General features: G+C 40.0%; 105 protein-coding genes. 69 read left to right on the forward strand and 36 right to left on the reverse strand.

Annotated elements, in window-relative coordinates; genetic code table 11:
• The 5 genes from AC1Z3K_RS12205 to AC1Z3K_RS12225 all read left to right on the forward strand — a co-directional run.
• Window positions 1-185, forward strand: a 185-nt coding sequence (locus AC1Z3K_RS12205; protein ID WP_461732857.1) for a hypothetical protein, incomplete at its 5' end; no start/stop codon positions are given.
• 41 nt (window positions 186-226) lie between these two features.
• On the forward strand, window positions 227-1,147 hold the full coding sequence (locus AC1Z3K_RS12210) for a peptidase U32 family protein (RefSeq protein ID WP_461732858.1): 921 nt from the start codon (window positions 227-229) through the stop codon (window positions 1,145-1,147).
• Window positions 1,148-1,237: 90 nt separating this feature from the next.
• Entirely contained in the window at window positions 1,238-2,479 is a 1,242-nt protein-coding gene (locus tag AC1Z3K_RS12215; protein ID WP_426084797.1) for a peptidase U32 family protein, read from the forward strand.
• 97 nt (window positions 2,480-2,576) lie between these two features.
• Window positions 2,577-3,929 (forward strand): glutathione-disulfide reductase, encoded by a 1,353-nt coding sequence (gene gor, locus AC1Z3K_RS12220; RefSeq protein ID WP_461732859.1) that lies wholly within the window; start codon window positions 2,577-2,579, stop codon window positions 3,927-3,929.
• 174 nt (window positions 3,930-4,103) lie between these two features.
• The gene (locus tag AC1Z3K_RS12225; protein ID WP_461732860.1) at window positions 4,104-4,802 is read left to right on the forward strand and encodes an alpha/beta hydrolase; all 699 of its coding nucleotides are present in this window, start codon (window positions 4,104-4,106) and stop codon (window positions 4,800-4,802) included.
• Between the two features lie 52 nt (window positions 4,803-4,854).
• On the opposite strand, the gene AC1Z3K_RS12230 is transcribed toward AC1Z3K_RS12225, so the two are convergent.
• The 4 genes from AC1Z3K_RS12230 to AC1Z3K_RS12245 form a co-directional block, all read right to left on the reverse strand.
• A complete protein-coding gene (locus AC1Z3K_RS12230) occupies window positions 4,855-5,838 on the reverse strand; it encodes a polyprenyl synthetase family protein (RefSeq protein WP_426084800.1) in 984 nt (327 codons plus the stop codon).
• A gap of 23 nt (window positions 5,839-5,861) precedes the next feature.
• The gene (locus AC1Z3K_RS12235) at window positions 5,862-6,416 is read right to left on the reverse strand and encodes a Gx transporter family protein (protein WP_426084801.1); all 555 of its coding nucleotides are present in this window, start codon (window positions 6,414-6,416) and stop codon (window positions 5,862-5,864) included.
• 17 nt (window positions 6,417-6,433) lie between these two features.
• The gene (locus AC1Z3K_RS12240) at window positions 6,434-6,850 is read right to left on the reverse strand and encodes a NusG domain II-containing protein (RefSeq protein WP_461732861.1); all 417 of its coding nucleotides are present in this window, start codon (window positions 6,848-6,850) and stop codon (window positions 6,434-6,436) included.
• Between the two features lie 420 nt (window positions 6,851-7,270).
• Window positions 7,271-9,199 carry an FAD-dependent oxidoreductase gene (locus tag AC1Z3K_RS12245; RefSeq protein ID WP_426084803.1) on the reverse strand — a complete coding sequence of 643 codons (1,929 nt, stop codon included), beginning with the start codon at window positions 9,197-9,199 and terminating at the stop codon, window positions 7,271-7,273.
• A gap of 278 nt (window positions 9,200-9,477) precedes the next feature.
• Here AC1Z3K_RS12245 and pplA point away from each other — a divergent pair, with 278 nt between their 5' ends.
• From pplA to menA, 3 genes are all read left to right on the forward strand, one after another.
• Window positions 9,478-10,416 (forward strand): extracellular electron transfer flavoprotein PplA, encoded by a 939-nt coding sequence (gene pplA, locus AC1Z3K_RS12250; RefSeq protein WP_426084804.1) that lies wholly within the window; start codon window positions 9,478-9,480, stop codon window positions 10,414-10,416.
• Between the two features lie 269 nt (window positions 10,417-10,685).
• Window positions 10,686-11,723 carry an FAD:protein FMN transferase gene (locus AC1Z3K_RS12255; protein ID WP_461732908.1) on the forward strand — a complete coding sequence of 346 codons (1,038 nt, stop codon included), beginning with the start codon at window positions 10,686-10,688 and terminating at the stop codon, window positions 11,721-11,723.
• Between the two features lie 14 nt (window positions 11,724-11,737).
• Window positions 11,738-12,697: a 1,4-dihydroxy-2-naphthoate polyprenyltransferase gene (gene menA / locus AC1Z3K_RS12260; protein WP_461732862.1), complete on the forward strand. Its 960-nt coding sequence runs from the start codon at window positions 11,738-11,740 to the stop codon at window positions 12,695-12,697.
• Window positions 12,698-12,703: 6 nt separating this feature from the next.
• Here the strand turns inward: menA and AC1Z3K_RS12265 are convergent, their stop codons facing one another.
• Entirely contained in the window at window positions 12,704-13,681 is a 978-nt protein-coding gene (locus AC1Z3K_RS12265) for a biotin--[acetyl-CoA-carboxylase] ligase (RefSeq protein ID WP_461732863.1), read from the reverse strand.
• A gap of 310 nt (window positions 13,682-13,991) precedes the next feature.
• Between AC1Z3K_RS12265 and AC1Z3K_RS12270 the strand changes: the two genes are divergently transcribed.
• On the forward strand, window positions 13,992-14,204 hold the full coding sequence (locus AC1Z3K_RS12270; protein ID WP_461732864.1) for a zinc ribbon domain-containing protein: 213 nt from the start codon (window positions 13,992-13,994) through the stop codon (window positions 14,202-14,204).
• Window positions 14,205-14,353: 149 nt separating this feature from the next.
• Here the strand turns inward: AC1Z3K_RS12270 and AC1Z3K_RS12275 are convergent, their stop codons facing one another.
• The 4 genes from AC1Z3K_RS12275 to AC1Z3K_RS12290 all read right to left on the reverse strand — a co-directional run bounded on the left by AC1Z3K_RS12275 (window position 14,354) and on the right by AC1Z3K_RS12290 (window position 18,642).
• The gene (locus tag AC1Z3K_RS12275; RefSeq protein ID WP_426084808.1) at window positions 14,354-15,598 is read right to left on the reverse strand and encodes an L-lactate MFS transporter; all 1,245 of its coding nucleotides are present in this window, start codon (window positions 15,596-15,598) and stop codon (window positions 14,354-14,356) included.
• A gap of 199 nt (window positions 15,599-15,797) precedes the next feature.
• Complete coding sequence (locus AC1Z3K_RS12280) at window positions 15,798-16,601, reverse strand: ABC transporter ATP-binding protein (protein ID WP_461732865.1); 804 nt, start codon at window positions 16,599-16,601, stop codon at window positions 15,798-15,800.
• On the reverse strand, window positions 16,601-17,575 hold the full coding sequence (locus tag AC1Z3K_RS12285) for an ABC transporter permease (protein ID WP_461732866.1): 975 nt from the start codon (window positions 17,573-17,575) through the stop codon (window positions 16,601-16,603). The genes AC1Z3K_RS12280 and AC1Z3K_RS12285 overlap by 1 nt, the downstream gene beginning before the upstream one ends.
• A gap of 86 nt (window positions 17,576-17,661) precedes the next feature.
• Window positions 17,662-18,642, reverse strand: coding sequence for an ABC transporter substrate-binding protein (locus AC1Z3K_RS12290; protein WP_426084811.1), 981 nt, complete (start codon window positions 18,640-18,642; stop codon window positions 17,662-17,664).
• 450 nt (window positions 18,643-19,092) lie between these two features.
• Between AC1Z3K_RS12290 and AC1Z3K_RS12295 the strand changes: the two genes are divergently transcribed.
• The 4 genes from AC1Z3K_RS12295 (at window position 19,093) to rpoC (ending at window position 28,020) form a co-directional block, all read left to right on the forward strand.
• Window positions 19,093-19,500 carry a GFA family protein gene (locus tag AC1Z3K_RS12295; RefSeq protein ID WP_461732867.1) on the forward strand — a complete coding sequence of 136 codons (408 nt, stop codon included), beginning with the start codon at window positions 19,093-19,095 and terminating at the stop codon, window positions 19,498-19,500.
• A 113-nt stretch (window positions 19,501-19,613) separates the two neighbouring features.
• Window positions 19,614-20,261: a hypothetical protein gene (locus AC1Z3K_RS12300; RefSeq protein ID WP_461732868.1), complete on the forward strand. Its 648-nt coding sequence runs from the start codon at window positions 19,614-19,616 to the stop codon at window positions 20,259-20,261.
• Window positions 20,262-20,609: 348 nt separating this feature from the next.
• Window positions 20,610-24,227, forward strand: a complete 3,618-nt coding sequence (rpoB, locus tag AC1Z3K_RS12305; RefSeq protein WP_426084814.1) for a DNA-directed RNA polymerase subunit beta — start codon at window positions 20,610-20,612, stop codon at window positions 24,225-24,227.
• A 139-nt stretch (window positions 24,228-24,366) separates the two neighbouring features.
• Entirely contained in the window at window positions 24,367-28,020 is a 3,654-nt protein-coding gene (gene rpoC, locus AC1Z3K_RS12310; RefSeq protein ID WP_426084815.1) for a DNA-directed RNA polymerase subunit beta', read from the forward strand.
• Window positions 28,021-28,107: 87 nt separating this feature from the next.
• Here the strand turns inward: rpoC and AC1Z3K_RS12315 are convergent, their stop codons facing one another.
• Together AC1Z3K_RS12315 and AC1Z3K_RS12320 are read right to left on the reverse strand one after the other, a co-directional pair.
• Window positions 28,108-29,607: a PTS transporter subunit EIIC gene (locus AC1Z3K_RS12315; RefSeq protein ID WP_461732869.1), complete on the reverse strand. Its 1,500-nt coding sequence runs from the start codon at window positions 29,605-29,607 to the stop codon at window positions 28,108-28,110.
• Between the two features lie 28 nt (window positions 29,608-29,635).
• Window positions 29,636-30,337, reverse strand: coding sequence for an N-acetylmannosamine-6-phosphate 2-epimerase (locus tag AC1Z3K_RS12320; protein ID WP_426084891.1), 702 nt, complete (start codon window positions 30,335-30,337; stop codon window positions 29,636-29,638).
• Window positions 30,338-30,488: 151 nt separating this feature from the next.
• Here AC1Z3K_RS12320 and AC1Z3K_RS12325 point away from each other — a divergent pair, with 151 nt between their 5' ends.
• The gene (locus AC1Z3K_RS12325) at window positions 30,489-31,319 is read left to right on the forward strand and encodes a MurR/RpiR family transcriptional regulator (protein WP_426084894.1); all 831 of its coding nucleotides are present in this window, start codon (window positions 30,489-30,491) and stop codon (window positions 31,317-31,319) included.
• Window positions 31,320-31,401: 82 nt separating this feature from the next.
• Window positions 31,402-31,932: a peptide-methionine (S)-S-oxide reductase MsrA gene (msrA, locus tag AC1Z3K_RS12330; protein WP_426084890.1), complete on the forward strand. Its 531-nt coding sequence runs from the start codon at window positions 31,402-31,404 to the stop codon at window positions 31,930-31,932.
• Between the two features lie 125 nt (window positions 31,933-32,057).
• On the opposite strand, the gene AC1Z3K_RS12335 is transcribed toward msrA, so the two are convergent.
• The gene (locus AC1Z3K_RS12335; protein ID WP_461732870.1) at window positions 32,058-32,810 is read right to left on the reverse strand and encodes a prepilin peptidase; all 753 of its coding nucleotides are present in this window, start codon (window positions 32,808-32,810) and stop codon (window positions 32,058-32,060) included.
• A gap of 317 nt (window positions 32,811-33,127) precedes the next feature.
• Here AC1Z3K_RS12335 and AC1Z3K_RS12340 point away from each other — a divergent pair, with 317 nt between their 5' ends.
• The 12 genes from AC1Z3K_RS12340 (at window position 33,128) to AC1Z3K_RS12395 (ending at window position 45,467) form a co-directional block, all read left to right on the forward strand.
• Window positions 33,128-33,952, forward strand: a complete 825-nt coding sequence (locus AC1Z3K_RS12340) for a DUF5105 domain-containing protein (protein WP_426084888.1) — start codon at window positions 33,128-33,130, stop codon at window positions 33,950-33,952.
• A 113-nt stretch (window positions 33,953-34,065) separates the two neighbouring features.
• Window positions 34,066-34,554, forward strand: a complete 489-nt coding sequence (locus AC1Z3K_RS12345) for a Dps family protein (RefSeq protein ID WP_426084887.1) — start codon at window positions 34,066-34,068, stop codon at window positions 34,552-34,554.
• A gap of 1,698 nt (window positions 34,555-36,252) precedes the next feature.
• Complete coding sequence (locus AC1Z3K_RS12350) at window positions 36,253-36,486, forward strand: hypothetical protein (protein ID WP_426084886.1); 234 nt, start codon at window positions 36,253-36,255, stop codon at window positions 36,484-36,486.
• A gap of 137 nt (window positions 36,487-36,623) precedes the next feature.
• A complete protein-coding gene (locus AC1Z3K_RS12355) occupies window positions 36,624-38,033 on the forward strand; it encodes a GHKL domain-containing protein (protein WP_426084885.1) in 1,410 nt (469 codons plus the stop codon).
• 5 nt (window positions 38,034-38,038) lie between these two features.
• Window positions 38,039-38,782, forward strand: coding sequence for a LytR/AlgR family response regulator transcription factor (locus tag AC1Z3K_RS12360; protein WP_461732871.1), 744 nt, complete (start codon window positions 38,039-38,041; stop codon window positions 38,780-38,782).
• Window positions 38,783-38,924: 142 nt separating this feature from the next.
• Window positions 38,925-39,482 carry a hypothetical protein gene (locus AC1Z3K_RS12365; RefSeq protein ID WP_426084883.1) on the forward strand — a complete coding sequence of 186 codons (558 nt, stop codon included), beginning with the start codon at window positions 38,925-38,927 and terminating at the stop codon, window positions 39,480-39,482.
• A gap of 14 nt (window positions 39,483-39,496) precedes the next feature.
• Entirely contained in the window at window positions 39,497-40,558 is a 1,062-nt protein-coding gene (locus tag AC1Z3K_RS12370) for an efflux RND transporter periplasmic adaptor subunit (RefSeq protein WP_426084882.1), read from the forward strand.
• Window positions 40,551-41,216, forward strand: coding sequence for an ABC transporter ATP-binding protein (locus tag AC1Z3K_RS12375; RefSeq protein ID WP_426084881.1), 666 nt, complete (start codon window positions 40,551-40,553; stop codon window positions 41,214-41,216). The genes AC1Z3K_RS12370 and AC1Z3K_RS12375 overlap by 8 nt, the downstream gene beginning before the upstream one ends.
• Window positions 41,217-41,228: 12 nt before the next feature.
• On the forward strand, window positions 41,229-42,434 hold the full coding sequence (locus tag AC1Z3K_RS12380) for an ABC transporter permease (RefSeq protein WP_426084880.1): 1,206 nt from the start codon (window positions 41,229-41,231) through the stop codon (window positions 42,432-42,434).
• Window positions 42,435-42,468: 34 nt separating this feature from the next.
• Entirely contained in the window at window positions 42,469-44,550 is a 2,082-nt protein-coding gene (locus tag AC1Z3K_RS12385) for an ATP-binding cassette domain-containing protein (protein WP_461732872.1), read from the forward strand.
• A complete protein-coding gene (locus tag AC1Z3K_RS12390) occupies window positions 44,547-44,960 on the forward strand; it encodes a thioredoxin family protein (protein WP_461732873.1) in 414 nt (137 codons plus the stop codon). Before AC1Z3K_RS12385 ends, AC1Z3K_RS12390 begins: the two co-directional genes overlap by 4 nt.
• Window positions 44,961-44,972: 12 nt before the next feature.
• The gene (locus tag AC1Z3K_RS12395) at window positions 44,973-45,467 is read left to right on the forward strand and encodes a thioredoxin family protein (RefSeq protein ID WP_461732874.1); all 495 of its coding nucleotides are present in this window, start codon (window positions 44,973-44,975) and stop codon (window positions 45,465-45,467) included.
• Between the two features lie 161 nt (window positions 45,468-45,628).
• On the opposite strand, the gene argH is transcribed toward AC1Z3K_RS12395, so the two are convergent.
• Both argH and AC1Z3K_RS12405 read right to left on the reverse strand, forming a co-directional pair.
• Window positions 45,629-47,008, reverse strand: a complete 1,380-nt coding sequence (gene argH / locus AC1Z3K_RS12400; protein ID WP_426084876.1) for an argininosuccinate lyase — start codon at window positions 47,006-47,008, stop codon at window positions 45,629-45,631.
• 367 nt (window positions 47,009-47,375) lie between these two features.
• Window positions 47,376-48,572: an argininosuccinate synthase gene (locus AC1Z3K_RS12405; protein ID WP_426084875.1), complete on the reverse strand. Its 1,197-nt coding sequence runs from the start codon at window positions 48,570-48,572 to the stop codon at window positions 47,376-47,378.
• A gap of 425 nt (window positions 48,573-48,997) precedes the next feature.
• Between AC1Z3K_RS12405 and AC1Z3K_RS12410 the strand changes: the two genes are divergently transcribed.
• Together AC1Z3K_RS12410 and AC1Z3K_RS12415 are read left to right on the forward strand one after the other, a co-directional pair.
• Window positions 48,998-49,774: a helix-turn-helix domain-containing protein gene (locus AC1Z3K_RS12410; protein WP_461732875.1), complete on the forward strand. Its 777-nt coding sequence runs from the start codon at window positions 48,998-49,000 to the stop codon at window positions 49,772-49,774.
• A gap of 393 nt (window positions 49,775-50,167) precedes the next feature.
• Complete coding sequence (locus AC1Z3K_RS12415; RefSeq protein WP_426084873.1) at window positions 50,168-50,776, forward strand: DUF1054 domain-containing protein; 609 nt, start codon at window positions 50,168-50,170, stop codon at window positions 50,774-50,776.
• A gap of 51 nt (window positions 50,777-50,827) precedes the next feature.
• On the opposite strand, the gene lepB is transcribed toward AC1Z3K_RS12415, so the two are convergent.
• Both lepB and AC1Z3K_RS12425 read right to left on the reverse strand, forming a co-directional pair.
• A complete protein-coding gene (gene lepB / locus AC1Z3K_RS12420) occupies window positions 50,828-51,373 on the reverse strand; it encodes a signal peptidase I (RefSeq protein WP_461732876.1) in 546 nt (181 codons plus the stop codon).
• 46 nt (window positions 51,374-51,419) lie between these two features.
• The gene (locus tag AC1Z3K_RS12425) at window positions 51,420-51,977 is read right to left on the reverse strand and encodes a biotin transporter BioY (RefSeq protein ID WP_426084311.1); all 558 of its coding nucleotides are present in this window, start codon (window positions 51,975-51,977) and stop codon (window positions 51,420-51,422) included.
• A 306-nt stretch (window positions 51,978-52,283) separates the two neighbouring features.
• Here AC1Z3K_RS12425 and AC1Z3K_RS12430 point away from each other — a divergent pair, with 306 nt between their 5' ends.
• Window positions 52,284-53,369, forward strand: coding sequence for an ABC transporter permease (locus tag AC1Z3K_RS12430; RefSeq protein ID WP_461732877.1), 1,086 nt, complete (start codon window positions 52,284-52,286; stop codon window positions 53,367-53,369).
• A gap of 13 nt (window positions 53,370-53,382) precedes the next feature.
• Window positions 53,383-54,057, forward strand: coding sequence for an ABC transporter ATP-binding protein (locus tag AC1Z3K_RS12435; protein ID WP_461732878.1), 675 nt, complete (start codon window positions 53,383-53,385; stop codon window positions 54,055-54,057).
• Between the two features lie 429 nt (window positions 54,058-54,486).
• On the opposite strand, the gene AC1Z3K_RS12440 is transcribed toward AC1Z3K_RS12435, so the two are convergent.
• Window positions 54,487-54,813 (reverse strand): SH3 domain-containing protein, encoded by a 327-nt coding sequence (locus tag AC1Z3K_RS12440; RefSeq protein WP_426084309.1) that lies wholly within the window; start codon window positions 54,811-54,813, stop codon window positions 54,487-54,489.
• Between the two features lie 660 nt (window positions 54,814-55,473).
• Between AC1Z3K_RS12440 and AC1Z3K_RS12445 the strand changes: the two genes are divergently transcribed.
• Window positions 55,474-55,923: a LytTR family DNA-binding domain-containing protein gene (locus AC1Z3K_RS12445; protein WP_426084308.1), complete on the forward strand. Its 450-nt coding sequence runs from the start codon at window positions 55,474-55,476 to the stop codon at window positions 55,921-55,923.
• On the forward strand, window positions 55,917-56,330 hold the full coding sequence (locus AC1Z3K_RS12450) for a hypothetical protein (protein WP_461732879.1): 414 nt from the start codon (window positions 55,917-55,919) through the stop codon (window positions 56,328-56,330). Before AC1Z3K_RS12445 ends, AC1Z3K_RS12450 begins: the two co-directional genes overlap by 7 nt.
• A 53-nt stretch (window positions 56,331-56,383) precedes the next feature.
• On the opposite strand, the gene rpsD is transcribed toward AC1Z3K_RS12450, so the two are convergent.
• Window positions 56,384-56,995 (reverse strand): 30S ribosomal protein S4, encoded by a 612-nt coding sequence (gene rpsD, locus AC1Z3K_RS12455; RefSeq protein ID WP_426084306.1) that lies wholly within the window; start codon window positions 56,993-56,995, stop codon window positions 56,384-56,386.
• A 417-nt stretch (window positions 56,996-57,412) separates the two neighbouring features.
• Here rpsD and AC1Z3K_RS12460 point away from each other — a divergent pair, with 417 nt between their 5' ends.
• The 5 genes from AC1Z3K_RS12460 (at window position 57,413) to AC1Z3K_RS12480 (ending at window position 63,018) form a co-directional block, all read left to right on the forward strand.
• Window positions 57,413-58,210 carry a formate/nitrite transporter family protein gene (locus AC1Z3K_RS12460; RefSeq protein WP_426084305.1) on the forward strand — a complete coding sequence of 266 codons (798 nt, stop codon included), beginning with the start codon at window positions 57,413-57,415 and terminating at the stop codon, window positions 58,208-58,210.
• A 241-nt stretch (window positions 58,211-58,451) separates the two neighbouring features.
• Window positions 58,452-59,804 (forward strand): esterase/lipase family protein, encoded by a 1,353-nt coding sequence (locus tag AC1Z3K_RS12465; protein WP_461732880.1) that lies wholly within the window; start codon window positions 58,452-58,454, stop codon window positions 59,802-59,804.
• A 239-nt stretch (window positions 59,805-60,043) separates the two neighbouring features.
• Window positions 60,044-60,820 (forward strand): Cof-type HAD-IIB family hydrolase, encoded by a 777-nt coding sequence (locus AC1Z3K_RS12470; RefSeq protein ID WP_461732881.1) that lies wholly within the window; start codon window positions 60,044-60,046, stop codon window positions 60,818-60,820.
• A 223-nt stretch (window positions 60,821-61,043) separates the two neighbouring features.
• The gene (locus tag AC1Z3K_RS12475; protein ID WP_426084302.1) at window positions 61,044-61,607 is read left to right on the forward strand and encodes an RNA polymerase sigma factor; all 564 of its coding nucleotides are present in this window, start codon (window positions 61,044-61,046) and stop codon (window positions 61,605-61,607) included.
• The gene (locus AC1Z3K_RS12480; protein WP_461732882.1) at window positions 61,597-63,018 is read left to right on the forward strand and encodes a hypothetical protein; all 1,422 of its coding nucleotides are present in this window, start codon (window positions 61,597-61,599) and stop codon (window positions 63,016-63,018) included. Before AC1Z3K_RS12475 ends, AC1Z3K_RS12480 begins: the two co-directional genes overlap by 11 nt.
• Before the next feature lie 54 nt (window positions 63,019-63,072).
• Here the strand turns inward: AC1Z3K_RS12480 and AC1Z3K_RS12485 are convergent, their stop codons facing one another.
• The gene (locus tag AC1Z3K_RS12485; protein ID WP_426084300.1) at window positions 63,073-63,282 is read right to left on the reverse strand and encodes a hypothetical protein; all 210 of its coding nucleotides are present in this window, start codon (window positions 63,280-63,282) and stop codon (window positions 63,073-63,075) included.
• A 92-nt stretch (window positions 63,283-63,374) separates the two neighbouring features.
• Entirely contained in the window at window positions 63,375-63,938 is a 564-nt protein-coding gene (gene def, locus AC1Z3K_RS12490; protein ID WP_461732883.1) for a peptide deformylase, read from the reverse strand.
• 383 nt (window positions 63,939-64,321) lie between these two features.
• Here def and rpsO point away from each other — a divergent pair, with 383 nt between their 5' ends.
• From rpsO to AC1Z3K_RS12520, 6 genes are all read left to right on the forward strand, one after another.
• Window positions 64,322-64,591, forward strand: a complete 270-nt coding sequence (gene rpsO, locus AC1Z3K_RS12495; RefSeq protein ID WP_086349479.1) for a 30S ribosomal protein S15 — start codon at window positions 64,322-64,324, stop codon at window positions 64,589-64,591.
• Between the two features lie 261 nt (window positions 64,592-64,852).
• Window positions 64,853-66,967 (forward strand): polyribonucleotide nucleotidyltransferase, encoded by a 2,115-nt coding sequence (gene pnp / locus AC1Z3K_RS12500; RefSeq protein ID WP_461732884.1) that lies wholly within the window; start codon window positions 64,853-64,855, stop codon window positions 66,965-66,967.
• Between the two features lie 226 nt (window positions 66,968-67,193).
• On the forward strand, window positions 67,194-68,054 hold the full coding sequence (gene mreC / locus AC1Z3K_RS12505) for a rod shape-determining protein MreC (protein WP_426084297.1): 861 nt from the start codon (window positions 67,194-67,196) through the stop codon (window positions 68,052-68,054).
• On the forward strand, window positions 68,051-68,560 hold the full coding sequence (mreD, locus tag AC1Z3K_RS12510) for a rod shape-determining protein MreD (RefSeq protein ID WP_461732885.1): 510 nt from the start codon (window positions 68,051-68,053) through the stop codon (window positions 68,558-68,560). The genes mreC and mreD overlap by 4 nt, the downstream gene beginning before the upstream one ends.
• Before the next feature lie 227 nt (window positions 68,561-68,787).
• Window positions 68,788-70,068: a coiled-coil domain-containing protein gene (locus AC1Z3K_RS12515; RefSeq protein WP_461732909.1), complete on the forward strand. Its 1,281-nt coding sequence runs from the start codon at window positions 68,788-68,790 to the stop codon at window positions 70,066-70,068.
• A gap of 198 nt (window positions 70,069-70,266) precedes the next feature.
• A complete protein-coding gene (locus AC1Z3K_RS12520) occupies window positions 70,267-71,583 on the forward strand; it encodes a C40 family peptidase (RefSeq protein ID WP_461732886.1) in 1,317 nt (438 codons plus the stop codon).
• Window positions 71,584-71,683: 100 nt separating this feature from the next.
• On the opposite strand, the gene AC1Z3K_RS12525 is transcribed toward AC1Z3K_RS12520, so the two are convergent.
• The gene (locus AC1Z3K_RS12525) at window positions 71,684-73,489 is read right to left on the reverse strand and encodes a M3 family oligoendopeptidase (protein WP_426084294.1); all 1,806 of its coding nucleotides are present in this window, start codon (window positions 73,487-73,489) and stop codon (window positions 71,684-71,686) included.
• 182 nt (window positions 73,490-73,671) lie between these two features.
• Between AC1Z3K_RS12525 and AC1Z3K_RS12530 the strand changes: the two genes are divergently transcribed.
• Window positions 73,672-74,178: a VanZ family protein gene (locus tag AC1Z3K_RS12530; RefSeq protein WP_426084293.1), complete on the forward strand. Its 507-nt coding sequence runs from the start codon at window positions 73,672-73,674 to the stop codon at window positions 74,176-74,178.
• Between the two features lie 377 nt (window positions 74,179-74,555).
• Here the strand turns inward: AC1Z3K_RS12530 and AC1Z3K_RS12535 are convergent, their stop codons facing one another.
• The 4 genes from AC1Z3K_RS12535 to AC1Z3K_RS12550 all read right to left on the reverse strand — a co-directional run bounded on the left by AC1Z3K_RS12535 (window position 74,556) and on the right by AC1Z3K_RS12550 (window position 78,881).
• A complete protein-coding gene (locus AC1Z3K_RS12535) occupies window positions 74,556-75,644 on the reverse strand; it encodes a WxLIP family cell surface protein (protein WP_426084292.1) in 1,089 nt (362 codons plus the stop codon).
• A gap of 43 nt (window positions 75,645-75,687) precedes the next feature.
• Window positions 75,688-76,251, reverse strand: coding sequence for a hypothetical protein (locus tag AC1Z3K_RS12540; RefSeq protein WP_426084291.1), 564 nt, complete (start codon window positions 76,249-76,251; stop codon window positions 75,688-75,690).
• 20 nt (window positions 76,252-76,271) lie between these two features.
• Entirely contained in the window at window positions 76,272-76,850 is a 579-nt protein-coding gene (locus tag AC1Z3K_RS12545; RefSeq protein WP_426084290.1) for a WxL domain-containing protein, read from the reverse strand.
• A gap of 366 nt (window positions 76,851-77,216) precedes the next feature.
• Window positions 77,217-78,881: a hypothetical protein gene (locus AC1Z3K_RS12550; RefSeq protein ID WP_461732887.1), complete on the reverse strand. Its 1,665-nt coding sequence runs from the start codon at window positions 78,879-78,881 to the stop codon at window positions 77,217-77,219.
• A 360-nt stretch (window positions 78,882-79,241) separates the two neighbouring features.
• Here AC1Z3K_RS12550 and AC1Z3K_RS12555 point away from each other — a divergent pair, with 360 nt between their 5' ends.
• The 6 genes from AC1Z3K_RS12555 to AC1Z3K_RS12580 all read left to right on the forward strand — a co-directional run bounded on the left by AC1Z3K_RS12555 (window position 79,242) and on the right by AC1Z3K_RS12580 (window position 85,055).
• Window positions 79,242-79,970 carry a YebC/PmpR family DNA-binding transcriptional regulator gene (locus AC1Z3K_RS12555; RefSeq protein ID WP_461732888.1) on the forward strand — a complete coding sequence of 243 codons (729 nt, stop codon included), beginning with the start codon at window positions 79,242-79,244 and terminating at the stop codon, window positions 79,968-79,970.
• A 335-nt stretch (window positions 79,971-80,305) separates the two neighbouring features.
• Entirely contained in the window at window positions 80,306-80,818 is a 513-nt protein-coding gene (locus tag AC1Z3K_RS12560) for a sigma-70 family RNA polymerase sigma factor (protein WP_461732889.1), read from the forward strand.
• Window positions 80,815-81,918, forward strand: coding sequence for a DUF4349 domain-containing protein (locus AC1Z3K_RS12565; RefSeq protein WP_426084286.1), 1,104 nt, complete (start codon window positions 80,815-80,817; stop codon window positions 81,916-81,918). The genes AC1Z3K_RS12560 and AC1Z3K_RS12565 overlap by 4 nt, the downstream gene beginning before the upstream one ends.
• 768 nt (window positions 81,919-82,686) lie before the next feature.
• Complete coding sequence (locus AC1Z3K_RS12570; RefSeq protein WP_461732890.1) at window positions 82,687-83,280, forward strand: hypothetical protein; 594 nt, start codon at window positions 82,687-82,689, stop codon at window positions 83,278-83,280.
• A gap of 8 nt (window positions 83,281-83,288) precedes the next feature.
• On the forward strand, window positions 83,289-83,936 hold the full coding sequence (locus AC1Z3K_RS12575; protein ID WP_426084284.1) for a response regulator transcription factor: 648 nt from the start codon (window positions 83,289-83,291) through the stop codon (window positions 83,934-83,936).
• On the forward strand, window positions 83,937-85,055 hold the full coding sequence (locus AC1Z3K_RS12580; RefSeq protein ID WP_426084283.1) for a sensor histidine kinase: 1,119 nt from the start codon (window positions 83,937-83,939) through the stop codon (window positions 85,053-85,055).
• A 423-nt stretch (window positions 85,056-85,478) separates the two neighbouring features.
• Here AC1Z3K_RS12580 and AC1Z3K_RS12585 read toward each other — a convergent pair whose 3' ends face one another.
• Entirely contained in the window at window positions 85,479-86,405 is a 927-nt protein-coding gene (locus tag AC1Z3K_RS12585; protein WP_461732891.1) for a LacI family DNA-binding transcriptional regulator, read from the reverse strand.
• Window positions 86,406-86,420: 15 nt separating this feature from the next.
• The gene (locus tag AC1Z3K_RS12590; RefSeq protein WP_426084281.1) at window positions 86,421-86,702 is read right to left on the reverse strand and encodes a hypothetical protein; all 282 of its coding nucleotides are present in this window, start codon (window positions 86,700-86,702) and stop codon (window positions 86,421-86,423) included.
• A 155-nt stretch (window positions 86,703-86,857) separates the two neighbouring features.
• Here AC1Z3K_RS12590 and lacD (AC1Z3K_RS12595) point away from each other — a divergent pair, with 155 nt between their 5' ends.
• From lacD (AC1Z3K_RS12595) to ald, 12 genes are all read left to right on the forward strand, one after another.
• Window positions 86,858-87,844, forward strand: a complete 987-nt coding sequence (lacD, locus tag AC1Z3K_RS12595; RefSeq protein ID WP_426084280.1) for a tagatose-bisphosphate aldolase — start codon at window positions 86,858-86,860, stop codon at window positions 87,842-87,844.
• Between the two features lie 391 nt (window positions 87,845-88,235).
• Window positions 88,236-88,676 (forward strand): PTS sugar transporter subunit IIA, encoded by a 441-nt coding sequence (locus AC1Z3K_RS12600; protein WP_426084279.1) that lies wholly within the window; start codon window positions 88,236-88,238, stop codon window positions 88,674-88,676.
• 2 nt (window positions 88,677-88,678) lie between these two features.
• Window positions 88,679-88,975 (forward strand): preprotein translocase subunit YajC, encoded by a 297-nt coding sequence (gene yajC / locus AC1Z3K_RS12605; RefSeq protein WP_426084314.1) that lies wholly within the window; start codon window positions 88,679-88,681, stop codon window positions 88,973-88,975.
• Window positions 88,976-89,100: 125 nt separating this feature from the next.
• Complete coding sequence (gene agaV / locus AC1Z3K_RS12610) at window positions 89,101-89,577, forward strand: PTS N-acetylgalactosamine transporter subunit IIB (RefSeq protein WP_426084278.1); 477 nt, start codon at window positions 89,101-89,103, stop codon at window positions 89,575-89,577.
• A gap of 21 nt (window positions 89,578-89,598) precedes the next feature.
• Window positions 89,599-90,402, forward strand: a complete 804-nt coding sequence (locus AC1Z3K_RS12615) for a PTS mannose/fructose/sorbose/N-acetylgalactosamine transporter subunit IIC (RefSeq protein ID WP_426084277.1) — start codon at window positions 89,599-89,601, stop codon at window positions 90,400-90,402.
• The gene (locus AC1Z3K_RS12620) at window positions 90,392-91,435 is read left to right on the forward strand and encodes a PTS system mannose/fructose/sorbose family transporter subunit IID (protein ID WP_426084276.1); all 1,044 of its coding nucleotides are present in this window, start codon (window positions 90,392-90,394) and stop codon (window positions 91,433-91,435) included. Before AC1Z3K_RS12615 ends, AC1Z3K_RS12620 begins: the two co-directional genes overlap by 11 nt.
• Window positions 91,436-91,701: 266 nt before the next feature.
• Window positions 91,702-92,475 (forward strand): GntR family transcriptional regulator, encoded by a 774-nt coding sequence (locus AC1Z3K_RS12625; RefSeq protein WP_461732892.1) that lies wholly within the window; start codon window positions 91,702-91,704, stop codon window positions 92,473-92,475.
• Window positions 92,476-92,508: 33 nt separating this feature from the next.
• The gene (locus AC1Z3K_RS12630; RefSeq protein WP_461732893.1) at window positions 92,509-93,672 is read left to right on the forward strand and encodes an AgaS family sugar isomerase; all 1,164 of its coding nucleotides are present in this window, start codon (window positions 92,509-92,511) and stop codon (window positions 93,670-93,672) included.
• Between the two features lie 179 nt (window positions 93,673-93,851).
• Window positions 93,852-95,003 (forward strand): N-acetylglucosamine-6-phosphate deacetylase, encoded by a 1,152-nt coding sequence (gene nagA, locus AC1Z3K_RS12635; protein WP_461732894.1) that lies wholly within the window; start codon window positions 93,852-93,854, stop codon window positions 95,001-95,003.
• A 26-nt stretch (window positions 95,004-95,029) separates the two neighbouring features.
• Window positions 95,030-96,028, forward strand: coding sequence for a tagatose-bisphosphate aldolase (gene lacD, locus AC1Z3K_RS12640; protein ID WP_461732895.1), 999 nt, complete (start codon window positions 95,030-95,032; stop codon window positions 96,026-96,028).
• Between the two features lie 104 nt (window positions 96,029-96,132).
• Window positions 96,133-97,071, forward strand: a complete 939-nt coding sequence (locus tag AC1Z3K_RS12645; protein ID WP_426084271.1) for a hexose kinase — start codon at window positions 96,133-96,135, stop codon at window positions 97,069-97,071.
• Window positions 97,072-97,199: 128 nt separating this feature from the next.
• The gene (ald, locus tag AC1Z3K_RS12650) at window positions 97,200-98,315 is read left to right on the forward strand and encodes an alanine dehydrogenase (protein WP_426084270.1); all 1,116 of its coding nucleotides are present in this window, start codon (window positions 97,200-97,202) and stop codon (window positions 98,313-98,315) included.
• A gap of 129 nt (window positions 98,316-98,444) precedes the next feature.
• Here the strand turns inward: ald and AC1Z3K_RS12655 are convergent, their stop codons facing one another.
• Together AC1Z3K_RS12655 and AC1Z3K_RS12660 are read right to left on the reverse strand one after the other, a co-directional pair.
• A complete protein-coding gene (locus AC1Z3K_RS12655; protein WP_461732896.1) occupies window positions 98,445-99,047 on the reverse strand; it encodes a GNAT family N-acetyltransferase in 603 nt (200 codons plus the stop codon).
• A gap of 3 nt (window positions 99,048-99,050) precedes the next feature.
• Window positions 99,051-99,467, reverse strand: a complete 417-nt coding sequence (locus AC1Z3K_RS12660; protein WP_461732897.1) for a hypothetical protein — start codon at window positions 99,465-99,467, stop codon at window positions 99,051-99,053.
• Window positions 99,468-99,612: 145 nt separating this feature from the next.
• On the opposite strand from AC1Z3K_RS12660, the gene AC1Z3K_RS12665 reads away from it, so the two are divergent.
• On the forward strand, window positions 99,613-100,188 hold the full coding sequence (locus AC1Z3K_RS12665; protein WP_426084267.1) for a DUF6434 domain-containing protein: 576 nt from the start codon (window positions 99,613-99,615) through the stop codon (window positions 100,186-100,188).
• Between the two features lie 163 nt (window positions 100,189-100,351).
• Here the strand turns inward: AC1Z3K_RS12665 and AC1Z3K_RS12670 are convergent, their stop codons facing one another.
• The 4 genes from AC1Z3K_RS12670 to AC1Z3K_RS12685 all read right to left on the reverse strand — a co-directional run bounded on the left by AC1Z3K_RS12670 (window position 100,352) and on the right by AC1Z3K_RS12685 (window position 104,285).
• Window positions 100,352-101,872 carry a UDP-N-acetylmuramoyl-L-alanyl-D-glutamate--L-lysine ligase gene (locus tag AC1Z3K_RS12670; RefSeq protein ID WP_461732898.1) on the reverse strand — a complete coding sequence of 507 codons (1,521 nt, stop codon included), beginning with the start codon at window positions 101,870-101,872 and terminating at the stop codon, window positions 100,352-100,354.
• Window positions 101,873-102,373: 501 nt separating this feature from the next.
• Window positions 102,374-103,057 carry a DUF3862 domain-containing protein gene (locus AC1Z3K_RS12675; RefSeq protein ID WP_461732899.1) on the reverse strand — a complete coding sequence of 228 codons (684 nt, stop codon included), beginning with the start codon at window positions 103,055-103,057 and terminating at the stop codon, window positions 102,374-102,376.
• A gap of 375 nt (window positions 103,058-103,432) precedes the next feature.
• A complete protein-coding gene (locus AC1Z3K_RS12680; RefSeq protein WP_461732900.1) occupies window positions 103,433-103,615 on the reverse strand; it encodes a hypothetical protein in 183 nt (60 codons plus the stop codon).
• 487 nt (window positions 103,616-104,102) lie between these two features.
• Entirely contained in the window at window positions 104,103-104,285 is a 183-nt protein-coding gene (locus AC1Z3K_RS12685) for a hypothetical protein (RefSeq protein WP_426084263.1), read from the reverse strand.
• A 502-nt stretch (window positions 104,286-104,787) separates the two neighbouring features.
• Here AC1Z3K_RS12685 and AC1Z3K_RS12690 point away from each other — a divergent pair.
• Together AC1Z3K_RS12690 and AC1Z3K_RS12695 are read left to right on the forward strand one after the other, a co-directional pair.
• Window positions 104,788-106,437 (forward strand): putative polysaccharide biosynthesis protein, encoded by a 1,650-nt coding sequence (locus AC1Z3K_RS12690; protein ID WP_461732901.1) that lies wholly within the window; start codon window positions 104,788-104,790, stop codon window positions 106,435-106,437.
• A gap of 94 nt (window positions 106,438-106,531) precedes the next feature.
• A complete protein-coding gene (locus AC1Z3K_RS12695) occupies window positions 106,532-107,263 on the forward strand; it encodes a pseudouridine synthase (protein ID WP_461732910.1) in 732 nt (243 codons plus the stop codon).
• 184 nt (window positions 107,264-107,447) lie between these two features.
• On the opposite strand, the gene AC1Z3K_RS12700 is transcribed toward AC1Z3K_RS12695, so the two are convergent.
• On the reverse strand, window positions 107,448-108,287 hold the full coding sequence (locus AC1Z3K_RS12700; protein WP_461732902.1) for an NAD(P)H-hydrate dehydratase: 840 nt from the start codon (window positions 108,285-108,287) through the stop codon (window positions 107,448-107,450).
• Window positions 108,288-108,430: 143 nt separating this feature from the next.
• Between AC1Z3K_RS12700 and pepV the strand changes: the two genes are divergently transcribed.
• Entirely contained in the window at window positions 108,431-109,843 is a 1,413-nt protein-coding gene (gene pepV, locus AC1Z3K_RS12705) for a dipeptidase PepV (RefSeq protein ID WP_426084260.1), read from the forward strand.
• A gap of 193 nt (window positions 109,844-110,036) precedes the next feature.
• Here pepV and AC1Z3K_RS12710 read toward each other — a convergent pair whose 3' ends face one another.
• The gene (locus AC1Z3K_RS12710; protein ID WP_461732903.1) at window positions 110,037-111,866 is read right to left on the reverse strand and encodes a glucose PTS transporter subunit IIA; all 1,830 of its coding nucleotides are present in this window, start codon (window positions 111,864-111,866) and stop codon (window positions 110,037-110,039) included.
• Between the two features lie 270 nt (window positions 111,867-112,136).
• On the opposite strand from AC1Z3K_RS12710, the gene AC1Z3K_RS12715 reads away from it, so the two are divergent.
• On the forward strand, window positions 112,137-113,336 hold the full coding sequence (locus AC1Z3K_RS12715) for an enolase C-terminal domain-like protein (protein WP_426084258.1): 1,200 nt from the start codon (window positions 112,137-112,139) through the stop codon (window positions 113,334-113,336).
• A gap of 34 nt (window positions 113,337-113,370) precedes the next feature.
• Here the strand turns inward: AC1Z3K_RS12715 and AC1Z3K_RS12720 are convergent, their stop codons facing one another.
• Window positions 113,371-114,078: a GntR family transcriptional regulator gene (locus tag AC1Z3K_RS12720; protein WP_426084257.1), complete on the reverse strand. Its 708-nt coding sequence runs from the start codon at window positions 114,076-114,078 to the stop codon at window positions 113,371-113,373.
• 260 nt (window positions 114,079-114,338) lie between these two features.
• Between AC1Z3K_RS12720 and AC1Z3K_RS12725 the strand changes: the two genes are divergently transcribed.
• The gene (locus tag AC1Z3K_RS12725) at window positions 114,339-115,232 is read left to right on the forward strand and encodes a diacylglycerol/lipid kinase family protein (RefSeq protein WP_426084256.1); all 894 of its coding nucleotides are present in this window, start codon (window positions 114,339-114,341) and stop codon (window positions 115,230-115,232) included.
• Window positions 115,233-115,343 lie beyond the last annotated feature (111 nt).

Below are 115,343 nucleotides of genomic sequence, written 5' to 3' on the forward strand. Positions count from 1 at the left end.
ACATCTTGATTCCTCCTTTTGGATTGGTTCGCCAAATTAATTCTAAAGGATTTCAAGGTGTCTTTTCTATTGTTTTGGAAAATAAAAAAGATATTGGTGGAATTCCACCAACATCAAAAAGTATAGAGCCAGAATTCTTTGTGAAAACCAAAGGAAAGCCCTTTACTCTATTGGAAAGTTTGTGAACCTGTGATACTATTGAACAGTCATAAAGGGAGGAAATACAATGATTGAAATTATTGCAACAGCAGAATCTGTGGAGCAGGCAAAACAACTGCTGGCTGCTGGCGTAGATACCTTATATATTGGCGAAGAAACGTTTGGTTTGAGGCTGCCCGCCTCTTTTTCAAGGGAAGAGCAGCAACAGATTATCACTTTAGCTCATGAGGCAGGTAAAGAGGTGATTGTTGCTGTAAATGGTATTATGCATCCGGATAAAATGAAGCTGGTTCCGGAATACCTGGAATTTTTGAGTGAGATTGAACCGGATCGAATCGTTGTCGGCGATCCGGGAATTATTTATCTTTTACAGCAGAAAAAAACGGCTATTTCTTTTATCTACGATGGTGAAACAATGGTGACCAGTTCTCGCCAGATTAATTTCTGGGCGAAGCGGGGAGCTGTCGGAGCAGTTTTAGCTAGAGAGGTTCCTTTTGAGGAAATGACTGCAATGGCAGAAAATCTAGCTGTGCCAGTCGAAGTGCTAGTGTATGGAGCAACCTGCATTCATCAATCCAAACGTCCGTTGCTGCAGAATTATTATAATTATACACAGTCGGATGAACAAAAGGATAAGGAACGTGGATTGTTTCTATCGGAGCCTAAAAAGGAAGATACGCATTATTCAATCTATGAGGATAGTCACGGTACGCATATTTTTGCGGATAATGATATCAGTATGATGAACGAGCTGCATCACTTATATGAGCATGGGTATCAGACGTGGAAGCTTGATGGTATTTATGCACCGGGGACGAATTTTGTTGAGGTGGCTAAGCTGTTTGTTGAAGCAAAATCAGCTTTGGAATCAGGTGGCTGGTCTGAGGCCTCTGCTGCTGATTTACAAGAAAAAATCAATCAGCTGCATCCTGCTGGGCGTGGACTGGATACTGGTTTCTTTCATTTAGATCCAGCAAAAATTAGATAATCAAGACGTTTTATTTAACAGAAAATGAGGTCAGTGTCGGCTGAAAAGAGACGACAGGACTAATATTATGAGGATGAGGAGTCAAGAAAGATGGAAAAAGAGCGAACATTGAAGCGTCCCGAGGTGCTGGCGCCAGCCGGGACGCTGGAAAAACTAAAGGTTGCCATTCATTATGGTGCGGACGCTGTATATATCGGTGGAAATGCCTATGGACTGAGAAGCCGTGCCGGCAACTTCACCTATGAAGAGATGCAGGAAGGGGTGGCCTTTGCCAAAGAGCATAATGCGAAAGTATATGTAGCAGCAAATATGGTTACTCATGAAGGAAATGAGGAAGGCGCTGGAGAATTCTTCCGTGAGCTTAGAGATTTGGGCATTGCGGCAGTGATTGTTTCTGATCCCGCATTGATAGAAATCTGTGCAGAGGAAGCACCGGGATTGCCCATTCATCTTTCAACACAGGCTTCAGCAACCAATTATGAAACATTGGAATTCTGGAAGAATGAAGGTCTTGAGCGGGTCGTTCTTGCCCGTGAGGTTTCAATGGCGGAAGTTGCAGAAATCCGTAAAAATACAGACGTAGAGATTGAAGCATTCATTCATGGAGCGATGTGTATCTCCTATTCAGGACGCTGTACATTGTCTAATCATATGTCAATGCGTGATGCTAACCGGGGAGGCTGCTCTCAATCCTGCCGCTGGAAATATGATTTGTATGATATGCCGTTTGGAACAGAAAAACGCAGCCTGACTGCAAAGGGTACTGTTGAAGAAGAGTTTTCCATGAGTGCTGTTGATATGTCAATGATTGAACATATTCCTGAGTTAATTGAAAATGGTGTGGATAGCTTCAAAATTGAAGGCCGGATGAAATCCATTCATTATGTTTCGACGGTTGCTAATGTATACAAAAAAGCAGTAGATTCCTATATGGAAGATCCGGAGAACTATGAATGTAAACAGGAATGGGTGGACGAGCTGTGGAAAGTAGCACAGCGGGAGCTTGCTACAGGGTTTTATTATAATACGCCTTCTGAAGAGGAACAGTTATTTGGTCCGCGCCGGAAAATTCCTGAATATAAATTTATTGGTGAAGTAATGGGGTACGATCCAGCAACTCAAACAGCGACTATTCGCCAGCGTAATCATTTCAGTGTAGAGGATGAAATTGAATTTTATGGTCCTGGGTTCAATCATTTCTATCAAACAGTAGAAGTGATGTACAATGAAGATGGCGAGTCGATTGATCGGGCACCTAATCCAATGATGATTTTGACGATGCCGGTGGCTCAGCCTGTTTCTGTCGGAGATATGATTCGCAAAAAGAAATAGATGATAGAGCTGAAAGAACGATTTTCAGCTTTTAGGCTGATACAGGATCAAGAACTGTTATCAGCCTTTTTCAATTGAGTATTGGAGGAGGAGAAAGATGGTTAAGACATATGATTATATTGTAATAGGAGGAGGCAGCGGCGGCATTGCTTCTGCTAATCGTGCAGGGATGCATGGCGCTAAGGTGCTGCTTCTTGAAGGCGGAGCGATTGGCGGCACCTGTGTGAATGTCGGCTGTGTCCCTAAAAAGGTAATGTGGCAGGCTAGTACGATGAGAGAAATGCTGGAACGGGATATGGCTGGCTACGGCTTCGATGCAGATATCCGCTCATTTGATTTTCGCAAGCTTGTTCAAAATCGTGAAGAGTATATTGAATTCTTACATACAGCTTATCAAAGAGGATTAGATTCAAACCATGTTGAGCGGGTAAATCAGTATGCTCAGTTTATTGATGAACAGACAATCAAGGCAGGTGAGGAAACATATACGGCTCCTAATATACTGATTGCAGTAGGCGGCCGTCCTAAAAAATTGGGGATACCCGGTGAAGAGTATGCAATTGATTCCAATGGCTTCTTTGCATTAGAAGAACTGCCAAAGCGTGTTGTTGTTATAGGGGCAGGGTATGTTGCTGCTGAACTTGCTGGAACAGTGTTAGGTCTGGGCAGTGAAACACACTGGGCGTTTCGCAAGGATCATCCGCTGCGCAGCTTCGATGAAATGCTCTCTAGTAAAGCAGTTGAGCATTACCAAAAATCCGGTATGATGGTTCATCCAAATGCTGTGCCAAAATTTATAGAGAAAAAAGAATCCGGTGAGCTGTTGATTTGCTTTGAAAACGGGATGGATATTACAGCGGATTGCATTATTTTTGGAACTGGCCGTGAACCCAATACGGATCGTTTAGGTTTAGAAAATACCGCAGTACAGCTGGATGAAAAAGGCTATGTGAAAGTCGATAAGTATCAAAATACAACTCAAAAAGGAATCTATGCAGTGGGTGATGTGATTGGGAAAATCGATTTAACACCTGTAGCGATTGCTGCGGGAAGACGTCTTTCTGAACGATTGTTCAACGGTAAAACAGAGGAATATTTGGATTATGAAACGATTCCAACCGTTATATTCACACATCCGCCAATTGGAACAGTGGGACTAACTGAAAAAGAAGCGATAGCGAAGTATGGAAAAGAACAAATCAAACTTTATCGTTCGACTTTTACACCCATGTATTTTGCTTTGGGGGAATATCGTCAAAAATGTGATATAAAAATGGTTTGTGTGGGTCAAGAGGAGAAAATCGTCGGACTTCATGCAATTGGACTAGGTGTGGATGAGATGCTCCAGGGCTTTGCAGTTGCAGTGAAAATGGGTGCTACGAAAAAAGATTTTGATAATACGGTAGCTATTCATCCGACTGGTGCAGAAGAGTTTGTAACCATGAGATAAGGACACTGGAAAACGCAGTAGAGTTCAGATTGGGTGGATAAAGGTATTTTTAAGAGTGTGTTTGACTGTTGAAAAGCATCTTGGCTGACCAGTAAGAGCTGTACTGTTTTTTTTTGATAGTTCGGGATGCTGGTTTTTGCTACAATAGAGAGAGGATACAAAGGGGAGTAGTGTATGGATAATAAAAGCAAGCAGGCCATTTTACTCATACATGGATTTGGCGGAGATGAACGTGAGCTGCTGCATCTGTATGAGTCTCTGCAGGAAAGATCCGCGGCGGTTTTTACAGTGCGTCTTGCTGGTCACGGCGGCAGCCGCAAAGAGTTTTCTCAATCAGTATATCAGGAGTGGCTTAAAAGTGTAGAGATGAAACTGGATGAACTGGAGACTAATTATCAGCAGATCACACTGGTGGGCTTTTCGATGGGAGGACTCTTGGCTATTCAGCATTCAGAAAGGCAATCAATCCAGCAAATTATCTTCTGTAATACACCGATGCACTTGTATAACTTTTCGGTGATGACAAGTGATATTTTGAAAGGACTTCTGTTTAAAAGCGAGCGCCATCGTCTGTTGTATTATTTTTCTTCTGCAGGAAACGTCTCCCTCCGAGCTTGTCTGGAATTTTTAAAGCTTTGGAATTTAACGAAGAAAAAGCTGCGCAGCAGTTTTCCAGAGGAAATGAAACAGAAAATACTGATTTTGCAGAATAGACGTGATGAAACGACACATTATAAAAGTGCGGATTATATTTTGAAATGTCTTGATCAAAAAGCAAGCATCAAGTTATATGACGGCGGTACTCATCAGATGTTTGAAAGTGAGAATAAGGATCAGGCCGTTCAGGATATTATGACATTCTTAAATGTCTGATTTAATCAAAAAACAGCTGCTAAAAGTTGGATGAACTTTTAGCAGTTGTTTTTTAAGTCGTTCTTTTCAATATTTTTTCAGTAATCTCTAAAAGAGTTTCTCTAGTTTGTTCTTCTGTATCAGGAAGTTTCTTAATGGCCTTTAGGGCTTTCTGAGTATACTCGGTTGCTAATTTCTGAGCTTTATCCACACCGCCGGCTTTTTGAACAAGCTGATAAACATGTTGTGTATCTTCTGTGGATAAGTTTTCTTTCTTTTCCAAATAGCCCAGCAGTTCCTTGTTCTCTTTTAGTGCATAAAGTAAGGGCAGCGAGTAAACGCCTTGCTTGACGTCCTCTAATACAGGTTTGCCAATATGTTCAGAGGTCTGAGTATAATCGAGAATGTCATCGATTATTTGAAAGGCAATCCCAATATTTTCACCAATTTCTTTACATTTGCTGGAAAACTTTGCAGAACAGCCGCTTTCATAAGCTCCTGTAAAGCTGCTTAATGCGAAAAGCTCAGCAGTTTTTCCAGAAATATTTTCGATATACTGCTCAATTGTCATAGAACTATTGTAACGAGTGTCCATTTGCCCAAGCTCTCCAGAAAGGATTTTATCCATACTATGAGAATTAAGCTGAATGCTTTTTAATGAGGAAGAATACTCAGATAAAAGCTTAAAACAGCAGACGAATAAATAGTCGCCCGCATAAACAGCTGTCTGATTACCAAAGGTAGACCGGATAGTTGGCAGGCTTCTTCGACTGTCTGCCTCATCAACTATATCATCGTGAATCAGAGTAGCAGTATGGAGCATTTCAATTGAGGCAGCTAGTGCGACAGCCTTTTCCCGGTCTCTTTGAGGACCAAACTGGGAAAACAATAGCTGATAGGCTGGGCGCAGCAGTTTGCCGCCGGAATGAATCATTTTTAAAATAGCCTGCTCTACATCTTTATTTTTGATTTGGATGCCCTTTTCCATTGCCCGAAGAGTTAATTCAAGTTCGTTGGCTAATTGGGGATAAGGCTTCCACATTTGATGGATATTCATAGGATAAACTCCTTTAGTTCTTTTTAAAAAATCTCCCATTTTTGTTTCGAGTGTTGTTCATAATCCAGCTGAAACTTTCTAAGTGTCTGAACATGTTTCAATAAATAGTTGGCAGCAATTCCAATCGCAATTCCAGACAATAGCCCGAAAAAAGATAGAAACGGCAGATAGAGCATTGGTGCCCAGGACTGTGCAAAAAATGAAGTAGTCAAGAGCTGTCCGATATTATGCAGAAAACCACCGGCAGCGCTGATACCAATGATACTCACACGTTTGGGTCCCAGCTGCTTTACTAAGAGCATACCAAGATAACTGAGAATTGCGCCGCTGGCACTGTAGAAGAAAGTGGAGAGCGTGCCGCCCAGCAGAGTTGCCAGTATCAGCCGTAAGCAAATCAGAAAAAAAGCCTGGTTTCTTTTCATTGTAAAAATAGCAATAATCGTAATTAAATTAGCTAATCCCAGCTTTGCTCCTGGAGCAAAAGCAAATGGGTAAGGAATCATATTTTCCAGCAAAGAGATGATTACGGCCTGGGCAACCAGCATAGAGATATAAATATTTCGTTGTAGTTTCGTCATTATGCACTATAGGCGCCCTAGTAAATCAGGCTGCCGTCCTCACTTCCATCTGAAGCCTCTACGGTGATAAATAAATTATGCGGCAGACAAGCAATGGGTGTCTCGCCGGGACGAGATATCCAGCCGCGGCGTACGCATGCCAAATCGCCGCAATTTGCTTCAGTGATTCGAATACGGTTGCCATCCACCTCAATTAAATTGTAATCACCATCTGGATCTTCATATTTATATGTATAGACTGGAGTCCCTTCCTTTAAATCAAAGGTTTTAATCGTCTTTCCATCTACTTTTAAAACAGCCTGTAGGGTTGCTGTATCATCACTCTGCATGCCTAAAACAACAAGGGGCAAAAAAGAACCGACTGCCAAGAGCAGGATAATAATAATATCCCATGGACGGAGATGGCTATTTTTGATAAACGTTTTTATGTTCATTTTCTTTCCTCTCCTTTGCAGTTCTTAATTTTAGCACATTCAGGGAGAATGCTGAACAAAACAAGTTCAAAAGACAGCCTTTTTTTTGATGAAAGATTTAAGAATAGAGAAAGTAGATTATTGAAGGTATCTAATGAGTGATTCTCTATGTGCTAATAAACTGTAAAAAAACGGCAGAACAGAAGCGATTTTCTCGGAAATAAGTGAGACAGACGGGAAATCTGCGGAGCAGTTTTCCGTCGCCTCTCATTACTTCACGAAGCTAATCACTTCTGTCCTGATTTTTTACAGCCGATTTAAAATCGAATAGACAGCGAACCTGGATTATAAATAAAATCCTAGACAGTCATTCTGTCTTAATACGAATAGACGGTAGAATATTGAAAGCTTTAATCCAGCCTCAAATGAAATACTTTGAAGTTATTTGGCTCCGTACCTCGATTTCGGTGTTCCATACCACCATTTGCCGAGTTTACGCTGTAGCCAAGGAATTACCCAGCGATCCAGACCCACTGCACGTCCAGAACCGTTCATTAAGGCAATTGCTACGAAGATAAACCAGATGTTTACCCAGTAGAACATCCCTGACAAACAGAAAGCAGCAACTAGACCAATTGTAGTTGCGCTGCACAGCCATGTGAATAGACCAGCAATCAAAGCTAAAGCAATCAGTACTTCGACAATTGTCATGAATTTCTGGAAGAATAGTGCAACTTCCTGATTTGGCATCATGAACTTCATTACACTTTCAAACCATTTAGGCATATGATCAAAGACCATCATTGGTTCTTCGCCATATGCATAGCTCAGTCCGAAATGAGCTGCTTGAGCAGCAGTATCGGCAGCAGCATCCGTTGCACCGCTGGCAGCTGTCGTTGCCTCAGCTGCGGCAGAAGCGCCAGTTGTTACTTGTTCCTGAAGCCATGGGAATGGGAATACCACCTTGTCTGTAAACCAAGAGCCTTCGCCAAACCAAGTGCCGGGTTTCAGGTAATCTCCAGTACCGACAATTTTTTTCATGGATTCTACCAGCCACATCATTCCGTAGAATACTCGCAGCGGTACGCTCCATAAAACATTGCCATAACGGGAAGAGTGTCCTCTAGCAACATTACGGTCATCTTTAATATGGAAGAACTCGTGCATCATATATTGGAACATATAATAACCAGAACGAATATCAAAGAAATACTTCAAATTGACAATATGCTTCATAATAATTGCTAAGAAGCCGCTTAAATGAATTTTATCAAAGAGATTGGCTACGCCCCATTTAGCGCCGATTGAAACCATAAAGCCTTGATAGTTTCCTTTAAACTTATGTTTTTCGCCGCCTTTGATATCTGCTACGATATTTGCGGCAGCTGTATGTCCAGTTTGCTCAGCAGCCTGAACAATTTGAGGTGTTGGTGTATCAGGAAATTCTTCATAATAAACCAAATCACCAATGATATAAATATTCTTGTCTTCATAACCTTTTGCCTGCATGAACTCATTAGCAATTAGTCGATTTCCGCGCGCTGCTTCTAAACCGAAGTCTGCTGCATCAGAGGTTGCCTTTACACCAGCAGTCCAAATCAGAGTATGCGTTGGAATTTCCGTACCGTCTTTCAGCTTAATGTGATCAGCTGCAACTTCAACAATAGGAGAATTTTTTAATAATTTAACTTGTTTCTTCTCCATATAACGCTCTGCTTTTGCTGCATCGTTGCGTGTCAACATATTCAGAATTGTCGGCATAGCTTCAACAACCATCAAGGTAAATTCGCTTGGATCAAGTTTTGTATCTTTTGCCAAACGATCTTTCCAGTCAATTAGCTCACCAATCATTTCGATTCCTGTAAATCCGGAACCGCAGACAACGAATGTCAGCATTGCTTTCCGAACTTCAGCATCCGGCTCCATTGCCGCCTTTTCAACTGTTGCTTCGATATGTTCACGAATCTTCAATGAATCTTCAAACGACCATAGTGTAAAGCCGTTTTCTTTTACTCCCGGAGTTCCGAAATCATTCGGTTCTCCACCCATACCAATAACCAATTGATCAAACGGGTAAGACCCCAGTTTTGTTTTGACGATTTTTTTGTCTTTATCAATCCCTGTTACTGTGTCTGTGACAAGCTGAACATTCTTTTTGCGTGAAAACAGCCGTTGCAAATCATATTGAATGGCGGTCGGCTCTACACGTCCTCCTGCTACTTCGTGCAACTCTGTCATCATAGTGTGATAAGAATGGCGGTCGATCAAAGTGATCTCTACGTCATCTTTTTTTAGCTTTTTGGCTAAAAATTTGGTCGCTGATACCCCAGCGTAACCCGCACCTACAACGACAATTTTTTGCTTTGTCATTGATAATCCGCTCCTTAAAAAATAAAAATATAAAATTGATCATAATTTCGCAATCGAGTACATTATATAGTGTGTGAATGAATTTGTCTAATAGCAATTATTGATTTAAAAAAATAACCGACCTCACATTAAAAATTTGTGAAAAACTGGTAAATTTTTAATTTTCTTACAGTGCTGTATTGACATAAGTATGGAATTGGTTAGAATGTTAATTGAATCACAAAGTACCTTTGTGACAAGTCTCAAGTATTATATAATGAAAAAGGTGGTTAATAAAAATGAAAGCAAACAAATTTGTGAAAAGTTTTGCAGCAATTGCACTAACAACAATGGTGCTGGCTGCATGTGGGTCAGACAATAAAGATACAGCGAGCTCTTCAAGTGCTGCCTCATCAACAGAAGCTTCATCTTCAACAGCAGAGTCTTCTGCAGCAGAAGCAGTAAAAGAAGCAGGTGCTGATTTACAAGACGGTACGTATAAATTGGAAGAAAAAAATTATTCAAACGACTACCGTGTATCTTTTGAAATTACTGTAAAAGACGGTAAAATCACAGAGTCTAAATATGACAACATCAATAAAGACGGCGAATCAAAAGCTGACAATGCAGACTACAATAAAAACATGAAGGATAAAGCTGGTACGAATCCAGAAGAATTTATTCCTAAATTTAACGAAGAGTTGGTTGCTAAACAATCACCATCTGATATCGATGTAGTTTCAGGAGCGACACATTCATTTGATTCATTCCAAAACTATGCGCAACAACTAATCCAAGCTGCTCAAGCTGGTAATACTGAAACAATCGAAATCGATAATGGTGCTGAACTGAAAGACGGTTCATACACATTGAAAGAGCAAAATAACTCAAACGGCTACCACACTGAATTTACAATGGTTGTAAAAGACGGTAAAGTAACTGAATCTAAATACGACAATGTAAATGATGAAGGTAAATCTAAACAAGAAGATACTGAATACAATGAAATGATGAAAGATAAAGCAGGTACTGACCCAGCAGAATTTATCCCAACATTTAACGAAGAGTTTGTTAAAGCAATGGGTGAAGAAGACGGCTCTCCTGCTGAAATGGATGTTGTAACTGGAGCAACTCACAGCTTCCATTCATTTGTAATCTATGCACAACAATTAATCAATGCTGCTGAAAAAGGCGATACTGCTGAAATCCTCGTTGATAACATCGTTATGAAAAAATAGTTCTTACTAATTAAAGAACCATCCGGCGACCAGAGAGAATCTATTTCTCTTTGGTTGTCTTTGTTTTAGTTTCTTTCGTTGATTTTAAGGCTATCAAAACTGCTTCTATACATAGTATTGTGATATAAGGGTGATTTTACTAGTTAAATTTTCTGCGCTGGATTATACTTGAAGGTGCTTTTTAGAGATTAGGGTAGAAAAACGTTTAATTGAAAAGAGGGATACGGATGAAAAAACGCACGTGGTGGCTGACAGCTGTATTAGTATTTATGACAGCAGTTTTGATTAGCGGATGCGGCAATGAAAAAAAGGATGAGGTAAAGGTGAACAAAGAGCCTTATTCAAAGCAGGAGCTGCTTCTTGGAACCTACGTCCAAATTAGAATTTACGATGACGGTAAAGAGAGTATATTAGATAAAGCTTTTGAACGAGTGAAAGATTTGGGTGACAGAATAACGGTGAATGAACCAGGATCTGAAATCGATAAGATTAATGAAAGTGCTGGAATTAAACCAGTTGAAGTATCCGATGATATCTATAGTCTAGTGAAAAAAGCCTACACATATAGTGAAGATTCAAGCGGCGGTTTTGATATGGCCATTGGACCGATTACGCAACTATGGCACATTGGCTTTGACGATGCCCGCAAGCCGGCGCAGGAAGAAATTGATCAAGCGCTCAAGCTGGTGGATTATCATAAAGTTGTTCTGGATGATAAAGAAAAAACAGTATTTCTGGAAGAACCGGGAATGGCTTTGGACCTTGGAGCTATTGCAAAAGGTTATATTACAGATGAAGTAGTAAAGGTATTGAAAGACAATGGTGTGACTACGGCAATTATCGATTTAGGTGGAAATGTCTATGTTATGGGGCATAGTCCACGAGGCGAAAAGGAAGACTGGAACGTTGGAATTCAGGATCCGAATAAAGCGCGTAATACAGTGATTGGTACTGTCAAAGAAAGTAATAAAACACTGGTTACTTCAGGCATCTATGAGCGCTATTTGAAAGTGAATGGGGAAACCTACCACCACCTATTTGATCCTAAAACAGGGTATCCGTTTGACAACGATATTGCTGGAGTGACCATCATCACGAATAAATCAATAGATGGCGATGGTCTTTCTACAGCAGTATTTGCTATGGGCGTGAAACAAGGTCTGGAGTATGTAGAAGGTCTGGATGATGTGGATGTAATTTTTGTAACAAAAGAAGATAAAGTATATGTCAGCAAAGATATTGAAAAAACATTTGAACTTGGCGAAGACTCTGGTTATACAATGGGGAACCGTTCAGAATTGAAATAAGGGGTAAATAATTTATGTCACTAAACGTGTTCTTAGAGATTGTAGAAATCCGTACTAAGCTGGCTAGTCTGTTTCCGTTTGCAGTAGGCGTTTTGTTCTCGATTGCCTATTTCCAGCAGGTATCCTGGCTGCATACACTATTATTTTTTAGTGGGATGGTTGTTTTTGATATGGCAACCACAGCAATCAATAATTATATGGACTACCAAAAAGCAAAATCAGAAGTATACAAGCATGAAGAAAATATCATCGGCTCCTCAGGAGTTTCACCTGTCTTGGTAAGAAACATGATTTTTGGGATGATTGCCTTCACAGCAGTAATCGGTGTATTCTTAGCTGTTCAGACAGGCTGGCTGCTGCTGGTCATGGGTGGAGTGTGCTGTCTGATTGGGATTTTCTACACATTTGGACCAATACCGCTATCACGAATGCCTTTAGGAGAAGTTTTCAGCGGAGTTACAATGGGATTAGGCATTTTTGCTATGGTTGTCTACTTAAATGTAGTCAAAAATCCGCCGTTCTATCTAAAGCTGGATTTTAGCCAAGGGGCATTTGCACTGACTGGAAATTTATGGCAGTTATTGGCTGTTATCTGGGCCTCTCTACCGCTGGTTTTGACAATTGCAGATATCATGTTGGCAAATAATCTAAGGGATTTGGATACAGACATTGAAAATCATCGCTATACGCTAGTATATTATATTGGGCGAAAAAAAGGGACGCTGCTTTTTCAGCTGCTGATGTTGTTTTGCTACGGTATCATATTACTAGGCCTGCTTTTTGGTGTTTTCAAGTGGCCGATTCTATTGGTGCTGGTATCCTTTCCCAAGATTCGTAAAAATCTTCAGCAATTTAGAAAAGAATTGCCGCAGCCTAAAAGCTTCAGGTTTTCCATCAGCAATTTAGTGCTGTTCAACGGAAGCTACCTAGCAGGGTTGCTGGCTACAATAATACTTGAAAAAATACAGGGATGACTGCAGTCATCCCTGTATTTTTTTCAGGCTGATTTCCCCAGAAGATAAAGCTTTCTCATCGCCGTTTGGTAATTGGACGATTAATTCCCCTAGATTATTAATTTGTTTTGCAATCCCCTGATATTCTACTTGTTTCTGAATAAAAGTAACTTCTTTACCGAGAACAAAGGATTTTTTTCGATAGATATCTAAATAAGCAGTGTCTTTTTCGTTTAGAATTTTGTAGAAACGATTCCAGATTAGTGCAATCAATTCATTTTTTGTTATTGTCGGCTGACCGTCACTATATAAGGAGGTTGCTTTATCACGAATGTCCTCTGGAAACTCATCCTGTCTGATAGCAAAATTGATGCCCATGCCGATAACGATATTTGTGATTTGTCCTGATTCCACGTCGCTCATTGCTTCGGAAAGAATACCACAGACCTTGCGTCCATTAATATAGATATCGTTCACCCATTTGATTTCAGAAACAATTCCAGCAGCTTTATCTAGTGCCTCGGCGATTGCAACGGCCATAATTAATGTATACTGAGCCATCTCCTCAAACCGCTGATTTGGACGCAAAAGAATACTCATATAAATGCCGCCGCCTTTTTTAGCAAAAAAAGGTCTGCCGAAACGACCTTTCGGCGCTTCCTGCATATCAGCAACGACAAGGGTGTTCTCAGGCTCGCCATTGACCGCCGCAAGCTTTACATCCCGCATTGTAGAAGTGGAGGAGTCCAAAATTTTTATAGACAGGTCAGGCGTTTTCTCTGAAAGATACAAGCGGATTCCTTCAGCAGAGAGTATATCAGAGGGCAGGTATTGGTAGCCCTTATTTGTACTGCTGTTAATGAGATAACCTTCTTTTTTAAGCTCCTTAATTGCCTTCCAAATAGCAGTCCGAGAGACTTCAAGCTTCTGTGCCATTTCCTCACCGGAAATAAATTCAGGTGCTTGAGTCATTAGTAGTGTCAGCACGTTTTCTTTAGTTGTCATAAGTTCACGTCCTTATTTTTTCAGTGGTTTTCTTATCTACATAATTTCTATTAAAGATTTCTCTTACTAAAAGCGCCAGTTATTCCTAGTGAAGGAGTATCTGAAAAAATCAGATGCGTGCAAAATAATTGAATGCAGGGTGGAACATTCTCCCCTATCTTTTTCTTGAAGGGATATCTATAACTTTACCACATCATAGAGAGAAAAATACGTCTTAACATTGAGTTAAAATTCATCCTTTGGATGTATGTGAGAAGTGTAGATTTTTGATATAATTTTATCAATGATACAAGAAAAGAGGAAGAAAAAAATGGATAAGAAACAATTTGTTTGTGAGAAGTGTGGCAACATGCATTATGTGTCGGATCAGTTTCAAGCTACTGGGGGCAACTTTGCTAAGATTTTCGATGTGCAAAACAAAAAATTTATTACAATTAGCTGTACTCAGTGCGGCTTTACTGAGCTGTATCGCGGAACTACTTCAGACGGCTGGAACGTTCTTGACTTCTTAATAGGTGGATAAATACCTCAGCTGGTAGCTGTTGAAATAGCAGAGAGCGGACAGAGCAAATTCTGTCCGGCTCTTTTTTATGCTGTAGGAGCTCAGTTCTGGCTGTAAAAGATACTAAAGAGGGTAGACTCATCAACAGATGGGTCTACCCTCTCTTTTTTCTAGTTCGCTTTTGCTTTTTTTAAATCTGAGCGAATAAGGATTGATAAGGTTAATGCGATTAAGCAGAAAGCAATAAAAATCAGTAAAGTTGTATTGTAGTTTTTAAACGTTTCGTGAACAAAGGAAAGCAGTAATGGACCGACCATTCCAGCAGCAGCCCAAGCCGTTAAGATATAACCATGAATGGCGCCCAGCTCCTTTGTACCAAAGACATCGCCAATATAGGCAGGAATTACAGAGAAGCCTGCGCCGTAGCAAGTCATGATGATACAGATTAAAACAGCAAATAAAATTGGTGAACTGAAGAAATATAATGCAGTTAAAGCAATAACGTCGATAATAAAAATAGCTGTAAACACGTTGGGACGCCCGATGTAATCTGAAAGAGTGGCCCAAAACAATCGGCCGCCTCCGTTGAACAAGCCCATAATTCCCACCATGGCAGCAGCCATAGCGGCAGACATGCCTGTGATTTCCTGAGCCATAGGTGAAGCAGCTGAAACCAACGCAATACCGCAGGTGATATTGATAAACAGCATGAACCATAGCAGCCAAAAGCGTTTTGTTTTAATGGCTTCATTCGCAGCCAGCTGTGAATAATCTTCCTTTAATTTAACATGATTTTTCGTTTGTTTTTCATTGCTTTCTTCATAGCCGGCCGGTCGCCAGTCAACAGGTGGTTTTTCCAGGTATTGAGAAGCGATGAACATCACTGCAAAATAACAGGCACCTAAAATATAAAATGTTTTTGGAATGCCGACAGCAAGCATTAATTTCTGAGCAATCGGACCTGTAATCAAGGATGCGAAGCCGAAGCCCATGATGGCCATACCAGTTGCCAGTCCTCGTCGATCCGGGAACCATCGAATCATTGTCGAAACAGGTGTGACATAGCCAGCCCCCAAGCCTATTCCGCCGATAATCCCATAGGCTAGATACAGCAGCGGTAATGATTGGATATTAACAGCAACGCCTGTCAATATAATGCCGCTTCCGAACATAATGGATGCTACTGTTCCGGTTTTTCTTGGACCAAATTTTTCAACAAATTTCCCCATAAATGCAGCTGAAACCCCTAAACAGAAAATTGCAATACTAAAAGCAAAGGATATAGGTCCCTGCTCCCAGCCAGTCAGCTCAGCAATTGGTTTTGTATAGATACTCCATGCATAAGCTGAGCCAATTGATAAATGTACAGCGATTCCTGATGCGGCAATCAGCCATCTGTTTTTCACTTGTTTCATTTGTCTCACTCTCACTCTTTTCATTTTCACAAACCCTTGTATGTTATCGAGATATACATAACGTTTGCTCAACATTGAGCATTGTGAATAACTACTATGATACCACAATAGAAAATGCTTTCAACTGGTCTTTTCACTTTTCTTGAAGAGAGAGTGTCAATAACAATTATTGAAAGAAATTTTTTTGCTGAAATACTGATTAGACAAGCAACAGTTGGTCATCCTTTAGCTCGGTTCCGCTATTTTTATGGAAGAGCTCCATCAGTTCATTAACAGTTAAATTTTGTTTCTTTTCAGCATCGATATCTACAACGATATTTCCTTGATGAAGCATAATCAGACGATTGCCGTAGCGAATAGCATCCTCCATGTTGTGGGTGACCATAAAGGCGGTCAACTGCTGTTCTTTTATCAGTTTGTCCGTTAACTCCATAACGGTAATTGAGGTTTTAGGGTCCAAGGCTGCCGTGTGTTCGTCCAGAAGAATCAACTCAGGACGAATCAATGTCGCCATCAATAGAGTGATTGCCTGCCGTTGCCCGCCTGAAAGCAGACCGATTTCAGCGGATAGCCGATTTTCCAAATTTAGATTCAGCTTTGCCAGCTGTTCTTTGAAAAACTGGCGGTCATTTTTTCGAACACCGTTGCCCAGCCCGCGTTTTTGCCCGCGTTTCATTGCTAAAGCCATGTTTTCTTCTACAGTCAGCCGAACGGCAGTCCCCATTTTAGGATCTTGAAAAACGCGGCTGATTTGTTTTGAACGGGCAGCAACTTTTTGCTTTGTGATGTCTTTTTTATTCATCAGCAGACGGCCTTCTTCAATGGGCAGCGTGCCGGCAATACTATTCAAGAGAGTTGATTTTCCTGCCCCGTTTCCGCCGATGATAGTAATAAAATCTCCCTTACTGATGGTTAGATTGATGCCCTTCAATACGTGGTTTTCATTAATCGTTCCTCGTTCAAAATATTGATGGAGGTTTTCTATAGTCAATACAGGTTCCATTAACGGGTTCCTCCCTTTTTAGACAATTTTAGCTTTTTCTGAACAAGCGGTGAAGACAAGCAAATAACTAAGATGAAGGCAGAAAACAGCTTAAGATCGGTAGGGTCTACATTAAGCTCGAGAACACAAGCTAGAATGAAACGATATAAGACAGCGCCAATAACAATCGTAACCATTCTAAAGAGCAGCGGTTTATTTTTAAATAATACTTCTGCGATGATAATGGATGCTAGACCGATAACAATCGTTCCAATGCCGGAATTCAAATCGGCAAAGTTATTATTTTGAACGAGCAGAGCGCCTGCTAGAGCAATACAGCCGTTAGACAGCATATAGCCAATCATTTTCATTCCGTCAGTATTAATACCGTTCGCCTGACTCATTTCAATGTTGTCGCCGGTCGCCCGAGTTGCCAGCCCCACTTCCGTTTTAAAGAATAGAGTAAGCAGTCCAATCACAACAGCAACTACCAGAACACCAACTACAATCACACTAATCGTTTTCTCCAGCCCCCAGTTTTGAGCCTGCGTGAAGATTGTTTCTGTCCCTAGCAGAGAGATATTTGGTGCCCCCATAACACGGGCATTAATACTGTAAAGACCCGTCATCGTGATGATGCCGGCAAGCAGTGCAGGGATTTTTAATTTCGTATGAAGAAATCCTGATGTTAAACCGGCTAATGCGCCGGCGATAAATGCAAAAATAAGTGCAAAGACAGAAGGGGCGGCTGGATGAATATCTAAAATCGGCACAAGCACCTTTTGGAGCTTGTAGAGTAATGTATCAGGTTCAAAGCCTTCGCGAATGCGCACCATGATGAATGCAGCAACAGCTCCTCCTAATGGAAAGCTGCCTTCTGTTGTTAAATCAGCAATGTCAAGGATTCGATAGGTTAGAAAAACACCAATAGCCAGCAAGGACCATAATAATCCCTGAGATGTGGAGGAAAGGAAAATGTTCAGCAAAAAAATCAACTTCTTTCAAATGAGTTTTGACAAGAACTAGCTGGAAGCGGCGGCTGGTTTTCCGCTTCCGTCTGTTCTTATTTGTAGTAACACCGCTATTTAGGTGTTTGAATACTATCTGGATCAATTCCCAGCGCTTCAGCCATTTCTTTGTTGACAACTAATTCCAGGTCATCTGCACTTTCTACAGGCATAGAAGCCGGTTCTGCTTCGCCTTTGAGAATTTTAGCAGCCATTACCCCTGTCTGTTTACCAAGGGAATGATAGTCGATACCAATTGTTGCCAATCCACCTTCAGTAACCTGATCGATGGAGGCAGGAACGATTGGAACTTTCAATTCTTTAGCAACTTCGCCGATAACTGCTGAGGCAGAAGCAAAGGTATTGTCGGTTGGAATATAAATACCGTCCACGTCTTTTGCTAAGCTGGTTGTTACCTGCTGCACATCATTAGTAGAGTTGGCTGTCAGGACTTTCGTTGCGACGCCGGCTTTTTTTAATGCAGCCTCAGCTAAATCAGCTTGAATTTTTGAGTTAGGCTCGCCAGCGTTATACATAATGCCGATTGTTTTTGCGTCAGGAACAATACTCAACAGCAGTTCAATTTGCTTGTCGATTGATACCATGTCTGTAGTACCAGTGATGTTGCCGCCAGGTTTATCATCAGAAGCGACTAGTTTGGCACTGACTAAGTCGGTAACTGCAGTAACTGTAATAGGAATATCGGTTGTTTCACTGGCAAGAGATTGGGCAGCTGGTGTTCCAATTCCCAGCAGTAAGTCCGGTTTTCCTTTTATTAGCTTTTCGCTCATGCTTTTCAGCTGTGCTTGATCGTTTTGAGCATTGCTGTAATCAAGAGTGAGATTTTCACCTTCTTTAAAGCCGTTTTCTGCCAAGCCTTCTTTGAAGCCTTCATACGCTGCATCCAGAGAACCATGCTCCACAGGCTGCAGCACACCCACTGTCACACTGTCTTTGCTGCTCGAAGCGCCGCTGTCTTTTTTACTGCCTCCGCAAGCGCTAAGAGTTAGTAATGCTGCTGTCAGAATACTTAAACGAATCCATCTTTTTTTCATTGTATAGTCCCCCAATTTTCTTTTGTGTATTGATTTAGTGTTAAAGTGATAAAACAAAAACATCCATTTAGACAATATGTCTAAATGGATGTCGAGAATCATAAGAAATATACGCTTCTATTCATTAGCCACTTAGATTTATTGTCTACGCGGCTGTTTGCTCATCGCAAAGTTCTCTAGCCATCATAGATACAAAAACGAATTTGCCGTCTGTACCCATGAAGTATGAATACAAACCTATCTAAAATAGCTAAAGTAGTAACTATTCAATTGTGCGTGATTTGATATATTCGTCATAGGAATTCTCCTCCGCTTGATTGAATTGTTCTTAGTATATACAGCGAAAGAAAAAAAGTCAACAGATTTTTAGAATTTTCTGACGATTCTATCGGTTTAAATATGCTAAAATAGAAGGATGAGAAGCATCACTTAATGATGAGGAGGAAAATTATGAAACAACACTATCACGGCAGCTGTCAATGTGGAAAAATCAAGCTTACAGCAGCTGTTCAGTCTCTTGAAATGGGTCTTTGTCATTGCCGAAGCTGTCGAAAAATGAACGCGGGTCCAGTGTTCATTTTAGATGCCGGATTTGGAAAAGACATTCTATTCGAAGGGCTAGAACATATTACTGTGTATTCATCCTCGGAAAGAATGGAGAGAGGCTTCTGTAGTCATTGTGGAACCACGGTGTATTCAAGATTGGTTCAGCCGGACTTCTATGAAATTCCAGTAGATATATTTGATGATTTGCCGGAAAGCGAACTGATAATAGGTAAGGAATTTTTTTGCAGCAGTCAGCCGGAATACTATCATTTTGTAGAAAAGGGTCAGAGGTTTGAGAGATTTCCTCAATAACAGTTGAGATTTGAATTATCAGCGGGAAAATTTTTAATTCCATCTTTCTGTTTGGGGCAAATATGATATACTAATTTAGAAAAAACAAAAACATAAAGGGAGATTGTATTAGCATGAAAAGAAAAGTGTGGTTAGTTACGGGGTTATTATTTGTTTCTGTAGGTTTGATGGGTTGCGGCAGTAATGGGGATAAGGCAGAAACATCAAAAAGCAGTACTGAAAAAACAAGTGAAGTAAGTTCAGAAGAATCATCTACTGAAGAAATAACAGACGAAGTAAAAGAGTCTTCATCAGAAGAAGCAGGTGCCTCAAGCGAAATAGATGTGAAGAGCTATACTGCTGATAACGGAGAGGCTTTTGAATATGGATTGCTGGAACGTTGGCAGGAATTCGATGATATCCAATCTGTGAATCCGGCGGCTAGTTTTGCTTTTACAAATGGAAGCAGCGCAGTTGCAGCGATTTTCAATGACAAGGGTGATGTGGCAGACTATGCGACTTTCAAAAACCTGGTAGTTGAACAAATGCAGCAGACAACAGGTGTGACTATTACTTTTGAACCTACAACAATGAATGATATGGCTGGTGATAGAGCTAGTTTTGATGCAGAGATTCAAGGGATTAAGCTGCATTATGTGATTTATCTGCTGGAATCTGATCAGAATTATATTCAGCTGTTAACATGGTCTATGCAAAGCAAGTTTGCTTCAGAAGAAAAAGTGTTGGAAGAAGCAGCGCATACCTTCAAAATGGTTAAATAAAACTAAAAATCAAGCCGGAGCAGCTAATTCTCAGCTGCTCCGGTTTTTATGGTGTATCGATGCTGAAACCCCTTGACTTTTACTATAGAAAGAAGTAGAATATGTAGATGCAAAAACTATCTAAAAAATGATAAAGCAGAAACGAAATATTGTCCGTTTCGGTTTTAAATAGGGAAACAAAAGTAGAAACACTTGATTTTTTTGATCATGGCGACATTCTATTTTTGGTTTTTTTTTGCCTAAAAACCGCAAAAAATGCTTTCTGTTACATATATTTAATATTTGTAACTTAAATGAAATTTTAAAAGGTAGAGTTTTGACAGACTTATATCTAGAGGGGTGAAGAGCTTGGCTGGACACGTAGTAAAATACGGAAAGCATCGCGAACGTAGAAGTTTCGCACGTATCAGTGAAGTGTTGGAATTACCAAATTTAATTGAGATCCAAACAGACTCTTATCAATGGTTTTTAGATGAAGGGTTACGTGAAATGTTTGAGGACATTCTGCCGATTGAAGATTTTCAGGGAAACCTGTCCTTGGAGTTTGTAGACTATGAATTAAAAGAACCTAAGTATACTGTAGAAGAAGCGCGTGCACATGATGCCAATTATTCAGCGCCGCTGCATGTTACGTTGCGTTTAACAAACCGTGAAACTGGAGAAATCAAATCTCAGGAAGTATTCTTTGGTGATTTTCCTCTGATGACTGAGATGGGTACCTTCATCATCAATGGTGCTGAGCGTGTTATTGTTTCTCAGCTAGTCCGTTCTCCTGGTGTTTACTTCCATGGAAAAGTGGATAAAAACGGTAAAGAAGGTTTTGGCTCTACAGTAATCCCTAACCGCGGTGCGTGGTTGGAAATGGAAACTGATGCAAAGGATATTTCCTATGTACGTATTGACCGTACACGTAAAATTCCATTGACTGTTTTAGTCCGTGCGTTAGGTTTCGGCTCGGATGATACTATTTTTGAAATCTTCGGCGAAAGCGAAGGCTTAAGAAATACAATCGAAAAAGATTTGCATAAAAATGCGAGTGATTCCCGTACAGAAGAAGGCTTAAAGGATATCTACGAGCGTCTTCGACCTGGTGAGCCAAAGACAGCTGACAGCTCGCGTAATCTGTTGACAGCCCGTTTCTTTGATCCAAAACGTTACGATCTGGCAAATGTAGGTCGTTATAAAGTAAACAAAAAATTAGACTTGAAAACACGCCTGTTGAACCTGACTCTTGGCGAGACATTGATTGATGCTGAAACTGGTGAAATTCTGGTTGAAAAAGGCACAGTTCTAACTCATCAGGTAATGGAAACGCTTGGCGAACATATCGATAACGGCTTGAACAGTGTAACTTTCTATCCAAGTGAGGATGGAGTTGTTACTGAACCAATGACCGTTCAAGTGATTAAAGTAGAGTCGCCAAAAGATCCAGAACGTATTGTCAATGTAATTGGCAACGGCTATCCAGATACAAGCGTGAAAACCGTTCGTCCAGCTGATATTGTTGCATCTATGAGTTATTTCTTTAACTTGATGGAAGATATCGGTAATGTGGATGACATTGATCACTTAGGAAATCGTCGTATTCGTTCTGTTGGCGAGCTTTTACAAAATCAGTTCCGTATTGGTTTGGCTCGGATGGAACGTGTGGTTCGTGAAAGAATGTCGATTCAGGATACTGAAACACTGACACCACAGCAGCTGATTAATATTCGCCCAGTTGTGGCAAGTATCAAAGAATTCTTTGGTTCTTCACAGCTGTCACAGTTTATGGATCAGACAAATCCGCTTGGAGAATTAACGCATAAACGTCGTTTATCTGCCTTAGGACCTGGTGGTTTGACTCGTGACCGTGCTGGTTATGAAGTGCGGGACGTTCACTATTCTCACTATGGCCGTATGTGTCCGATTGAAACGCCGGAAGGTCCGAATATCGGTCTGATTAACAGCCTGTCAAGCTATGCGAAAGTAAATAAATTTGGTTTTATTGAAACACCGTATCGCCGTGTAGACCGTGCAACTGGTCAGGTAACTGATCAAGTTGATTATCTAACTGCTGATACAGAGGATCACTACATTGTTGCACAGGCCAATTCATTGTTAAATGAAGATGGTACTTTTGTAGAAGATTTAGTAATGGCTCGCCTGCAAAGTGAAAACTTGGAAGTAACTGTAGATAAAGTCGATTACATGGATGTATCACCGAAACAGGTAGTTGCAGTAGCGACTGCATGTATTCCTTTCTTAGAAAACGATGACTCCAACCGTGCTCTAATGGGAGCGAACATGCAGCGTCAGGCAGTACCTTTGATTCAGCCTCGTTCACCATTTGTGGGAACAGGGATGGAATATAAAGCAGCCCATGACTCTGGAGCAGCTTTGCTTTGTAAGCATGATGGAGTAGTTGAATTTGTTGATGCTTCTGAAATTCGTGTCCGCAGAGACAATGGTGCTTTAGACAAATATATGGTTACAAAATTCCGCCGTTCTAATTCTGGAACGAGCTACAATCAGCGTCCAATCGTTCTTTTTGGCGAAAAAGTTGAAAAAGGCGATACGCTGGCTGATGGACCATCCATGGAAGAAGGAGAAATGGCTTTAGGACAAAACGTTCTAGTCGGCTTCATGACATGGGAAGGGTACAACTATGAAGATGCGATTATCATGAGTCAGCGTCTGGTTAAAGACGATGTTTATACATCTATTCATATTGAAGAATATGAATCAGAAGCTCGTGATACAAAATTAGGACCTGAAGAAATTACTCGTGAGATTCCAAACGTTGGTGAAGACGCGTTGAAGGATCTTGATGAGATGGGGATTATCCGTATTGGTGCAGAAGTTAAAGATGGTGATTTACTGGTGGGTAAAGTGACGCCGAAGGGTGTGACTGAACTTTCAGCCGAAGAACGTCTGCTGCATGCAATTTTTGGTGAAAAAGCCCGCGAAGTTCGTGATACTTCTCTGCGCGTGCCTCATGGCGGCGGCGGAATTGTGCATGATGTGAAAATCTTTACCCGCGAGGGCGGCGATGAGCTTTCTCCAGGTGTGAATATGCTGGTGCGTGTCTATATCGTTCAGAAGCGTAAGATTCACGAAGGAGATAAAATGGCCGGACGTCACGGGAATAAAGGGGTTGTTTCCCGTATCATGCCGGAAGAGGATATGCCTTTCCTACCAGACGGTACACCGATTGATATCATGCTGAACCCTCTAGGGGTACCATCTCGTATGAATATCGGGCAGGTATTAGAGCTTCACTTAGGGATGGCAGCCCGTCAATTAGGTATCCATGTAGCAACACCTGTATTTGATGGTGCAAATGATGATGATGTTTGGGAAACAGTTCGTGAAGCCGGTATGGCAAGCGACGCAAAAACTGTTCTTTATGACGGACGTACAGGTGAACCATTTGATAACCGTATTTCTGTCGGTGTTATGTATATGATCAAGCTGGCCCACATGGTCGATGATAAACTGCATGCCCGCTCTATTGGACCATATTCTCTTGTTACGCAGCAGCCTCTGGGTGGTAAAGCTCAGTTTGGTGGACAGCGTTTCGGTGAGATGGAGGTTTGGGCGTTGGAGGCTTATGGAGCAGCGTATACCCTTCAGGAAATCTTGACTTACAAGTCTGATGATGTAGTTGGACGTGTGAAAACGTATGAAGCAATCGTTAAGGGCGAACCAATTCCAAAACCAGGTGTACCGGAATCATTCCGTGTACTGGTAAAAGAACTGCAGTCCTTAGGGTTGGATATGCGCGTTCTGGATATTGAGGAGCAAGAGATTGAGCTGCGTGATATGGATGACGACGATGATGATTTGATTACTGTTGATGCGCTGACAAAATTTGCTGAGCAGCAATCTGCCAAGCAATTAGAGAAAGAAGCAGCTGCAGCTAAAAAAGAAGCAGAGGCTGATGTTGTTCAAAGTATTGAAACAGCAGAAGACAGAATCGATTAGTCGTTAGGTCGACTGAACAACCGGCTGATGAAAAGATAAATTTATCATCTGGCTTTATGAGCTGATGTTATTGAGTGGCATCTTATTGTTTTTCTTGATTACTCAGCTTTTCTTAACTAAGAAATGGAGGGAACCCCTTTTGATCGATGTAAATAAATTCGAGAGTATGCAGATCGGTTTAGCTTCACCTGAGAAGATCAGAAGCTGGTCTTATGGGGAAGTAAAGAAACCCGAAACGATCAACTATCGTACTTTAAAGCCTGAACGTGAAGGCTTGTTCTGTGAACGTATTTTCGGTCCTACTAAAGACTGGGAATGTGCTTGCGGGAAATATAAACGTATCCGTTATAAAGGCATCGTCTGTGACCGATGCGGCGTAGAGGTTACTCGTTCTAAAGTGCGCCGTGAACGTATGGGTCATATTGAATTGGCGGCACCAGTATCACATATCTGGTATTTCAAAGGTATTCCTTCTCGTATGGGACTTGTTTTAGACATGAGTCCGCGTGCTTTAGAGGAAATTATCTATTTTGCATCTTACGTAGTAATTGATGCTGGAGATACCGGTTTAGAAAAGAAACAATTGCTGACAGAACGTGAATACCGTGAAAAACGCGATCAGTACGGACAAGGCTTCTCTGCTGCAATGGGTGCTGAAGCAATCAAACAATTGCTGGACAATGTTGATTTGGACGGCGAAGTTGCAAGTTTGAAAGAAGACTTAAAAACAGCGCAGGGACAAAAGAGAACACGGGCTATTCGTCGTTTAGATATTATGGAAGCTTTTCGTTCATCTGGTAATCAGCCGAGCTGGATGGTTATGGATGTTATTCCAGTTATTCCACCGGATTTGCGTCCAATGGTTCAATTGGAGGGCGGCCGTTTTGCAACGAGTGACTTAAACGATTTGTATCGTCGTGTTATTAACCGTAACAATCGTTTGAAACGTCTGCTTGATTTAAATGCGCCAAATATCATTGTTCAAAATGAAAAACGTATGCTGCAGGAAGCTGTTGATGCATTAATCGACAACGGACGCCGCGGCAGACCAGTAACTGGACCAGGTAACCGTCCGCTGAAATCTCTTTCTCATATGCTGAAAGGGAAACAAGGTCGTTTCCGTCAGAACTTACTGGGTAAACGTGTTGACTATTCCGGTCGTTCCGTTATCGTTGTTGGACCAAACTTGAAAATGTATCAGTGTGGTCTGCCGAAGGAAATGGCGATTGAGCTGTTTAAACCGTTTGTTATGCGTGTTCTGGTTCAACGGGAAATCGCAACAAACATTAAAAATGCAAAACGTAAAATTGAGCGCGGTGAAGATGAAGTTTGGGATATTCTGGAAGAGGTTATCCAAGAACACCCAGTTTTACTTAACCGGGCACCTACACTGCATAGATTAGGTATCCAAGCCTTTGAACCGGTTCTTGTTGAAGGTCGTGCTATTCGTCTTCACCCGCTAGTTTGTGAAGCCTATAATGCCGATTTCGATGGAGACCAAATGGCGGTTCACGTACCGTTGAATGAAGAAGCACAGGCTGAAGCGCGTATGCTGATGCTTGCGGCACAAAACATTTTGAACCCGAAAGATGGAAAACCAGTTGTAACGCCATCTCAGGATATGGTCCTTGGTAACTATTACCTGACAATGGAAGAAGAAAACCGTGAAGGGGAAGGTATGGTCTTCCGCGACATGAACGAAGCTGTTCTTGCATGGCGCAATGGCTATGTCCATCTACATTCGCGGATTGGCGTTCAAACAACACTGCTTGGCGACAAACCATTCACTGACTGGCAAAAAGAACGCTTGTTGATTACCACTGTTGGTAAGATTATCTTCAATGAAATCATGCCGATAGAGTTCCCTTATCTGAATGAACCGACAGATTATAACCTGACTGTTCAAACGCCGGATAAATACTTTGTAGAAGCTGGAACAGATATTCCGGCATATATTAAAGAGCAGGAACTGATTTTGCCGTTTAAGAAGAAAAATCTTGGAAATATCATTGCAGAAGTATTCAAGAGATTCCATATTACTGAAACCTCTAAAATGCTTGACCGTATGAAAGACTTGGGTTATAAACACTCAACACATGCCGGAATTACAGTAGGAATTGCCGATATCATGGTTCTCCATGAAAAGCATGACATTATCGATGCTGCCCATAAACAGGTAGAAACGATTACGAAACAATTCCGTCGTGGTTTGATTACAGATGATGAGCGTTATGAACGTGTAATTGCAGTCTGGAACGGTGCTAAGGATGATATCCAGCTGAAACTGATGGAAAGTTTGGATGCGAAAAATCCAATTTTCATGATGTCGGATTCAGGAGCCCGTGGTAACATCTCCAACTTTACTCAGCTTGCTGGGATGCGTGGATTGATGGCTGCGCCAAACGGACGTATCATGGAATTACCGATTATCTCTAACTTCCGTGAAGGCTTATCTGTCTTGGAAATGTTTATCTCTACTCACGGAGCCCGTAAAGGGATGACCGATACAGCACTGAAAACGGCCGATTCAGGTTATCTGACTCGTCGTTTAGTAGATGTTGCGCAGGACGTAATTATCCGTGAAGATGACTGTGGTACCGATCGTGGTCTGCAGATTGCTGCAATCAAAGAGGGCAATGAGATTATTGAAGCGTTGGAAGAACGTTTACTAGGACGTTACACACGTAAATCTGTATTCCATCCAGAAACGGGTGAGTTGATTATTGGTGAAGATCAATTAATCTCTGAAGATACTGCTAGAGAAATTGTTGATGCTGGTATTGAAACAGTAACTATCCGTTCTGTCTTTACATGTAATACCAAGCATGGTGTATGTAAGCATTGTTACGGACGTAACCTTGCTACTGGCTCAGATGTTGAAGTTGGGGAAGCAGTCGGAACGATTGCTGCTCAATCTATCGGTGAACCAGGTACACAGCTTACAATGCGTACCTTCCACACGGGCGGGGTTGCCGGTGACGATATCACGCAAGGTCTGCCTCGTGTTCAGGAAATCTTTGAAGCCCGTAATCCGAAAGGTCAGGCTGTAATCACAGAGGTTACTGGAGATGTTATCGATATCTCTGAAGATCCTGCAACACGTCAAAAAGAAGTAACAATTAAAGGGAAAACAGATACGCGTACGTATACTGTTCCATATACTGCCCGTATGAAAGTGGCAGAAGGCGATATGATTCATCGTGGAGAACCGTTGACAGAAGGTTCTATTGATCCAAAACAATTACTGCAGGTGCGCGATGTACTTTCAGTAGAAAACTACTTGCTGCGTGAAGTACAGCGTGTTTACCGTATGCAAGGGGTGGAAATCGGCGATAAGCATATTGAAGTAATGGTTCGTCAAATGCTGCGTAAAGTTCGAGTAATGGATCCGGGTGATACAGATATCCTTCCGGGTACCCTGCTGGACATCGCTGAATTCAAGGATCGTAACTATGACACCTTAGTGGCCGGCGGCGTTCCTGCAACAAGCCGTCCAGTACTGCTTGGTATCACGAAAGCCTCTCTGGAAACAAACAGCTTCTTGTCTGCTGCATCCTTCCAGGAAACAACTCGTGTATTAACAGATGCTGCGATTCGTGGTAAGAAAGATCCTCTGCTTGGTCTGAAGGAAAATGTTATTATTGGTAAGATCATTCCTGCTGGTACAGGGATGGCTCGCTACCGCAACATGGAGCCTAAAGAAGTCAAAGTGGCTAGTGAGAATGTTTACAGTATCTCTGATATTGAAGCACAAATGGCTGCAGAAGATGCATTGAATGACTTAAATAAATAATTAAAAAAGCGAGAACGGATTTCCGTTCCCGCTTTTTTATATTCAGTTGAAACTGCTAATTAAGTGAAAATCAAACTTCGTGGAACATTATTCTGTACCCAGTATTTGATTAATCTCCTGACTAAATAAATCTGCTTTGCCGCCAAAGACAGCTTGAATGCCGCCATCTATTTCCAGCACAGCGATTGCTCCCAGCTGTTTGATGTGCTCCTTTTCGACGATATTGCTTGCCTTGACAGCAACACGTAAGCGTGTCGCACAGGCTGCTACTGAGATAATATTTTCTTCACCGCCAAGTGCTTCGATAATCACTAGAGAATCATCATATAACGAACCTGATTTGACTGTTTCTGTTAATTTATCTCCTTCATCATCAGTGATTTCCATTCCGGGAATAGCTACTTTAAATCTTCTAATACAGAAGGAAAAAACAAAGTAATAGACAGCGGCCCAAAGTAAACCTAGTGGAATAATATAGAGCCAATGGGTTCGGCTTTCTCCCTGGAAAACCCCAAATAACAGGAAGTCAATTAAACCGCCGGAAAATGAATTTCCAATACGGATACTGAGCAAGTCTGCAACGAAAAAGGAACAGCCATCAAGAAAAGCGTGAATGACGTACAGCCACGGAGCACTGAACAAAAACATATATTCAATGGGTTCGGTGATACCTGTTAAGAAAGAAGTAAGCGCACCACTGGCATAAAGACCACCAGTCTTTTTTCGATTCTCTTTCGGTATTGCCCGATACATTGCATAACAGGCTGCAGGCAAACCGAACATCATAGTAGCGAATCGTCCGGCAAAAAAACGAGTTCCGTAAGTAAACAAACCAGTATGGTTTGGATCAGCCAGTTGAGCAAAGAAAATATTCTGAGCTCCGGCAATTTGTTCCCCCGCAACAGTTTCTACTCCGCCCAAAGAGGTGTACCAGAACATTGGATAAATAGTATGATGAAGACCGACAGCCCCAGTTAATCTAAGCAGAAATCCGTATAGAAATGTACCGATACTGCCCATACCAGCAACCCCTTCACCTACAGAGACCATTACTTGTTGAATAGGCGGCCAGATTAAAAAGAAAATGACACCTATAATAATTGCAGCAAGTGAAGAAACAATTGGAATGAATCGGGAGCCGCCAAAGAAGCCTAAAAAGCGGGGCAGTTCAATTTTCCGATAGCGATTATGAAGAAAGGATACCGTTCCGCCAATCGCGATGGAACCGATTACACCAGTGTCTATAGTATTATCCGGTGAGAAAAGTTGAAGTAATCCGCTGATAGTGGCAGTATAAACAAGAAATGAGACTCCGCCTGCTAATCCTGCAGTTCCTTTATCACCGTTTGCCAGACCAACAGCTAAACCGATTGCGAAAATAAGAGCTAAATTGCTAAAAACTGCATTTCCGGCATTGCTCATAACAGTTAAGATTGTTTGCAGCCATTGCTGATTCAGCCAAGGATAAGCTTGAATAGCACTGGCATTAGATAACGCTCCTCCGATTCCAAGCAGCAAACCAGCTGCTGGCAGAATAGCTATAGGCAGCATAAATGCTCGTCCTAGTTGAGAAAATTTCTTAAACATATAACTCCTCCTTTAATAAATACCCAAATTATTTTTTCACAGCTTCTACAGCTGAAATGAAACGTGCAGCAATTTCCATAGGGCGGGTAATCGCTCCGCCAACAACAATTCCGGCGACGCCAAGCTGGCTGATTTCGGCTGCCTGTTCAGGCGTCTGAATTTTCCCTTCGGCAATTACATCAATGCCCTGTGCGACTAATTGCTGAATTAGCTCTATCGCAGGTCCGTCATCTTTCCGGCTTTCACTGGTGTAACCAGCCAATGTAGTTCCGACAAAGTCTACACCAGCCTTCCAAGCCAATTCACCCTCTGCCAAAGTGGCAATATCTGCCATTAAAAGCATATTCGGATATTTTTGCTTAATCGCTTGGATATTTTGAGTAACTGTTTTTCCGTCATAACGTTCCCTGTTTGTACAATCAAGTGCGATAACTGCAACGCCTTCCTCCGCAAGTGCGTCAACTTCCTGCATTGTAGCTGTAATAAACGGTTGTTGTGGAGGGTATTCCCGCTTAATAATCCCAATGATGGGCAGCTGGGTAACAGCTTTAATTTCCTTAATATCCCGAATCGAGTTTGCCCGAATCCCTACAGCACCTGCTTGTTCAGCGGCTTTGGCCATTAGAGGCATGATTCCTCCGGTTTCTGAATATAAAGGCTCTCCAGGAAGTGCTTGGCAGGATACAATAACACCGCCATTTATTTTTTTTGAAAAGTCTCTTTTCTCCATTTTTACCTCCATAATATAAATTTTGGAGTTTATCTCCAAAAACAATATACTACACTCCTCCGAAAATGTAAATATGGAGGAGGAAGAAAATTTGACAAAAAGCGAAAAAAAATGGAAAATGGTACTAATAAATGAAGGTTGGAGAATGATGATGAGCTATTTAGAAAATATACATGCAAACTATACTTATTTAACAAAATCAGAAAAGAAAGTGGCTGATTATGTCGTTTCATCTGGTGAAAAAGTCCTGCATCAGACAATGGTGGATATTAAGAAAGCAACAATGGTTGGGGATGCAACGATTGTTCGTTTTTGCCAGAAAGTTGGATATAATGGGTTTTCTGATTTAAAAATCGATATTGCCAAAGAAGGATTTCCAGCAGGTGTGCCGAGTCATTCTTCTTTGACTGAAAAAAACTTTATAAAAACAATTGAAGACCGATTAATCAAAGCAATCCAAGAAACCTGTGTACTGGCTGATGAGCAAAAGCTGAAAACTGCTGTGACATACATTTATAATGCTAAAAATATCTATATTTTCGGAGTTGGCTCCAGCGGCATCACTGCTCGGGACATGGAGTCGCGCTTCTTAAGGGGAGGAGTCCAGGCAAAGGCGATTACAGATTCTCATTATCAGGCAATGAATGCCTCGCTATTTTCAAAAGAAGATGTCGTAATTGCGTTAAGTCTTACTGGGAAGACAACGGATATCTACGATGCCTTATCGATTGCAAAAAAGAATCAAGCAAAAATCATTGTGATTTCAAACTATGTTCTGTCTCCGATTGCTCAGATTGGCGATGTTGTTTTACAAACCGCAATAGAAGAGTATTTGCTGAATGGCGGTTCATTGACGGGAAAAGTGTCTCAAATTTTTGCTATTGATTTGTTAATCACTTACTACGAAAAAACATATGGTATCAATGAATTGCAAATGAGAGAAAAAGTAGCCCGTTCAATCATGAACAAGCAGCTGGATTAGTTAGAATTCTAATTCTTAGAAAAGCAGATAATTGTGCTTATTAATCTAAGGGGCGTATTATTGCTATATGAGGAGGGATAATATGGCTGATTTTGAAAAAGCAATTTTTGCTGGCGGCTGCTTCTGGTGTATGGTGCATCCTTTTGATGAGCATCCTGGGGTTATTTCTGTGGTCTCTGGTTACACTGGCGGTCACGTAGAGAATCCAACCTATCAACAGGTGACAACGGGAACAACGGGGCATACTGAGGCGGTTGAAATTACTTTCAATCCAACTATTCTGCCGTATAAGGAACTGGTTAATATCTATTGGCAACAGACAGATCCAACAGATGCTTTAGGTCAGTTTGCAGATAGAGGGGATTCTTATCGTCCAGTTATCTTTTACGAGAATGAGGAGCAGAAGAAAACGGCAGAAGCTTCTAAAACAGCGCTGGAGAACAGCGGACGCTTTAAAAAACCAATTGTTACTAAAATTGAGCCTGCTCAGCCGTTTTATCCGGCTGAAGAATACCATCAGGATTATTACAAAAAGAATCGTCTGCACTATAATCTTTATAGAAAAGGCTCCGGACGAGCAAAATTCATAGAAGACCACTGGAAAGCTAAATAAGAAACAGCGGAGCTTTGCTGAATGAATTGTTCCAAATATAAAAATCTCAAAGAACAGAGAAATCCAACTGTTCTTTGAGATTTTTATATTTTTTAATCAATAGTATGAATAGAAAGGTTGTTCAATCAAAGGTATTCTAATAAAGCCAATAGTGTATTTTGACTAAAAATTATAAGTGGATAATCAGATGAAAATACAAAGAGAATCAATCCTAATAATAAGAAAGGGACGAACGGAATTTGTCCGACCCTTCTACGAAAAAAGATACGTTGGAATAGTGCATATAGTAAGGCACTTCCACTAGAAAAAAATAAGATAAACAAGATGCCTTTTCCATCTAAAAGCAGCCCCCAGAATGATAATAGTAAAACATCCCCGTAGCCAATCGATTGTTCAATTAGTTTATTCAGCAAGCAAAGACTGCTGAATACAATCAGACAGGTTTGGAAATATAGGGGGTGTCCCAACCCGCTGTGGCAGAAAATCAAAATAAAGGTGCAGGGATAAAAAATTCTGGGCTCTACAATCATATAGAAAATGTCTGTCAAAGAGAGTAGTAATCCCATAGACAATAGTAAAAAGGTATGAAGGGAGGATAGGTTAATTTCTTGTGAAAAACAAAGAACACCTAATGATCCGCCAGACAGCTCGCTGAAAAAATAGATAAAAGGAATTTTTTTAGCACAGTAGTTACAGCGAAACCGTTGTAGAATAACAGAAAATAACGGAATCAGCTCATAAAACTGCAGTTTTTGGGAACAGTGGGGGCAGTGAGAGGCTGGTGACAGGATCGAGCCTCCTTTAGGTATTCGTTCAGCTGTTAAACAATAAAATGAACCTAAGCAAGCGCCGAAAATAAACAACAACAGATTAGTCATTGTACTCCTCCCTTCAAAACAAGATACGCAAAGTTTATAAAACTCATTTAATTATTTTTAATAATCAGCCCTCTCTCTGCTTTTTGCTGTTGGTAAAAGGGATTCTTTTAAATCAGCCAACTTGTGCTGTAAATCTGAATACTGACACATTCAATAGATTTTATCCAGTTACTATTCCACCGCCTACCATTCTGTTAGAGGTTCCTTATACAGCGAAAATTTTGCTGAATTTATGTGGACTTTTCTCTATATTTTAGGAATAATAGATAATAGCAACAAACATATAGCAAGTGAATGAACACTAATGGAGGGTACATATGAAAAAAGCAGCAGTAATGATCATTGCGTTTGTCAGCATTCTGCTGACGGGCTGCAACAGAGCTATTCCGGCTGATGAAGCGGGTGAATTGCTTATTGACCGCTTGATTTACCAAGAAAAGAAGAATGAGTTTGAAGCAGGCTTTAGAGATGGAGAGGCCACTGGAAAGAAGCTGGATGATAATAGTTTAGACTTTGAGGAAAACTTTATTTCTGGTCTAGAGTCAACTGGGACAAAAGTACCTAAAGAAGAGGCGGAGAAGCTGACACAGGAATTGCTGAAGCAGACCAAAGCAAAAACAAGCTATCGAATTGTTGAAATAAAAGAGAATAAAAAAGGTGCCGAAATCACTTACTTCATTACTGGCCTGGATTTGGTCAATGCGATGAAGGAAATGACTAGGACATTAGTTCGGGAAGCTGTTGAAAAGGCTGACGGCGCAGAAACAGATCAAGAAATCCTTGAATCGACAATTTCCATTTTAACGGAACGCATAAAAGTTATTAAAATAGAAAATGATGATATTGAAATTAGCTTAAAGCTGGAAAAAGAAGGCGGCAAATGGTATATTCCGGCGGCTCAGGAGGAAACCGTTTCTCGTATATTTATGGCTTTTATATCGGGTACAGAAGATGATGAAGAACTAAATGACGGATTAAACGAAGCGGTAGATGAAGTGATGAATGAGATGTTGGATTCCTTATACAGCCAGCCGGCTTTAGATGAAGAGACAACAGATGAAGAGCTTCAGCAGGCAATTGATGATTTATTAAAAGAAACCCAGGGTTCTACAGAAGAATCAGCCACAACGGAATCAGATTAGATTATAATAACTATTAAAAAATAAATATTCCATTCTTGAGAGATTTTGTTGTACTTTTCCTCTGTTTCATACTAAACTAGTAATGTAGACAAAATTTAGGAGGATGAATAATAATGAAATTTGAACAAACAAAAGAAGTACTAAATCAATTAGTAGCAGACTTAAGCCAATTTTCAGTGGTTATCCACCAAACACACTGGTATATGCGCGGACCTGAGTTCCTAACACTGCATCCGTTAATGGACGATTATATGGATGAAATTAACGATCAGCTTGATGTTGTTTCTGAACGTCTGATTACGCTGGATGGTTCTCCATACTCAACCTTAAGAGAATTTGCGGATAACACTGGTATCGAAGATGAAGTAGGCAATTGGGACCGTACAATTCCTGAACGTATGGAAAAATTAGTAGAAGGTTATCGTTATTTAGCTGACCTATATCAAAAAGGTATTGATGTTTCTGGTGAGGAAGGCGACGATTCTACTCAAGATATCTTTATTGCTAATAAAACAGATATCGAAAAGAAAATCTGGATGCTGCAGGCTAAATTAGGCAAAGCTCCTGGTGTTGATGCAGATACTCGAACAAAAGCAAGATAACTATAAAAAAATCTAAGCAAACATACTAAGATTAGAGGTCGAGACAAAAGTGTTTAGCTCCGAGAAATAAGACGAATTATCCGAAAATAGCTTTTCATATTTTTGAGATAGTTCGGCTTATTTCCGAGAGAGCTACTTTTGGAACGCCGTTTATTCGGATTTTAGAGAAAGAAGAGTTCGGGCATTTACTTATGTCCCAAACTCTATTTTCTATTTATAGCGTATAGTGAGGGTGAAAGGAAGCTCGAACAAAACCTCGAGGACCACGAGTCCGAAATATAAACCGAGCTCCTTCTCTATCCTTTTAGAATCAGGTTTAAGTATGTTGAGACTACGAGGTTGTGACAGAAGTGGTCAGCTTCAAGCACCAAGTAGGTACTTTTCATCATCTGTTCAGCTTAAAAGAGCAATTACAGTAATTCTAAGCAATAAGGCGGAAATTCCGAAAATGACAGGAAACATGAAGGTAAACCATTCGATGTTGACTGATTCCTACCTGGTGTTCCACAGATTTTTGCGAATTTTCGCCTTATTGTCGAAGAGCCTTGAAACACGGTGATTTACCACTGATGTTGAGCGGACATCGATGCAGCTCGCTGCTAGTAGTTACTTCTAAAACACAGTTTATCCAAGTTTAAGGACTGAGGCACACTAATGTCACAGCCCTTTTTTGTATGCTTTAAATTTGCTTGTAGGAGAGAGTTCTTTAATCATAAGAGATACTATTTCAAAATAACAGTTGATGTAACGCAAATGGTTTTCAGCAGCATTATACGTGGTAAATTCGTCAAAATCAGTAAAAAACCTAAAATACAAAGTAGAAATGCTATGATTCGGATGTAGACAGGTCTATCAACAAAATAAGTGGGATTGGGGGAGCAGAGATGAAAAAGCTTTCTACGGAAAAAGGCTGACGCAGTTCAAGCAAGTTATAGAGTTTGTTATTATCGTAAGGGCATAATTATTTGTTGCATTTGGAAATGATTTGCAGGAGAAACTACAAAAAAACTTATTATTAGGAGGAAACAAAAATGAGAAAATTGATGAGAAAAGAAGCACAGGGCATTTTGGCAGGTATTTGGGTACGTGTGTGTGTATATAAAAATGGGCGCTTAGTTGGTTGTACACCATGGCGTTGGGTATAAAACAACAACACTTGGATAAGGTAGCTCAGACAAATTAGGTATAAACTATTCTTTATGAAATAAAAGTAGCAATTCATTTTAGGGGGAAATGACATGAAAAAATTAGCAAAAAGAGAAGCACAAAATATTTTAGCAGGTGCATGGACAAGAGTCTGTATCTATAGTAATGGAGTTCTTATAAGCTGTGGCTCCTGGAAATGGGTGTAGTCGTACAAAAGCAACTAAGTATTAGTAATGAAATCGTAGGACTATTGCTTCTTTTATAAAATAAAGTTTGTTTACTTAATGACTGTTTGAAGCACTTTCCGAAAAATGCAGGAAAAAAGAGTATGGGGGATTGGTAATTCAGCGATTCCCTATACCTTGAGTCCTGAAACGATTAGCAGATAAATTTTGTGTTTTCGAAAATGGACAGCAAATGATTTCAAAGACTACTCATATACACAGGCTGAAAAAGGTTACGTTAATGTGTCCAAAGGCTTGCAAGCTGTCATTTAATTGTATTGAAGTAGGTGTAAACTATAGAATATTTTCATTGAAAGGAAGAGTACATATGAAAGAAAAACAAAAATTATCAATTATAAAAAAAGTTATTTTGGTATGTGTCACAACTAGTTTAATTGGAGGAGCAGGATATTTTATTTACTCTAGAATGAATACACATAACTTTAACGGCTTAGAGGAATTTCAGCAGGAAGGGTTAAAAGAAGGGGTAAATAATATTTACCTTGATGACGATGAAGATTTTGATGATTTACCAAATGAAATCAAAGATGCATTGGAATAAAAAAGATAAAAAAGGCTAGAATAGAAAGAGATTTGTTTATCTATAATAGCCTTTTTGTTATTATTTATTTTCTCGATAAGTATATAAGACCTTCCTATGCTATAATTAAAGTAATTCGTACAAAAAGGAGAAAAAGGATGCTGAAGGATTTTTTTATGTTTTGGGAAAATTTTTATTTTTTATATTTAACGATTGTGATTCCAATTATTTTGTGTGTGCAGCTAAAATTTCGTAAGGCAATTACTACTGCAAACTGGATAGGAATTATTGGTTTATTTGTGTGTATTGATTTTGTTAAGTTCAAATATATTTTATCAAATTCATCAGGCACTGAGGTGGCGTATACGGGTGTTCCTAATGAGTTAATATTGGGGACTCTTTTAAGTCTGCTGGTTTTGGTTCTACTATTATTTAAGGGTGTTTCATACAGGGAAGCTATTGGTAATCTATCATTAATTTATTTGTTGGTTTATGCAGTAAGGAATATTGTGCCTTTATTAATGATGGCGCTACTCTCTAATGTAGACATGCTTCAATATCTGATTTTAGTTAGTATTTTTTCTGTAATGCTCTATTATTCTATCAATCGAGGGATTATCCGTTTTCTAAAAAGAGTGCAGGTTGAAGGTATTTTCAAGAAAATTATTTGGCTACCTGCAATAATGGTTCTGGTTTTAAATGTAGCATCAGTACAGCAATCTACTAAAGAGATTCCTGCTAAGGATCAACAGATAGTTGAGGTTGCGATGGACGAACAAAACCAGACAAGTGAGAATTTTTCCGAAGGAACCTTGTTGGATGGAAGCTTCTATCTATTCTTATTTATATTAATTATGGTCAGTGCAATTTTTATAATCATCAATAATAATGAAAAGAATCAAAAGTTGCAGTTTCAGATTGAACGGTCAGCAGAATTGGAAAACTACATCCAGAGTATTGAACTGATTAGGGATGAAATTCTAAGCTATCAACATGATTACGATAATATTTTTATCGGCTTGTCTGGAGTGATTTACGATGATGAATTCAGCTTAGCTGCATTGAAAAGCTACTATGAAAACAGCTCTGAACAAATATTGAGAAATAAAGGAATTAGAATTATTAAGCTGTTAAACTTAAAAAATATTAATATACCTGAGCTAAAAGGGATACTGGCACCTAAAATTCTACAGGCGAATCAAAAGGATATTAAAATTCATTTTGAAGCAAAGGAGCCAATTGAGACAATTGAAATGAGTAATACGGATCTTACAAGATGTGTGGGTATATTATTGGATAATGCTATTGAAGCAGCAGAAAAAAGTGAGGAAAAGGAAATCAATCTTGCTTTTGTTAAAAAGCATAATAGTGTAATTTTTGTGATTCAAAATACTTATAACGACAAGGAATACGGGATTGATAGGAAGGTTTCAAAAGATAACTACCGTCATGGTTTTGGCTTGAAGAATATTCAACAGATTATTGGACGTTATAAAAATGTGCAGTTAAAGACAAAAATACAAACAGATTATTTTATTCAAGAAATCTATTTTTATGAGAAGGTGTGAAGCAGATGATACCAATCTATATATGTGAGGATGATTCAGTTCAGTCAGAAGGTTTGGCGTATTTGTTGAATAAGAAGCTGATAACTGATGATTTGGGAATGGATATAGTTCTGAATACGAATCAGCCGGAGAAGTTGTTGGAAACGGTTCGAGACAATCTAGGCACAGCTATTTATTTTCTGGATATTGAAATTGAAGGAAGTCAGATGAACGGTTTGGTTTTAGCGCAAAAAATTAGAGAATATGATCCAGACGGCTATATTATCTTTGTAACGACCCATTCAGAAATGAGCTTTTTGACCTTTCATTATAAGGTTGGTGCGTTAGATTTTATCATCAAAGATAAAATTCAATTGATGGAGCCTAAAATCAACGAATGTATTGATACAATCACGCAGCGTTTAAGAGCTAAAGGCAATGTAAAGAGTGAGTATTTTGCTGTGAATGACGGGGATGATTTATCCTATGTTGCTTATGAAGAAATTTACTTCTTTGAGGTAACAGACAACCATAGAATACTACTGGAAGGGAAATGTCTCCGTACAGACTTTTATGGCACATTGAAAGACATTGAAAAAAGGGTAGACAAGCGTTTCTTTAGAAGTAACAAGTCCTTTTTAATTAATCTTCACCATATAACAAAAATCGATCAAAAGAATAGAATTGTCCATTTTCCGAATGGAGAAACTGCGCTGGTATCCAGGTTGAACTTAAAGCAGCTGCTAAAATTGAAAGAACTCTCTTCTTGAGGAATGACCATTTGTGTAACGCGAATGGTCATTCTTTTTTGTTGCGTATAGATTTTTACAGAATAGGTAAATAAATAAAACAATGGGGAAGCAAATGTTATAGTAAGCGTACAAAATTAAAGTGATGAAAGGCGGATATGGCATGGAAAAAAATAAAAAATGGTTGGATGCACTTGCAAAAACAATGATCATTGGAGGAATAGTTTTTTTAACAGGATGTTCCCATACTGGAAATAAAGCAGAAAATAATACTTTTTCATCAGAAACAGTTTCTCAAAATAGCAGGGCAGCTCTAATTGACGACAGTAGTGCTTCATTGGAAGAGACGGATGTGGCGGAAGTCGGAACACCAATCAAAGAAGTTTCTTCAGCAGATGTAACAAAGATGTTGAGCAGTAAGGAATCTTTATTTATCTTTTTTGGTAAGCAAAGTTCAAAGGAATATCAGCATTATCAAGCAGCAATAAAGGAGCTGTCGACAGATGTAGCTGAAAAAATTTATTTTATGGATGAGTCGAAAGAAAAAGGCGGTCAATTATATACCCAATATATGTTTGATATGGCATTGGAAAATGGTAAATATGAAAATTTAGGTGTTTATTTTGAAAAAGGAAATCCAAAACGAATTTGGGGTCCGACATTTACTTCAGAAGAAATTGCTTCGTTATTTAATGGCGAGAGCGTCGATCGGGCAGTATAAAGGAGGAAGCAGGAATGAAAAGAAAAAAACTTTTAATCATAGCAGGAATTATTGGCATGTTGCTGGTGAGTGTTGTTTCGTTAACAGCATTTTCCAGTAAGAAGAAGGTGGAACAGAAGTATACAAGCTACAAAGTAATGTCAGCTGAAGATTTAAATTTCTCTGGTACAATCAAAGCCCAAAAGATTCAGTCTGTTGCCTATGATTCTGTCTCTGGCGAAATTGCTTCTATTACTGTTCAAAATGGCGCAGATGTAAAGGCAGGTGATATCCTGATTAGTTATTTCAGTAAAGAAAATCAGCTGGCATTAAATGAAAAAACATCGATGAAGACTAATTATGAAACCAATATTGGAAATTTGAATCGAGAGCTTCAGGAAGAGCAGTACAAATATAATCAAGCGAATTATGCAAATGATGAAGCTAAGAAGCAGGCTGCAGAAACTAATATGAATTCCATTCAAGCGTCGATTACTCAATATCAGGATTTATTGACAGATGTGGATGCACAAATTGCATCATTAAATAGTAAAAAGGAGTCTTCTGTGGTTGCTGAGTTTGATGGTAAAGCTGTTGTTGATGAAACCGCTAAAAGAGATGCTGCCAAGCCAGTAGTAACAGTATATTCCAGTGATAGAGTTGCTGAGTTTACGGTAACAGAATTTGATGTAGAGAAAATCGCTTTAAATCAGGAAGTTAAGATAATGTACAAAAACCAAGACAAAACAATTAGCGGGAAAATTTCCTATAAATCAGAAGTGCCGAAGGTAGATAGTGGGAGTGCTGCGGTGTATACAAGTGAAGTATCGATGGATGAAAAGGTTCCCTTAGGTTATTCAGTAAAAATTGGGATTCAGCAAAATGAAATTAAAATTCCGGCAGATGCAGTTGTCACAGAGGGAAAGGAACAGTTTGTCTATATCTATAAGAATGGCAAGGCGAACAAACAGAAAATTGTCGCAGAAGTTATTGATGGAGAAACGTTTCTGTTAAAAGAAGGACTAAAGGAAAAGGAAAGTATTATCAGAAAATCGAAAGATTTAAAAGATAAGATGGAAGTGACTGTGGATGATTAAACTAAGAAATATTAAAAAGTATTATGGTGATGAGGAGAATAAACTATGGGTTTTGAATGATATCAGTTTAGATATCCAAGAAGGTGAGTTTACAGCTATTATGGGACCCTCCGGTTCAGGGAAGTCCTCTTTGATGAATACAATTAGTTTTTTAGACGGTGATTTTTCTGGAGAATACTTTTTCAACAACGAAAAAGTATATCAGTACAGTGATCAGCAGCTGTCTGCTATCCGTAATGATAAAGTAGGCTTTGTTTTTCAGTCATTTAATTTGATAGAAAATTACACAGCCTTTGAAAATATAGAGCTGCCGCTTCTATACGCTGGTTACTCTCATAAGGAAATTCAAAAGCAAGTCAATGATATGCTGAAAAAGGTCGGACTTGAAGGGAAGGGAGAGCGCTTGCCCAAACAGCTGTCAGGCGGCCAGCAACAGAGAGTAGCCATTGCAAGAGCGTTGATTAATTCACCAGAGTTTATTGTCGCAGATGAGCCAACGGGTGCATTGGATACAAAAACTTCAGACGAGATTCTTAGCTTGTTTAAAACACTAAATGAAGAAAATGATGTGACTATTTTAATGGTTACCCATGATCCAGAAGCGGCTGAATATTGCAGCCGTGTGATTGAAGTGAGGGATGGTCTGGTGATTGGCTAAGGAGGGAAATCCATGAAGATAAATATTATTTGGGAGTCAGCAATAAAAGCAGTACGCAAAAATCGAAGGAGAAGTCTTTTGACTATGCTGGGATTGATTATTGGCATCGCCTCAGTCATTACCATTGTTTCTGTGGGACGAGGCTATAAGCAGGCGCAGATGAGAGAGCTTCTGCCTACTAGTGATGATCAGACAACACAGGTGACACTAAAATTTACTCCTGAGGAAAGCAGCTTTAAAGATACCAATTTTATCAATTTTAGTCAGGAGGATATGCAGCTGCTGGAAAGTGTGTATGGTGTGAAGCACGTTGTTCGATCAAAAGAAAATCCGGAGAAGAGCTATCGTAAAAAAGAGGTATCTTTTCGGGGGACAGATGAAACGATGCAGATTCAGCTTATTCATTCTTTAAAGCAGAAGCAATCACTTGCTTCTCTTAAGCATTCGAGAACATTTAATGACAGTGATTTAATTAATCAGAATAAAGTCGTCTACGTTTCCTCTCAAATTTTAGCAGAAGCTTCCGAAAACAATCAGCAATCGCTGATTGGAGAAGTAATTAAAATACAGGATGAAGATTTCTTAGTTGTGGGAGTATTTCCCTCAACCTCCTATTCTTCTTTAAAAATTCAAATGCCGGCACAGACATATGCTAAATATTTTCCTGGGGAAGAGGTAACAAATATGGATGTTACGTTTACCAATGAAATCTCTTCTGTCAAAATGCTTGATACCTTAACAAGAACGATGAATTCCAAAGGTAGTAATAAGGACTTTGGAAAATACCAGCCAGTTTCAGATGGTGGAATGGTTGATACTTTAGGGGAATTATTTTCATCAATGACAGCGATGTTTACTTTTGTTGGAGCAATTTCATTGTTTGTTTCAGGTGTAGGTGTGATGAATATGATTTATACGTCCATTTCTGAACGGACAAAAGAAATTGGGATTCGCAGAGCTCTGGGAGCTACAGAGCGTTCGATACAATTACAATTCTTGTTTGAAGGACTGACGATTACCCTTGTAGCTGGAGGAATTGGTTATGTCGCGGGCTTGTTTATTGCAAAATTTATCAGCATGATTTTGAACTTCAACTTTATACCGGATTTCTTTACAGCATTTATTGCTGTTCTATTATCTGTTACTGTGGGGTTGATTTTCAGTTATTATCCGTCTAAATCGGCAACAGAAAAGGATGTTGTAGAGCTGGTAAGATAAGGGTTTGTATGTGAAAAGAATAAGGAGGAAAATGATGAAATACGCGCATAGTATCCAAAATGAAACGAATGACTGCGGTGTTGCAGCTATTCAAACAGTGTTAAGTCAGCTAAAATTTAAAAATACGAACTTAGCACGAAATCTTGAAGAGATTTTAAAATATAAAAAGTATAGTGAAAAAGGATTGTCACTATATGATCTTCAGGAAGTATTAGGAGAGTATGGTGTAGAAGCTGATTGTTATGAAGTCGCGGATTTTGAAGAATTGAGATCTCAGCGCTTTCCGCAAATCGTTACGGTTAAAAAAGATGGGCTGCCTCATTATTGTGTTATTCATGAATTCAATGAGGGTTCTGTGTGGATTTCAGATCCCTCTGAGCTTAACGTTTTTAAAAAAGAGGTTGGTGCTTTTCAAAAAGAGTTCATGGGGTATGCTATTTGTATTGACGAAGTAGAAGAAAAAACACCGAGCTTTACCATTAATAAGAGCTATCCAGAGCAGGTTATTGAAACAGCATTGAAAGAAATTCCAAATGGGAAAAAATTATTTTCAATGGCTGCAATTCTGGCTGCGATGTTTCTTCCTTTAATAGCAACGTACGGCTTGGAATATTTATCTGGAAGATATGTAGATTCTATGCAAACCGGTACAATTGCCTTAGTGGCTTGTTTTGTAGCCGTTTTAATCATATTATGTATGAATCTGATGCGTTACAATGCAAGGTTTAAAACGGATTTGTCGAATGTAGTAGAGCAAAAAGTACTGACGAAGCTTTTCGATAAATACTTAGGTGATATGGATGCTAAAGTAGGTCTTGATAACTTATCTGGTTATTTCTGGAATTGTATTACCGCTAGTCAAGGGCTGCTGGAACGCTTCTACTTAATTGTCCATTTATTCTTTTCTGTTCTTTTAGTTTTGGCATTAGCGAAATACAGCTGGCTATTAGCTATAAATCTGTGTTTATGGTCCTTTATTTTCTATTTGTGTTCTCGCTTATATATAAAGAAATCCTGCCTGAACTACAAAGCCTTTATAGCCAATTCTAACCGCCTTTCAGGCACGTTTGAAGAATCAATTCGTACTACTCTTGATATACAGGCTTTTTCAAAAGATAAAGCTGCCATGCAGAACTTCCAAAATAAGCTGAAGGAGTACTTTAATACAAAATTGGAGATGAATGATACGGATACAATCATTTCAGCTTTAATAGATGGTACAAGAACAATGATGATTTTAACACATTTCATTTTATTTTCATTTTTATTCAAAACGGGACATTTAAATCTTTTAGCTGGGGTAGTTAGTGGTGTTTATGTTTTATATATCGCTACCTCTGGTTTGAGTGGGCTGTTTGGGAGCTATTTCTCCTATATAAAGAGTAGAGAAGCGATTGAATATATTGAAGCTAAGAATGATTTTGATAAAGAAATGGCACCTGAAACAATTAATATTGAGGAAGCCGCAATTAAAAAAATTGAGCTTGAGGATGTCTCGTTTTCTTATGAAGAGCAACAGATTTTGCGTAAAGGAAAATACACGTTTGAATCAGGGAATATCTATTCTATAGTTGGGAAAAACGGTGTCGGAAAATCAACGCTGATAAAACTATTAAGCGGACTGTTGGACAATCAGGAAGGCTCATTTAGAATCAATAGTCATAAAACGATGAAAACAATGAAGAATACCAATATTTTTGATTATATTGCCTACTATTCAACTGAAATGGAGGTGTACAATCAATCAGTAGAAAGTAACATCACGTATTCTGTTTTTGATGAGGACAAAGCTGCATTGAGCGCAAATCATTATTCATTTACTTCAGTAGCTAAAGATCATCAAATGGATGATTTAGTCAGCTCTTCAGGTCGAAACATTTCCCAAGGCCAAAAACAGAAACTACTATTACTTAGAACCTTAAACAAAGAAGCTGATATCTATATATTTGATGAGCCGACAGGTAATCTTGATGTCGAGACTCGGGAAGAGTTTATTGCTACTATCCATGAGCTGACAAAGAAAAAGGACAAGCTAGTGCTTATTGTTACCCATACAGAGGAAATCGTTAAAGCTTCTGATGTAGTTTATCAGTTGAATGGAGGAGAAAGCGAATGAAGCACATTTCTAAAAGAATTTTGAGTCTGGCTTTATTGTTACTACTGCTTACAGTCCTTATTTATAGGAACATCACACTTGAAACTAGTGCAGCCGCCTTTGAGAAAATGGAAATCACTGAGTTAAATGAGAAAATAGCAAAGGCTGAGCCTTTATTGGTTTATTATTATGCTGAAGACTGTCTCCCTTGTCAGGTGTTTAGCCCTGAATTGAGAGAAGTAACGACTGAGCTGGGAATAACGATTAATCAAGTAGATGCGGAAAATTTGGAGAATATGGACTTTATTAAAAAGTATAATTTGACAGCTACACCAACGATACTTTTATTTAAAGATGGCGAGGTAATTCGACAAGAAGGTGCCGTTGAAAAAAAAGAGCTGAAGCAGCTGCTGACGGATTGGCTTTTATAGGAGGAGAGAAAAATGAAAAAAGCAGGGATTATCATTGGTAGTGTGTTCGTGCTTGTCCTTGGTGCGATTTGGTATAATAGACAGCAAAAAGAAGTTTTAGCCTATCAGCAGCAGCTCGCAGAAGAAAAGACACAGTATCCAGAGATTTATGATACATTAAATTCAATAACAGTGGAAAGCTTTGAAGAAAAGGTTTCCAATCAGGAAGATTTTGTCGTGTATGTCGGAAGACCAACCTGTTTGGACTGTAGTGATTTTGAACCAGCACTTATTCTTATGCTGGAAAAGTATGAACTGCATTCAAAGCTGGAGTATCTGAATGTTGCTCAATTACGAAAAGATGAGACTGTCTGGGGAAATTTTAAAGAGACTTACGCGATTCAATATACGCCAACGATAGCAACCTTTGAAAAAGGCAAGCTTATATCTCAAGTGAGTTGGACACCAGAAAAAGGAACGGAAATGGATCGATTTGATGACTATCTAAGTGAAATAGCTAAGAACTAGACAGAGTAGGACAATGATCCGGAGAAAATCCGATTATTGTCCTACTCTATCTACCTAAAGGATTAAATGCATGGGATAAACAAGCAGTTTATCAGAATATCCTGAGAAGTGGCTAAAAAGCTTAGTATATGCTTTTCTGAGTGAACAAAATTTAGGTACCCCTATTCCTTTTTTAACTGTATTATTGCTTTTTCAATCGCTGATTTCACCTGCTCAAAGCCTGTTCCACCTTGAGAGTTACGGCGTTTTACAGCAGTTTTTGATGCAAGCGTGTCATAGATATCCTCTTGAATCAACGGTGTAACTTCCTGATATTCGTCAAGAGGAATATCCTGTAGATAGATGCCTTTTTTTGTACACGCCAGTACTAATTTCCCGACAACTTCATGGGCCTGGCGGAAAGGCATGCCTTTACTTGCCAGATAGTCTGCCAGTTCAGTGGCATTGGAAAAGTCCTTTTCTGTAGACTGAGCCATAACCGCTTCGTTTACCTTCATTGTTTCAATCATGCCAGCCATGATATCTAGGCTAGTCAAAATGGTATGAGCCGTATCAAACATGCCTTCCTTATCTTCCTGCAAATCCTTATTATAAGCCAGTGGAAGTCCCTTCAGGACAGTGAGTAAGCCAAATAAGTTGCCGAAGACCCGGCCGGATTTCCCGCGAATTAATTCTGCCATATCCGGATTCTTTTTTTGGGGCATAATAGAACTGCCTGTTGAGAAAGTATCAGTCAGTTCAATAAACTGAAATTCATGACTGCACCAAAGAATGATTTCCTCGCAAAAACGGGAAAGATGCATCATTAGCAGAGAACTATTGCTTAAAAATTCTAAAATAAAGTCCCGGTCGCTAACACCGTCTAAGCTGTTTTCGTAAATAGAAGTAAAGCCAAGCTCTTGTGCTGTCAAGTTTCGATCTATTGGGAAGGTGGTTCCTGCAAGTGCGGCGCTGCCTAAAGGTGAAATATCAATTCTTTTTAAGCTTTCAGTAAAACGTTCCTGATCTCTTGTGAGCATACCGTAATAGGCCATCAAATGATGGGCAAAGGATATCGGCTGTGCATGCTGAAGATGTGTGTATCCAGGCATCAGCGTTTCAACATGCTTGTCCGCTTTATTAACCAGTACCTGCCGCAGTGTATGCAGAGAATTGATTGTTTCCAAGACAACATCTTTTAAATACAAATGCATATCTGTAGCAACTTGATCATTTCGGCTGCGTGCTGTGTGCAATTTTCCGGCAACGGCGCCAATTTCTTCATGAAGGAAGGTTTCGATATTCAAATGGACATCTTCGTTTGCAACTGTAAATGCTAATTCACCAGCCTCTATCTTCTTTTGTACAGTCAACAGCCCTTGAACAATGGTGTCCGCCTCTTCTTGCTTGATTATCCCTGTTTTACCCAGCATTTTTACATGTGCCAAACTGCCTTTAATATCCTGTGCTGCCAATTTTTGATCGAAGGAGATAGATGCGCCGAATTCATCAATCCAGCCTTCATTCTTTCCTTCAAATCGTCCACCCCAAAGTTTTTTCATGATATTCACCTCAATAAGTATGTACTTTTTTAGAAACAGAAAAAACGGTTTATCCAGTCCTGTTGTGTCTATAAATCCTGTGAAAGAAGCGAGCTGCGCTAGGAGTCGTTTTGTCTGCAATGCAGGCAAGGAATGCTCTTTAGCCCGAAATCTTTACAGGATTTATATGGATAAACCGTCATATTGCATGTGCTGATTTAACTTGTTCATTAGGATGCATGATGAAAAGTACCTTGCTGAACTCATTATTTCATTCCGCAGAATAAAAGGAGCTTCTCTAAAGGCAAGTATCGAAAAGACGGCATGGATGGCATTATTTACCTGCTGGTAAACGTCATCTCGCAGATAAGCCTTCTTATTCTTTGTTTTACAGTTGGGCTTGAACCTCAGCATTTACTTTTGTTGGAAGCCCCCATAGCTTGATAAAACCAATCGCTGCATCCTGATCAAAGGTATCGGCTGATGTGTAGGTCGCCAACTCTTCGTTATACAGGCTATTATCGGATTTTCTTCCTTCAACGATGGCATGTCCTTTAAACAATTTAACCCGAACAACCCCATTTACGTATTTCTGTGTTGATTTCAAAAAGGCAATTAGAGCATCTGTTAGCGGGTTAAACCACAGACCGTTGTAAATCGCCAGAGATAATTGATTTTCGATAATCGGTTTAAAATGCGCTATTTCCCGAACAAAAGTCAAATCTTCCAATTCTTTGTGAGCTGTCATTAGAGTAATAGCTGCCGGACATTCATAAACTTCCCGGGATTTAATCCCAACTAACCGGTTTTCCACATGGTCAATCCGTCCGATGCCGTGCTTGCCTGCTAAATCATTTAAATAAAGGATTAATTCAGAAAGCAGCATTTGGTTTCCATCAATAGCAGTTGGAACACCTTGGCTGAAGGTAATTTCAATAATATCGGCCTGGTCTGGTGCATCTTCTAAGCTGGCAGTTAAATCATAGGCGCCTTCTGGTGGTGCCGCCCACGGATCTTCTAATATGCCGCATTCATTTGCCCGTCCCCAAAGGTTTTGATCGACAGAATATGGATTATCTAAATCAGCTGGAATGGGTACGCCTTTTTTCGTTGCGTAGTTAATTTCTTCTTCACGTGACCATTTCCATTCACGAACAGGAGCAATAACCTTAATAGCTGGCGCCAATGAATTGATAGCTACCTCAAAACGAACTTGATCGTTTCCTTTGCCGGTACAGCCGTGAGCAATAGTGGTTGCTCCAGTTTCTTTTGCCAGTTCAACTAGTTTTTTAGCAATCAGCGGTCTAGATAATGCGGAGACCAGTGGATAAGATTGTTCGTAAAATGTGTGTCCTTGCAGTGCAATCAAGGCAAACTCCTGAGCGAATTCTTCTTTTGCATCAATCGTGTAAGAAGCTGAAGCACCGAGCTGAAGTGCCTTGTTTTTTATAAATTCTAAATTTTTTCTTTCTCCAACATCCAGACAGCAGGCGATGACATCGTATCCTTCATCCACCAGCCATTTTACGGCAACAGAGGTATCTAACCCTCCGGAATAGGCTAAAATTACTTTTTCTTTTGACATATGCAAACTCCTTTACAGATTCCAATTCGGTTTCTAATTTGAATTGAATCTATCATAGCACCTGAAAATACAAAAATCAATACTTTTCTTAAATAAATATGCAAATAATTATCGTTTAATAGTAAAATATGCATTTTTGGCTAAGGATTATGTAAGGATACTGGCTTTCTAAATGAATAATTTGTATAAAGAATGAATAAAAAAGCAGATGTTTTGAAATTTCGATATGATTTTTTTCAGGAAATAACCAGAAAAAGTGGATATGAAAAAATATAAGTTAATGTTGTTTTGTTCTTTTCAACTAGCTGAAAACCTTATTCTATCAGTATGCTAAGATTCTTTGCAGCGTGTTTTTAGAAATGCTTATTTTCTTTTCTTGTAGAAATGGTATGCTTTTCCTATAGTGAAAACAGAAGGAGAAAAAGATGGAACTAGGAGAGAAACTTAAAGCAAAGAGGCAAGAATTTAATTTTACACAACAGGATTTGGCAGATAAATTACATGTATCCAGACAGACCATTTCAAACTGGGAGGTGAGTAGAAGTTATCCGGATATAGAGAGTCTGATTCAGCTGAGTGAAATATTTTCCGTCTCTTTAGATGTATTATTGAAGGGAGATCAAAAAATGATTATTAGTTTAAAGAGAAAGAATTTATTGGAAGTATTATATATGGTGTTTAACGGCATGTTGGCAGTCAGTATCCTGCTTTGCATGAGCATTGATTTTATTTATTCCAGAAGCTTAACATGGTCCCTTATCGTTATGATAGGTTGTTTAATCGCTGGAGCGGCTATAGCTGTTTTCCGTTACTGTGAAACAATGAAGCTGGTTAAGGCCAGTGCCGCAGTAAGCCTGCTGCTCGTTCCATTAATGATAGTTATTCAATGGCAAGCCCCTTATTTGGAACTATCTCAGCTATTGATGGTAACCGGAATTTGGACAGGATATTACTGGGCTGTACTGCTGTTATGGACGCTGACTTCGATTAATTTCTGGCAGCTGCTGGTTTTTGCGTTATTGCTGAGCTTTGGTTGTGAATGGGCAGCTATTTATTCAGCAGGTGAGGCCGTCCAATTAAGTACATTTCTGATTCAAAATTTGGTAGAGCTACTACTGACAGGCCTGTTTGCTTTTTGCGGGATTATAAAAATCGACAAAGGCAGGATGACTAAAATTTTATCAGAGTACAAAAGAATATAACTGATGATAAAGGGGGGGATGAGACAGAAACATAGGCGCTGAGAACCAAGTAGGTATGAAGTGATGTTCATCTTGCTCATGGTAGTGTATCTCAGGAGTAAGCGGGATGCTCTTAAAAGGCCAGTGACCGCAGTGATGAGCGGTTTTGATGCTGACTGATTTTTACTGGAGAATTTATACGCTTTAGTTAAGGGAGAGTTTGGGTGCTTATTTACGCCTCAAGCTCTTTTCTTTTTTCTGATATAGAAAGTTGGTAGAACTATGCTATAATTTTAGCTGGTTAGTGAAATCAAATGATTAATTATCTGATGATAGATAAACGTTATTCTAATGATTATACTTCTTGGATAATGATTCCAGTAAGTTTAGTGACAGAAACGGAGTGTAGCAGCTATGTTTGTAGCAAAAGATTTTGAAGTATTTGAAGTGGCTGGTTTGGAACCAAGAATGGAAGCTATCCGTAGCCGGATTCAGCCGAAGTTTCAAACGTTAGATGAATATTTTGCGGGGGCGCTAGGGGAAGAGCTAGGTATTGAGTTCTTCGTTCATATCGCTCAGCATCGGCGCCGAACGACATACCCGCCAGAAAATACTTGGTCTGCTTTGAGTAGGAAGAAGCGAGGGTATAAAATGGAGCCGCATTTCCAGCTGGGAATTTGGCCGGACTATGTGTTCATGTGGTTGTCCTTGATTGATAACCCGAAGAATGAACAGGCAATCGCTCAAGCATTTTTAGATAATCTGCAATTATTTAGTCAACTTCCAGAAGATACGTACTTCTCCTTAGACCATACTATACCTGGAGTTGAGCTTCTTTCGGAAGGAGCCTACGAAAAAGGACTAATGCGATTTAGAGATGTGAAAAAAGGCGAATTTCAAATTGGCCGAATTTTAAAAAAAGATAATCCAATATGGGATGAGCCGGAAGAAGCGAAAAGCTATATGCTCGAAACCTATCAGCAGCTGCTTCCGTTATATCGTATCGCGATAGCCCAAGAATAAAAAAGGATGAATCAACAGCTGTTGATTCATCCTTTTGTGCTAAAGCAGTCCTTATTGGACACCAATTTTATTAAATGGGAAGAAGCGGAAATAGACAACCCCCTGAATATCGTCCTTGTCAACAAACCCGAAATAACGGCTGTCATCGGCAATTTGCCGATTATCTCCCAAAACAAAGTATTTTCCTTCAGGAACAGTTGCTGACTGCGTCGCATCTAACGTTTCTAAAGTAAAGTCGTTTGTCAACGGCTGATCACCATCCAGCTGTGCTTTAAATTCATCTAAATATGCTTCATCATATGCCTTCTCGTTAATATATAACTGATCATCCTCGTAACGGATAGTGTCGCCAGGCAAGCCTACGATTCGTTTGACAATTAGATTGCCAGTACGTGGACTGGGAAAAGTGGCAATATCAAAGCGTTCAGGTTCAATAAAAGTCATTTGCCATAAGCGATCGGATTCATGGTAGTTGGGCTCCATAGAGGTACCAATTACTTCTACAGGATTAAAAAGAAATACTCTCAACAGTAAAACAACTCCAAAGATAATACCTAGCTCAATGATATGGCGAATAATTCCTTTTTTCTTTAGCATTCCATACCTCCTGTAATCGTTTGAACTAAGTATACCGTGTTTTTTACTATCTGTGAATAGAGTTTTCTGATTTAGGAACTAGAAATTGCAGTCTATTTCTTACTAAAATGCCGAGATAGCCGGCTAAAATTGCTTTTATCAGACCAGGAATTATGAAAGGCAGGAAAGCTCCTTGGAATGCGCCGATCCAGCCGCTGCCTCCATAAATTTTCAGCCAAATAGTTCCAAAGACTAAAGTAAGCATTGCTCCAACGATATTGCCAATGATTGCCCAAGAATAGGTAAAAGAAGTCCGCTCTAAAATATAGCCAGTGACTAGTCCGTTAACAATGAAGCCGATTAAATACCCGCCAGTCGGACCAAAAAGTACTCCGATTCCTCCGCTCATACCAGAAAAGACGGGAAGGCCAATCAATCCTAACAACAAATAAATTAGAATAGCAAAGGTACCTGTTTTCCGTCCTAGGACAGTGACTGCTAAACCAACAGCTAAGGTTTGACCTGTTAACGGAATAATTCCAAAAGGAATTGTTAATTGAGAAAAAACTGCAATGATTGCAGCAAATTCTGCTGCCAAAATAGTTGACCGTAATGAATAATTCATGTTCACACACCTTTGTTAACCTTGTTTTTTTTATGGTTAACAATACTATAAAAGAAGTTTTTGAGAAAGTAAAGAAAAAAATTATATTTTGAATTATAAGCAGTTATTTTGTGAGAAATAAGTGGATTTGTTATACTCGTTAATAGAATAAAAGATGTATTATAGCAGTGATTCACGATAGTAAAAAGGAAATAATGCAAAAATAGTGACAAAGTGTCACTGTTTGTGTATAATCTTTTTTACCGGAGACACTCTGTCGCTTTCAAGGATAGTGAGTCTGCTGCAGTAAGAGAAGGGGAGAAGTCGATGTTTTTAGCATGGAACGAAATTAAGCACTCTAAATTAAGGTATGGATTGATTGTAGGAGTAATGTTTTTAATTGCCTACTTGGTATTTTTTTTAACAGGTTTAGCTTATGGATTGTCAGAAGATTTTAAAATGGCTGTGGATAAATGGGAGGCAGATGGTATTGTGCTTTCGGAAGAGGCTAATGGTAACTTAAATATGTCGTCTCTTTCTATTCAGACACTAGATGATGTTCAAGCAAAAGAGAAGGCAGCTTTTGCACAAACAGCAGGAATTATTAAGAGAGAACACGGGGATAAAGAAAAAGTTGACGTTAACTTTTTTGGAATTGATTCAGCCGGTTTTCTTATGCCAAATATTGTAGAGGGTCGAGCGTTTAAGAGTGAGAATGAAGCGGTAGCCGACATTACTTTAAAGACAGAGGATGGAGTGAAGCTAAACGAAATAGTGGAGCTGGCAGGCAGTGACCGGGAAGTGAAAATTGTCGGCTTTACTGAAAATGCCCGCTATGTAGTAACGCCGGTACTATATGTCTCTATTTCAGAATTTCAGCAAATTCGCTTTGGACAAGAACTGCCTGATGATCAGGCGAAAATTAATGGTATTGTTGTCAGGGGCAAAGATGATTCTACTTTAGGAGTAAAAACAGATAATAAAGAGTTGTCGGTATACGATATCTCTACATTTATCAATAGTCTTTCAGGATATAGCGCACAGGTTTTGACTTTTGGCTTTATGATTAGCTTCTTGATTGTGATCGGAGCGATTGTCATTGGTATCTTTATCTATGTATTGACGTTGCAGAAAACCAGTATTTTTGGGGTGATGAAAGCTCAGGGGATTTCCAGCAAATACATTTCAGTATCAGTGATTGCGCAGACTTTCATTTTAGCCGTTATTGGCATTTTCAGCGGCTTACTAGCTTCCATTGGGACTTCTTTGGTATTGCCCGCAGCTGTTCCGTTTGAGGTAAATGGATTATTTTTTGGCGGAATAGCAGGTGCCATGTTGATTGTTGCAGTACTGGGAGCCCTGTTCTCGGTGCGGACGATTGTTAAAGTTGATCCGCTGAAGGCGATAGGTTAGGAGGAAGAACAGAATGAAAGCGATAGAATTTATAGATGTAGAGAAAAACTTTCAAGATGGAGATGAACAAATCTCTGCTTTAAAAAAGACAAACTTTTCTGTAGAAAAGGGCAGCTTCACAGCGATTATTGGACCAAGTGGTTCAGGAAAAAGTACATTTTTAACTTTGGCTGGCGGTCTCCAAACGCCTTCAGCAGGAACAATAAAAATTAACGGACAGTCCTTCAGTGCAGAAAAAGAAAAGACACGCTCCGCTATTCGTTTTAAAGAGATTGGTTTTATTCTTCAAGCTTCGAATCTGGTACCTTTTCTATCTATTGAAAAACAACTAAAATTAGTAGATAAAGTGAAAAAGGAGAAAGCGAACTCAGAGGCTGGTAATCAGCTATTGGAACAGCTGGGTGTAGCCGCTCTAAAGAAAAAGTATCCAGATGAGATTTCAGGAGGTGAACGTCAGCGTGTAGCCATCGCACGGGCGCTGTATAACGACCCTTCTGTTATTTTGGCGGATGAACCAACAGCTAGTTTGGATACAGATAAAGCATTCGAAGTGGTGAAAATATTGGCGCGGGAAACAAAAGAGAAGAATAAAGCAACGATTATGGTTACTCATGATGAACGCTTGATTGAATATTGTGATCAAGTGTATGTTATGAAAGACGGCGTATTGGAAAGTAGAAACAACTGAAAGCAGCTGATAAGTATCTAGCCGATGATGTTTTTATAGAAAATATTTTGTCGACATAAGTTTGGCTAGAATGGTGAGTAGTGTTAAAGACCCCGCCTTAATTCAGCCGGCATTGCATTTGCAATTCTCACTATGTATCAAAATATGAATCGATGTTGGAGAACTATTTCAGGACTGGAGCGTAGCTGGCTTGGCTAAGGTTCCAGTCCTGTTTTCTGTCTCACCATTTATTTGGACTTCCATCATACTAAAAGTCTGGGAATTTACTTGTGTCCCAGATTCCTGATCTGTGTCTTTCAAGGGACCGCAGAGCAGCAATGCAATAGGCTAGATGTTTAATGTGGTCATGTAATAGCTTGGCTTTTAAAGTTTCGATTGTTTTATTCTGAAGAAGACCAATATATTTTTATAGAGACTCTCTTTCAATATTTAAGTAAAGGATAGTGATTTGAGCTTTTCGAAGGGCATCCAGCCAATGTGACCGTTTTTGTCCTGAATCAGCGCCCAAGCGTAGACAACTTCTAATAATTCAACAATACTATTTTCTGCCATTGCTAATTCTGTCGGATTGTAATCTCGGATTAATGTGTCTTTATCAATATAGTCCTGAGGAAAATAAGTTTGATAGCCTTCGATAGTTCCCCCTAACCAATTCTTATAATGACTACATGGTACAATATCAGTCACCTTTGTTCCAGCAGTAAATGTTGGGAAAATTCCTTCTCCCAAATGACGTTCTGTGACAACCAATTTCATATGTGTTCCTCCCAGCTTTTTTTATCTATTAACCATTATAAGAACATATGTTCTTTTTGTAAAGGAAAAAATGAATGTTGGCAGATTAAAGAGATTGAGTCAGAAGTGGTCAGCTTCAAGCACCAAGTAGGTACTTTTCATCATCTGCTCTGCTCAAAGAACAATCACAGTGATTCTAAGCACCAAGTAGGTACTTTTCATCATCTGTTCTGCCCAAAGAGCAATCACAGTGATTCTAAGCACCAAGTAGGTACTTTTCATCATCTACTCTGCTCAAAGAGCAATTACAGTGATTCTAAGCACCAAGTAGGTACTTTTCATCATCTGTTCTGCTCAAAGAGCAATCACAGTGATTCTAAGCAATAAGGCGAAAATTCCGAAAATGACAGGAAACACGAAGGTAAACCATTCGATGTTGACTGTTTCCTACTTGGTGTTCCACAAACTTTTTGCGAATTTTCACCTTATTGTCAAAGGAGTTACTTCTGAAACACCGTTTATCCGGGTTTAAGGGACTGAGGCATACTAAGGTCACAGCCCGCTGAAATTCTCTATTATATCCTTGTGCTGCAACAAACGACCTAAAAAATGCAACAAGCGGAAAAATACTCGTGTTTATCCGAAAAGTTTTTTATTATAGATTGTGTAGGAGGGGAATAAATGAAAACAGAGTTTCAAACACAGGAAGAGGTAGCTGTTGGCAAAGTACTGATTATGACGAATCCGGAGCATCAAAAAGACTGGCCCAAGCTGGAACAGGCAATTAATGGGATCAATCAAACAGTTACAGCTATTAATGCAGTGAATAATCGGAAGATTCAAATCCCTGTTCAGTCGATTATCAGTATTGAATCAGAAGATCGAATGTGTAATCTCAAGTTAGAAAATGGCAATATGTATCTTTACGGAAAGAGGCTAAAATATGCGGAAGTTGAATTTCGTTCGAATCGATTCATGCGAATCAATAATCAAACATTGATTAATCTAAACCATGTGGCGCAGTTCACTTCTTCGGTGAATGCCCGGATTCAGCTCTTAATGAAGGACGGCACAACATATATTATCAGCAGACATTACATCAAAGAATTTAGGAGGGCGTTATCATGTTAAAGGATTTAAGACAGTCATTTTTTCAAGTTTTTACTACTTCATTTTTATGGATAGTATGTTTATTATCGATTTTTTTCAATGGGGAAAAAATCCAGGTGATGTATTTATGGAATCTAGTTGGAGTCGCGGCCAGTATAGCATTTCTATGCGGAGTGGTATATAAAGGATTATGGCAGTATTTAACTTTTAAACCGCTGGCTAATGTAGTAATATCTTCGATATTAAATAGTGGATTTGGTTTGGCAGCTGTCTATCTGTTTTCAGAGGAAATGTTTGCCTACATTGCCTCATGGATTCCTGGAATGTTGGTGTTATCATTGGCTTTGCACTTTGTAGCGTTCTATATCTATGCAAAATATGAAGCGAAGAAAAACTGCGCAGAGCTTAATCATCTGCTTAAAAAGTAAGAAAAACCCTCTGCTGAAAAGACAGCAGAGGGTTTTTGAGAATCCCAAAGGGATTATAGTTTTTGGTTGTAGTATTCAACGACAAGAGCTTCGTCGATTTCAGGATATAGTTCATCACGTTCTGGTAAACGAGTGAAGCTTCCTTCTAATTTTTCAGTGTCAAAGCTAACAAATGCTGGACGACCAACAATTGCTTCAACTGCTTCTTTAACAGTCACAATATTTTGAGATTTTTCACGGATAGAAATCACTTGACCAACTTCAACATGGTATGAAGGGATATCCACACGCTTGCCATCGACCATAACGTGACCATGGTTTACTAATTGACGTGCTTGACGACGAGTAGTTGCAAGACCTAAACGGTAAACAACATTATCTAAACGTTGTTCCAACAGAATCATGAAGTTAACCCCGTGTTTACCTTCTTTGATTTTGCTTGCTTTAACGAACAAGTTAACGAATTGACGTTCGTTCATACCGTACATATGACGTAATTTTTGTTTTTCAGTTAATTGCAAACCGTATTCAGACTGTTTGCCACGGCTGTTTGGTCCGTGTTGTCCTGGTTTGTAAGGGCGGCGTGCTAGTTCTTTACCAGTTCCTGATAATGAGATACCTAGACGACGAGAGATTTTCCATGATGGTCCTGTATAACGAGACATTCAAAATTCCTCCAATAAAATAAGTTTTTGGAGTAAAATAATCTTCTGAAAAATTCATATTCGTTCAGTTCATTCTTCAACCTTCACCTTTGCAGCCGCGGTTACGCAGTTGAACCTGAAAAGCTGGATAAGATATCATTATCTTAAAAGCTAAACACTGAGGCAATGGACTGTTGACGAGCCTATTATTTTTCTGCTGCATTATTTTACACAAAGAACATTATATCGCTAAAAAGCTTGTTAAGTCAAGGTTTTTTCAATTAAATAGCAAGAAAAATGAGAGGAAGCAGAATATAAGAAGAAATTACTGGGAAATAAGCAGAAAATACTGGACAAATTCTCTTCAGGTCATTAGAATGGTAAAGGATATTTTTTGAAAATACATATTGAAAATCAACTGAAAAGGAGCAGCAAATAATGAAACCTGTATCTCCACTATTTGAACAGATTGACAAGTCCATCAATAAAAAAATTAGTTTGTTTCAAAACAGCACTGTCCGTTATATTGTCAGAGCAATGCTTGCGTGTATGTTCTTAACCTTAGGAACAGCTGTAGCATTTGTAATCGCTATGAAAGGTGAAGACATTGCACACGGACTAGGAAAAATGCTTTATGCGTTTATGTTCAGCTGGTCTTTAGTAATGATTCTGTATATGAATGCTGAGCTGGGAACATCAAATATGTTGTATATGACTGTTGGCGTATACCGTAAAAAAATACGCTTGCCGCTTGCTGCAAAAATTCTGTTTACATGTATTCTCTTCAATTTAGTCGGCGGTGTTCTGTTCGGATTTCTGATTGGTCAGACAGCTCCTTTTCAAAATTTGGCTTCAGATAACTATATGTTTACAGCAATTGCCGGTAAACTGACAAAAAGCACCACACAGATTTTGGTAGAAGGAATGTTTGCTAATATCGTTGTAAATACAGCGGTTCTGGTGAGTATGCGGATGAAAGATGATGCAGGGAAAATTGCTGCTATCATTTTCATTATCTTTATCTTTGCTTTCTTAGGCTTTGAACACGTTATCGCAAACTTCCCGGCATTTACACTGGCATATGTTGCTTCTCATGGTACGATTGCAGCAATGACTTTAGGCAATGTTGTGCATAATTTAGTGTTTGCACTGATCGGCAACTTTATTGGCGGCGGTTTGGTGATGGGACTTGGCTATGCATGGTTGAATAATGCTGACACCAACTACTTAGATTAATAAAATATTCTTTGTCTAAAGACTAAAAATGCTGTTGAATAAGCGTTTTTAGTCTTTTTTATTGGCTCAAGCAGTCAGAAGCTGCGCTGCTTATTTTAGCTGGAATAGCGTATGATTTCAAAGAGAACTATTGAAATGAATCGTCGGAGTGATACTATAGTTTATATGAATGGTTTCACATGAAGAGCAATAAAAAAGTATCTTAAAAGCTGTTGTTGTTTTAAAAAGGAGGAGAAAGCTTATGTTGCGCATGTTTTCGCTAGAAAATAGTGTTCCTGTTTTTGTTTATGCATTCCTGTATAATTTGTGTCTTTTTTTGCCGCTTGCCGGGTTAGTAAGCTCTCAAAGCTTACAAGTAAAAGTGCTGATATTCGTTCTCTTTTTGGTGTGTGCACTAGTAGTAATTCATAAGATACCTAAAAAAACAGCTGAACGAAAACACCTGTCAGTTCTCTACAAAGGCTGTTATTCTCTAAAGGTTTTCGTAGTAAGTTGTTCCATGATGGTGCTGACAGTCCTTCCCATTCTGCTAAATTATTCTTTTTCTTGGCAGCTATTGGTTTTGTCGACTATCTGGATTGTATTTTTAGAGGCGCTTCTTTTTTGGAATGGTATGCTTCGTGTCTATCTGTCTTCTGTGCAACTGGGGTTGAAGCTGAGAATCATGGCTGCCGTCTGCGGCTGGGTTCCAGTTGTTAATATTTATATGCTGTTAAGGGTTATTCGAGTTGTGGAGGATGAATTAGCTTTTGAATTTGAGAAAGATTTAGCTGCTGATGTAGAGGCGGCGTCCACTCAATGCCAAACCAAATATCCGCTGCTGCTGGTGCACGGCATTTTTTTCCGGGATATAAAGTATTTAAATTATTGGGGGAGAATTCCAAGATTTCTAAAGCAAAGAGGAGCGGTTATTCACTATGGAAATCAAGAGTCTGCTCAAAGCGCAGAATACTGTGGAAAACAGCTGGCACAGCAAATCGAAAATATTCTGAAAGAAACCGGGTGTGAAAAAGTAAATATCATCGCACACTCTAAGGGCGGGCTCGACAGCCGATATGCAATTTCCAATTATGGTATGGATAAATATGTCGCTTCTCTTACTACGATTAATACACCGCATCATGGCTGTATTTTTGCAGATTATTTGTTGAAGAAAGCACCTCAAAAAATGCTGAATCGGGTTGAGAAGATTTATAATGGCGCTTTGGGAAGATTAGGAGATCAAAATCCTGACTTTTTAGTAGCAGTCACTGATTTAAGTGATGAGACCTGCAAAACACTTAATGCCAAGATGCCTGATAAGGACGACGTGTATTATCAAGGCGTAGCATCATATGTAAATAAAGCAGCTGGAGGAAAATTCCCATTAAATATTTTTTATCCGGTGGTCAGGCATTTTGATGGGAAAAATGATGGGCTGGTATCTGTTGAATCAGCCAGCTATTTTGAAAATACTAAACTGGTTGGCCCAATTGGAAAACGGGGCATTTCACATGCAGATATGATTGACTTGAATAGAGAAAATATTGATGGGTTTGATGTACGTGTATTTTACCAGGATATTATTGTGGACTTAAAGAACAGAGGGTTTTAGGAAATAATTCTATCAAAAATATTTTTAGTGCGTTCTTTTAGTGTAAAGTGAAGGTACTTTGAAGTGTTGTATTCTGTGCGTTTTTTGAGCTTAAACGATTAGAAAAAGTTGAAAAAGACCAATGAATGTGTTAAAAATACCAGTGTGGGTTCTATTTTTCGATTAGAAGAAAATGGACTGAAATAGAGGGGACTGGCAGGCTACTCAGCAGGAGAAGAAAGTGAGCGGTTGAAAATTTCATGAAGAGAAAACTTTTTGCATTCGATATCGATGGAACGTTGTTAGGAACAGATAAGCAAGCATTGGACAGCACTAGAGAGGCGCTGGCAGCGTTGAGAAAACAAGGACATCTAGTCACAATTGCCACAGGACGAAGCCGCTATATGGCGCAGAAGGTCATCTTTGATTTAGCGTTTGATAATTACATACTTTGTAATGGCGCAGCAGCCTTTTTAGATCACGAGCAGTATTATCAGAATTTGTTAGATGAAGACGAGCTGCTTCGTTTTGCCGCTGAGCTTGAGAAGAATGAATTGGGGCTGGCGTATGTCGGGCTGGACGAAGTGAAAAAGAAAAATAAACATCGTGCGAGCCAAGTGGTTGAAGCGATGCGTTCAATCGATTTTCATGATTTGGACTACGATGAGCAGTTCCAGCAATCGGCAGACATCTATCAAGCATTGGCGTTTTATGATGAGTCGCTGGAAGGTACATTTGAGCAGCAATTCCCGAAATTCCGTTTTGTCCGCTGGCATCCAGAGAGTGTGGATATTCTTCCCGAAAACGGTTCTAAGGCAGCTACAATTTTAAATTTGGCTGACCGGGTGGGAATCAAACAGGAAGATATTATTGCCTTTGGCGATGGAGATAATGACAGAGAGATGTTGAGGGAAGTCGGCGTTGGTGTAGCGATGGGTAACGCTCAGCCTCATGTTCAAAGAGAAGCGAAGCTTGTAACAGACACCAACGATCAGGACGGTATCTGGAAAGCGTTGAAGGAATTAAACTTTATCTGATAAAATTATTAAAAGAAATCAGCCGCTGTTTTATTATTGAAGAGGTCGAGACTTATTTTGTCCGGCTTCTTTTTTATTTTTTCAAAATAAGGGAATTGGTAATAGTGAATATCGTTCGCCAGAAATAGGAAGCTCCTAATTTTTTTGATAAAAATATAAAAAAGTGAGGAATTCTCAGTTTTTGATTGTATTAATAGTGAACGATAAAAAAAGAGGTGATGAAATGGAAGAAGAAGTGTATATTGGGTTGTTAAATCGTGATGAAGCGGTATATCAAAGGCTTATTCAGCAATATTCAAAGCTGCTGTGGGCAGTCGCTTCCACAGTAATAACGAGTAAAAACGGCTCAGCTGTAATGGATATTGAAGAAGTGGTCAGCGATACATTTGTCCGCTTGTGGCAGCATCCGGAAAAATATCAGCCGGAGAAGGGATCGCTGAAAAGCTATCTGGCTGTGATTGCCCGTAGCTTGGCATTGAATAAAGTGAAGAAGAATCAAAAAAAGATGATTCAACTGGAAGAAGCAGAAGAACCGGCCAGCGAACTGAGGATGAGCAGGGAAGAAGAATGGCAGGCATTGTATGATGCCATTCGCACACTGGATGAGCCTACTAGAGAAATCATGATTCGTCGTTACTTTTATGAAGAGAAGCCGCAAACGATTCGTGATGTGATGCGGCTTCCAGCGAAGGAAGTAGACAATTGCTTATACAGAGGGAAGAAAAGGCTGAAGCGGTTGCTGGAAGAAGAAAATTTTTTGAAAGAGGTGGCTGAGTATGGAAACTAAAAAGAAGCATGATGTACCGTTGGAGTATTTGACTGAGGAACAGCTGGATGATTTTTTAGAATATACCCAACCGTTTTCAGAAGAAAATCTACAGGCAATTAGTCGAAGGTTTGAAGAGAAAACAGGAAATACATCTATAAAAAAGCTTTCAAATACAAAAAAATGGCAAAAGGGTTTGATTTTTGCGGCTGCAGCACTGGTTTTATTACTAGTTGGCTTTACTCAATTGGGTACGCTAAAAAGAACATACTACCAATTGTTTGGCAGCGATGCAGACAAACTGCTGTTGAATACAGATAAACTGGATGCTTCGGTAGAGGATCAGGGGCTGCGTCTGACTGCGGTGTCGGCATTTAAGGATGGCGGTACAACCTATTTTCTTTCAGAACTGACTGACTTGACCGGTGACCGTTTAGATGGGGAAACAATGATTGATCGCTGGCAGATGAACGGTGGTGGGAATAGTCGGGTTATTAATTATGATGAAAAAACAAAAACAGCAACCATTCTAACAACAGCAATTGCCACGTTTGACGGTTCAGCTTCAACTCCGGGCTTTTTGCTGGAATCAATTTTGTCCGGGCGCTGGGAGAAGCAAACAATGAGCCCAGTCAAACTATCAGATCATATTAATCAGCAAGCTGCTTGGATCGATATTTCTAAGCAGGATGGTCAAGGAGGCGGTTCTGACCCTGTACTGATGGAAAAATACAATTTGACGTGGGATGAGTTGAACAAAGTAGGGCTGAAACCGCTGGAAATGAATGTAGTGCTGGATGAAGAGCAAGAGGTTGTTTTGACGAACGCGGCATACAAAGACGATTTTCTGCATGTTCAGATTAAATATCCAAACCATATAAAAAGAGAATACGCCTTTATTGTATTAATTAATCGGAAAACAGGTGAAGAAAAGCATTCTATGGCCAGCTTTCAAGTAGATGAAGGCACGCATAATAATCAAACAGGTCGAACAGATTATGAAGAGCTGATATTTGATATCTCTGCCGAACAGCTTTCAGAATATGATGTGCGGATTGATGGGATGGGTCACGAGATTCAGCAGTCAGGGGAATGGGCGATTAAGCTGGCTGAGCCGCAGGCGCTTCCGACTACTGATTTGCAGGATGCAGATGTGGTTGTAGATGGTAAGAAAATAAAGCTGAAAAATATCAAACTATCACCGCTTAGCCTTAGCTTTGAATGTACTGTGGATATGTCGGAGAGCTATGATTCAGACTGGCAGATTAACATTCAAATGAAGGATGGAACAACACTGGACTATCTTAAGGATGGTATGATGACATCCGGTAGTGAAGGAAAAAAAACCAGCATTCAGGTTTCTGGCAGCTATTTGGAGTTGGAAAATATAGAAAAAGTCAGCATCAATGGGACGGAGCTTTCGAAAAAATAGAAATAAAAAAACAGAGCAATGTTAGGGAAAAAGCCTAACACAGCTCTGTTTTTTTCATTTATTCAATGTATTAAACAATCCGAAGATGGTTGCTTCTTCTAAAGGAAGTTCTTGATTGTCAAGCAGTACCTGGGTCACTTTATAGTAATCTTCTAAATCGGGTACTTCTCGCTGTTGAGCAGCTACGAAATCAGCGGCTTTCTCATAGATTTTTACATTTTCACTTGTATCATTGCTTGTCAGCAAATAATGGATTTCCAACATGATTCTCATTCCTTTCGTGATAACACACGATTAGTATACTCCTTTTTAAGAAAAACGTTGGAAATTTTGTCTTTTAGTGCTGAAGCTGAAAGCTACTCAATCACCAAAACGCCGTCTTTAAGACTGTAAGGGTTGTCTGCGTTGATATGATCGTAGAACATAATACCGTTCAAGTGATCGATTTCATGCTGAACAACGATTGCTTCGTAGTTTTTTAAGCGTTTTTTCTGTTTTTCTCCAGCTGCATCATAGTATGTAAGAGTGATGCGGCTATGTCGAACCACGTAGCCGGGCACTTCCCGGTCTACCGACAGGCAGCCTTCGCCATCTGACAGGCATGCATCCTGAACAGAATGACTGATAATTTTCGGATTGTACATAACAGCACTTAAAACGGGTTCCGGATTTTCTAAATCACCGCTGGGAACGTGAACAGCAATTATTCTTTTAGAGATATCCAATTGAGGGGCAGCCAGACCAACGCCTCCCCGCAGCTGAAGCTCTTCTGCTTTTTCCGGATCCTGACTGTTTTTTAAAAAGGTCATCATTTCTTCCCCAAGCTCAATATCCTTTTGAGCTAAAGGGAAAGTCACTTCTTCTGCCACCTTTCTCAGTGTTGGATGTCCTTCTCGAATAATATCTTTCATGGTAATCACTAGGATAATTCCTCCTTCTATAAATGGAAACGAGGCTGCTACAGAAGCAATGGGCTTAGCGGGCTACTGTTTTACTGGATTTCCGCTGCCCTTTTAAAAGAGTGCTTCTGAAGCACCGTCTATTTGGTTTTAAGGAATTCGGGCACAAATCTGCCGTTGTTCCATTATGGATTATTTTGCGTAATTAAGTGTATCACAAAAATTAGAAAAATGGGGAGTTTTCTATATAAAAACAGGGAGTATGCTAAGCTTTATCTTGCTTTTTAATACGCTATCCTGTAAAGTATATTCTGTGTGGAAACACACCGCCTATTACTTGGTTTGACGAATCACCAACGCTTTACTCAGTAATAGGGTGACAATTATAGAAAGAGGTGGAACACATGGCAATGTCTAAAGAACAGAAAAACCAAATCATTAGCGAATACGCTCGTCATGAAGGAGATACTGGTTCACCAGAAGTACAAATCGCTGTATTGACTGCTGATATCAATCACCTGAATGAACATGCACGCGTACACAAAAAAGATCACCATTCTTATCGTGGACTAATGAAAAAAATCGGTCACCGTCGTAACTTGTTAGCTTACTTACGTAAAACTGACATCCAACGCTACCGTGAACTGATTCAACGCTTAGGATTACGTCGTTAATCAAACATGCGAAAGTGAGATTCACCAGAATCTCACTTTTTTGCTATTGGATGGCAGGACCAAGTAGTTTTTGCACTAAGCAAAAGCGTATCCGGCAAGACAAAATGGAAACAAGGCTTTGTTACTGAAGCTGAAAAAATAAAACAGCACTTTGAAAAGTTAGTCAAAACTCTACTAACCAAATGAAAGGATTCAATCCATTTGGATTTTTTCATTTGTTTAGTAGCGTCTCGCTTTTCAAAGGGCAAGAAGGAGACTTATATGTCAGAGAAACAAGTATTTAAGATGACTTGGGGCGGACGTCCGCTGCAGGTTGAAATCGGTCAATTGGCAAAACAGGCAAATGGAGCAGTCTTGGTTCGTTATGGCGATACTGTAGTATTAAGTGCAGCAGTTGCTTCAAAAGATGCCAGAGATTTTGACTTTTTTCCGCTTACTGTCAATTATGAAGAGAAAATGTACGCTGTAGGAAAAATTCCTGGCGGTTTTATCAAACGTGAAGGACGTCCCAGTGAGCGTGCAACATTAACAGCTCGTTTGATTGACCGTCCAATTCGTCCCATGTTTGCGGATGGCTTCCGAAATGAAGTGCAGATTACCAATACTGTGATGAGTGTGGAACAAGACTGCACACCTGAGATGGCTGCAATGTTTGGTTCCTCTCTTGCGCTGGCAATTTCAGATATTCCGTTTGACGGTCCGATTGCTGGGGTTGATGTTGGCCGTGTAAATGGCGAGTATGTATTGAATCCAACAGTTGAACAAGCTGAAAATACTGATATCGAATTAACTGTAGCTGGAACTAAAAAAGCGATCAACATGGTGGAAAGCGGTGCGAAAGAGGTATCTGAAGAGGATATGCTTGGTGCTTTGCTGTTTGGTTTTGAATCAATCAAAGAACTGGTTGCTTTCCAAGAAGAAATCGTTGCTGCAGTTGGTAAACCCAAAATGGATATCCAGCTTCTACAAGTAGATGCTGAGCTGAAAAAAGAAATATTCGATGGTTATTATCAAACAATGAAAACCGCTGTAATGACAGAAGAAAAACTTGCACGTGAAGATAATATCGATGCAGTTAAAGATCAGGTTAAAGAAGTTTACGCAGAAAAATACGCGGATTCTGAAGAAAGCGACCGTATTACAAAAGAAGTGAAGCAAATTGCTGAAGATTTGGAGAAGGACGTTGTTCGTGAATTAATTACGATTGACAAAATTCGTCCAGACGGACGTAAATTGGATGAGATTCGTCCGTTGGCATCTGAAGTTGGGATTTTACCAAGAGTGCACGGTTCTGGTTTGTTCACCAGAGGGCAGACACAGGCTTTATCTGTCTGTACATTAGCACCACTTGGAGAACATCAAATTATTGATGGTCTAGGTATCGAAGACAGCAAACGATTTATTCATCATTATAATTTCCCGCAGTTTTCTGTTGGATCAACAGGACGCGCAGGTTCGCCGGGACGCCGTGAAATTGGGCATGGAGCTTTAGGTGAACGAGCAATGGCTCAGGTAATTCCTAACGAAACAGACTTCCCTTACACAATTCGTGTTGTGTCAGAAGTATTAGAATCAAATGGTTCTTCTTCACAAGCTAGTATTTGTGCAGGTATTCTTGCTCTTATGGATGCTGGTGTGCCAATCAAAGCTCCTGTAGCAGGGATCGCAATGGGTCTAGTAAGTGACGGTGAAAACTACACTATTTTGACTGATATTCAAGGGCTGGAAGATCACCTTGGTGATATGGACTTTAAAGTTGCTGGAACAAAAGACGGTATTACCGCTTTACAGATGGATATTAAAATTCAGGGTATTACTGAACAAATTCTAACAGAAGCTTTAACTCAGGCGAAAAAAGCCCGTATGGAAATTTTGGCGGAGCTGACTTCTACACTGAGTGCGCCTCGTGAAGAATTAAGCCAGTATGCACCGAAGATTGAAATGATTCAAATCAAACCTGCCAAGATCAAGGATGTAATTGGTAAAGGCGGCGAAACAATCAATGGCATTATCGACGAGACTGGTGTTAAGATTGATATCGATCAAGAAGGTAATGTGAGTATTGCTTCAGCAGATGCAGAAATGATTCAAAAAGCAATCAAGATTATTGAAGAACTGACAAAAGAAGTAGAAGTAGGGCAAGTTTATCTTGGAAAAGTTGTCCGTATTGAAAAATTTGGTGCATTTGTAAACCTGATTAAAGGAAAAGATGCTCTGGTTCATATTTCTCAGCTTGCCAACGAACGGGTAAACCAAGTGGAAGATGTTGTGAAGCTAGGTGATGAGGTTCTGGTCAAAGTAACGGAAATCGATAAGCAAGGACGTGTAAATGCGTCAAGGAAAGCAATGCTAAGCGACGAAAATAAAGAGAAATAAGCAGATCGAGTCTGGGATAGCAGCAGGGTTCCAGACTCAGATTTTTATACAAGAACTCATTTGTAGAAAAACGTTGTGAGCTGGAGAAAGAATTAGTCGGCTCCTTCGTTTTTTTACAAAAATAAAATTGATAAAAAAAGTTAAAGAGCAACTGCTGCTCTTTTGTTTAAATCTAAATAGTGGTAAAATTAAGGCTATCAGTTTGAAGACTATCTGAGGTGTCATTGTGAAAAAATTTAATCCAAATAAAAATATTATTATTACATTGATATTAGTCATTATTGTTGTTGCCATTATCAGTGTGACTGCAGCTCAGCGTAATTCCAATGGGAAAACAAATGCTGTTCAGTCTGCCGTAAATGACGGTGTCGGCGTTATCGATAAAATGTTTTCCGCACCTGCTAAAGCAGTTGCTGGAAGTCTATCTTCACTAACAAACCTTTTCAATACATATGATGAAAACCAGAAGCTAAAAGAAAAAATTGACAGTTACAACGAGCTGGCTATCCAAAATCAAAACTACCAGAAAGAAATAGACGCTCTTAAAGCCGAATTAGGTCTGAATGAAACATTGACGAACTATAAGAAGGTAACTGCCAATGTTATTACTCGCTCGCCGGACAGCTGGCAGGATTTGATGGTTGTTGATAAGGGGAGTAATGATGGAATCGAAGTTAATATGGCTGTTATGTCTCAAAAAGGGTTAGTCGGTCGGGTGATCGAAGTGAATGGTTTCTCTTCCAAAGTAGAGCTGTTGACATCGAAAAATCAAAACTCTAACCATTTTCCTGCGCGTGTAAGCAGCGAAGGCGGCGATTCTTATGGGTTACTAAAAGAATACGACGAAAAAGAACAGGCGATGGTTGCTACACAATTGACTGGCGAGGCTGAAATCAAGGTCGGTGATATTGTGCAGACATCTGGTTTAGGTGGAAACTCTCCAGCAAATCTTCCGATAGGAACAGTAGAAAAAATCGAGCCGGATCATTACGGACTGGATCGTGAAATATACGTTAAACCATTTGCGGATATGTATGATATAAATGTTGTAACTATTATTCAAAGATCGGCAGGGGGAAATGAATGATTCCAAAAGAGAAAATAAAATATTTTGCTCCAGTTATTTTGTTTTTCTTGCTGCTGCTGGACGGACAGCTGTCTGTGGGGGCTGAAAATCTTTTAGATAACGTTTATTTTCCAAGTACTCATTTATTACTACTTGCTTATTTAACAATGATTCCCAATCTCTCAAAGAGTTATGTAATTATCAGTGCGTTAATCCTAGGGTTGATTTGTGATAGTTATTATTTGGGCATATTAGGAATTTATACTGTAGCTCTTGTAGCAACAGTTATGCTAATGTATACTTTTCAGGGGATTTTAGAGACCAATATTCCTACGGCGTTTTTTGGAATGGTTATATTTGTTACTAGCTATGAGCTGATTGCAGTTGCTCTACAGGTGATTTTTCATTTATCTAAGGTAGGGCCGGTTTTGTTCATCACAAGAGTGCTGGGACCAACACTCCTGTTTAATATGTTGATATTTGTGTTATTATTTTACCCAATGAAGAGGCTGTTTTCTACAACGTAGCCTCTTTTTTTGTTATTTATAATTGGTGGACATACATAATAAGCGTTATTTTATAATTGGTCTTGAAATGGTTTTGTAACATTATCTTTATGTATATGACACAAATCTATGTTACAATTTCAATGTTATAAAAAGTGAAAGTTAAGATTTGTGTAAATAATTATGAAATTATAGATTTGCAAAACCGGAGGAATAAATTAGTGAAGAAGAAGTTTTTATCAACATTAATGGTTTGTTCATTGGCACTGACTGCTGTCAGCCTGCCAGTAGCTGTGGAAGCAACAGACTACGATTCTCAAATCAAAGAGCAAGATCAAAAAATTAATGACTTAAAGACGAAGGAACAAGAGGCAGAAGCGGCATTGTCAGCAATAGAAGATGAAATGTTGGAAATTGCTGCTAAAGTGGATGAGCTGACTGAGACTAAAAGTACACTGACTGATGAAATTAAAGCGTTGTACAATGAAATTTCTGACTTGAATGTCCGCATTCAAAAGAGAGACGTCCAAATGCAAAAGCAGGCTAGAGATGTACAGGTTAGTGGGAATGGAACTAGCTATCTAGAGGTTCTTTTGAATTCAGAGTCTATTTCAGATGCATTGACGCGCGTGCAAGGGTTAACAACCTTGGTTAATGCGAATAATGATCTTTTAGAACAGCAAACAATTGACAAAGAAACTGTTGAAGATAAAACAGTTGTTGTTGAAGGTCAGATTGCGGCCCTGGAAAAAGCAACAAATGATTTAAACGCTAAACAGGCTTCTTTAGATACATTGAAGATTCAACAGGAGATTGCTAAGAACGAACTGGAAGCACAGCGTGCAACAGAAGAAAGCAAAAAATCCGAATTTATTGCGCAAAAGGAAGCAGCAGAGAAAAAACTAGCTGCTGAAAAAGAAGCGCAGCGGAAAAAACAGGAAGAAGCGGAACGGCTTGCTCAGGAAATATTAGCAAGTACACCGACGACAAACGTTGTCGAAGAAGATGGAACGACAACAGAAATCGATACACCTCCTGTTCAGGAAAATAATTCGAATAATAATGCTGGAAACAGCAATAATGACACATCAATTCCAGGAAGTGCAGGAGAAGTATCTAAAGCGAAGCAGGCAGCAATCAGTGCAGCGCTTAATGATGTCGGTAATAGTTATCCGACAGGCTGGGGTGCGCAAGGGGAATGTCTAGTTTCTGTACGTCGCTGGTTAAATGCCGGAGGGATTAATTTTGCTGTCGGCGATCCTCACAGCGGATATGTTGCTTCTGGTGCAACACAAGTATCATGGGGCCAGGTTCAGCCGGGAGATGTTGTTCAATATGAAAATATCTTTACTCCGTCAGGCTGGATAGGCGGCGTTCACACGGTCTTAGTTGTTGGTGTGGAAAACGGAGTTGTCCAAATTGTTGAAGCGAATAATCCTGGTGGGTCTGGATTTGTTTCCACAACAAAAGGCTGGGCACCAGCACCGCCGTCAAGCTTTAGAGCAGTGGTTTGGCGTTTTCCAGGGTAAATAATGTATTTTACAATAAAAATACTGTAGAATGATTACATGTCTGCAGTATTTTTTCTTTTGGATTTGAAATACTTTTGTAATGTCTCTATTATCTCTATGACATAGGGATATGTTAAACTGATGGAGTCATTAATTTAAAAAGAATTTATCTACTGTTAATTTATAAGTTTAAATAATTTGTCGGAGGAATGAATAGTGAAAAAACGTGTAATCCCAATGCTAATGCTAAGTTCATTAGTACTGTCAACCGTCGGAGCCGTACCAGTATTGGCAGACGATGTAGACACGCAAATCCAACAACAAGATGAAAAAATCGATGGAATAAAAAACCAACAGGCAACTGTACAAACACAGATTGCTTCATTACAAAATGAAATTGCAGGGATTGTAATGCAGTCTGATGCATTGCAAACTCAGCAGACAGAATTAAGAGATCAATCAACAGCTTTAGAAGATGAAATTGCAGTGTTGACAACACGTATTGAAAAACGCGAGCGTGCGATTCAAGATCAAGCTCGTGACGTTCAAGTAAACGGAAATGCAACAAGTTATATGGATGCAATTCTTTCTGCTGACTCATTTTCTGATGCGATTACTCGTGTTCAGGCGATGACAACAATTGTTCAGGCGAATACTGATTTAGTACAGCAGCAAAAAGCTGATCAAGAAGCTGTTGAAGCGAAAAAAGCTGAAAATGATCAAAAACTGCAACAGATTATTGATAATCAAGTCGAGTTAGAAGCTCAAAAAGGCGAAATTATCAAATCTCAATTAGACTTGGAAGTTCTACAAAGTGGGCTGGCAGCTGAAAGAGCTACTGCTGAAGACCAAAAAGCTTCATTTGCACAGCAAAAAGCAGAAGCAGAAGCGCAGCGTGCATTAATTGCTCAACAAGAACAGGCTTCCAAAGATGCAGCGGCACAAGCAGCAGTAGAAGCTGCAGTTACGTCGCCTGTGTCATCAGAAGAACAGACTAATCAAAGTAGTGAAACACCAAATTCTGATGTTCAAGAAACACCGGGAAGTTCGGAAGAGCCTAATCAAGGAAATACGACGCCAACACCGACACCAGAACCAACACCGACTCCTACGCCGGAACCAACACCGACGCCAGAGCCGACACCAACACCTGTTCCAGATCCAACGCCTGCACCTCCAGCAACTGGGGGGTCAGCAGTTGCTATTGCATTGGCTCAAGAAAGTAAGCCATATGTTTGGGGAGCTAAAGGTCCAGATTCATTCGACTGTTCTGGTTTAGTATACTATGCATTTATGACTGCTCAGGGTCGTAATGTTGGTGGATATACAGTAGCACAAGAAAGCGCAGGTACACGTATATCTGTTGGAGAGGCACAAGCAGGAGATTTGTATTTCTGGGGTTCTCCAGGAGCATCTTATCACGTAGCTATTGCATTAGGTAATGGAAGCTTTGTTCATGCTGCGAATCCTTCGCAGGGTGTTCGAGTTGATTCTGTTGCTGGATGGGCACCAAGCTTTGCAGTACGTATGTAATTTATGTAAATAATCAAAAGAACTGGAATAGAAATTCCAGTTCTTTTTTTATACTGTAAAAGATATTAAATCACTATAAAAATCACAAGCATATTTATCTTTAAATATATTTTTCTGTTAAGCGTAAAAACTCTTTGATGTCATCAGTAACTAAATTAACACCAGCTTGCCAGAAATCTGGTTTTGTTAAATCAACTGCTAAATGTTTTTCAGCTAACTCTTCAGCTGTCATAGCAGCTGTATCTCTAAGTAAAGCAATATAGCTGTCTTCGAAACCTAGGCTTTGGTTTTTAGCAAAGGCGTAGATTCCCATACTGAAAAGATAGCCAAAAGTATATGGAAAATTATAAAAAGGTACATCATCAATGAAAAAGTGCAGCTTGCTGGCCCAAAAATGTGGGTGATAGGTGCCAAGAGCATCCTGATAGCTCTCGTTTTGTGCATTAGTCATTAATTCAGTAATACGTTCGGCTGTCAGTAAAGCTTGTTGTCTCTCTTTGTAGAAATTCGTTTCGAAAATGAAGCGGGCGTGAATATTCATAAACATGGCATTGGCATTTTGTAGTTTTGCATCCAATAAATTAATCCGTTCCACTTCAGTCTCAGCAGCGTTTAAGGAGGCATCGGCAACAATTAATTCAGCGAAAGTACTGGCTGTTTCAGCAACGTTCATTGCATAATCACGGTTGAGAGCGGGTAAGTCCCAAAGAACACTGCTGTGAAATGCATGTCCTAATTCATGGGCTAAAGTAGCCACTTCGTTAACAGAACCGCCAAAGGTCATAAATATTCGTGATTCTTTGGTCTCTGGCAATTCAGTGCAATAACCTCCCGGTCTTTTTCCTGGGCGGTCTTCTGCTTCAATCCAGCTATTTTCAAAAGCCGAACGGGCGAACTGAGCCATTTTTGGACTAAAATGATTGAAGTTAGTCAGGATAAATGCAGCCGCCTCATCAAATGTATAGACTCTTTCTTTTAAATCTCCCAAGATAACTGGTGCATCTTGATCCTGCCAGTCCATCTTTTCTTTTCCGAACAATTGAGCTTTTCTGGTGAGATAATCGACAACTATTTGTTTATTATCAGTGACAACCTGCCACATAGTATCTAGTGTTTCTTTCTTCATTCGATTATAGCGCAAAGGTTCTTCTAAGAAATCATTCATGCCGTGAAGTGCATAAGTGTTTAGCCGAAAGCCGTCTAAGTGATTCAAGGTGTCAGCCAGCACAGAAGCATTTGCTGCCCAGGCCTTCTCCCAAGCATCGAATAGTTTTGCTCGAATGTTAGAATCAGGATCACTAGTCATTCGATTAAATGCCTGACCAGCAGACAGTTCAGTTATGGAGCCGTCATTTTCTACTAGTGGAATGGTGATTGTAGAAACAATTGTGTCGTAATGAGTGCTCCAAGCATTTAGCCCATCCAATGAGAGTGTGTTGATAATATTTTCTTCATTTTCAGATAGCAGAGAACTGCCTTCTCTTCTAAACTCATTTAAGCGAAAAGCCAACTGATTCAGTGATTCCTGAGCAAGAAGCTCCTGCCAGTTGTTCTCATTGATTTCAGAAAATTTCTTCTTCAACAGTGTTTCCCCAAGCTGGATAGCAGGAAGTAAACTATTAAGAGAGCCTAGCAGAACTTTGGCTGTACTATCGTCTGTTTGAGATGACAGGAGAGCTTCAATAAAGCTGCTGCACTGCATAAATCCATCAGTGATCTTTTCCATGAGCTGGATAATAGAAGCAAGCTCTTGAGCGGCTTTCGGACTAGAAAAGTCCCATTCCTGAACAGCTTTTTGATAAATAGCTGAATCTTTTTTTATTTTTTCCATTCGTTCAATCAGTTGGCTGGAAGAGTTGCCTCCTGGGAAGATACTCTCTAAATCCCAAACTAGTGAATACGTCATAAATTAACCTGCTTTCTTTTTTCAGATACTCATTATTATAGCTTAAAACCTTTATTTTTTCAGTTGATGGATTAAGGGAATAGCTAGACGAGTAAACAACGACTATTAAGATTAATAAAAAATGTTAAAAAATATTGTCTGTTATCTTAAAAAAGGCTACTATAAGGAGATGAGGTGATGAAATGAAAGGTTTATTGAAAAATAGTAATCTATATTTAGTTGTAGCATTTATAATTATGGCTATTTTATTTTATAGCTCTTCTCAAACCTATGCGGAGCAATCACAGCTTGATTTTTTAGAACGATGGCTGGCAAGTCAGCCTTTCAAAGAACAATTAAGCGGGATTTCGTTTGCTTATGCAGGGGAAGAGGTTAGTATTCAAGCGAGAGGCTATTTCAGCTTTATTGAATTTTTTGTCCGTAAGGGGGCTCATTTGGGCACCTATTTTCTTTTGGGCGGCAGTTGGTTTTTAGGATTAAAACCGAGAATCAATCAGCTGGGGTTGACTGGAGTTGTCGCTTGGTTGGCGGCTACAGGATATGCTGGATTAGATGAAATCCATCAGATGATTACAGGGGGGCGTTCACCGCTGTTTCAAGATGTTGCATTGGATTCAGTAGGTGCCTTGCTGGCAATTCTGTTGAGCTGGATAATTCTTGCATTTAAGGGCGCCAAAAAGAAGGTATAGTAAATGAATAAAGATAACGGAAATCCTCGAGGAGAGTGACTGCCGTTATCCTGTTTAGATGTGGCCAACGAATGTAGTTAAAAAAGTTTGTATAAAAATGTTGAAGTGAATCAATGAATGATAAATTATTGGCTGGATTACAAATAGAATATCAGAATGCAAATCCAATGCTTTGGTAAAACAGCACAGAGAAACACACAAGGTCACTCTATTTCTATTTATTTAGGGGTGAGAGACTTATCTAATTTCTTTCCATAGTACGGCTCTTGTAAAACGGCCATTCAACCTTAGGATTATAGTGTGGAGATTGCCGCTGTTCCTTCTAAACAGGCTTGATTACTTTCGAGAAATGAGGTAGGTGCTGTCCTCTCCCTGGGTTATATCTTCGTTTCAGGTTGCTCCTCAACTGCTTTGGACATTTCTCCATCATTTGTCTCTGTAATCACCGGCTGCAGCTGTGTAAGTTTTTTTTGCCGCTGTAAGAACAGGAGAAATACAGCTCCAGCACTCAAAATTCCTAATAGAACAAATAGCCAGGACGGTCTATTCGAAGAAGGTGTTATGGGGACTAGTGCCTGATTCACTTTTTTAGCTTCCTTTTCACTGATTGTAAACGGCTTTTTAAAATTCCAGCGATTGCCCTTCGCATCAGAAATAGTTAAATAAAATAGATACTCGCCTGCTTCTAGCGGCTTCTTTTCCCAATCCACCACAAAGGTGTAAGTGGAATTCGGTGCAATCGACATCTCCTTATCATAGACTTTTTCTCTGACCGTTTTGTTCTGATGATTTTTAATCAGCAACTCATATTTTAAGTGACCAATCCCTTCCATGACCGGATTCTGAATGTCAGCTACAACTCCTGTTGAGCCAAATGCTTTTTCTGCCCGTACATCCTTCAACTCAAGTCGGCGCTCGATAGGCGTGTCGGTTTCTGTTAACCTCAAGCCTATAATATAGCCGTAGCGGTTCACGATTTTCCCTTCCGTTTCCTTTGTCTTTTTCAGTACCTGGATACCGCCAAGGATTTCACCGTCAAAGGCTGCAGCTGGCATATTCAGCTGAATGGGAAAGTTGATACTTGTTTGTGGGGGAACAGTGATTTCCGAGTCGTGTACAGCAATATCCTTCAGCGGATATTGCTGAGAATCATCTATTGCCACATCCTTCTGTTCATAATCAATAAAGCCATTTTTATTAGTATATGCTTGATTTACGTTGATTTCATAAGTTTGTTCCTGATTAGAGGTATTGGAAATACGAAGAAGAATTTCCTGTTTTTGTCCTGGCTGCATTCTTAAATCATAATAAGAAACCTCTTTATTTAGCTGATTTTCCGGTAAGTCTGCTTGTACGCTGAATCCAATTTCTTCCCCAAACACGAGCTGGTCATCCAAACAAAGCAACAGTATAGACACGAATCCTATAGTCAATAATCTGAATGATAGACTAATTGCTTTTTTCACGCTGTAATCCCCTTTCTTGATAGCTCATAGGAATCAATCCCAATTAGTTGAGATGAATCGTATCCACCAAGGTATAGGTGATTGAGCCGGTTAAGACATCGCCAATCCCAAATTTGTAATCCCCTATTGCTGTTGTTTCAAGCGCTACACTAGCAACTTCCAGCTTATATTCCCCCTGGTTATTAAAATTTGTTGCTGTTTTCTCCATAATCAGATTCCCATTACCGGTTCCTGAGCTTAATATGATTGGATTTCCTGTTGTAGGTGTAATCGTTAAGCTAGTTACCTCCGCACTCTCTATGGATGCCACAGATAATGGTGAAACGGTTGCTGTCAATTTCCAGCTCTTAGACTTCCCTGTGTAGTCCTCTACCAGATAGTTCTTTTCATTGGCACTAACTATTCCCGTCAAGGTGTAGATACTTTCTCCTGGGGAAAAGGTGCCTGAAAAGGAGTAAGAAGCTGGTACATTCTGAATCCCCTGGTTCGTTCCTTCTAACACGGTGACGTGGGTCTCTGTCCTGCCGTTTGTAGCAAAAGCCGGCACCGAGGTCACAAAGAGTCCCGTCATACATATACTAATCAATTTCCACTTGATACTTCTCATCCTAATCTCCTCCATAACCATTAATTGCTTTTTGGTAAATCTCTTAAAGTAATTATCTGCTGTGCGGTATAACTTCCTGCCCTTATTCCTTTTGGCAACTGCAGAGAAATATCGTCTTTATTTACTGTATAAATGTACGTAATCGGCCCACTTTCATTCGTTTTTATATGGTTAAGTAGACACTGCTCTGTCTGGTTCGTCACCTCCATATCAATGGGATAAGCTTGATACTCATCAGAAGTGACCGTTCTATCTGCACTTGTCAATTGTCCTTGACCAATATGTGTACGTGCCTGTTCAAGCGATAATCGGCTGTTCTTTTCTTGGTAAGCATCCAAACGATAATAGAGAGCCCAAGCTGAATTTCCTCCTGTTCGACTATCCTTGATGGTAATTGACAAATCTGTTTTTGATGTAAGCGTTCGCTCTTCACTTGTCCACTTCTGGTGACTGAAGGTTGGGCTTTGAACATCAACCAGACTCAACTGGCTTTTCGTCAGATAAATCTCCACAGCTGTGCTCTTTTCTGCAAATGCAGTTATTGGTGCCAGTATAACTACACAAACAAGACTGAAAATAAAAAATACTACTTTACACATGTTTGTTCCCCCCTCCTTGTCGTCTCACTATAAAATATAGGCTGAAGATAACCAGCAATCCCCCCACAAAAGATCCTAAATAACTAATAGACTCGTTAGCTTTCAAGAAGCTGCCTGACGACTTTTTTGCGTTGTTATTGCTGGACGAAGGATTAGAAGGTTGTGTCCCTTTGGAACTGCTCTGGGAAGAACTCTCTCCAGTAGAAGTAGTTTCTGTGAATCCTTCTATCAATTCAATCTGTATTTGTTCTTCATGGACATCGTGTGCTGTTCCCAAAGCAAATGACACAGGCCATATAAAGAGCATTACAAGTAATGCAGTGATTAGCGTCTTACCTAGTTGCATTTTCATACTACTCACCCTTTCTATGTCCCAGAGCTGACATCAACCAATGTCCAAGTTACAGTGATTGGTTCTTCATAGATTTCGCCAATATTTGGTGCATCATTTATCTTTAAAAGAATTCCTTCATCTATCTGCCAATTTTTTTGAAAAGCAAAAGGTCGTTCAGGGTTAGGTATCGTCAAATCTGATCCGGATGTGTAGACGATGCTTCCAGTATTATCCAAGTTTATTGGCGTTTCGCCTGTATCTTGCCAAACCAGTGAAAAGGGATAATCTTCTGAACCATTTTTTATGGTAGAAACAGACAGCTTCCATGGGTTGCTAGCTCGATCACTATCTGAGCGACTATCTTTGACGTTGACTGTCAAATCCTCTGTCCTTGCCAATGGTATACTCATATCTTGCCCCGCTGTTATCGTCCAGTTGATTTTGTCTGTGACACTCATCCATGAAACTGAGCCGACCACCGTCAAATCCAGCAATAGTTTATTTGAAATAATCGTTTTTCTGCCTTCGCCATCTTCCTTGTATGCCTTTATCGTCAAGAAATTGTTTCCGTAAGGCTTCTTTTTAAGGTAAGCATTCAGTGAAATAATGATTGTACCGGAATTGACATTGTCGTTTGCACGAGTCTCAATATATTCATACCCATTACCGTCCTCCATGATAAAGCCATCGGGTAAATAATCCGACATCTTGTCTGGATCACTCCAATAGAAGGCCACTGACAGCGTTGTACTGACATCATGAGCATCAATTTCCTTCATTTCTTCCAATGAATCTTTGTTCCAAGATAATTGTGTCGGTTGGTTATCCTTTAAATGAAGCCAATAATAGGAAGAATCTGAGTATTGCTGTCTTCCAAGTGTTTCCAAGTCTACAGATAAATCAGTTTGAAAGTTCATCAAATCAAACCCTGTAAAATTACTTTTCAATTGCAGCTCAAAAGTAAAAAGGATGTCGCTTTTGATTGGATCTTGACCAGTTGAACGATATACGTTTATTTCTGCACCATAACCTTTAGGTATCCAAGAAACATAATCTACTAAATCTCTATCTGAAGAGCCCGGATAGCTTCTTCTTAGTAATAAATTTGAACTATCCCTTTGTTGATAATTTCCACGATTATTAAATGAAAAAGTCATCGTATAGCTCTTCACCTCTACATCTGCAGGACGGGTAAAAATAGAAGTGAACTTCAACGTATCTCCGGCTTTGGCATATACTAATGATGGATTAAAATCAGGATCCTCCAGAGTGATATCTTGACTTACCCCACCTTGGATGACCGCGACGCTGTTTGCTAATCCTGCTGTTTGCCTCAAAAGGTATGGTGTCTTTGCTTCAGCATTTTCTTGAATGGTTATCTTTTCCTGTTCTGCGCCTGACTCCGAAGTTGTCTCTGGTATTTCTTCTACAGGTTTTGTTGTTGGCTCTGTTTCCTCTACGTGACCACTCTCAGGTGTTTTTTCGCTGTTGTCTTCTATAAAAGATGATTCTATGGTTGAGCTTTCAGTGGCTTCTGTGCCTTCAGGTTCTACAGGCTGCTCTGTTGGCTGTTCATTCAAAGCTTCTGCAAAAACAATAGAACAAGAGAGACAAACAGATAATAATAACAGCAAAACGGTAAAGCCAGTGGATAATTTCTGGATGTATCCCTTTTTCTTCTTCCTTTTTTTTTCCAATATATTCCCCTCCTAACTCACGGCAATGCAACAGACAAATTTCATCTAAAGTGTAGCAGATAGATTTTGGTAAAATTACTTAAAAAACAATAGAAAGTTTTTGATTTTTGATTAAGAATATCTATTTATAAGTAAATGAGACGTGAAAAAGCATGCCTATCAATAAAAAAAGAATATTTCCTCTTAATTGTATAAGTTACGCTGAAGCTCTTATCCAGATAAACTAGCAGTTTTTTTACTGAACGTTTCTCATCATGCTGCTTCTTAGATAAGGGCTAGAATCAGCTCACTTAGAGAACGGTTGCATACTTTCTAAAGAATAGTACAATAGAAGAAAGAACATACTTGGGAGGGGCACAGATGGCAGGACATAGTAAGTGGAAAAACATTCAGGGCAGGAAAAATGCGCAGGATGCAAAACGAGGGAAAATATTTCAAAAGCTTTCTCGTGAAATATACATGGCGGCCAAAGCAGGAGGCGGAGATCCGGCAACTAATCCAGCGTTGAGGCTGGTTATGGACAAGGCAAAAGCGGCGAATATGCCGAACGATAATATTGACCGGGCAATAAAAAAAGCGGATAGCTCTGGTTCAGGCGAGCATTATGATGAAGTGACCTATGAAGGCTATGGTCCTGGCGGCTCGGCTGTTTTAGTCTATGCATTAACAGATAATCGAAATCGTACCGGAACGAATGTCCGAACAGCATTTAACAGAAATGGCGGTTCATTAGGAGAAACAGGTTCAGTTAGCTATATGTTTGACCGTAAGGGGTATCTGGCAATCGAGCGGACGGCTGCTATTGCTATCGATGAGGATACAATGCTAGAGCTTGTGCTAGAAGCGGGCGGTGAAGATTTAGAAGCTTCGGATGAAGTATTTGAAATTTATACGGAGCCTGGAGACTTTGCAGCTGTTCGTGATGATTTGGAAGGAAAAGGCTATACTTTTGCTCAGGCAGAGCTGACGATGGTTCCTCAAACAGTTGTGGAGCTGACAGAGGCGCAGGCCGAAACACTTCAAAAGCTGATTGAAAGACTGGAAGATGACGACGATGTGTCAGAGGTATTTACTTCTGCTGATTTGTAGTTGTAGATAGAGAAACGTGATGTGGCTTTAAAAATAAAGGAAGTTCCTTATTAATCAATTATTCCTAATAGTTAGAGCGTGGGCAGCAAGTTGTTTGATTGCTGCCTCGCTCTTTTTTCCTTATTTTGATGATTTATTCGTTAGAAATATTTGTTTGACTTAATCGGGAACAAGAGAGAAGCAGGCTTCGGAAATCGGATGTGCTGCACCTATGTTTTTATGAAGGCTAGTATTCCTTGGCTGATTTCGGTATGATCGTAAAATAAAGACAAAAGATAAAAAAGTTCCAACCTTTTTTTAAACGCAATCGTCTAACAGGTAAAGAAGGTGAAAAAATGGAAAAAGAATTGGTTGAAAAAGCTGTAGCCGGTGATTCCAAAGCCTTGGAACAGCTGTTGAAGGGACATTACCAGCAGCTTTATAAAACAGCTTTTCTATATGTGAAAAACGAAGCGGATGCATTAGATATTGTACAGGATTCCGTAATTAAAATTATTAGAAAAATAAGTACGCTCCAGTTTCCGGAGTATTTTACAACGTGGGCTGTTCGAATAGTTATTTTCACATCGTTGGATTATTTGAAGTGTGCAAAAGGCTACCTGCAGGGGATTGAGGAAGAGCAGCTGCTGCCCGAACAAAGGCTTTCAAAAGAGGACCATCTGGATATCCATGCAGGAATAAAAAAGCTTCCTCAGCATCTACAGGAAGTGACGATTCTTCACTATTTTTATGGGAAAAAAATTAGAGAAATCAGTAATGTTCTGGATGAACCGGCTGGAACAATCAAATATAAGCTGCATGAGGCCCGCAGTATATTAAGAATGTATCTTGAGGAGGGAGAAAAATGAAACTGAATCAAGAATGGAATCAGCAATGGGAGGATATTCGAATCCCGGAAGAAAAAATAATGCAGATTATTGATACAGCAATAGAAGAGCAGTCGCGAATGGAAAAACGTTCAGTATGGAAAAAGCTGAAACAAAAAGCAGCAGTAAAGCTTAGAAAACCTTCGAAAAGACAGTTGGTTGGGATTTCCGGTCTTTGTACCGCTGTACTTGCCGGAATAATCATCTGGCAACAGACTCAATCTGGGCAAACCAACTATACATCTACTGAAAGTGTCAAGCAGGATTATGCTGGCGAAGGTATGCTGAAAATGTATGAAGAACCTGAAACAGCGCCTGAAGCAGAGAGTAAAACAGCGGAGCCGTCTGGAAATGAAGCGGCAGTAGGGAGTAAATCAACAGTCGCAGAAGCGGAAAAAACGGCCAGCTTTTATACGTATACAAAACAGACCGTTGATTTTTCTAGAGATACAGCGAAGCTTGAACAATTAGTTGAAGAAAGCGGCGGCTATATTGAAAATTCAGAGAGAAGCAAGTGGATGGATGACCTGCGGCAGGCCAACTATGTATTACGTATTCCTGCGAAAGGTAGTCAGGACACCTTGAAGCAGTTGAAGGCTATTGGAGAGACCACTGACGAAAGCATCAGAACAGAAAATTATGGTGTGGCATATTCGGATAATGAAAGCCGAATCAAGGCCTTAGAAGCAGAGGAATCCGCCTTACTGGAACTATTATCTAAAAGTGAAAAGCTGGACGATATGCTGAAGATTCAGGATCGGCTGTCAGAAATCCGTTCGGAGCGGGAAATGCTGGTTCGTTCGAATAAGAGTATTGATAATCAGGTCGACTATGTAACAGTTGAAGTCTTTTTAAAGGAAAAAAATAAAGTAGAGAAGAAACAGGAAAGTCCCTCTGTAACTGACCGGATTCAAGGGAATTGGGAGGAACAGCTGCAGTATTGGAAAAATAAGGGAGAAGAGGTGCTGGTATTTATTGGCAGCAATGGTCTCTATATCCTGCTCGCTGCTATTGGCGGACTACTTCTTTGGCGTAAATATAGAAAATATAAAAAATCAGACAACAATAAAAGTCAATTGTGAGGCAGGAGGCTTAGCGGAGCTACTTTGTCTGCTCGAAGGTTGAATGATTACTAAAAAGAAAGAATAAGTGAGTTTGGGACATAAGTAAATGCCCGAACTCTTCTTTCTATAAAATCCGAATAAACGGCGTTCCAGTCTTTGTATGCTTCGAGGATCGCAACAGAGTGAGAACCGTAGACAAGCTTGTAGGAACCTAATGCTTTGTCTCGAGAATCGCTAGACTCGTAGAGACAGCAAGCTCACTACACTTCGTTCCGATAGCATCAACTTCTAAGTGCTAAAAGCACTAAGAGTTGAAGTTCTCGGAAATAAGCCGAACGATCTCAAAAATATAAAAAGCTCCAGGTAGGTATCAATCAACATCTACTCGGTTCCCTCGTAGTGTTTCTTGACAATTTCCGGATAATCCGTCTTATTGCTGTGAAACACAGCGAGGGATGAGCTGATGTTGAACAGTACCTACTTGGTTCTCGGAGCTAAACACTTTTGTCTCGACCTCATTTTAACTATTGAAAATAAATAGACGATGTACCCTTTCGAGAGCTGCACTAAGGATGTTAAAATGGTAGAGAGAAAACCCTTTTTTGAATATTAGCTGAATGATTCAGGTGATTTATGGAGTATCTTTTCCATAAGATGCTCTGCGCTTCTCTGAAGCCTGTCATTTTGTTTAGTTTTCGGATTTTTCAAAGAAAAAATGAACTGTTTACAACTTGGTAATAACTTTTCGCTATTCTTAAAGTATCAAAGATAAAGGAGCGAAAGAAGATGAAAAAAATGAGTCTTGGAAAAAAATTGATTGTTGTAACAGCGGCAAGCGCCATATTGTTTGTCGGAGGTGTTTGGATTACACAGGTGATGGCAGAGCAGAAAGTCGATATTCCTATGGAAGAAACGATGGAAGAAGCTGTGGCCAGAACACAGGAAATGTTTGCGCAGATTGATAATATGTCTCTGAATGAATACTACACGGAGTACATGGAATGTTCTCCAGAGCTGGTTGAAGCGTTTAATAAAAAATATGCAGTTGATGTAGATACTATGAAGGTCAAGGAACTGAATGATGAGCAATATGAATACATGAATGCTCTTTACTATATCTATAAACATGGCGAGCAGCCAATTCTATCAAAAAATGAAGTAGATGCAGATAAAAAATATGAGTTTGCTTATGCACTGGAAACATTTACGGCCGATGTGGCAGCTGTTTCTAATGAGATTGATACAGAGCAGCCGATTGTGGCAATTTGTGAAAAATATGGAAAGGATCCAGATGGCAAGATAAATGATTTGACTCCGGAAATGATTATTGAAATCGATCAGGCAATCTTCCAGATATCAGATCATCTTGACGGGGAATAACAGAAAAAATGAAAACTATTCTGATTGTTGAAGACGATCATAAGGTGAATCAGTTGATTTATACGAGCTTAAAGATTGCAGGATACACTTGCTTCCAGGCCTTTTATGGTATGGAAGCTCTTGCTGTTTTGAAAAAAGAAAGCATCGATTTGATTCTGCTTGATGTTCAGCTTCCAGATATTGATGGCTTCTCACTATTTTCAAGCATGAAAAAGGTACCGGTTGTCTATTTAACCGCCCGGGATGGCGTGGAAGATCGGGTTAGAGGATTAAATCTGGGGGCAGAAGATTATATCGTTAAACCGTTTGCATTAGATGAGCTGATTGCCAGAGTTCAAGTAGTTTTGCGGAGGTTTCATTCAGAAATGGCGTTGGAAGTTGGCGGCTGGCAGGTTGATCTGAAGAAACGGCAAGTATTTTGTGAGACGCAGTCAGCTGATTTGACTCCACAGGAATTTGCACTGCTGGAAGTGTTTGTGGTCAACAAAAATATGGCTTTGACCAGAGAACAGCTGCTGCAAGCCGCTTGGGGTTTTGATTACTTGGGGGACGAGCGTACGGTGGATGTCCACGTTCAGCGCTTAAGAAAAAAACTGGGCTTGGAAAAGCAGCTGGTGACAGTATATAAAATCGGCTATAGACTGGAAGTGGTCTAAATGGTTTTGTGGAAGAAGAATTTCTTTTTTATATTCACACTTTTTCAGGGGCTTATTTTTGTTTGTCTGCTTTTTTTTGTAAGCTATAGTTTTCAACAGGCGTTGAATAAAGAAGTACGTAGTTTTAGAAGGCTAGTTCAAGATAACGGCTGGATTGCTCAAAAGCTGACAGCTGATGACTTGTCATTAGTATCTAGGGAAATAGTTCTTTCTACCTATTTGCAGCAAGAAATTTCTGTCGAAATAAGGCGGGAGGACGGTACGGTTCTGTTATCGTTGAATGAAATCGAAAAAATGCCGGCTTTTGAGGAAAATCAGCTATCTGTATTTAAGGAGTCGGGAAAGCATTTTCTTACTTATAGCAGTTCGCTTTTCCTTCAGGGAGAACCAAGTGAAATATTTTATGCAAAAAATGTGAGCTTTTTATATGAGGAGCAGCAGATACGTATTTTTCAGAGTTTGATTTTTGGGCTGGGTCTGTCTACCGTGATTAGTTTGATTATTTATTGGCAGATGAAGAAAATTTATAAACCTGTCCAACAGATTTCTCACGAGCTTCGAACGCCGTTGACCTTGATCTCTGGATATTCAGAGCTGATGATTCGAATGAAATCAACAGAAGAAGAGAAACTCATGATGAGTCAGGATATATTGGATGAAACCAGACATCTGCAGGAAATCATTGAGCAGCTGCTTCTGATGGGAGAGCTGAAGGAAGGTACCGTAGCTAAAGAGCCAATTTATCTAACTGAATTATTGACTAGTTTACAGGCAGACTATCCTTTTCAGTTGGTTCGTAGTTTTAAAGAAGAGCCTGTGGTTGGAAATCGTATCTTACTGCTGAGATTATTAGATAATCTATTGAGAAATGCATTTAATGCTAGTACGCACGTGGAAATTATCATTAAAGCAAAAGAGCTGGTTATTTCAAATGGGGGAAAAGCTATTCCAGAAAGCAAGTTAAAAAAGCTGAACAGAGGAAAGAAGCTTCATCCTTCGGAATATGAGGGCTCAGGTCAGGGATTTATTATCTGTCGGGATATTGTACTTCTTCATCAAGGGAAAATAAGAATTGTATCGAATGAACTGGGAACAAAAGTTATCGTGAACTTTCCGTAGGAAAAATAAAAGAGCACGTGAAATTAATCAAGTCTAGATTTACTTTCGCATCTAATTTCAAATGAAAAGACTAAGATTAGAGGAGGTTGTGATAAAGTGTTCAGCTCCGAGACTCAAGCAGGTACTGTTTTAACATTAGCTCGTCCCTCGCTGTGCTTTACAACGACGAGAAAATTGTCAAGAAACACTCCGAAGAAACTGAGTAGCTGTTGATTGATACCTACTTGGTGCGAACAAATTTTTGCTAAATTTCAGCTTGTTGCTGAAGAATTTACTCCTGTGGTTACTCGTCGCAGTTAAGTGTGGGTATGTGTTACTGTCCCACTGCTTATTCGGATTTAAGCAGACTAAAAGTCTGGGAATTTAGTTTATGCCCCAGACTTTTAAGGTTCTTCGGAATAACCGCTTTTACCTCGTTCTTTTTTAACGTTGAATAAAGGTGTACGGAATGGACAGACGTGAATTGTTTTCCTTGAACACCAGCTGAAAAGCAGCTTCACCACAGCGGTCCAGATGATGATCAATGGTTGATATATTCAAGAGCTTGCTTGCCAGCAGATTTTCTTCACCGATAATTTCTACAATGGGGTTATTAAGTGTTTGAAGAATGCCAGCAGCAACTTCGTCGCTATTTGTCAGGATAGCGTCGATTTTTTTAGTTTTTGAAAAGAAAAGGCCAGCGTTGAGACCGTCTGTGTAGCTTTGGCAGTTTGTATAGACCATCTCTGAAGCCGGCGGTTGACCAAACACCTGCTGATAGGCGGCTAAGACAACCCGGCTGCTTGGGCTGATAGAGGGATTTCGGCCGATGACGATTCCAACGGCAGAAGTTCCTTTTTGTTTAAAATAGCGAAAGACTTCTTGATAAGATTCCATTCGACCGAATGATACGCAGGAAATTGGATAAGTACCAGTATCCTCGCAGCAGACGATTGGACCGTATTTTAAATAGCTCTGAATCGTTTCGAGCGGTGTTAGCTTAGAGGTGATAATCAGTCCATCGAAAGCTTTGGCAGCCAGCTGCTCCAGACAGTCTTTTTCTTTTTCAAGGTCATAATCGGTCGGCAGTAAGGTAATTTTATACTCTGCTTTGAAAGCAGCCTTCAAAATACCGCTGATAATCTTTTCATAATAAGGAACGTTGGCATGTGGAATCATTACGCCGATTGTTTTTGATAAGCCGCGGCTGAGTTCTCTGGCGCGTGCATTGGGGAAATAATCCAGTTCTTTAATAAGTGAAAGAATTTGTTTTCGTTTTTCATCAGCTACATAAGGATGGTTATTCAGGACGCGTGAGACAGTAGTGACGGAACATTCTGCTAAGCGGGCGATATCTCGAATGGTTGTCATGAGTACCTCTCTTTTTCAACGGTGTAAAACAGCTGGTATCTGCTGTTGTATGTAGTCTACAACAGCATTACCGTAGTCTACGAAGCAGTAGTTTTCTGTATCGTATAGAAAGCTCAGAGAGCACGGATTGTCTTGCTGAGTTACATCGGATAGTTGAGTCAAGTCTACCGTTTTATCCAAATATTTACAACAGCTGTTGAGGCTGGTCAGCTTCATTTGATGATTAGTGATGGAGACAGAAACAAAATAGTACTCAGTTCCTAAGGTGTCGTGCAGTTCTAAAATGGTTTGAATCATAAAAGTTCCCCTCCTTGTTTTTTCTACTATACGTTATGAAACGCGTAACAGGTCAAGGGTAAAAATCAGGAAAGGTCTTCTTTTTGTAAAATTCTTTTTTCCGGCATATACTCAAGTTGAGTACTGCAAAAATTACTAAAGGGGGAACAATCTCTATGTTGAAATTGAGTGAAGGAAAAAAAGCGGCTCTGGAACGATTGTCTACGGAAGCCGGGGTGATTGAAGCGCTGGCGATTGATCAAAGAGGTTCGTTAAAAAAAATGATGGCTGGTTTTGGCGAGTTGAACCCTGAGGAAAAAATTGTTGATTTTAAAGAAGCGGCTTCAGAGGAACTGACAAAGTATGCATCAGCTATTCTGCTGGATCCTGAATATGGATTGTCAGCTGCTAAAAAGCGGGCTGACAATTCTGGATTGCTCTTAGCGTATGAAAAAACTGGTTATGATGCAAATACGCCGGGTAGACTGCCTGATATTCTGGAGGACTGGTCCGTGCATCGGTTGAAAGAAGAAGGAGCAGATGCTATTAAGTTTTTACTTTACTACAATCCTGATGATGATAAAAAAATTAATCATTTGAAGCATGTATTTATTGAACGCTTGGGAAGTGAATGTCTAGGGGAAGATATCCCGTTCTTCTTAGAGATAGTGACCTATGATACAGAGGTTGCTGATGATCATTCTCCGGAGTTTGCTCAAATCAAGCCGAGAAAAGTGATTGAATCAACCAAGGAATTCTCAAAACCTCAATATCATGTAGATGTTCTAAAACTAGAAGTTCCTGTAAATATGAATTACGTTGAAGGATTTTCCGATAAAGAACCTTTGTATAGCCGGGAGGAAGCATTAGGCTACTTTAAGGCGCAGAGCGATGCAACAGAGCTGCCGTTTATTTTCTTAAGTGCTGGAGTAACTATGGAGCTGTTTCAAAAAACTATCCAGTTTGCAAAAGAAGCTGGATCAACATTTAATGGTGTTCTTTGCGGCCGGGCAACCTGGCGGGATGGAGTAGAGCCTTATGTAATAAAAGGTGATGAAGCTGGACGAGAGTGGTTTAATACACAGGGAAGACAAAATATCGAAACATTAAATTCAGTAGTAGAGCAAAGCGCCCGTTCTTGGCGGGATAAAGTAATGAAATAAAAAATTAGATAACAGAGAAAGGCGACTACATCAAAAGTGTTTTATTTCAAATCATAGAAGTGATACAAGGAAACAACCACTCCTTTTTTTAGTATAAAACGATTTGCTTTTGAATAGGCAGCCTCTGAAACAATGCTTATTAAGGCCTGAAGGACGTACTACAGTCAGTTTGACTAGTAGTATAGTCCTTTTTTTGTTATAAGTAGTGGGATTTACTGATGACCAACTGGTATTAATAATATAACCTCTTTTTGTTTGTTTATTGATCTTTTTTCCTATTTTTTAGCAGTTTTATTTAGAAAAAAATTGACTTTGTAAGCGTTTTGGTATTATACTGATATTGTGGTTACTACCAGTTGAGTTTTTAATACCAGTGAAAGGAAGTGAAAACATGATTGGATGCATTGTGACAGGACATGGCAGCTTTGCTCCGGGAATGATGGGAGCAGTAGAAATGATTGCTGGTCCACAGGAAATGTTTGAAGTGGTACCTTTTCATGAAGAACAGCCGTTGGAAGTGTTTGAAGAAGAGATGAAACGAACGCTGACAAAGCTTTTGGAAGAAACAGATGGTGTAGCGGTTTTCTCTGATTTGATGGGTGGTACGCCATTTCGGACAGCGATGCTTTTAGCAGCAGACAAGGAGCAGGTAGAGGTTGTAGCAGGGACAAATCTTCCTTTGCTGATTGAAGGAAGCGGTCTACGCTATACATTTAGTTCAGCGGATGAATTTTTGGAGGCAATCATCGAAATCGGGAAATCTGGTTTGGTCCATGCGAAGCTGGATTTGTCTGAGAATGAAGAAACTGAATCTGAGGAAGAGGGGATTTAGTGATGTGGCAAAGTATACTGGCATCATCTGTTGTTATGATTGTTTTTTTACTGGTTATGGCAGTCGGCTATTATCTTCTCAATTATAAAAATGTAAAAAGACAAAAGGATCACTATCGGAAGCTTCATCAGGATTTGGCAGTGGGACAGCAGATTATTTTTTTAAACGGCGTTTATGGAACCTTGATGAGAGTCGGTGACGAGACTGTTGACGTTAAGGTGAAGTCGAATGCTGTGATGGAAATATCAAGATTTGCCGTTACAGAGATTGTTAAATCGGCTAGTTCTGATAATAAATAATCGTTGTAAATTCTGTAAAAGATTCTCTGTACGGGAAGTCACGCTTAGTCTGTAGTGTAAAGAAAAGGCGATTGAACTGCATTTGAAATCTTTTGCGGAAATTATATAGGAAGGAGATAGGAACAATGCCCAATATTTTATTAACACGTATTGATAATCGTTTAATCCACGGACAAGTAGCAACACAGTGGAATGGTTCTATCGGTTCTAATCTGATTCTAGTAGCAAATGATAAGGTAGCAGGTGATAAAGTTCGGCAGGGATTGATGGACATGGCAGCTCCAAACGGAGTAGCAACACGTTATTTCAGCCTGCAAAAGACAATTGACATTATTGGCAAGGCATCAGCAAATCAGAAAATCTTTATCATTGTTGAAAGTCCTGAGGATGCATTGACTTTAGTAGAAGGAGGAGTGCCAATTAAAAAAGTGAACATTGGAAACATGCATATGGCGGAAGGGAAGCGTCAAGTAGCAACAACAGTTGCAGTGGATGAGGCAGATGTTGCCGCATTCAGAAAGTTGCAGGAATTAGGTGTTGAGCTGGAAATTCGCCGGGTACCGACAACACCAGTAGAAGACACGGGCAAACTTTTTAGTTAAAACTAGGAAGGAGATAAAAAAATGGATTACAATATTTTACAGATCTTATTAGTATTTTTAGTGACATTTATTGCAGCGATTGATCAATTCAGCTTCCTTGAATCCTTATACCAGCCAATTGTAACTGGTATGGTGATTGGGCTGATTTTAGGTGACTTACAAACAGGGCTGATAGTAGGGGGAACCTACCAGCTGATGACTATCGGGAATATGCCGGTCGGCGGAGCACAGCCGCCAAATGCGGTAATTGGGGGAATTATGGCTGCTGTTCTGGCAATTACTTTGAAGCTGGAGCCAACAGTAGCAGTAGCAACTGCGATTCCATTTTCTCTGTTAGGACAATACGGTGTTACTTTAATTTTCTCTTTAATGTCTCCAGTAATGACAGTTGCAGACAACTATGCTCATGAAGGAAATACTAAGGGAATTGACCGGATCAACTATTTAGCGATGTTGGCTTTGGGTTCAATTTTTGGCATTATCGTTGTATTATTCTTTATCGGCGGCCAAGCATTTGGTCAAACCGTGGTTGATGCTATTCCTGAATGGCTGATGGGCGGCTTAAGTGCAGCTGGTGGAATGATGCGCTATGTTGGGTTTGCTATCCTGCTGAAAGTAATGGTTTCCAGAGATATGTGGGGTTTCTACTTCTTCGGGTTTGCCTTAGCAGTCATCGTAATGGCAGCACCAAGCTTAAGCGGACCAGCGTTGATTATCCTGGCGTTTATCGGTTTTGCTCTGGCGTTCTGGGATTATCAAATTCAAACGAAATTCAAGCAAACGGCTTCTGCGAATAACTTCGGAGGTGACGAAGATGGCATATAATATTCCAGATAACTATCAAAATACAACACCAGCAGCTCAGCTGGATAAAAAGACCTTAAACAAAATGGTTTGGCGTTCGTTATTTCTGCAGGCCTCTTTTAACTATGAACGGATGCAGGCTGGCGGCTGGCTTTACTCTATCCTTCCCGGGTTGAAAAAAATTCATGGGGATAACAAAGATGATTTATCTGCTTCAATGAGCCACAACCTGGAATTTTTTAATACACACCCGTTTTTAGTAACGTTTGTTATGGGGATTGTTCTATCTCTTGAACAAAATAAGACAGACATTCCAACGATTCGTGCAGTTCGGGTTGCAGCAATGGGACCTTTAGGCGGTATCGGCGATGCATTATTCTGGTTTACGCTGGTGCCGATTACTGCGGGAATTACGTCTAATATGGCAATTGACGGTAATATTGCTGCGCCATTCATCTTCCTGCTGGTATTTAACGTTGCTCAGTTCGCTCTTCGTTTCTTCCTGATGAACTGGTCTTATAAGCTGGGAACAGATGCAATCGGTGTTCTGACGGAAAATGCTAAAGAATTTACTAGAGCAGCAAGTATTTTAGGGATTTTTGTAGTAGGGGCTCTGACCTGTGTATATGGGGCAACAAAAGTAGATGTTAAGATTCCAAACGGAACAACCAATGCTCTTTACTCTGTAACTGAAGTTGTTCCGGCAGCTGAAGTAAGCAAATTTGATGAGTATATCTACAAAAAAGATGACGACGGCAATCTGACAGATGAAATTCAGGATGCAGGTACAGATCAAAAAGCGTTAGGTGTAAAAGAATTGGCGACTGGCGAATTTGAAGTTACTTACAACCAGAATGAAACAAAAGATGTAACAATCAATATTCAAGAAATTCTGGACGGGATTCTGCCTCAGATGATTCCACTGGCCGTTACCATGATGCTTTACTTCTTCCTGGCTAAGCGCGGCTGGACGCCTCTCAGATGTATTGGGCTGATTCTTATCCTTGGCTTAGTTGGTTCTGGATTTGGACTATGGCCGTCTATCTGGCCATAAATGAGCCGCTGACTATAGTAATTAAAGTGTGACTGCAGGCGGAAGGGGTGTGACATTGATATAACCCTATTCTCTAAACTTGAATAAACGGTGTTTCGTTCCAATCCACTATACTTCGAGGATGGAGCGAAGCGGGAACCGTAGAGGTAGGTAGAATCATTCTGTCGCAACCTCAGTGTCTGCAGTCTTTTCTTTCGATCTTTAGAGTAAGTAAATCACCTTAGTTTGTCTGCTGCTTTCTAAAATCGTTGAAATTCGATGAAAGAATGATAAACTTATCATGTGGTTACGACCACTTGATTCGGGAGGGGAAGACTTTGGAAAGAAAGAGAAGACAACCACTGTATGATCAGCTGGTTGATTTATTGAAAGAACAGATTGAAACAGATTTGGAGCCCCATGCTATGCTACCGTCTGAACGGGAGCTGTCAGATAAATATGGATTAAGCCGTACAACAGTGCGTTTGGCACTGCAGGAGCTGGAGAAAATGGGCTATATTTATCGTCAGCATGGAAAAGGCACCTTTGTTTCTTCCATAAGTCAGGAAGTAACAAACTTAACTGGCGGCTACAGCTTTACTGAGCAGATGAGACAGCTGGGCAAAGAGCCGAATACCGCTATTCTAGAATACCGAATAGTAGAAGCTAATAAATTCTTTGCTGAGCATTTAAATCTTTCGCTCGGTGAAAAAATTATCAAAATTAAACGCTTGAGAAGTGCCGATGGCATGCCTATGATGGTTGAACGCTCGTATTTACCCTATAAAAAATTTATGAGAATGAAAAAAGAAGATTTAGAGAAAAAACCGCTGTATGACATTTTTGCTGAAGATTATAGTGAAACAATCAAGCTGGCGGAAGAAGAGTTTTATGCAAGTATTGTAAGTGATAATGATGCGAAATTATTGGAAGTGCCTTATAGTGTCCCCAGCTTAAATTTAGTTCGAACGACCTATAATATCAAAAATGAGGTCATTGAATTTACGCTGAGTGTCGCACGTGCAGATAAATTCCGTTATAAGGTACGCCATGTTCGCTAACTAGTTTACTAAGACCAAGGAGGCGCATGCTGAATGTTCGAACAAGGGGCAGAGACTTTAGAGAAAATGGGCGCTGAGATTACAACTCGTGAAATCAGACAACAGCCGGAATTATGGCAGGAAACAGTCGCTATCTATCGTAAAAATGAAGCTGCTGTTTCAGATTTTCTTGCACAAATTAAACAGGAAACCAATGACAAAATACGCGTGATTTTTACGGGTGCCGGGACCTCTCAATATGTGGGAGATACTTTAGTCCCCTACTTAACCCGGAACGGAGATAGCAAGAAATTCTCCTTTGAAAGCATCGGAACAACCAATATTGTAGCAGCTCCGTATGATTATCTGCTGCCGGACGAGGTAACCATTTTAGTTTCATTTGCCCGCAGCGGAAATTCACCGGAGAGCTTAGCGGCAGTGACGGCCGCGAATAAAATCGTAAAGAATATTTTTCATATTACGATTACCTGTGCGCCTGATGGTCAGCTGGCTGCGGCAGCTGCAGGAAATGAACGGATTCAGCTGTTGCTGATGCCTGAGCGATCAAATGATAAAGGCTTTGCGATGACAGGCAGCTTTACTTGTATGACATTGATGGGCCTATTGATATTTGATTTGACTTCTCTGGAGCAGAAGGTGAAATATGTAGAGGCAATGAGTGAAATGGGTCAGGAAGTGGTTCAGCGTGAAGCGGAGATTCAGGCGCTGTTAAAATCTGATTTTCAACGGCTTGTTTACTTAGGATCTGGGGCTCTTGCAGGACTAACGAGAGAATCTCAGCTAAAGGTTTTAGAGCTGACAGCTGGAAAAATTGCCACTGTTTTTGATTCATCATTAGGCTTCCGTCATGGGCCAAAATCTTTTGTTAATGAGCATACACTAGTCTTTGTTTTTGTAAATAACGATCCTTATACACGGCAATATGATTTGGATATTTTAGAAGAGGTTCAAGGGGATAAAATTGCTGCCGAAGTTATCGGGATAGGTCAGGCCGGAGAAACAGCTTTCTCTGGAACACAGTTTACTTTTACGAATAAAGAGCTGTTGCCAGATGCCTATCTGGCACTTCCAGATGTGATGTTTGCTCAAACTGTGGCATTGAACAGTTCAATTAAAGTCGGTAATACACCAGATACACCGTCTCCAACCGGAACGGTTAACCGTGTCGTTCAAGGTGTAACGATTTATGAGCTTTAGTTTGAAAATAGAAAGCACTGAATCCGGTTGTTGAGTGAAAACAGTCTAACAAAAGGAGTTCAGTGCTTTTTTTGCAGAATAGTATGCATCGTGAATGTGAGAACTGAATAGTGGAAGAACTGGAGAGGCTATCCGTTGGATGCTCTTTGGCTTTTTAGTGACGAAAGGAAGTAAGAGAAATGGCAGATTATTTTATTAAGGCAGACCGTTTTTTTCTGAAGAGCGGTACAGCTGCAGCGGGCTATTTAGAAGTAACTGATGGAAAATTTGGACGCTATACGAAGGAGCAGCCTTTGGGAACAATTCTTGATTATAGCGGCAGCTGGATAGCTCCCGGACTGGTTGACACACATATTCACGGTTTTTTAGGTCATGACGTAATGGACAACAATTTTGACGGTATTAGAGAAATGTCTAAGGGGCTACTAAGCTGCGGTGTGACGTCGTTTTTGCCGACAACATTGACAGCTGCAGTAGAAACCTTGAATGAAGTAACGGCTTCCATCGGCGAACACTATCAAGAGGTCGAGGGAGCAAAAATTCAGGGAATCTTTTTTGAAGGTCCCTTCTTTACGGCTGAGCATAAAGGTGCACAAAACCCCAGTTATTTTTCCAATCCTAATATTGAGGTATTTAATCATTGGCAGAAACTGAGTCATGGGCTTATTCGGAAAATTGCCCTTGCTCCAGAACTTGAGGGAGCAGTTGAATTTATTCAAACCGTGACGAAGCAGGGAGTGACTGTCGCTCTCGGTCATAGTGCAGCGAGTTATGAACAAGCACAGGCTGCAGTTCTTGCCGGAGCATCGGTATTTGTGCATACGTATAACGGAATGAGCGGACTAAGTCATCGAGAACCTGGCATGGTAGGCGGAGCAATGAATACCAAAGAGACCACTGCGGAGCTAATCTGTGATGGGCATCATGTGCATCCGGCAGCGGCTGAAGTACTGATTACGGTAAAGACACCTGAAAAGGTCGCTTTAATTACAGACTGTATGCGTGCAGGCGGTATGCCTGACGGAGAGTATACATTAGGTGAATTCCCAGTTGATGTGAAGGATGGGGCTGCCCGGCTGCAGTCAAACGGCAGCTTGGCCGGCAGTGTTCTGCAGCTCTTTGATGGGGTGAAAAACGTTGTTGATTGGGATATAGCAACGGTTGAAGAAGCCTTGAAGATGGCTTCGCTAGTTCCAGCACAGAGTGTCCATATTGAGGATCGCTGTGGAAGTATTGAAGGGGGACTGCCTGCTGATTTTCTAGTTATTAGTCCACAGATAGAGCTGCTGGAAACCTATGTAGACGGTCGGTCACTATATAAAAAAGATTAATTTTGCAGAATAAAGGAGAAGAAAGTATGCTGAAAATAAGTAAAGCAAAAAAAGAAGCGATGGATAGATTATCTACAGAAAACGGTCTGATTGAAGCGCTGGCAATTGATCAGCGCGGTGCATTGAAGAAAATGATTGGAGCATTTGGTGAAGAGGCTACAGATGAACAGATTAGTGATTTTAAGAAGCTGGTTTCTGCGGAATTAACACCGTTTGCTTCATCAATTTTGCTGGATCCTGAATATGGTTTAACGGGTGCCAAAGCAAGGGCCACTGATGCCGGATTGCTGTTGGCTTATGAAAAAACCGGATACGATGCCTCTACACCGGGACGATTGCCGGACTTGCTGGAAGACTGGTCTGTACGTCGTTTAAAAGAACAGGGAGCCGATGCAATTAAGTTCCTATTATATTATGATGTGGATGAGTCAGCGGAAATTAACCATCTAAAGCATGTATTTACGGAACGCTTGGGCAGTGAGTGCTTTGGCGAAGACATTCCTTTCTATCTTGAACTGGTTTCCTATGATGCTGGAATTACTGATGCATCCTCTGAAGAATATGCGAAGGTAAAAGCACACAAGGTTATTGAAATGATGAAGGAATTTTCTAAGCCTCAATACAAGGTTGATGTGTTAAAGGTGGAAGTGCCGGTGAATATGAATTATGTGGAAGGATTTGCGGAGGACGGTACGAATATCGTTTATTCTCGTGAAGAAGCCTTAGGTTACTTCAAAGAACAAAGCGATGCAACGCACTTGCCGTTTATCTTTTTGAGCGCTGGCGTTTCTGCGGAATTATTCCAGGAAACCCTTGAATTTGCGAAAGAAGCCGGTTCTACGTTTAATGGTGTTCTATGTGGTAGAGCAACATGGAAAAATGGGGTACAGCCGTTTGTGGAAGCAGGAGAAGAAGCTGCCAGCAGCTGGCTGCTTTCTGAAGGTAGAGCAAACATTGAATCTTTAAATGAGGTAGTTAACCGTACCGCCTCCTCTTGGCACGATAAGGTAGAGGTAGGAGAATAATCCGCTATCGGATATGTAAAATAAAAAAATGAGCTGAGATGACTGGTGACGCCAATCACCTCAGCTTTTTTGTAAAGCAGCTTTTATGAAAGGAAGATCAAATAATGATTTTAACAATTACGATGAATCCATCTGTCGATATGTCCTACCCGTTGGCAAGCTTCAAACTGGATACAGTAAACCGGGTGGAAAAGGTATCAAAAACAGCTGGCGGCAAGGGATTAAATGTCTCACGGGTTCTTTCTCAGCTTGGGAAAGAGCTGTTGGCTACAGGCGTGTTAGGGGGATATTTAGGTGCTTATATAAAAGAAAAGCTGACTGAGGAGGGAATCAACCACAGCTTTACGATGATTCAAGAGGAATCACGGAACTCGATTGCTATCCTTCATGACCATGGGCAGCAAACAGAAATTTTAGAGAAAGGCCCAACAGTCTCCCGCGTAGAAGAGGAGCAGTTTTTAGCCCACTACACGGAACTGCTTGAACATACTTCTTTAGTAACCATATCTGGTAGTCTGGCTGGCGGCTTATGTTCAGATTTTTATGAAGTGTTGATAGGTCTTGCTGCTGAAAAAGGAATTCCGGTTTTGCTGGATACGTCAGGGGCAACACTAAAACAAGCCGTATTTTCTGAGAATAAGCCGTTTTTGATTAAACCGAATGAAACAGAAATAGCTGAGCTACTTGAGGTTGACAGGGCAGGAAAAGAGACGCTTGCAGAGCAGCTGAGAAATCCTGTTTTTAAAGAAATTGATTGGGTGGTCGTATCACTGGGGGCTGAAGGAGCTGTAGCGAAGCATGGGGATATTCTTTATCAAGTGACGATTCCTAAAATAAATGTAGTGAATCCTGTAGGCTCCGGAGATGCTACACTGGCAGGATTAGCAGCGGCAATAGACGGGGGTTATTCTGATGAAGACATTCTAAAATGGGGCATGACAACGGGAATCTTGAATACGCTTGAAGAAAAGACAGGCTGTATTAATCCGGAAAATGTAGAGATACATTTTAACAAGATAACCGTAACGAAAATCGAAGAATAAGAAAACAATCGTTCGTTAAAATTATCACAAATACGTAAAACGACCTTGCACATCATTTTTTCTTACCTTATAATTTTTACATAGACATGTGAGAATATAAAAATCGAATGGAAAAGAAGGTAGAAAGTATGAGAATAGGGATTCCTAAAGAAATCAAAATTGGCGAAAACAGGGTTGCACTGCCAGCCTCTGGCGTACTTGATTTAATCAATGCGGGTCATGAAGTATTTGTGGAAACAAATGCTGGTGCAGGTGCTTCAATCAAGGATGAGGAGTATACAGCGGTAGGTGCAGTAATCGTAAAAACAGCCGAAGAAGCCTGGGAACAGGAAATGGTGCTTAAAGTAAAAGAACCGCTGGCTGAGGAATATCAATTTTTGAGAGAGGATTTAATCCTGTTTACGTACCTTCATTTAGCTGCGAATAAACCATTAGCAGAAGAATTAATGAAAAGAAAAATAAAAACAATTGCTTATGAAAGTGTTCAGTTGGCAGACGGCTCACTACCGTTATTGACGCCTATGAGTGAAGTTGCCGGAAGATTAGCAACTCAGATTGGTGCCCGCTGTTTAGAAAAAGTACCTGACGGGAAGGGTATTTTATTAGGTGGTGTTTCTGGCGTCCGCAAAGGTAAAGTAACGATTATCGGCGGCGGTATATCGGGAATGAATGCAGCGAAGGTCGCATTAGGCATGGGAGCAGATGTTACGATTTTAGATGTAAGTACAAAACGCCTGCAGGAGCTGGATAATCAGTTCAACGGTGGAATCAAAACACTGATGTCCAATCAGTTCAATATTCAGGAAGAGGTTAAAACTTCCGATTTAGTAATCGGAGCGGTTTTACTGCCGGGACATAAAGCCCCTGTACTGGTAACTGAAGATATGGTGAAATCAATGCCGGAGCATTCGGTTATTGTAGATATTGCAATTGATCAAGGCGGGATTTTTGAGACGATTGATCAGGTAACCACTCATGAAAATCCTACGTATGTGAAGCATGGTGTGATTCATTATGCGGTGGCAAATATGCCGGGAGCTGTGCCGCAGACCTCTGCATTTGCACTGGCGAACGCGACATTGCCGTATGTATTAGAGCTGGCGAATAAAGGCTTTGAAGGCAGCTTGAAGGAAAACGAAGCGTTGAAGATGGGGGTCAATACGATTGGCGGAGCGATGACTAATCCTGCAGTTGCAGCTGATTTGAACTTGCCGTATACAGCGGTTTCTACTTTTATTAATTAAAAATTTTTGTTTCTTTGTTTAGCTGCAAAAAAATTTCTGTAAGCTTGAACCGATATCTCTAAAGTTAGACCCAAAACCTAACTTTGGATCATCGGTTCATTTTTTTTGTTCACAGAAATTCGTTGGATTTTAGTCCAACGAGATGGTCGCCCATTCGTTTTTCAGCATTGAATAATAAAGCCGGTCTACATATTCACCATCTATGTAGAAATATTCTCGTAAAGCACCTTCATAAGTAAAGCCGCTTTTTTCAATTACCCGTTTTGACGGCATGTTTGTGGATTTATGGCAAATTTGTACTTTGTTTAGCTGAACCGTTTCAAAGCCAAAGGCTAAAACTGCGTGTACAGCTTCTGTCATATAGCCCTTATTTTGAAAAGCTGATCCAATACAGTATTCCAGTTCGCCAAAATGATTGGCATCATCAATTAGAAAATAGGCTATTTGACCAATGCATTCATTTGTTTCTTTTAAGCAGACCGCCCACCGATAGTAGGTATTGCTTTGATAACTATCGATCCATTTTTTTAACAAGACTGCAACCTCCGTAGTTGTATGATAGGTAGGTTCAGAATACATTTTTTGAATAGCTGGGTTGCTAATCCAATTCTTACGCATCGCATGGTTGTCAGCGCTTGTAAATGGCCGCAGTTTTAGACGGGGAGTCTCAATCGTTGTGGTCCTACATGGATTAAATCCATAGCATGGTACTCCTTTCTGGTTGTTAACCATGCTCTAATTTTGATGAGCGATAAACGGAAAAGGGCTATGTCTTTTTCGAATCAAAACAACACCCAGCAGCAACTGTATAAAACCTATAATAAAGAAGATAAGATGTAAGGCTACAATTTCCCATAGCATGATGCATTGAATGACTATCCATAAGCAGAGAATGCAACCGATAGCTGCCTGATAATATGGAAATTCAGGTAATTTTTTTATTGAAAGAATACCAACTAGAATATTTCCGCCGCTAAGTACCAGCAGCAAAAACAGACCTGGGATCAAGAACGAGGTAAATGGGGAATTAACCAGCATGCTGCTGTCGATGCCAACTGCTTCTCTGGCACCTGCATTTAGAGCGAGAAAGCTTCCGCTTGCTGCTCCAAGCCCCATGAGACAATTCAATCCGATAAGCACCCAATAAAACATAATTTTCCTCCTCTGTTTGTTTAGAAAAAGTATAGCATGAGGAAGGAAGAAAAAAATGAGGCTACAGCATGATTTATCAGAAAAAAGCGTGTTTCTAATGATAAAATGGAGAAATAAAACAAGTATAAAGACAGGAGCTGTGACTATGGAAAGACCGATACTTAGCAAGACAATGGATTCAGCAGTATTTTTAGATTTTTATTATTTGAAAGAAGAGCTGGCGGCATTCTGTAGAGAGGAAGGTTTGCAGACTACAGGGAACAAAGAAGCGCTGACAAAGCGAATCGCACACTATTTAGCAACTGGTGAAAAAATCAGAGTCAGTAGTTCTCCAAAACAGAAACCTGTTATACATGAAATTACGTTGGATAAAAAAATCGAGGAGAATTTTGTTTGTTCAGAAATTCATCGGGCTTTTTATAAGGAACAGATTGGAAAGGGCTTCACCTTCAATGTTCAATTTCAAAACTGGTTAAAGCAGCATGCGGGTAAAACATATGAGGAATCTATTCAAGCATATAAGCAAATTATGGAAGATAAAAAGCAAAATACGACAAAAATAGAGAATCAATTTGAATACAATACTTATATTCGGGATTTTTTTGCAGATAATCAGGAGCGGACGCTGCAGGAGGCTATAAAATGCTGGAAAAATAAGAAGGCGAAAAGTGGTCATAATAAGTATGAAAAAAAGGATACGATGATTCTTAATAAAAATTAGTCTGACTAGAAAAGCAGCTTTAGGGACACCGGTGATCAGGTTTTATGAAATCAAGACAGACTAACGAGGTACTCCCCAAAAGCTGCACTTGAAAACAGCTTTTGAGGAGTACCTCGTAATACCACAGCTTCTTTTAGAATACGGTACGTAGTCAATCCATTGTTTAGTATTTTTCAATAAACTGCTTTGCCAGAAGGTAGTCTCCCTCATAAGGAACATCTTCCTTACCGACTTTTTGATATAGATCAGCCCCTTTTCCAGCTAGTACAACAGCATCCTCTGGTGCACTGGCATTCAAAGCAGCTTTGATGGCGCTTGCCCGGTCGATAATGATTTGGACATCAACAGCAGGAAGAATATGCGCCGCAATCTGCTCAGCAATTACCTGAGGATCTTCAGAGGCTGGATCATCTGTTGTTAGAATAGCGATATCTGCCAGTTGAGACAAAACATCTCCAAAATCTTTTCTTCGTGAAATTGCCTTGTCTCCAGTGCTGCCAATCACGACAATGATTTTTCCATTTGAATGCTCTTCTTTTACAAAGCTGAGCAGGTTTTTCAAACTATCATAATTATGGGCGTAATCCACATAAACCTGGGCACCATTCACGTGTGTTAGCTGCTCCATACGGCCTGGTACAGTAGCGGCAGCAATTCCTTGCCGGCAATCTTCTTTGGAAGCACCTGCCAGACGACTGGCGATTGCTGCACTAAGCGCATTTCCTATATTGAAATCTCCACCTAAACGCAGCTGATAGTTTCCAGAGAGGTTAAGGGAATCATTGGCAGCTTGTACAGAGAACGCTAATGAATGCTGAGCATCTTTTGTATAAACATAGTCTGTATCAGCGGCTTTTCCACTGCCATACGTAATCATGGGTGTTTCTGCCATTTCCGCTGTTTCCTTCAATAGTTGGAAATAGTCTGCATCCCGATTGATAATAATTCTTTTAGAATGATGGATCAGCTGTCTCTTACAGTAGAAATAGTCATCAAACGTCGGATGCTCAATTGGACTGATATGATCAGGTGAAATATTCAGGAAAAGTCCGATATCAAAGTTTAGACCATAGACCCGATGTGTTTTATAGGCCTGAGAAGAAACCTCCATGACGAAATGAGACATCCCATTTGCAGCAGCTTCCGCCATCATTCGGTAAAGGTCTAATGATTCAGGTGTCGTTAAATGAGACTTAAAAAAAGTAACGCCGTCTAAAGTAGAGTTCATTGTCGATAGCATGGCGGTTTTATGGCTTGTTGACAAATCTAAAATGAATTTTGTAAAATAGGCCGCTGTAGTTTTGCCCTTTGTACCAGTAAATCCAATTAAGGTCATTTTCTTTTGTGGATAGTCATAAAACAGCATACTCAGTACAGCCATAGCTTTTTTTATATCCGTAACAATAAAGCCCAGCTTTGCGGGTACATCGTAAGGTGTTTCGGATACATAAAACTGCAGACCTTCAGTGACAGCAGCTTTTAAATATTCTTCTTTGAAGTTTAATCCTTTACAGAAAAAAAGCGTTTCAGCAGAAACCTTTCTGGAATCATAGGAAAGTGTATCAACTACTGTGTCAGAAAAGGATTCTGGTATGGTAAGCGACCAGGTAGTCATTGTCGTCAGCTCTTTTAAAAGCCCTTCGTCCAATAAGCATTGGCGTATGTTGGTTAACGAGATACTCATATTTATAAGCCTCCAAGTTAGTGGGCGTCGCAAAGCTTCACCCCCTTTTTATCATTTCATTCATTATCATACAGTTTCAAGTCAAAAACATCAAGACAACGGCAATCCAGCACTACTAAGGCTGGACTGTTCTAGTTATCAGGAATAGAAAAAATTAAAGAGGGGCTGTGACATTAGTATGCCTCAGTCCCTTAAACCTAGATAAACGGTGTTTTAGAAGTAACTCCTTTGACAATAAGAAGAAAATTCGCAAAAATTTGTGGAACACCAGGTAGGTGCTTGAAGCTGAACCCTTCTGGCACAACCGCCCTCTTTAAATCAAAAAATGTTTCGATAGTCTTCTATTATTTTGAGCATCACGGCAGAGTCATACTAAAGAATAAATCATCAGTAGCTGCCCCTTGGAAACTAAATTGAGCAACGTGAACGGATAATCATCAATACCGGCTAACTATCTGGGCTGCAGCTTGTCTTATCTGCTCTTCTTCATAAACGAATGAACTAGCTTACTTGTTCAACAGAAACCGCTGCACCATCGTCAAAATGAATCGTCCAGCTCTGCCCGTTGTCTGTTGTCCAAAATGCAGTAACAGCTGTTACACCGTTGACAAGAGCATCTGTCAGCGAGTCCGGCGTGCCAAGATCTTTGACAGCCTGTTCATAAGTGTAGCTTCCGTCAGTAGCAATCCCTTCAAATTTACTCCCGGCAGGTTTTTCCTTCGTTTCCGATACTAGATTTGAAACATTTTTACCAGTAGCAAAATTATCTTTAAAGTTCACACTGATAGTTGTTTTCCCATTGAATTTATTCCAGATAGCCATTTTTGTTTGCGCCCCGCTCAGTTCAGAGTCTACATTTGAGCTAGGATCGCCCAACAAGCCGACAACGTCATCAAAGCTTGAGCCTTTCACATCTTCTACTAAAGGATCTCCTAGCTGGATTTTGGCATATTTCGCTAGGATATCTGTGGTTGGTTCAGCTGGAGTGCTTGTTTTTGTTGTTTCTTCTGTTGTTTCTGCCGAAGAATCTTTACTGGCTGTATTTCCAAAAGGCAATTCTATCGGGATGAATTTCACAGCTGCGAAGCCGCCGCCTCCAAGTAATAAAAGCAGAAGAAACCAGAACCACCATTTTTTTGTTACTGGTTTTTTCTGCATTGCTCTTCTATCTTCTTTTCTTCCCATCATCATGCCTCTTTTCTAGTCTTTATTATTTAATTCAGCATTTCAATCATACAAATCTTTATTTAGAAATACAAGCTGTTTTTCTAAATATTTGAGAGAAAGAGAACAAAATTTTTATTTGGATTGGGTGGTTGTCTAAGCTAGATAAATCAAGCTGGATTTTTTGTTGAAAAAGAGAAGATAAAAGGAGACTAAACAGGAATTTTGAAAAATAAAATACTGCTGTCAGGATATTTCCAACAGCAGCACAGAATTATTTTTTTAAACGGATAACATTGATACGCTGTGAGCTATGAAAGACTCTGAATAAGGGAATGCCATTTTCCTGCTCGGAACAAGAGAGGGAAAGATAAGCAAGACAAAAGGATACCTTGTTTAAAGGTCGATATCAATTATATCACTTTCACCGAAAGTTAGAATATTGTCTTTTGTAAGTGGATAAAGAAAGAGGGCACCCCTAAATCTATTGTTTGGCAAGACATCGATTATTGTAACCCAGGTTTTCTCTGTAGCATTTACCTGAATTAAAATAACGGATCCTATTCTTAATGGGTCCATAGCTGAACGCCTCCATAGCTAAAGATTGCTCTTTTCAAATATTATACTGCTATAACAAACAGAAATAAATATTTATTTAATAAAAAACAAAAACTATATTTTTGATAATAGTCTTATGAACGCTAGTTGTATTAGAAAATTTCATTAATATAGAGGGGATTCAGTTTAAATGAAAGGATGTGTTTAAGCTTAAATATAAATAATCAACTAGCTATGAGTAGTTTTATTAAAAAAAACAAGAAACTATCAAAAAAAGCGGATAGTCTTCTTGATTGAATTTGAGATGGAAAAGTTATTCTTGCAGCTGCTCGTCCTATGTAGAGGGGACTATACCAGTATAGTATAGTCATTTGTTTCAGCTGCGGATTTAGATATACTAAAAGTTTAAGGATAGATGATTGTCTCGTATTTGGATGGTATTTCCAAGCTAGGGATTAAGCAGAAATGTTCTCACCTTATTATCTCCATCAAGTCGATAAAGCGTTGCTTATTTTTTTGTTGCTGTTTTAAATGGCTTCAATGCAGAAATGATAACGTAAAAAAGCAGCAGATTAAAAAGGATTACCAGCAAATCACTTAGCTGAATAAGAGAAAATAGTCTAGGCAACAGGTGGATACCTCCCTGAGCCAATAAGATTCCGGCGACTATTGCTAAAGACGAGGGCTTCATAATGTACACACCAGCCTTTCTAAAATTTTTGAATGTATATCGATTATACAGAGAAAAAAGCAGGGAAAACGTCTTTGGAATATATCTTTTCGCCAATGTAGGGGCAGCCTGTCTGTTGTGCTTTTTACTATTTTTGAGGAAACTATAGTTTCTTTAGGAAAGGTATTTAAAATGAAATTGAATCAACTTAATTTGCGGCAGCTGCTGTACCTCTAAAATTCTCGTTGAGAAACGTTAAAATAGTTGTAATAATGAAGGACACAGCTTGACGTTTTTAGTGAAAACAGGTTGACTAGTATTGGGTAGTAAATATGGATTCAACAGATAAAAGATTTGTATTTTTTGTTTGTTTAAATAACTGGAAGCTGCGCAAAATGACGCAGTTGTCACTTTCTCGGGGGAGAATTCTAAGACATCCAAGAATTATTCTATAAATTCATTGCATATCCTTGATTTTACAATTAAAATAAAGGGAGTATGTCTAAGAAAGTTGGAGGAGTAAATGATTAATCAACCAGGGTCTGTAGAACAGCCGGTTTTAACCAATCAGGAGAAGATGGTTAAGGGATCGGCCTGGATGACAGCAAGCAATATCATTTCCCGCTTATTAGGAGCGGTTTATATCATACCATGGTACGCCTGGATGGGAGAGCATGGGGATGAGGCCAACAGCCTGTTTTCCATGGGCTATACGGTCTATTCTCTGTTCCTGCTGATTTCCACTGCTGGAATTCCGGCGGCAATAGCGAAGCAGACAGCCCATTACAATTCCATGAATGAATACAAAATCAGCCGGCAGCTTTTTTATAAAGCCCTGCAGATGATGGCTGTTTTAGGCGCTGTTTTTGCACTAGTGATGTATCTTGCCTCTCCATTTTTAGCAAAATGGTCTGGCGGCGGGGAAGAACTGATACCGACAATGCGTTCGCTTAGTCTGGCAGTACTTGTATTTCCTTCCATGAGTGTCATCAGAGGCTATTTCCAAGGGAATCAGGACATGATGCCTTTTGCATTGTCACAAATTGTAGAGCAAATTGCCCGGGTCTTCTATATGCTGCTAACAGCCTTTATCATTATGAAGGTGTTGGACGGAAATTATGTGGATGCAGTAACACAATCTACTTTTGCGGCATTTATCGGAATGATTGTCAGCTTCTTAGTTCTGTATTTTTATATGCATAAGCAAAAGCCGATGTTCGACTATCTGGAAGAGCATAGTGCCAATAAGCACAAAGTATCACCACAGGATCTTTTAATTGAGACGTTTAAAGAGGCAATTCCGTTTATTATTGTTGGATCAGGAGTCACGGTTTTCAAGTTGGTTGACCAGTTCACCTTCTCAAACTTTATGCGCTCCTTTACAACCTATTCTGATACGCAGCTGAGAGAGCTTTTCGGTATTTTTAATGCCAATCCTGACAAGCTTACGATGGTCGTGATTGCGCTGGCCACATCTATCGCGTCAACTGGTTTACCTTTAATTACCGAAGCAGTAACTTTGAAAAACTATCGGGGGTTATCTAAGCTAATCAGCAATAATCTCCAGCTGTTTACATTTGTTATGCTGCCGTCTACTTTTGGTATGATTGTCTTGGCACGCCCTCTTTATACGTTGTTTTACCGAACAGATAATCTGGGAACAAATGTGTTGATACAAGCCTGTTACGCCGGGCTGTTTTTAGGCTTATATATGCTGGTTTCAAATATGCTGATGGGAATGTATGGAAATCGGGCAGCAATTAAATTCTTTGGTATTGGCTTTGTCGTGAAGCTGTTGGTTCAATATCCTTGTATTCGTCTATTTGAGGTTTATGGCCCACTAATTGCGACAATGATTGGTTTCAGCGTATCAATTTTCCTGATTGTTCGAAAAATCAAAGAGATGTCCCGATTTAATTTAGGCTTAGTTATGCGTCGCAGCTTGCTGATCTTGATTATTAGCTTGATTATGGTGGCGGCAGCCTTTCTTACAAGACAGGTTCTCTACTTATTTTTAAGTCCGGATCGTAAGGTTCAGGCCTTTGTTATTGTCTTGCTGGTAGCAGCGGTAGGGGTTGCTGTATATGGCTACCTAACCTTGAAAATACGGCTGGCAGATCGCCTGCTTGGAAAAAATGTGAATGGTTTGCGCAGCAAAGTTAAAATAAAATAAAAAGTCATGTTGGTTCGAGAGTAATTTCCCGGACCAACATTTTTTTAAGAAAATGCAGGGCGGTTTGTATGAAGCAGGAGGTAAAGAAGATATGATGCGTTTGGATAAATTTTTATCAGATACAGGCTGCGGCAGCCGAAAAGATGTAAAAAAACTGTTAAAGCAAGGAGCGATTACAGTTGATGGGAAAATGGTGAAGGACGGTAAGCTAAAGGTCGATGAGCTTATGGATAAGGTAGCATACAACGGTGAAGAGCTGCACTACCAGAAATACTATTACTACATGCTGAACAAGCCGCAAGGGGTTATTTCAGCCACAGAAGATAAATATGATGAAACGGTCGTTGACCTGTTGTCCGATGCAGATTTCAGGGAAGATATTTTTCCCGTTGGACGTCTGGACAAGGATACAGAAGGACTATTGGTTTTGACCAACGATGGCCAGCTGGCACATCGTTTGCTATCGCCAAAAAAACATGTGGATAAAGAGTATTTTGCCCGTATTTCCGGAATCGTCACTGAAGCGGATGTAAAACAGTTTGCAGAAGGTTTTCAGTTGAAAAACGGCGAGGCAGTGAAGCCTAGTCAGCTGTTTATCGATCAGCTGGATGAAAAATTAGGGGAAACAGAGATTCGCCTAGTCATTCAGGAAGGGAAATTTCATCAGGTGAAGCGCATGTTTGAAGCAGTGGATAAAAAAGTGGTGTATTTAAAACGTCTCAGAATGGGACGGCTGATATTAGATGATAGCCTTGATTTAGGGAATTACCGACCGCTGACAAATGAAGAATATCAGCTTTTAGACCCGGATTTCGAGGGAAAATAGCAGTATTTAGCTAATAGCTGGGCTGTGATAAAATACCGAATTTCAAAAGCATCAACTCTTAGTACAATCTTTTTTAACAGCTGATATTTTCGAGATGGGATCAGTGCTACAGCATTTGGCTGCCGTTTATTAGATTTTGAAATGTGACAGTGTGCCTTGTATCTTGGCTGCACTGTCACATTTTTTATTTCTCTGAAGTTTGTTCATATCGCTTCATATAGGAAGACAGGTGTGCGGAAATGCTTGTTGGCAGGACGACATAGCTGTCTTTTGCCAACTCTTCTCCAATCAGACTATGGAGATAAACGGCCGCGCAAAGAGCGTGCTCTTTGGCATCAAACTGAGCAATAAAGCCGGCAATCATCCCAGCTAAAGTATCTCCCGTGCCACCTGTAGCCATTGCTGGTGTACCAACCGTATTTAAGTATGAATTATGAGGCGTGTAAATTCGAGTGCGATGACTTTTAACTACGATTGAGGCTTGCAGCTTCTGCTGGGTGAGCTGATTATTTTCATCAGTTTGTTTAGCAAGGGGAAGACCGCTGATTCTTTCCCACTCCTTTTGATGAGGTGTAAGGATAATCTGCTCCGGATGATTCAAAGAAACTGCCATATCGGCAAGCAGCGTAATAGCAGAACCATCGATAATTACCCACTGATTTTCCAGCTGATTTCGCAAGACAAACCGCAACAGCTTTCGACTATGATTCTCTAAGCCTAGACCAGGACCGATTAATACAACATCGGCTGTATCTAAAGCTGTCTTAACTAATTCAAGATCGTACCAGTTGATAACCATAGCTTCCGGCAAACGGGCGTGCAGGGGTGCATGGTTTTTTTCCTCAGTAATGACCGTAGTCAGACCTGCACCAGAGGCAACTGCGGCCTGTGCGCTCATGATGATGGCTCCGCCGTATTGGCTGTTTCCTCCGATTAAAACAACCCGTCCGTAGGTTCCTTTATGGCTGTCTTCTGGTCTTTGCCGAATGACTTGGGGCAAAATTTCTCTGGATAGCTGTTTCACAAGCTCCCTCCTTTTCTTTTACAAGTTTATTATAGCGAAAGAAACAGTATTAGAAAAAAATAAAATGCGGCGGCACCTTTTTATTTTTATGAAGGATAATGGTATGATGGGAAGGTAGAATATTATATTAGGAGTGACTGAGGATGACAATCAATTGGCAAAAAGAAGTGGAAGAACGCAAAGAAGCGCTTCTTGAAGACTTACAGAACTTATTGCGTATTAACAGTGAGAGAGACGACAATCAAGTGACGAAGGATGCTCCTTTTGGTCCCGGACCTAAAGCGGCTCTGGAACACATGCTGGACTATGGTGTACGGGACGGCTTCACTGTTAAAAACGTCGATAATTATGCTGGACATATTGAGTATGGTGAAGGAGACGAAACTTTAGGTATCTTTGGACACATGGACGTTGTGCCTGCTGGAGATGGCTGGGATACAGATCCTTACGAACCAGTGATTAAGGATGGTAAAATCTTTGCCCGTGGATCAAGTGATGACAAAGGACCAAGTATGGCAGCATACTATGGTTTGAAAATTATTAAAGAGCTTGGGCTGCCGTTGTCTAAGAAAATTCGTTTTGTTGTAGGAAGCGATGAGGAAAGCGGCTGGGGAGATATGGATTACTATTTCCAGCATGAAGAAGCACCTGATTTTGGTTTTTCTCCAGATGCTGAATTTCCAATTATCAATGGCGAAAAAGGCAATGCAACCTTGTATGCGCATTTCAATGGTTCCAATACTGGAAAAACGAAACTGGTCAGCTTCCATTCTGGTTTACGGATAAACATGGTTCCAGGAACAGCTGAAGCGGCAATTTTAACTGAAACAGCTGAAGAGTTGATTGCTATGAAAGAAGCATTTGAAGCGTTTGTTGACAAACAGCCGATTAGCGGTTCATTTACAGCAGCTGGAAATACAGCTGGGCTTACAATTGTTGGTAAAGGTGCTCATGGGGCAAGTCCTCAGTCTGGAATTAATGCGGCAACCTTTTTAGCTGTATTTTTAAATGACTATGATTTTGCAGGTGATGGAAAAACATTCCTTAATACAGCAGCACACATCCATGAAGATTTTTATGGAGAAAAATTAGGAGTAGCCTATGAGGATGAGAAGATGGGCCGTCTGACAATGAACGCTGGCTTGTTTGTTTTTGAAGAAGAAAGCACGGAAGGCAACAAGATTAGCTTGAACTTCCGCTATCCTAAAGGGACAACTGTGGAAGAGTTGAAATCCGGTGTGCAGCAATCAATTGGAGTTGACGGTGTTGAAATCGTTCAGGATGACCGCAATCAAGAGCCTCATTATGTTCCTGTGGACGATCCGTTGGTAGAAACGCTGTTGAAGGTTTATGAAGATCATACAGGAGAAAAAGGCTCAGAAAAGATTATTGGCGGCGGAACATATGGCCGTTTACTGAAGCGCGGGGTAGCCTATGGCGCGATGTTCCCTGGCTACACTGATACTATGCATCAGGCAAATGAATTTATGGAACTGGACGATTTGTTCCGGGCAGCAGCAATTTATGCCGATGCAATGTATCGTCTGGCAAAATAGCGTACGGAAAAGGGCATGTTATTTAAGCAAAGCAGTCCAATTATGAACACAATTTTTGAGAAGTGTAACTAGAATAAAAAATATACGAAAGAGCCGACAGAGCTAATCCATTATTATCTAAAAAGGTCCCAGCGAATTGCAACATGTTCGCTGAGACCTTTTTTGATTGAGTATAAATTTTCAATACCTATTTTTAGATAAGAACAACCTTTTCCATCGGAGCACCAGGCTGATGGTGGCCTTCAAGCTGATAATCTCCAGCAAAACGGGCGACTTTGTCCATGTTGGTTACGACAACAATAATTGAGGTATCCTTCGCTTTCTTATTCAGGATATCTAAATCCATATAGGCAATTTTTGTGTTGGCAGCTACATGCTGTCCTTCTGTGACGAAAAGCTGAAAGCCATTGCCGTTTAGGCTGACTGTATCAATTCCCATATGAATCAGAACGTCAAGACCATTATCTGTGGTAATACCTATGGCGTGTTTAGTTGGGAAGATGGACGTTACTTTTCCAGTAACTGGTGAGAAAACTTCCCCTGAAAGAGACTTCATGGCATAGCCGTCGCCGACCATTTTACTTGAAAAAACAGAATCATTAACATCTTCTAAAGGAATGTACTGACCATCCGTAACAGCAGTCAACTCAATTTCATTAGTGAAGCTGCCGTTGTCAGCAGCTTCTTTCGGTACTAGGAAGTAAGCGATGGCAAAAGAAGTGCCCAAAGCAATCACAATCCCTAATACAGCAAAAATGAAATATTCTCCAATATATGCCGGCAGGCTGAAAATACTGGATAAAATGTAGCCGTAAATTCGAACGCCAAAGAAGCTGATAAATGCTGAAGCAACGGAACTGCCGATAGTTGCTGCAAAAAACGCTTTTTTATACTTGGTTAAAACACCAAACAAGGCCGGCTCTGTAATTCCTAATAAACCAGATACTGCAGAAGAAATAATAATTGATTTTTCTTCTTTGGATTTTACTTTAGTATACATTGCCGCAGCAGCTCCTGTGATTGCCATATTTGCCATAAACATCATGGGCATCAGCATATCGTAGCCTTGATTCGCAAAATTCTGTAAGGCGATAGGCGTCATTGCATGGTGAAGACCTGTTAAAATGGCAATTGGGCGAATTGCACCTACAATGATTCCGGCAAGAACTGGCGAAATGGAGAATAACCAGCTGACGCCGTCAGCTAAAAGATTGCCTAAATGAATGCCGGCTGGTCCAATAACAACGAGTGCCAGCAATCCGGAAACAAAAAGAGAGAGTGTAGGAGTAAAAACTGTCCGAAGGACTTCCGGCAATATTTTATCCACCCAACGATAGATATAACTTAGACATAAGACCGAAAAAATAATGGGGATTACAGTTCCAGCGTAATTGAAAACAGGTACAGGCAAAAAACCAAAAACAAGGAATTGGGAGACATCTCCCTGCGTCAATGCTTCAGTCATTGTTGGAAATTGAAGCGTCGCAGCAATGGCAATAGCCAAGTATTGATTTGTTCTAAAAATCTTAGCAGCTGAAGCAGCTACAAAAAAAGGTAGAAAGGTGAAAACACCACTGGCTAACATGTTGATGACGATGTAAGTAGGTGATTCTGCTGAAATTAGATTAAGTGCAGCTAAACCAGCAATCAGCCCTTTAATCATACCTGCACCAGCGATAGCTGGAACAATTGGTCCGAAAACACCGGAGACTGTATCCATAAACAGAGATACTAGTCCCTTTTTTTCACCATTAGCTGTTTCTTGCCGCTCGCTATCTAAGCCCAGTATTTTGGCTAGAGTCTGATAGTAGTCAGCAACAGCTGTGCCAATCACAATTTGAAGCTGATCGCTTTGATATTTTGTACCAACCACACCAGAAATTTTTTCCAGAGCGGCATAATCAATTTTTTCTTTGTCTTTCAGATTGAAGCGGAGGCGAGTCATACAGTGCCAAGCATTGTTGATGTTTTCTTTTCCGCCGACCCCTTGAATTATTTGAGTAATGGCTTGTTCATATTTCATCTAATCATCCTTTTTACTAGATTTCTTTCGGCCGATTGATTCCGTTTACAAATTTGATGATAGCATGGAATTTAATTTTTGAAAACCAGTCCTAAAAAATAGTTTATTGTATAAAAATGCTTATTTAAAGGCGTTTATGATTGGTTTTGTTGTGAATTGGACTGTTTTTATGTTGTTTTCGGGACATTATTCAGTCCAAATTGACAAAGGCTGTTTCTGCGTGGTTCAATAGCTTCTGTAAGACAAACACGATGACAAGGATGATGATAAATGACACCAACAATTATTACGGATGTAAAAAGCTTTGCAATTAAACCAGACCGGCATAATCTTGTTGTTGTAAAACTTGAGACCAATAAAGATATCCACGGATTAGGCTGTGCAACCTTCCAGTTTCGTCCGCTGGCTGTGAAAACAATGATTGATGAGTATTTGAAGCCCCTGTTGATTGGACGAGATGCCAATGAGATTGAAGACCTGTGGCAGGTGATGCATGTTAACGCATATTGGCGCAATGGACCGGTTATCAATAATGCAATTTCCGGAGTTGACATGGCTTTGTGGGATATTAAAGGAAAGCTGGCAGAAATGCCTCTATACCAGCTGCTGGGTGGAAAGGCACGGACAGCAATTCCAGCATATACACATGCTGTTGCAGAGGATTTGCCGGCGCTTTTTGAAGAGATTAATCGTATACGTCAGGAGGGGTATCAATATATCCGCTGCCAGCTGGGCTTTTATGGCGGCAGCCCGACTAGGTTGAACACGCCGGACAGTCCGCTGTCAGGCTCCTACTTTGATCAGCAGCAGTATATGGATACTACTTTGAAAATGTTCCAGGCAGTCAGAGAGACTTATGGAAACAGCTTTCAGATGCTTCATGATGTTCATGAACGTCTTCACCCAAATCAGGCACTGCAGTTTGCTAAGGCAGCTGAAGAATATCAATTATTCTTTCTGGAGGACATTCTTCCGCCTACTCAAAATGAATGGCTGTCCCAGCTGCGCAGTCAGTCGACCACTCCGATTGCATCAGGCGAGCTCTTTAATAATCCGATGGAGTGGAAGCAGCTGATTATCAACCGCCAAATTGATTTTATGCGAGTCCATGTATCCCAGATAGGCGGTATCACCCCGGCAATAAAACTAGCTCATTTTTGTGAAGCGATGGGTGTTCGGATGGCTTGGCATACACCGTCAGATATTACTCCGGTAGGGTTGGCGGTTAATACGCACTTGAACATCCATCTTCATAATGCTGCAATACAGGAAAATATTCCGGTTCCTGAAAACACGCTGCGTTTGTTTGATAAGACACCTGCAGCTAAGAAAGGCTATTTCTACCCAATCGAAGAAGCAGGTATTGGTGTTTCTTTTGATGAGGCAGCAGCGCTGGATTATCCTGCGGAGTATCGTCCCCATGAATGGACACAGAGCCGCACGCCGGATGGAACGATTGTGACGCCGTAAATAAAATGAAGAGACAGCTGAGTCATTACCGGGCTCAGCTGTTTCTTGCTTCATGAATTTCTCTGTCAAAGGGACGGATATAAGTACAGGTGTAATCAATGGCAGTAATCTCGCTATATTCGAAGACACGCCCGTCCTCCAACAGACAGCGGTTTTGAATCAGCATAGCCGGCGTTCCTTTTTTACATAGTAAGAGCTCAGACTGATTTCGTGAAATAGTTGTCGGTGTATAGCTGGTGATGTAGTGAGAGATGCGAAAACCTTTCTTTTCCACATATTCCTGAATGGAATGCTCTACATGTTTTCTTGAAAGGTCAGGAAATAAAGCTGCCGGCATTTTTGACAGCTCAATTTGTTCAAAAGAATAGTCGACAATACGAGCCCTTTCGAACACCCAGATTTCTTGTGTTTCCTCTAATTGAAATATTTGTTCTTCTTCTGATGTAGATAATCTCTTTTCAAGAGAAAGCAGCTTGGAGCTAATGCGGTCATAAGGTGTTCTAGTTAATGAATTAAAAATTAACGGATTTTTCTTCAAGCGTTCCTGAATATAAATTCCTGAACCTTGCACAGTATAAACTACGCCAATTTCCTGCAGATTTTTAATAGCCTCCTGAATAGTAAAACGGGAAACCTGATAAGTAGCTGCAAGCGTCCGCTGATTCGGTAGTTTACCACTCTCGAAATGATCTTGATAAATTTTGCTCAATAAATCCTGTACGATAAATTCCTTCTTTTTCATCAGTTCATCCTTTGTTGTTTTTTAATATCTCAAATACAGCTCTGTATTTGAGATAGCTTAGGTTTCTCTAGTCTCAGTTCGTTTTCTTCTAATGCTTCTGATGGTATCATCATTTATTCGATGTAGCAATTAGAAATATGGTATTCAATCTAGAAGAAAATTGATGTTTAGCTCACAAAAATTCAAGCATATTCATTCATGAAACATTCTGCTTCCTGCTATACTGAAAATAGCTAGAGACAGAAATGGAGAGTGTGAAAATGAAAAAAGCTGTATTAATTGTAAATCCCAGTTCTGGTAATGAAGAGGCGAAGAAATATGAACAATTGGCTTATGAGAAGCTGACGAGTTTGTTTGATCATGTTGAGGTACAGCATACAGAAGGAAGCGGCGACGCAACGGAATTTGCCAGACAGGCAGTTCTGGAAAAAGCGGATAGTGTGTTTGCCATGGGTGGTGATGGAACCGTGAATGAGGTAATCAATGGTTTAGCTGAACAAGATTATCGGCCAAAGTTCGGTTTCTTTCCTTTAGGGACAGTTAATGACTTAGCCCGTTCTTTAAATATTTCGATGGAACCGGAGGAAGCAATTAAAGAGCTAAATCTGAAAAATAGAATCCAATTAGATGTTGGCAAGGTCAATGATGTCTATTTTACCAATATTGTTGCTGCCGGCAGTATTCCAGAAGCAATCAGTGATGTAGATGTTGAAGAAAAGACGAAGCTTGGAAAATTGGCTTATTTCATTTCAGGCTTTAAGCAGGTTCTAAATAATGACAGCTATCATTTTTCATTGGAAATAGACGGTGAAAAGAAATTAATTGAAAGCAGTACGGTTGTCGTTGTTTTAACCCAGACAGTTGGGGGCTATGAACGTGTTGTGCCAGAAGCGAAGCCGAATGACGGTAAGCTTTATCTGCTTTATTTGAAAGATCAGACAATTACAGACACAATCAAAAGTGTACCGGATATTTTAAAGGGGATTGACCATACTAGTGAAACAATTGGCTATCAGCCTTTTACAGAAGGTAGTCTATTTGTAAAAGAAGAAGTTGAACTGCATCCCAGTGTAGATGGAGATGAAGGACCTGAGCTACCCCTGCATTTTAAGGTACTTCCGCAGCATTTGGAGGTTTATTGCGGTTCCAAGTAAATCATTTGAAAGGCTGGGCTATGTGTTTCTGCGGTTACTTGCCGCTGTGGGATACTGACGAGTGTTTTCATAGTATTATTTATTCGAAAATTAGCGAAAACAGAGAGTCGG

This window comes from Enterococcus sp. LJL128 (assembly GCF_056924295.1).

What these genes read in the sequence shown, in the direction of transcription:
- AC1Z3K_RS12470 (WP_461732881.1), top strand. Translation starts at nt 60,044, where the DNA reads ATGAAGAGAAAACTTTTTGCATTCGATATCGATGGAACGTTGTTAGGA.
- AC1Z3K_RS12725 (WP_426084256.1), top strand. Translation starts at nt 114,339, where the DNA reads ATGAAAAAAGCTGTATTAATTGTAAATCCCAGTTCTGGTAATGAAGAG.
- lepB (WP_461732876.1), bottom strand. Translation starts at nt 51,373, where the DNA reads ATGCTAAAGAAAAAAGGAATTATTCGCCATATCATTGAGCTAGGTATT.
- AC1Z3K_RS12570 (WP_461732890.1), top strand. Translation starts at nt 82,687, where the DNA reads ATGAAAAAAATGAGTCTTGGAAAAAAATTGATTGTTGTAACAGCGGCA.
- AC1Z3K_RS12665 (WP_426084267.1), top strand. Translation starts at nt 99,613, where the DNA reads ATGGAAAGACCGATACTTAGCAAGACAATGGATTCAGCAGTATTTTTA.
- AC1Z3K_RS12695 (WP_461732910.1), top strand. Translation starts at nt 106,532, where the DNA reads ATGCGTTTGGATAAATTTTTATCAGATACAGGCTGCGGCAGCCGAAAA.
- AC1Z3K_RS12530 (WP_426084293.1), top strand. Translation starts at nt 73,672, where the DNA reads ATGAAAGGTTTATTGAAAAATAGTAATCTATATTTAGTTGTAGCATTT.
- AC1Z3K_RS12360 (WP_461732871.1), top strand. Translation starts at nt 38,039, where the DNA reads ATGATACCAATCTATATATGTGAGGATGATTCAGTTCAGTCAGAAGGT.
- AC1Z3K_RS12645 (WP_426084271.1), top strand. Translation starts at nt 96,133, where the DNA reads ATGATTTTAACAATTACGATGAATCCATCTGTCGATATGTCCTACCCG.
- AC1Z3K_RS12225 (WP_461732860.1), top strand. Translation starts at nt 4,104, where the DNA reads ATGGATAATAAAAGCAAGCAGGCCATTTTACTCATACATGGATTTGGC.
- AC1Z3K_RS12525 (WP_426084294.1), bottom strand. Translation starts at nt 73,489, where the DNA reads ATGACGTATTCACTAGTTTGGGATTTAGAGAGTATCTTCCCAGGAGGC.
- AC1Z3K_RS12560 (WP_461732889.1), top strand. Translation starts at nt 80,306, where the DNA reads ATGGAAAAAGAATTGGTTGAAAAAGCTGTAGCCGGTGATTCCAAAGCC.
- argH (WP_426084876.1), bottom strand. Translation starts at nt 47,008, where the DNA reads ATGAAAAAACTTTGGGGTGGACGATTTGAAGGAAAGAATGAAGGCTGG.
- pnp (WP_461732884.1), top strand. Translation starts at nt 64,853, where the DNA reads ATGTCAGAGAAACAAGTATTTAAGATGACTTGGGGCGGACGTCCGCTG.
- AC1Z3K_RS12345 (WP_426084887.1), top strand. Translation starts at nt 34,066, where the DNA reads ATGAAATTTGAACAAACAAAAGAAGTACTAAATCAATTAGTAGCAGAC.
- gor (WP_461732859.1), top strand. Translation starts at nt 2,577, where the DNA reads ATGGTTAAGACATATGATTATATTGTAATAGGAGGAGGCAGCGGCGGC.
- menA (WP_461732862.1), top strand. Translation starts at nt 11,738, where the DNA reads ATGTCACTAAACGTGTTCTTAGAGATTGTAGAAATCCGTACTAAGCTG.
- AC1Z3K_RS12545 (WP_426084290.1), bottom strand. Translation starts at nt 76,850, where the DNA reads ATGTGTAAAGTAGTATTTTTTATTTTCAGTCTTGTTTGTGTAGTTATA.
- AC1Z3K_RS12710 (WP_461732903.1), bottom strand. Translation starts at nt 111,866, where the DNA reads ATGAAATATGAACAAGCCATTACTCAAATAATTCAAGGGGTCGGCGGA.
- AC1Z3K_RS12615 (WP_426084277.1), top strand. Translation starts at nt 89,599, where the DNA reads ATGGATTACAATATTTTACAGATCTTATTAGTATTTTTAGTGACATTT.
- rpsO (WP_086349479.1), top strand. Translation starts at nt 64,322, where the DNA reads ATGGCAATGTCTAAAGAACAGAAAAACCAAATCATTAGCGAATACGCT.
- AC1Z3K_RS12365 (WP_426084883.1), top strand. Translation starts at nt 38,925, where the DNA reads ATGGAAAAAAATAAAAAATGGTTGGATGCACTTGCAAAAACAATGATC.
- AC1Z3K_RS12385 (WP_461732872.1), top strand. Translation starts at nt 42,469, where the DNA reads ATGAAATACGCGCATAGTATCCAAAATGAAACGAATGACTGCGGTGTT.
- pepV (WP_426084260.1), top strand. Translation starts at nt 108,431, where the DNA reads ATGACAATCAATTGGCAAAAAGAAGTGGAAGAACGCAAAGAAGCGCTT.
- AC1Z3K_RS12460 (WP_426084305.1), top strand. Translation starts at nt 57,413, where the DNA reads ATGAAACCTGTATCTCCACTATTTGAACAGATTGACAAGTCCATCAAT.
- AC1Z3K_RS12480 (WP_461732882.1), top strand. Translation starts at nt 61,597, where the DNA reads ATGGAAACTAAAAAGAAGCATGATGTACCGTTGGAGTATTTGACTGAG.
- AC1Z3K_RS12600 (WP_426084279.1), top strand. Translation starts at nt 88,236, where the DNA reads ATGATTGGATGCATTGTGACAGGACATGGCAGCTTTGCTCCGGGAATG.
- AC1Z3K_RS12655 (WP_461732896.1), bottom strand. Translation starts at nt 99,047, where the DNA reads ATGGTTAACAACCAGAAAGGAGTACCATGCTATGGATTTAATCCATGT.
- AC1Z3K_RS12275 (WP_426084808.1), bottom strand. Translation starts at nt 15,598, where the DNA reads ATGAAACAAGTGAAAAACAGATGGCTGATTGCCGCATCAGGAATCGCT.
- AC1Z3K_RS12540 (WP_426084291.1), bottom strand. Translation starts at nt 76,251, where the DNA reads ATGAGAAGTATCAAGTGGAAATTGATTAGTATATGTATGACGGGACTC.
- AC1Z3K_RS12290 (WP_426084811.1), bottom strand. Translation starts at nt 18,642, where the DNA reads ATGAAAAAAAGATGGATTCGTTTAAGTATTCTGACAGCAGCATTACTA.
- AC1Z3K_RS12440 (WP_426084309.1), bottom strand. Translation starts at nt 54,813, where the DNA reads ATGAAATTGGTTGTCACAGAACGTCATTTGGGAGAAGGAATTTTCCCA.
- AC1Z3K_RS12255 (WP_461732908.1), top strand. Translation starts at nt 10,686, where the DNA reads ATGACAGCAGTTTTGATTAGCGGATGCGGCAATGAAAAAAAGGATGAG.
- AC1Z3K_RS12335 (WP_461732870.1), bottom strand. Translation starts at nt 32,810, where the DNA reads ATGACTAATCTGTTGTTGTTTATTTTCGGCGCTTGCTTAGGTTCATTT.
- mreD (WP_461732885.1), top strand. Translation starts at nt 68,051, where the DNA reads ATGATTCCAAAAGAGAAAATAAAATATTTTGCTCCAGTTATTTTGTTT.
- AC1Z3K_RS12405 (WP_426084875.1), bottom strand. Translation starts at nt 48,572, where the DNA reads ATGTCAAAAGAAAAAGTAATTTTAGCCTATTCCGGAGGGTTAGATACC.
- AC1Z3K_RS12580 (WP_426084283.1), top strand. Translation starts at nt 83,937, where the DNA reads ATGGTTTTGTGGAAGAAGAATTTCTTTTTTATATTCACACTTTTTCAG.
- AC1Z3K_RS12685 (WP_426084263.1), bottom strand. Translation starts at nt 104,285, where the DNA reads ATGAAGCCCTCGTCTTTAGCAATAGTCGCCGGAATCTTATTGGCTCAG.
- AC1Z3K_RS12575 (WP_426084284.1), top strand. Translation starts at nt 83,289, where the DNA reads ATGAAAACTATTCTGATTGTTGAAGACGATCATAAGGTGAATCAGTTG.
- AC1Z3K_RS12320 (WP_426084891.1), bottom strand. Translation starts at nt 30,337, where the DNA reads ATGGAGAAAAGAGACTTTTCAAAAAAAATAAATGGCGGTGTTATTGTA.
- AC1Z3K_RS12350 (WP_426084886.1), top strand. Translation starts at nt 36,253, where the DNA reads ATGAAAGAAAAACAAAAATTATCAATTATAAAAAAAGTTATTTTGGTA.
- AC1Z3K_RS12395 (WP_461732874.1), top strand. Translation starts at nt 44,973, where the DNA reads ATGAAAAAAGCAGGGATTATCATTGGTAGTGTGTTCGTGCTTGTCCTT.
- AC1Z3K_RS12210 (WP_461732858.1), top strand. Translation starts at nt 227, where the DNA reads ATGATTGAAATTATTGCAACAGCAGAATCTGTGGAGCAGGCAAAACAA.
- AC1Z3K_RS12715 (WP_426084258.1), top strand. Translation starts at nt 112,137, where the DNA reads ATGACACCAACAATTATTACGGATGTAAAAAGCTTTGCAATTAAACCA.
- AC1Z3K_RS12630 (WP_461732893.1), top strand. Translation starts at nt 92,509, where the DNA reads ATGTTCGAACAAGGGGCAGAGACTTTAGAGAAAATGGGCGCTGAGATT.
- yajC (WP_426084314.1), top strand. Translation starts at nt 88,679, where the DNA reads ATGTGGCAAAGTATACTGGCATCATCTGTTGTTATGATTGTTTTTTTA.
- nagA (WP_461732894.1), top strand. Translation starts at nt 93,852, where the DNA reads ATGGCAGATTATTTTATTAAGGCAGACCGTTTTTTTCTGAAGAGCGGT.
- lacD (WP_426084280.1), top strand. Translation starts at nt 86,858, where the DNA reads ATGTTGAAATTGAGTGAAGGAAAAAAAGCGGCTCTGGAACGATTGTCT.
- AC1Z3K_RS12565 (WP_426084286.1), top strand. Translation starts at nt 80,815, where the DNA reads ATGAAACTGAATCAAGAATGGAATCAGCAATGGGAGGATATTCGAATC.
- AC1Z3K_RS12415 (WP_426084873.1), top strand. Translation starts at nt 50,168, where the DNA reads ATGTTTGTAGCAAAAGATTTTGAAGTATTTGAAGTGGCTGGTTTGGAA.
- ald (WP_426084270.1), top strand. Translation starts at nt 97,200, where the DNA reads ATGAGAATAGGGATTCCTAAAGAAATCAAAATTGGCGAAAACAGGGTT.
- AC1Z3K_RS12585 (WP_461732891.1), bottom strand. Translation starts at nt 86,405, where the DNA reads ATGACAACCATTCGAGATATCGCCCGCTTAGCAGAATGTTCCGTCACT.
- AC1Z3K_RS12390 (WP_461732873.1), top strand. Translation starts at nt 44,547, where the DNA reads ATGAAGCACATTTCTAAAAGAATTTTGAGTCTGGCTTTATTGTTACTA.
- AC1Z3K_RS12660 (WP_461732897.1), bottom strand. Translation starts at nt 99,467, where the DNA reads ATGTTTTATTGGGTGCTTATCGGATTGAATTGTCTCATGGGGCTTGGA.
- AC1Z3K_RS12680 (WP_461732900.1), bottom strand. Translation starts at nt 103,615, where the DNA reads ATGGACCCATTAAGAATAGGATCCGTTATTTTAATTCAGGTAAATGCT.
- AC1Z3K_RS12485 (WP_426084300.1), bottom strand. Translation starts at nt 63,282, where the DNA reads ATGTTGGAAATCCATTATTTGCTGACAAGCAATGATACAAGTGAAAAT.
- AC1Z3K_RS12325 (WP_426084894.1), top strand. Translation starts at nt 30,489, where the DNA reads ATGAGCTATTTAGAAAATATACATGCAAACTATACTTATTTAACAAAA.
- AC1Z3K_RS12340 (WP_426084888.1), top strand. Translation starts at nt 33,128, where the DNA reads ATGAAAAAAGCAGCAGTAATGATCATTGCGTTTGTCAGCATTCTGCTG.
- AC1Z3K_RS12315 (WP_461732869.1), bottom strand. Translation starts at nt 29,607, where the DNA reads ATGTTTAAGAAATTTTCTCAACTAGGACGAGCATTTATGCTGCCTATA.
- AC1Z3K_RS12235 (WP_426084801.1), bottom strand. Translation starts at nt 6,416, where the DNA reads ATGACGAAACTACAACGAAATATTTATATCTCTATGCTGGTTGCCCAG.
- AC1Z3K_RS12265 (WP_461732863.1), bottom strand. Translation starts at nt 13,681, where the DNA reads ATGACAACTAAAGAAAACGTGCTGACACTACTAATGACTCAAGCACCT.
- AC1Z3K_RS12620 (WP_426084276.1), top strand. Translation starts at nt 90,392, where the DNA reads ATGGCATATAATATTCCAGATAACTATCAAAATACAACACCAGCAGCT.
- msrA (WP_426084890.1), top strand. Translation starts at nt 31,402, where the DNA reads ATGGCTGATTTTGAAAAAGCAATTTTTGCTGGCGGCTGCTTCTGGTGT.
- AC1Z3K_RS12450 (WP_461732879.1), top strand. Translation starts at nt 55,917, where the DNA reads ATGTTAAAGGATTTAAGACAGTCATTTTTTCAAGTTTTTACTACTTCA.
- AC1Z3K_RS12475 (WP_426084302.1), top strand. Translation starts at nt 61,044, where the DNA reads ATGGAAGAAGAAGTGTATATTGGGTTGTTAAATCGTGATGAAGCGGTA.
- AC1Z3K_RS12690 (WP_461732901.1), top strand. Translation starts at nt 104,788, where the DNA reads ATGATTAATCAACCAGGGTCTGTAGAACAGCCGGTTTTAACCAATCAG.
- AC1Z3K_RS12625 (WP_461732892.1), top strand. Translation starts at nt 91,702, where the DNA reads ATGATAAACTTATCATGTGGTTACGACCACTTGATTCGGGAGGGGAAG.
- pplA (WP_426084804.1), top strand. Translation starts at nt 9,478, where the DNA reads ATGAAAGCAAACAAATTTGTGAAAAGTTTTGCAGCAATTGCACTAACA.
- lacD (WP_461732895.1), top strand. Translation starts at nt 95,030, where the DNA reads ATGCTGAAAATAAGTAAAGCAAAAAAAGAAGCGATGGATAGATTATCT.
- agaV (WP_426084278.1), top strand. Translation starts at nt 89,101, where the DNA reads ATGCCCAATATTTTATTAACACGTATTGATAATCGTTTAATCCACGGA.
- AC1Z3K_RS12270 (WP_461732864.1), top strand. Translation starts at nt 13,992, where the DNA reads ATGGATAAGAAACAATTTGTTTGTGAGAAGTGTGGCAACATGCATTAT.
- AC1Z3K_RS12410 (WP_461732875.1), top strand. Translation starts at nt 48,998, where the DNA reads ATGGAACTAGGAGAGAAACTTAAAGCAAAGAGGCAAGAATTTAATTTT.
- AC1Z3K_RS12720 (WP_426084257.1), bottom strand. Translation starts at nt 114,078, where the DNA reads ATGAAAAAGAAGGAATTTATCGTACAGGATTTATTGAGCAAAATTTAT.
- AC1Z3K_RS12375 (WP_426084881.1), top strand. Translation starts at nt 40,551, where the DNA reads ATGATTAAACTAAGAAATATTAAAAAGTATTATGGTGATGAGGAGAAT.
- AC1Z3K_RS12445 (WP_426084308.1), top strand. Translation starts at nt 55,474, where the DNA reads ATGAAAACAGAGTTTCAAACACAGGAAGAGGTAGCTGTTGGCAAAGTA.
- AC1Z3K_RS12300 (WP_461732868.1), top strand. Translation starts at nt 19,614, where the DNA reads ATGAAAAGAAAAGTGTGGTTAGTTACGGGGTTATTATTTGTTTCTGTA.
- AC1Z3K_RS12230 (WP_426084800.1), bottom strand. Translation starts at nt 5,838, where the DNA reads ATGAATATCCATCAAATGTGGAAGCCTTATCCCCAATTAGCCAACGAA.
- AC1Z3K_RS12355 (WP_426084885.1), top strand. Translation starts at nt 36,624, where the DNA reads ATGCTGAAGGATTTTTTTATGTTTTGGGAAAATTTTTATTTTTTATAT.
- AC1Z3K_RS12670 (WP_461732898.1), bottom strand. Translation starts at nt 101,872, where the DNA reads ATGAGTATCTCGTTAACCAACATACGCCAATGCTTATTGGACGAAGGG.
- AC1Z3K_RS12675 (WP_461732899.1), bottom strand. Translation starts at nt 103,057, where the DNA reads ATGGGAAGAAAAGAAGATAGAAGAGCAATGCAGAAAAAACCAGTAACA.
- AC1Z3K_RS12370 (WP_426084882.1), top strand. Translation starts at nt 39,497, where the DNA reads ATGAAAAGAAAAAAACTTTTAATCATAGCAGGAATTATTGGCATGTTG.
- AC1Z3K_RS12240 (WP_461732861.1), bottom strand. Translation starts at nt 6,850, where the DNA reads ATGAACATAAAAACGTTTATCAAAAATAGCCATCTCCGTCCATGGGAT.
- AC1Z3K_RS12515 (WP_461732909.1), top strand. Translation starts at nt 68,788, where the DNA reads ATGGTTTGTTCATTGGCACTGACTGCTGTCAGCCTGCCAGTAGCTGTG.
- AC1Z3K_RS12435 (WP_461732878.1), top strand. Translation starts at nt 53,383, where the DNA reads ATGAAAGCGATAGAATTTATAGATGTAGAGAAAAACTTTCAAGATGGA.
- AC1Z3K_RS12555 (WP_461732888.1), top strand. Translation starts at nt 79,242, where the DNA reads ATGGCAGGACATAGTAAGTGGAAAAACATTCAGGGCAGGAAAAATGCG.
- AC1Z3K_RS12465 (WP_461732880.1), top strand. Translation starts at nt 58,452, where the DNA reads ATGTTGCGCATGTTTTCGCTAGAAAATAGTGTTCCTGTTTTTGTTTAT.
- AC1Z3K_RS12215 (WP_426084797.1), top strand. Translation starts at nt 1,238, where the DNA reads ATGGAAAAAGAGCGAACATTGAAGCGTCCCGAGGTGCTGGCGCCAGCC.
- AC1Z3K_RS12425 (WP_426084311.1), bottom strand. Translation starts at nt 51,977, where the DNA reads ATGAATTATTCATTACGGTCAACTATTTTGGCAGCAGAATTTGCTGCA.
- AC1Z3K_RS12280 (WP_461732865.1), bottom strand. Translation starts at nt 16,601, where the DNA reads ATGGAACCTGTATTGACTATAGAAAACCTCCATCAATATTTTGAACGA.
- AC1Z3K_RS12380 (WP_426084880.1), top strand. Translation starts at nt 41,229, where the DNA reads ATGAAGATAAATATTATTTGGGAGTCAGCAATAAAAGCAGTACGCAAA.
- AC1Z3K_RS12245 (WP_426084803.1), bottom strand. Translation starts at nt 9,199, where the DNA reads ATGACAAAGCAAAAAATTGTCGTTGTAGGTGCGGGTTACGCTGGGGTA.
- AC1Z3K_RS12295 (WP_461732867.1), top strand. Translation starts at nt 19,093, where the DNA reads ATGAAACAACACTATCACGGCAGCTGTCAATGTGGAAAAATCAAGCTT.
- AC1Z3K_RS12430 (WP_461732877.1), top strand. Translation starts at nt 52,284, where the DNA reads ATGTTTTTAGCATGGAACGAAATTAAGCACTCTAAATTAAGGTATGGA.
- AC1Z3K_RS12590 (WP_426084281.1), bottom strand. Translation starts at nt 86,702, where the DNA reads ATGATTCAAACCATTTTAGAACTGCACGACACCTTAGGAACTGAGTAC.
- rpsD (WP_426084306.1), bottom strand. Translation starts at nt 56,995, where the DNA reads ATGTCTCGTTATACAGGACCATCATGGAAAATCTCTCGTCGTCTAGGT.